Genomic DNA, 115343 nt, shown 5'->3' on the forward strand with positions numbered 1-115343 from the left:
ACTTGACATCGTTGACCTGGTCATTACCGACAAGGAGGGCAACAACTGGCTCGCCATCTGCCATAAAGAGCATGGTTTTAATGGTCTGCTCTTCCGCAACATTCAAGAAAGATGCAACCTCATCGATGGTTTTAGCATCAGGTGTAGCAACTTTAACCAGGTCTTCTTCAACCACGACAGCTGTGCTTGGCTTGTATTCGCTAGTTGCCATTTCTAAGTTGGCTGCGTAACCAGATTCGCTTGAATAGGCAATGGTGTCTTCGCCAGACACAGACCAAGCCAAGAGTTCTGCCTTAATCGCTTCAAGAACATCCTCTGGTATTTCTTCAAAAGAAGCAACCGACTTGTCCAAGACAACCCAACGGTCCAGGTCGGTACGGTCTGGGGTAATGGCCATAAATTCCTGGCTATCCTTACCACCCATGGCGCCACCGTCACCGATGATAGCCTTAAACTCAAGTCCTGCACGAGTAAAAATAGCCTCGTAAGCCGCCTTATAGTCATCATAGGTCTGGTCCAAGCTTTCATAACTAGCGTGGAAGCTGTAACCGTCTTTCATGATGAACTCGCGACCACGGAGAAGACCGTTACGAGGACGTTTTTCATCACGGTATTTTGGCTGGATTTGGTAGATGTTGAGCGGTAACTGCTTATAGGACTGCACCGCATCACGCGCCAAAAGAGTCACTGTTTCTTCGTGAGTTGGTCCCAAGATAAAGTCAGAACCTTCGCGATTTTTGAGCTTGTAAAGGTCATCGCCGTAAGTTTCGTAACGACCAGACTCACGCCAGATATCCGCTGACAAGAGGGCTGGTGCCAAAAATTCAATGGCATCGATCTTGTCAAACTCCTCCCGCATGATATTTTTTGCTTTTTCAATCACACGGTTAGCCAATGGCAAATAGCTGTAAATACCAGCAGAAATCTGACGAACATAACCCGCACGTAACATCAATGCGTGACTGATCACCGACGCATCCGAAGGCATCTCCCGCAAAGTAGGGATAATCATTTTAGACTGTTTCATAATTTAGATACGGAGGTCGTAAAAAACGACTGAAAATTAGGAAACTGGCGCAATGTGCTTGCACATCAGCCAGTTTATCTATTTTCCGAGTTTTTAGACCGAGTTCAATTACGAACCTCCTCTGTTCCTTTCTTTTTCGTAGTTTTCAGAACTTCCTGCATATCGCACGCATTCAATTCCTTTCTTAGCTAGATTTTAGAAGAAGACACGCATAATATCATTCCAGGTCACAACTAGCATAAGAACAACCATAATGGCAACTCCTGCTAGAGTGATGTAAGATTCTGTCTCTTGTTTGAGCGGTTTTTTGCGAATGGCTTCTAGGATATTCATCACAATCTTACCGCCATCTAGGGCTGGAATAGGAATAAGGTTAAAGATTCCGAGGTTAATGGACAGGGCAGCCATCAATTGCAGGACGTTTGCCCACCCACTTTCGGCAGCCTGGGCACTAACGCTGTATATCGCAACAGGTCCACCCAACTGTTTAACATCAAAATTAGAAATCAGGTTTTTCAGGGCTGTCACAATCAGAAGTGCAGTCGCTCCCGCCTCTTGGAAACCTCCGATAATCTTATCAACAAATCCTGTTTTCAAGGCTGGAGAAACCCCAATACGGTAACTACCGTCAACCTCTTGAGCAAGGACCGACACTGTTTTTGTTTGACCGTCCTGCTCAACTTCCAGCTCCAAGCTTGGTGCGGTCGTCGCATTTGAAACTACTGCATCAATCTGCTCTACAATTGCATGGTAGTCAGCGGTTGCCTTCCCATTAATCGATACGATCCGGTCTCCGGTCTCAATCCCAGCTAACTGAATTGCACCACCATCAACAACCGTAATGGCATTGCTGGAAGTATCTGCCACTCCTCCTTGCATAAACATCAAGAGGATAAAGGTCAAGATTCCCAGAATAAAGTTATTTAGTGGACCCGCAAAGTTGGTCAAGAGGCGGCCCCACACACTGGCATTTTGATACTGGACATCTAACGGAGCAATCCGCAACTCTGTCCCATCTTCTTCCACAATTGTAGCATCATGCTCGACAGAGTAAGTCTCTTCCTCCCCTGCCACCAAGCCAGTAATAGTCAATTTCTCTTCAAAATCAAAATGTGTCACATTGATTGGCAAGGCTTGAGGATCGATTGGCTTTTCTGACAGATTGATTCGGGTTACGATTCCTGAAGCGTTGCGGCTCAGACTAGCAGGACTACCAGTCTTAATTTCTGTCTTATCTTCGCCCCAACCTGCCATTCGAACATAACCACCCAAGGGCAAAATTCGAATCGTATAGAGGGTCCCATCTTGTCCACGATGTGAAAAGATTTTGGGTCCCATTCCAATGGCAAATTCACGGACTAGAATACCCGCCTTTTTAGCAAAGTAAAAATGACCCCATTCGTGGATGACAACAATCACCCCAAAAATAAATAGAAACGCTAGAATTCCCTTCATAAACTCTCCTTAGAATAAACCGAAGAAGTGCATGATTGGGAAGACAAAAATCAACCCATCAAAACGGTCCAACATACCACCGTGTCCTGGAATGATTTTCCCGGAATCCTTGACTCCAAAACGACGCTTGATAGCCGATTCGACCAAATCTCCAAATTGGGAGAAAGCAGAGAAAATCGCAACCAGAAGCAACATGGTCGGAATTGGGAAAATGCCACGGATGGTCTTGTCAAAGATCAAAAACAGTCCTGCTACAAGAACAGCTGATAAGATTCCTCCTACAAAACCTTCAACAGTTTTATTCGGAGACACTCTTGGCACTAATCTTCGGCGACCAAACTGACGACCAATCATATAGGCACCAATATCTGTTGCCCAGACAATCAACAAGGCATAAAAGACCTTGTTTAGTCCATCCATTCTCGCCAAAATCAGATTATGGAAACCAATACCGACGTAAAAACTGGAAGCAATTGGAAAGACAACTTCCGTGTAATTGTAGGAACCAAAATTGATAACAATGGAGCCTAACAAAAGGAAGATAACCAAGGCAAAGGCAGTATAATTACCATCTGTCGGCAAGAAGGACAAGTAATTTTCCAAAGGTAGGGTCAGGACTAAGGTCGCAAGCATAGCCAAGACACCTTCAAGTGAATTGGGAACCAAGCCATGCATCTTTATCAACTCAGCCACTGTAATCATAGCTAACAGACCAATAAACAATTGAAAGGCTACTCCACCAAGCCATAGAAAGGGAACAAAGACCGCAAAGGCCGCTGCTCCATAAATGACACGTTTTTGCAAATCGTTCTTCATCATATCTCCTCGCTATACACCACCAAAACGGCGATGGCGTCTATTGTATTCATTTATTGCCTCTGTCAAGGCATCTTGGTCAAAATCTGGCCAAGCGACATCTGTAAAGTAGAGCTCGCTATAGGCAGTCTGCCAAGGTAAAAAATTACTGAGTCGAATTTCTCCACTCGTACGGATGACCAAATCAGGATCCCGCAAATTTGGATTCAAGAAATGCGTGTAGAGATAATCCGAAATCAAGTTTTCATCAATATCCCCAGGATTCAATTTGGCATCTAGGACATCCTGTGAGATGGCTTTTACCGCATCGGTTAATTCGGCACGTCCACCATAGTTCAGGGCGAAGTTCAAAATCAAACCAGTATTGCCTTTGGTCTTCTCTTCAGCCTTGTATAGGGCAGCCAAGGTTTCCTTGGGTAGGCGACTGTGGTCTCCAATCATCTGAATTTTCACATTGTTGGCATGCAATTCTGGCACATATTTGTCATAGAACTCTACTGGTAGGTTCATAATGAAAGAGACTTCTTTTTCTGGTCGTGACCAATTCTCTGTAGAAAAAGCATAAACTGTCAGTACTTTTACACCTAGTTCAGAAGCAGCCTTGGTCACCTTTTGGAGGGCATCCATCCCCGCCTTGTGGCCCATGACCCTCGGCTGCATCCTTTTTTTTGCCCACCTTCCATTTCCATCCATAATGATGGCAATATGTTTGGGGACTTCAATGGCTGTTTCAATGGTTGCTTTTTTCTTAAAACCGAAGTTAAACATATCCTTGTTCCTTTGTATATTAAATCAGTCTATTATACCATATTTTCAGACAAATGAAAAAGAGGGACCTTGTGGATTCCCTCTTTCTAGCTATTTTTTTGTAGGAGCAGTTTATTCTGCTTCAGTTACAGCCGTCTCTGTGCTTGCAACTTCTTCTACTGCTGGGCTCAAATCTTCTGCTGTCACGCTCACTGCCTCTGCTACACGTTGGCGGATAGCTCCACGTTCAAAGGTCAAATAAACCCCATCTACATCCAAGACAACTTTTTTCTCATCGATTTCATCGACAATACCAAATAAACCACCAATTGTGACGATTTCATCACCTTTTTTGATTTGGTTGAGCGCATCTTGGCGTTGTTTTTGTTGCTTGCGCTGGCTGTACATCATAAAGACCAACATAGCAACCATAGCTAGTGGTAAAATTAATCCTTCCATTGGGACACCTCGTTCATTTTTTTGCTTTTGCTGACTATTATAACAAATCTGAAAAAAAGAACAAGCAGAAAACTGCTTGTCTTTTCTGTTTTATTTTGCGCTCCATACACTCTCAAGGATATTGGTCTGTTCACGACCTGGTCCGACTGAGAAGGTTGAGATACGTACGCCAACCAATTCGCTGATACGACGAACATAGTTGCGAGCCGCTTCTGGCAATTCATCCAAGCTACGAACACCCGTGATGTCTTCAGACCAACCTGGCATTTCTTCGTAGATTGGTTTGCAGCGTTTGAGCTGTTCCAAGCTTGCTGGGTAGTGGTCAATCCGCTCACCATCCAAGTCATAAGCCACGCAGATTTTCAAGGTCTCAAGACCTGACAAGACATCAATCGAGTTGAGGGACAAGTTGGTAATCCCTGATACACGACGGCTATGACGCATGACAACAGAGTCAAACCAACCGACACGGCGTGGACGGCCTGTTGTCGTACCGTATTCCTTACCGATTTCACGGATACGGTCGCCGATTTCATCGTGTAATTCAGTTGGGAATGGTCCGTCACCAACACGGCTAGTGTAGGCCTTACATACACCAACAACCTTGTCAATCTTGCTTGGACCGACACCGCTACCGATGGTCACGCCACCAGCAACTGGGTTTGAAGAAGTAACGAATGGATAGGTACCTTGGTCAATATCCAACATAACCCCTTGGGCACCTTCAAACAAGACACGTTTGCCTTGGTCGAGGGCATCGTTCAAGATAACAGAGGTATCTGTTACATATTTTTTAATTTCTTGACCGTAAGCATAGTATTCTTCAAAGATTTCGTCAAACTCAATCGGAGTTGATTCATACATTTTCTCAAACAAACGGTTTTTCTCAGCCAAGTTTGTTTTCAAGCGCTCTGCAAAAATCTCCTTGTCCAAGAGGTCTGCAATGCGGATACCAACACGCGCAGCCTTGTCCATGTAAGCAGGACCGATACCCTTGTTGGTTGTCCCAATCTTGTTCTCACCTTTGGATTCTTCCTGCAACTGGTCCAATTTGATGTGATAAGGCAAGATAACGTGTGCGCGGTCTGAAATCCGCAAATTATCTGTTGTCACACCTGAATCGTGGAGGTAGTTGATTTCCTTAACCAAGGATTTTGGATTGACAACCACACCATTACCGATGACCGATATCTTTTCTGGGAAGAAGATTCCTGACGGAATCAAGTGCAACTTGTATTTTGTTCCATCAATGACAATCGTGTGACCTGCATTGTCACCACCTTGATAACGGGCGATCACTTCTGCATTAGCTGACAAGAAATCGGTAATCTTGCCCTTACCTTCGTCACCCCACTGGGTTCCTACAACAACTACTGATGTCATAAACTTCTCTACTTTTCTGGACTGTCCTCAGCCCAGCCTTTCTTCAACTCCTGGCAGGAATCTCACCTGCAAGTTTCGTTTTACACTCTATTCTACCAAAAAACGAACATTTTTTCAAGAATCCTCCTGTATTTCAAACGAAACGAACATTTTTGTTTTTCAAATAGATGAATACTTCAATATCCGACCGTTCTATCGATATATCCTCATTTATAACAGGGTGGACTTGGTATTTCCGAAGAGGAGAGGCAGACGGATCTTCTTTATCAGAGGTAAAACGTAGCAGAAATTTGTATTTGTTTTACAAACTAGATAAAATTAGTGTAAGACACTATCAGAAATTGGACGGATTGCTTATGTTACAGAAATTATCCCCAAATAGCCCCATCCTCCAAGCCACCTTTGGTTTGGAACGAGAATCCTTACGAATAAATAGCGACAACCGCGTGGCTCAGACACCACACCCTGAAACATTGGGTTCACGCAGTTTTCACCCCTATATCCAGACCGATTACAGCGAGCCACAACTAGAACTGATTACACCCGTGGCTCATTCGACCAAGGAAGCCCGCCGCTTTCTTGGGGCTATCACAGATGTGGCGATTCGGTCTATGGACAAGAGCGAGTACCTCTGGCCCCTGTCCATGCCACCTGTCATTTCAGAAGAAGAAATCCAAATTGCTCAACTGGAAAGTGACTATGAGTATCAGTACCGTGTTGGTTTGGCAGAACGCTATGGTAAGTTGCTCCAGTCCATGTCAGGCATCCACTACAACTTTGAACTCGGAAAGGACCTGACCCAGCAACTCTTTGAAGCTAGTGGCTATCAGGACCTGCTGACCTTCAAGAATGCCCTCTATCTCAAGCTGGCCCAGAATTTCTTACGCTACCGTTGGTTCTTGACCTACCTCTACGGAGCAAGTAGTCTGGCGGAAAAAGGATTTTTGACAGATGGAATCGGCTGCGTGCGGTCTATTCGCAATTCCAACTACGGCTATGTCAACGCCCCCGATGTCCACATCTCCTTCTCTTCTTTGGAGCAATATGTGACCGACATCGAGAAGGCGGTTGCTAGCGGTCAGTTGTCTGCTGAAAAGGAATTTTATTCTGCTGTTCGCCTCCGCGGTGCCAAGACCAGCCGGGACTTTTTGACCAAGGGCATTACCTACTTGGAGTTCCGCAACTTCGACCTCAATCCCTTTGAGCCTCTTGCCATTAGCCAAGAAACCCTCGACACCACCCATCTCTTTGCTCTGGCACTCCTCTGGCTTGATGACATGGAGCAGGTTGACGAGGAACTGGCAACAGCGGCAGTACTCAACAACCGTATCGCCCTCAGTCATCCCCACACTCTCCTACCAGCAGAGGCGGATGCCAGCCCTATCCTGACCGCCATGAAGGCTATCGTTCAGCATTTCGGACTGGACGACTACTATAGCCAGCTCATCGCTCAGATTGAAGCAGCCCTTCAAGACCCTCGCCTGACCCTTTCTGGAAAAATAGCAGAGCAGGTTGAAGACGGGTCTTTGGAACGATTTGGGCAGCAGCAAGGCAAGACTTTCCATGACTACGCTTGGACAGCCCCATACGCCCTCAAGGGCTATGAAAACATGGAACTCTCCACCCAGATGATTCTCTTTGACGCCATTCAAATGGGACTACATGTCGAGATTTTGGATGAAGAAGACCAGTTTCTCAAGCTCTGGCATGGTGACCATGTAGAGTACATCAAAAATGGCAACATGACCTCCAAGGACAACTACGTCATTCCTCTGGCCATGGCCAACAAGGTCGTAACCAAGAAGATACTGGACCAGGCTGGTTTTCCAGTGCCTGCGGGAGCTGAATTTTCTAACAAGGAAGATGCCCTGAGTTACTACGGACAGACAGCCAGCTCTGCTATTGTTGTCAAACCAAAATCCACCAATTTCGGCCTGGGCATCTCTATCTTTCAGGAGCCAGCCAGCCTTGCGGACTATGAAAAAGCCCTTGACATCGCCTTTTCGGAAGACAGCCATGTGCTCGTGGAGGAATTCGTGGCGGGGACCGAGTACCGTTTCTTTATCCTTGACGGCAAGTGCGAGGCTGTCCTGCTCCGCGTCGCAGCCAATGTCGTAGGGGACGGACAATCAACGATCCGTGAATTAGTGGACCAAAAAAACCAAGATCCCCTGCGTGGCCGTGACCACCGTTCCCCCCTTGAAATCATCAATCTAGGTGACATCGAACTGCTCATGTTGGAGCAACAGGGCTACACGCCTGATACAGTTTTGCCAGAGGGCGTCCAAGCCTTTCTACGTGGCAATTCCAATATCTCAACCGGTGGCGATTCCATTGACATGACCGAGCAGATGGATGAGTCCTACAAGCAACTGGCCGCTGATATGGCGACTGCTATGGGAGCTTGGGCTTGCGGTGTGGACTTGATTATCCCTGACCGCACCAAGCCAGCCAGCAAGGACAAGCCTAACTGCACCTGTATCGAGCTCAACTTCAACCCTGCCATGTACCTGCACACCTACACCTACGCAGGACCTGGACAGAGCATTACGCCGAAGATATTACGGAAGTTGTTTCCTGAACTGAAAACTGGCTAGTCATAGTCAGTTTTTTACTTTCGGTCACTCCCTTTCCCCATTTTCCCCACTTGTGCTATAATAATCCTTATGGATAAAATTATTAAAACACTATCAAAAAGCGGGCATTTCCGTGCCTTTGTGCTAGATAGCACAGAAACCGTGAAAACAGCCCAAGAAAAACACGATACTATGGCGTCGTCCACCGTTGCTCTGGGCCGCACCCTCATTGCCAATCAGATTTTGGCTGCCAATGAAAAAGGCGATACCAAAATCACCCTGAAAATCTTGGCCAGCGGTGCTGTTGGGGCTATCATCTCTGTTGCCAATACCAAAGGGCAGGTCAAGGGCTACATTCAAAATCCAGACTTGGACTACAAACGGACAGCGACTGGCGAAGTCATCGTTGGACCTCTTGTGGGAAACGGGCAATTCCTGGTTATCACAGACTACGGAACAGGTCATCCTTACAACTCCATGACGCCATTGATTTCTGGCGAAATCGGTGAAGACTTTGCCTACTTCCTGACAGACAGCCAGCAGACACCATCTGCAGTAGGACTTAATGTCTTGTTGGACGAAGAAGACAAGGTCAAGGTAGCTGGCGGCTTCTTGCTCCAAGTTCTGCCAGGTGCGACTGAGGCTGAAATTGCTCGTTTCGAGAAACGCATCCAGGAAATGCCTGCCATTTCGAGCTTGCTGGCTTCTGAAAACCACATAGAAGCTCTGCTATCCGCCATTTATGGCGATGATGACTTCAAACGCCTGTCAGAAGAGGAAATCGGCTTTGTCTGCGACTGCTCTAAGGACCGCTTCCTCGATGCTCTAGCCAGCTTGCCAAAAACAGACCTGCAAGAGATGAAAGACGAGGACAAGGGCGTGGACATCACCTGTCAATTCTGCCAGACCCATTACCACTTTGACGAAAACGATTTGGAGGAACTCATCAATGGCTAATCTCAACACCCCTTTCATGATTGGTGATGTGGAAATCCCCAATCGCTGCGTGCTGGCCCCAATGGCTGGCGTGACCAACTCGGCCTTCCGTACCATTGCCAAGGAAATGGGCGCAGGTCTGGTCGTTATGGAAATGATTTCTGAAAAAGGCCTTCTCTACAACAACGAGAAGACCCTCCACATGCTCCATATCGACGACAACGAATACCCCATGTCCATCCAGCTTTTTGGTGGCGATGCCGAAGGACTGAAACGGGCTGCCGACTTCATCCAGAAGAACACCAAGGCTAACATCGTGGACATCAATATGGGCTGCCCCGTCAACAAGGTCATCAAGAACGAGGCAGGTGCCAAGTGGCTCAAGGACCCCGACAAGATCTACCACATCATCAAGGAAGTGACCTCTGTCCTTGACATTCCTTTAACCGTTAAGATGCGGACCGGTTGGAACAATACCGACCTGGCGGTCGAAAATGCCCTGGCCGCAGAAAGTGGTGGTGTGGCTGCCCTGGCCATGCACGGACGGACCCGCGAGCAGATGTACACAGGAACCGTTGACCTAGAGACCTTGACCAAGGTAGCTGGCAGCCTGACCAAGATTCCCTTCATCGCAAACGGCGACATCCGCAATGTAGAAGATGCCCGCCAGCGAATCGAGGAAGTCGGTGCTGATGCTGTCATGGTCGGACGAACTGCTATGGGAAATCCTTACATCTTCAACCAAATCAACCACTATCTCGAAACAGGAGAAGTCCTGCCCGACCTCTCCTTTGACGACAAACTCAATGTCGCCTTCGACCACCTGACCCGATTGACCAATCTCAAGGGCGAGTCAGTTGCCGTCCGCGAATTCCGTGGTCTTGCTCCCCACTATCTCCGTGGCTCAGCAGGTGCAGCCAAAATCCGTGGAGCCGTTGCCAAGGCAGAAACCATCGAACAAGTCCAAGAACTCTTTGACCAAGCCAGAGAAGCCTATCAGGAACGGATTACGAAATAATATCAAAGAGGCTGGGACAAAAGTCCTGGCCTCCTTAGTTTTTTTCAATAGTTAAACTTGACGCAGTGGTTGAGTGGGCTCTAATTAGCTGATTTTATCACCTTTTACAGCCCTACTCAACTGTGCAAGGGTGGGCTAACGACCCATCGAACCCTGCGGGTTACCGATTTTTGTCCCACTCCCTTCTTTATCTTTTTATGAACCTTCTTTCAAGCGGTAGGTCTTTCTCGGTTTGCGTTTGGGCAGGCGCTCTTCTCCCACTTCTTCCACAAATTCCCCATACTTGGCCAGGAAATTGTTGTGGAGGATTTTTTTGTCAGGAGAAATCAGATTGACCAAGTCCGTCGCAGCATAGATGTTAAAGGGCTGCTGCAGGAGATTGAGAAAGGTTGGATTCCACTTCATCCGTCCCTGAATCCGCTGGATAGAAGTCATGACAATCTCATAATGGTCAAAGGCAAAATCCTCTGCCCTCAAGACCTTACCCTCATAAGAACACTGCGAAGTCTTAAAATCCACGTCAATCACAATCGGCTCCCGTCCATCTGGACCTGGCTTGACCAAGTCCAAGGCCTGACTAGGCAGGTAAACCAAGTGTGCAATGGTCATCATCCAGCCCCGCGGATCCCGCTCTGGATTGGAAACTGTCAAGAGCTGCTCGATATGATTCCGCGGCAAGTCAAGTCCTGCTTCTTTTTTTATCTCACGCTGGCAGGTCTGGTAGGCATCCTCGCCTCTGGCAATAAAACCGCCGACCAAGGAGAGTTTGTGTTGACAAGGATGAGCTGCACGGCGAATCAAGAGGAGCTTGATTTTCCCTTCGACAAAACTATAGACCACCATATCAGCTGTCACGCTTGGTTTTTCAAAACGAGGCAAATCTTGTTGCTTATACCAGATTAAGAACTCTTCTTCCGTCACATATTTTTCATAATATTCCTTGTCTGTTAGACCAGCAGGCCTAGCCATTTTGAGCCACCTGCCCCTCTTTTATAGACTTAGACCATTGGTACCAACCGACCGCACTGTTCAAGGCATAAACCCAGTACATGGCTTGCATGTGAAGAGAAGTCCCCCACCAGAGATAAATAGAGAAGAGATTGGTCGCAATCCAGAAAATCCACTGTTCACGGTAAAGATAGGTCATCAAAAATTGACCCGTCCAGTTGGTCCCGTCTGTGATAGAGTCACGAAATGGACGAGCCGAACCAACCGATTGATAAATCAATCCAAAACTTGCCCAAACCAGTAGAGTGAAGCCCAGCCATTTGATCCAGCCCTTCAAGTCCAACTTACGCGCCTCAAACTCCGTCTGCTCCTCTTCCGCCACTCCATTAACACGGGCAGTCAACCAAACATAAAGTCCAACTGGCTGCATGACAATGAAAAAGATAGCTGTCATCACTTCTCCATAAAACATATTTTGATAGGAGAGGGCAAAGTAAATCACACTATTTAGAAAACCAAAAAAGTAGTTACTAGCACGACCTTCCGCCACCATAATCACGCAGACAATGCCCGTCCAGGAGGTAAAAAGTCCGACCCAGTCATGATTGGCAGCACCATTGGTAAATTCTAAGACAATCGGCACACTAGACAGGGCCAGTAAGTAGCACCATTGAAAGAGCGTCCGCCCTTGAAACAGGTCCGCCAGAATTGCCTGCAAAACCCCAAGTAGGCCCAGTTTCCTTGCCCTATTTGCAATCGCAGCCATATTTTCTGGCACCTGTGTCACAGCTGTTTTCATCCCTTCGAGTCGTTGAAGCAATTGATCCATATCTTCCTCCTAATATTCTTGATAGATGCCATCAATCAACTGAATGGCTTTGGCATAGTTTTCTGCATAATCCCCACCGATATAAGCCAACTGGGTTTGCGGATGGTTTTTGGCAACCAAATCCTTCAAATGCTCGGTGAAGGCATTGCGAATTTCTGCGTCAGCCATGGTCATATCCCGAAAACCATCATCCACATAAGAGCCTGTCGGTAGAACAAAGATAATCAGGTCCCATTTTTCATTCTTAACTGTATCGGCACAGAGCGAATGGAAGGAACTAGAGGTTTCACCGATGTAGTAGTCGTAGTAGGCTTCTGTGACAGTCGCGTTGGTATCTGCAATCACCAATCCCCTGTTGGTCTCCGAATCAATCAAATCAGAGGTTTGCCGGTATTGGCCTGTCAGGAGATAGTTGTAGTCCTTGCCTGTCAACTCATCGTCTCGAACATTGTAGCGTTGTTGGTAGTAGCGAGCATATTCCAGCGAAACAGGACAGGAATAATAGCGGCCCAGATCTCTCACCAGCGTAGTTTTACCGTTTGAAGCAGAGCCGACCACCAAAACATTCTTAGAAAAGTGACGTCGGAAGGGCTTGGCGATGGAATTCCAATACTTGGCAGGGTTTTCCCGTATCAAGGTCGCGGAAATCCCGAAGTTCCGCTCTGTAAAGGAAGCCAGGTAGCCCCGTGACCGCAATTCCTCTGCATACTCTTTTTCTGAAACGTAGAAGACCAACTCCTCATCTTCCCGAGGAGAAACCAAGACTTCCAAAGCTTCTAACCAAGGGGTCCACCCTTCTGGATAAGGGGGCATACCTGTCTCATCCAACTTAAAGACGGATACTAGAGGCTCGTCGTTGAAGGTTTCACGGATATAGCGGAAACGCTTCTGCAAACCGAGGTCAATCTGATGTCCTCGGTCCTGGTCATAACCAGAAACGATGACCACCGCACGGTCATTTTCTCGTTTGGCTCGCTGAATCAAGTCAATGTGCCCCTTGTGCATTGGCGCAAAAGTCCCAAAGATAACTGCAACTGTTTTTTTCATAGACACCCTTTTTATATTTTTTTATATTTTCTATCATACCCCTTTTTCCATAACCAGTCAAGACCTATTTATTGTTTTTTATAAAAAGGTATAGTAAAAAGAAACAGGTTACCCGTCTCTTTACTACCTATTCATTCACGCTCTCAAACTTGAGCTGGTTGGCCGTGACACCTACTTTCAGGGTCATACCTGCACCAAGATCTTCACGCAATAGCATTTCTGCCATCGGATCCTCTAATTTTGTTTGGAGCAAACGACGGAGTGGACGAGCACCCATTTCTGGATCGTAGCCTTCTTTGGCCAACAATTTGAGGGCTGATGGTTGGAATTTCAGGAGGATACCCCTGCTTGCCGCGACCGAAATCAATGGTTTGACCATGACCTTGACCACATCCTGCATATCTGCTTCTGTCAGACTATGGAAGACCACTTTTTCATCAATCCGGTTGATAAATTCAGGACGATAAGCCTTTTTCAACTCTTCGAAAATCCGTTTTTCAACTTCCTTGTGGTCTTTGGACAAATCAGCTGCTCCAAACCCAACGGTCTTATCATCACGAAGAGCTGTTGCTCCCAAGTTTGATGTCATGATAATGACTGTATTGGAGAAATCAACCTTACGCCCCTTGCTATCGGTCAAGACACCATCATCCAAGACCTGCAAGAGGACATTGAAAATATCTGGATGGGCTTTTTCCACCTCGTCAAAGAGCAATACAGAATAGGGTTTATTGCGAACTTTCTCTGTCAGCTCGCCACCTTCTTCATAGCCAACATAACCAGGAGGCGCTCCATTTAGGCGACTAGCCGCAAATTTCTCCATGTATTCACTCATGTCGAAGCGAATAAGGGCTGTTTCATCATCAAAGAGAACTTCTGCCAAGGCCTTAGCCAGCTCTGTCTTACCGACTCCGGTTGGTCCCAAGAACATGAAGGATCCAATCGGTCTGCGACCGGTACGAATGCCTGACTGGTTGCGACGAATTGCTCGGCTAACAGCTGAAATCGCCACTTCCTGCCCAATAACACGCTTGTGCAATTCCTGTTCAAGATTAAGGTATTTCTTGGCATCTGAACGGCTCAACTTAGTCACCGGGATACCCGACAGGGAACTCAATGTAGATAGGATATCTTCTTCAGTCACCTCTAGAGGGTACTGTTCTCCTTCCTCTTGATCAAGCTGTGCCTTAACCATCAATTGGCTGACCTTCTTATATTTTCCAGCCATCAAGGCCTGATCTAGGGCAGTCAACTCACCTTCTGGCGCTTGACCTTTAGCACGATTTTGCACCTTAGCGGAAGCTTCATCTAACAAGTCAATGGCCGAATCTGGCAGGTTCTTACTGGTCAAATACCGCTTGGCATACCGCACCGCTGTTGCCAAAGCCTGATCTGAAATCGAGACCTTGTGATGAGCTTCATAGGAGGATTTCAACCCCTCTAAAATCTTAATACTATCTTCCACACTCGGCTCTTCTATCAAGACCTTTGCAAACCGGCGCACCAAGGCCGCATCTTTTTCAATATGCTTCTGGTACTCATCCTGAGTCGTTGCCCCTACTGTCCGCAAGGTTCCACGAGACAAGGCAGGCTTAAGGATATTGGCCGCATCCAAGGTCGAATCAATCCCTGAACCAGACCCCATAATCGTGTGTAGCTCATCGATAAACAAAATCACCTGGCCATCTTCTTCGATATCATTGATGATATTGTTCATCCGCTCCTCAAAATCCCCACGGAAACGCGTTCCCGCAATCACGTTCATCAGATCCAGTTCAAGAACCCGCATATTGACAAGGCTGGCTGGCACTTGACCATTGGCGATTCGCTGGGCCAAGCCCAAAGCTAGCGCAGTTTTTCCGACACCCGCATCCCCAACCAAGACTGGATTGTTCTTGGTTTTTCGTGAGAGAATCTGGACCATACGAGCAATTTCCTCATCTCGACCAATCACAGGTTCCAATTGACCTGAACGAGCCATGAGCGTCAAATCCCGTGTATAATCTTCCAGACCACCACTTTGTGGCTGAGGCATGCCCATCATGTTTCCTACATTGGCTTGCTTGGGTTTTCCACCCTTCAAGATACTCCGGATGGCTTTGAGATGGTCCTTGGTAAAACCTGCCTTGCCTTCCAAATTTTTCCGCAAATCAATAAAGCGGACCTTATCTCCACTGTCTTCAAAATGAAAACCAACCCTGTCCAGGATTTGTGACGCAATCGAGCGCTTGTCCAAGAGAATGGCCATAAACAGATGCTCTGTTCCAAGTTCCTTAGCCTTGACAATTTCTGCAATTTTTTCCGCTAGAATATTGACCTCGACCATACGACTGGAAGACGGCAGAAAATCAAACCTCTCCAATTCTTCTTGATAGACTTTGTCTGTCACCACAAATGTGGCTTGCTCATAATCAGAGATGGAAGCAGGGTATTCAGCCAAAACAGAACCTGCAATCGTATCTGGATTGATCACAAAAGCCAGCAACAAGTGCCAAGTCTCCAAATACTCGCTCCGGTAACGCTGGGCAATCAACTGAGCATCTTCAAATACTCCTTGTAAACCTTTTGAAATCTTTTTTCCCATTTAATCCTCTTTCCTATCTAAGCGACGCAATACCTGACGCATCATCCGCGCCCGAATACCGTCCGCATCTCGCCCCAAAACATCATCTGACCCAGTGGCCAAAAAGAGGTTACCCTCTCGCTCTGTCATCAAGCCCTCATCAAACAGCAACTGCAATATATCGGAATAGACCGTCGCAGACAGTTGCTCCCCCATATTGTTCAACAAATCATGGACCAGTTCGTGCTTGTCCGAAAAGGTAATTCGACCAATGCGGATATAGCCACCGCCACCACGCTTACTTTCCACAATATAGCCCCGACTGGCTGTAAAACGAGTCTTGATGACATAGTTTATCTGACTTGGCACCACTTCAAACCGACTGGCCAATTCACTCCGCCGCAATTCTGCCACCTTGACCTGGTCCAAGATGGCTTTGATATGCTCTTCGATATAATCCGATGTATTTTTCATCGCCATAGTATCGCCTCTTTCTTTGACTATCTTTGACCATTATACCCTAAAATGACAAATTTTGAAAGCAAAAGCCCAGCCTCATCCGTAGCAGAATTTTGAAATCTGTCCTGCTTTATCCTATAATAAAAGAAAAATATAGAAAGGACTAGGGCTTCCGTATTTAGTTGAACTGAACACGGGCTAGGGAATGGGCCAAAAAGATAAACGAGAACTAGCCGTTGTTCTGTTTCCTATTTTGTCTGTGTCCGCTTAAGGCCCTTTATATCTTATATGAACTTTCAAGACTACATCCATGATTTTACAAGTGTGACTGCGGAGCGAGCACAAAGCATTCTGACCGCCAAAGACGGAGGCGTCCTTTTCATCGGACGCGCAACCTGCCCTTACTGCAACCGCTTCGCACCAAAACTCCACAAGGTCGCCCAAGACAAGCAAGTGACCGTTCACTTCCTCGACTCCAGCCAAGTAAGCCCTCAACTCCAGGCCCTCCGTGACCACTACCAAGTACCTACCGTACCAGGTCTCTTGGTCGCTAAATCGACTGGTATCCAAGTCCGCTGCGACTCCAGCATGACGGAAGAAGAAATTGCAGCTTTTATTCAAGGCTAATGCTAGACATTTCCTACCAAGCCAACACCTTCCACATCTCTCATCAAGGAAGACCACTCGGCAAGATTCACAGCTACCAAAATCCCTACCACCAAGGCAATACCTATCTTCGACTGGATTTGGCCGATTACGATTGCACCATAGCAGAGCAGCTCTTCCAGTCCCTACAAACTTCCTTAGAAGGTAAGCCTCTGCAGGTTATGCTCTCTTCTGCAGAGCAGGAAAGAATCCATTTCCTCACCGCAGCTGGCTTTGTCTGCAAACGAAAATGTTACGAGTTTGAAGTGACCAAGCAAGACTATCTCAGTCAGACAAGCACTACCAACCTAAACATAGTCCGCAAAGGCACCACACCTTATCAAATAGCCTGTCAGCAAATTTTTGACCACTATCAAACAGTCCACCAAGACATCAATCCTTGGACTGCCAGTCAAGAAAAATTTGAAAAGGGCTTACCTGATCTGGTTTATACAGACTCAGCAAATTATGCCTTCGTAGAAAACAATGAAATTGCCTACGTATGCGGAAAAGATGAACAAAGCTTTGATTCCTTCATCCAAACAGTTATTTGCCAACTATTTGAACAGTATGAACAAATTAGCTTTGAGGCTGATGACTGCGATCCTATCGCCATGCATTTAGCTGACCAATTCCAACAACCAAACAAGCCTAGCTGGGATACTTATATTTTGGAAATCTAACAAAAAGCACCGACCACAAGGCCGGTGCTTTTTAAGGAGATTATGAAAAATATTTAGGATTGATATCAGTATAACTGATATTGTCTTTTCAGACATCCGCCCTAAGACCGATTTTACAAAAAAGAACTCCCTTTCGGAAGTTCTTCTATATATGATTATTTACCAAGAGCTGCTGCCATAGTCGCTGCAACTTCTGCTTCAAAGTCGTTTGAAGCTTTCTCAATACCTTCACCCACTTCGAAACGAGCAAATTCTACAACTGAAGCGTTTACTGAGTTCAAGTAAGCTTCAACTGTTTTGCTGTCGTCCATGATGTAAACTTGAGCAAGAAGTGTGTATGCTTGGTCAACTTGAGTGTTGTCAAGCATGAAGCGATCCATTTTACCTGGGATAATTTTGTCCCAGATTTTTTCTGGTTTGCCTTCTGCTGCCAATTCTGCTTTGATAGCTTCTTCAGCTGCTGCAATCACTTCGTCAGTCAATTGAGCTTTAGAACCATATTGCAAGAGTGGCAATGCTGGTTTGTCAACCATTGCACGGCTTTCGTTGTCTTGTTCAATCTTGTGGTTGATTTGTGCCAACTCATCTTTAACGAATTGCTCATCCAACTCAGTGTAAGAAAGAACAGTTGGTTTCATTGCAGCGATGTGCATTGAGATTTGTTTTGCAAGAGTTTCGTCGCCACCTTCAACAACTGAGATAACACCGATACGGCCACCGTTATGTTGGTAAGCACCAAATGCTTGAGCATCTGTTTTTTCAACCAAAGCAAAGCGACGGAATGAGATTTTCTCACCGATTGTTGCAGTTGCGTTTACGTATGCTTCTTCAAGAGTTTCACCTGAAGGCATAACCAATTTAAGAGCTGCTTCGTTGTCAGCTGGTTTACCTTCTGCAATTACTTTAGCAGTAGTGTTTACCAATTCAACGAATTGAGCGTTTTTCGCAACGAAGTCAGTTTCAGCGTTAACTTCAACAACTGCTGCTACGTTACCATCAACGTAAACACCAGTCAAACCTTCAGCTGCTACACGGTCAGCTTTCTTAGCTGCCTTAGCCATACCTTTTTCGCGAAGCAATTCGATCGCTTTTTCGATATCACCTTCAGTTTCAACCAATGCTTTTTTCGCGTCCATAACGCCAGCACCTGATTTTTCACGCAATTCTTTAACGAGAGCTGCTGTAATTTCTGCCATGTCTATTCTCCTTGTTTGTATTTATAAAAATAGAGGAGCGGGCTCAGCCCTGCCCCTCTAGGATTGTTGTTATTTATTAAGCGTTGCCACCTTCTACAACTTCAACCAATTCTTCGATTGATTCTGTAGATGCTGGCTCAGCTGCCAATTCAGCTTCAACTGCTGCTACGCTGTCTTCACCTTGGTTACCTTCGATGATAGCGTCAGCCATTTTAGCTGTAATCAATTTAACAGCGCGGATAGCGTCATCGTTAGCTGGGATGATAACATCAATATCATCTGGATCTGTGTTTGTGTCAACCATGGCTACAACTGGGATACCCAATTTCTTAGCTTCTTTAACAGCGATTTGCTCTTTGTGTGGGTCAACTACGAACATTACATCTGGAATGCGTGGCATGTCAGCAATACCGCCCAAGAATTTTTCAAGACGAGCACGTTGCTTGTTCAACAATGCTACTTCTTTCTTAGGAAGCACGTCGAAAGTTCCATCTTCTTCCATACGGTTGATTTCTTTCAAACGAGCGATACGTTTTTGGATTGTACCCCAGTTTGTAAGAGTTCCACCCAACCAACGGTGGTTGATGAAGTATTGACCAGCGCGGATAGCTTCGTCTTTAACAGCTTCAGCAGCTTGTTTTTTAGTACCTACGAACAAGATAACTGCGTCGTTTGCTGCAGCGTCACGGATGAATTCGTAAGCTTGGTCAGCCAATTTTACAGTTTGTTGCAAGTCGATAACGTGGATACCGTTACGTTCTGTGAAGATGTACTTAGCCATCTTAGGATTCCAGCGACGAGTTTGGTGACCAAAGTGTACACCAGCCTCAAGAAGTTGTTTCATTGAAATTACTGCCATGAGTATTTCTCCTTTTTGTTTTTTCTCCTCTCCCGAACTTCGACTTGCAGCCCAACCTTTCGGCAACAAGACCACAATTGGTCCGAGATGAGTATTTGTTGCACAGCAACTCTATTAGTATATCAGAAAAACGGCCTGTTTTCAAGCAAAACAATAGATAATTTCACCAAAATCTGAACGCTGATCTTGACTCCTAACCCTATTCAAAATAGATATCTGCAACAACAGTATAAGACCCTGCAACAACATCCATTCTTTCTAACTGTCCACTGGCATTTATTCTATAAAAACCTGCTGATGGAGCAACATTGGGATCTGTTCCCTGCATATTAGGGCTACTATGATCTTCTCTTACCTCAATATAGACCAAGCCGTCCGAAGATTGCACATTGGTAACCACTTGGGCTAGAAAATCCGCTTTAGTAAAGGGAGCCCCGTAACGTGAAGCTGCATGTGCCTTGGCCCAATTAGCTGCTTGTTCGACTGTCAAGTTCTTGGTGTCTACTGAAGACTGAGTTGCCGTCGCTGAACTGGTTTCAGTCGCTGCAATCGAACTACCATCGAGGACCAAGTTTTCAAAGAAGGCTTGTAATTCCTGGTTTTTGGTTGGTCGGAAATACAATCGATTTTCTGGATTGCCTTGGTTTTGCTCAGTAATCCAAGCAATGACCTGACCATCTTTGATTGTAAAGAGATAAAGGTGGGCTAATTGGGATTTTGATGCTTCAATATCTGAATAGATTCCGACCACTGCTGTCTGACCTGCCTCCACTTGACCATTCTCGCTCCAAACCAATTCCGGAGTCTCCCCTTGAAAATCGGGTGTCATTTGCTGACCAGGACCACTTAGAACCCCTGACGGCAAGCTCACCCCAAAAAAGCTTCCCTCATTTCTTGGATGATAGGATAAATAGTACTGAGGTGGTGAGAAGGATGGTCCCCATTGTTCAATCACGAAATTCCTTAACGCCTCTGTCTTATCAGCATCCCAGGGACCAGCCTGGCTACTTGAACTACTGGTCGTGGAACTTGTAGTTGATGTACTGAAACTCGTGCTTGTCGAGCTAGAACGAGAAGATGAAGTCGACGAAGAGGTTGAGGTCGCCTCCTGTTTCTGATGACCACATGCCACCAATAAGCCAACACTAGCCCCCAAAAGCAATCCCAAAATGAGTCTATTCTTTTTCATTCCGTCTCTCCTAATCGTCTACTCGATAAAAGACACCTTTACTAAAGTCTTCAGTCGTCGTAACACTTTGCGTACTGAACATCCTATCCTTGCTGGTGTCCGTCTGATCGCTATGCCCTTCTAAAAATCCATAGGTATTCTGCACTCCTTTTGGAATCAATAAGGTCGGTACACTAGCAGAGGCCCGACCATTCGGATCGGTAATACTTACAATTAGGATAGCCCCTTCAACTTTATGATATTTTAAATCAATAAAGCCAACAAATTGACCATCATTATAAGAGACATTTCCTTGACTGTCAATCTCCATCCGATCACCACGCGCATTGACCCATTCACCTTCCAAGCTAGCAAAATTTCCAGCTTGGATTTGTTCCAAATTCATGGACTGGACTCCATCGGTTTGGTCGGAACTACTCGTTTCTGTTTCTGTTCTGTCAATCTCAAATTCTTCCCAATCAAATTGATTAGGATTTAGAATGTCTGACTCTGTCTTTCCAAAAACGGAAACCAATTCATCTCTCATATGAAAATCGATCGGAGTGCCTTCTATCAATTGACCCATTTCATCAATCCGATTCAGTGTACCGACAGCCTCGCCTGTTCCTGAATACCATCCGTAACTCACATATTCCCCACCTTGGAAGAGAACCATGGCACTTCGTGCACCACCGTGTCCAGCCACAAAACCTTCGGCTAACAATGATACCTGGTCAGCAATTATCCCATAAAAACCCGTCACCAACATAGAGCCATCTGGATTTTCTGACCCGAAAAATAATTCATTTTGACCATCGTTATTGAAATCATAAAAGGCATATCTAATGGAGTCCGACGTATTTATTGCACTTTCCACCACCCAAGAATTCATCGGAAACTGAAGTTCATTCAATACCGTTAGCACACCATCTACATTACTTGAATCAGCTGTAGCTGCAAATTCCACGATTTTCTGATAGTCAGCAAAGACCGCCTGATACAACTCTTTATCGTCTATCTTTAGCTCACTTGAACTGGTAGAACTTTCCTGACTTGTCGAAGAAGAGTTCTCTGTTTCAGCCGGAATGTTGGATTGAGCACAAGCCGATAAAGTCATCAAGCATACCAGACCTAGTAAAAAATGTTTTTTCATTCTAACCCCCAAAATAAAATATGCACCGACAAAAGATCGAAATCTTTTGTTAAACTCTCGGACTCTCTACATACGACATACTTCCAAACGCCAATTTCCTTTTTCAATAATATCTAAATATTGATTTTACCACTTGACCCTTTTCGCTTTTTAAGGTACAATATTCTTTGTTATGGCGGTATAGCCAAGTGGTAAGGCACGGCTCTGCAAAAGCTTGATCGTCGGTTCAAATCCGTCTACCGCCTTTATTATAGGATTTTATCCGAATTTATACAAGTCAAAAGCCCGAGAAATCGGGCTTTTTTCTTACAATTTTCAAAAGAATACAATCGATTCAAGCGCAAAAGCCTCCTCAAAGTTAAAAACTTTGAGGAGGCTTTCCAGTTACAATTCCGCAATCTGACTCAGGTTGACTTCTGCAACTGTGTCGTTACCAAACATGGATATGATCATCTTCACTTTGTTGTTATCAATCTCAGTGATTTTACCTGTGTAGTCTGTGAAGGCGCCGTCGATGATACGAACGGTGTCGCCAACTTTGACATCGATATCAAACTCTTGAACAGTTTGCCCCATTGATACCAGGATTTGTCGGATTTCTTCTTCCAAGAGTGGTGTTGGTTTTGAACGGTTACCGTGTGACCCAACGAAACCTGTTACGTTTGGTGTGTTACGGACTACGAACCAAGCTTCATCAGTCATAACCATCTCTACCAACACATAACCTGGGAAGCGGTTTTCTTCCACTTCTTTTTTCTCGCCGTTTTTCTCCACTTGAACCGTTTGCGTTGGGATTTCCACGCGCAAGATATTTTCCAACATGTTATAAGTGTGGGCACGTTGAAGAAGGTTTTCCTTCACCTTGTTTTCGTAACCTGAGTAGGTTTGGAGTACAAACCAGCCTTTATCAAAACTATCGTACATAGCTTATTTCCTTTCATAAAAAAAAGCCCGAAGGCTTTCGCTTTTCCTTATTATATCACTAGCTTTTTGAAAAATGCAAGTGGTTTATGAGAAAAGATCAATCAATGACAACAAGCCTCTTGATAAGAGGAGGTCAAAAAGATACACAAGTGCCACGAAAAAGGCTGTGTATTGAAGTACAGATGAAAAATCCAACCAGCTCTGCTTACCGCTTGGCCAAGTGGTTTCTTTTAAAATTCGAAAGGTATCTGCAAAAAATTTCACAACAAACTCCTATCTTGTTTCCTTATGTGGCTGGTATTGCCCACAATGCTTACAATATTTATTTACTTCCAACCGTACAGGTCTTGGATTGCTCGATAATTGAATCGAATAGTTACGAGACCCACAAACTGTACAGGCTAAACTTGCTTTTTTAAGTGCCATAAGCCCTCCATCCAAACCATTGTAACACGTTTAAGAGCTTTTGACAACTACTGGAACCATCCGAGCACCATATCAATCAAGGTCTTAGCCCGTTCTGGTAGTTTGGCATCCACAATATTCTGCTTGGCTTGTTCCAATAAGTTTTGTGTCTGCTGACTGACTTCAGCAATCTGATCCTGCAAGGCAGTATCTTCTGCCGTCTGACTCACATCTTCAGCGACGGAGACAATGCCATTTTGTACATAGGCATTTTCAACACTAAACTGCGTGCCAGCCGTATTGGGCAGGATAGCTCCTGCAACAGTACGAAAGACCTGAGGGGCCATCCAGGAGTTGGTGCCGTCAATATAGTGGCTTTCATCTGTAACCTCAAAGCCAACCCATTGACTAATCACCAAATCTGGCGTGTAACCAATCACCCACTGGTCATTGATTAAGTCCACATTAAAGCTGGTCTCTGTCGTCCCTGTTTTTCCGGCGATATTATATCCATAAACATCTGCATTAACTCCTGTACCATTGGTAAAGGTACCGAGCATCATGGAAGTCATCTTATCGGCGACAGATTTGTCAATCACTCGGGTTGAGGATTCCTTATGTTGGCCCAAGACCTTTCCATTGGCCGACTCGATGCGGGTAATCAGATGGGCATCCTTCATCACACCCCCATTTGCAAAGGTCGCGTAGGCTTGCGCCATTTCCAGAGGATTGGTGGACACACCGCTACCGATAGACACACCGAGAACTTTTTCCACAGAATCCATCTCAAGTCCAAACTTTTCACCGTATTCAAATGCCTTGTTCAATCCTAATGTATTGACAATTGCAGCGACCGGTAGGTTGTAAGAAAGTGCCAAGGCTTGGTACATAGGAACGGTTTCCGAAGTTGTACGATCATAGTTATGCAGGGTATAACCACCATAGGTTTCAGTATGATTGTCCAATTCCTGATCAATAGACCAACCTGCTGCAACTGCCGGAGCATAGGCAACCAAGGGCTTGATGGTCGAACCAGGACTTCGAGTAGATTGGGTCGCAAAGTTAAAACTGCGGAAGGATTGACCTTCGGAAGAATTAACGCGACCAACCAAGGCACGAACCCCACCCGTTGTAGGATCCAAAGCAACACTTGCCGATTGGGCAGAGCTGCCATCGACAGCTGCCGTTGGAAAGAGACTTTCGTCGTCATAGATGACCTGCATGCTGGCCTGGGAAGCCTGGTCCATCTCGGTATAGATACGATAGCCATTATTGATGATATCTGACTCCGTCAGACCATAGCGTTCAATGGCTTCAGCAATGACAGCATCAAAGTAAGAAGGGTAATTGTAATTACTCTGCTTGCCTGCATAGGTGTCATTGAGTTGGCTAGCGAGATCAACCTGGAAACCTGCATCTGCTGTCGCCTGATCGATCGCCCCTGCGTCTACCATAGCTTGCAAGACCGTATTGCGACGATTGGTCGCATTTTCAAGTGAATAATACGGGTTGTAAATTTCCGGCCCCTTCAACATCCCTGTCAATAAGGCAGCCTGTTCTAAGGTCAGCTGGCTGGCAGAAATACCAAAATACTTTTGACTGGCATCTTCTACACCCCAGACCCCATTCCCAAAATAGGCATTGTTGAGGTACATGGTGAGAATTTCTTCCTTGCTGTATTTTTTATTGATTTCCAGGGCAAGGAAGTATTCTCTAGCCTTACGGCTAATTGACTGTTCTTGGGTCAGGAAGGCATTTTTGGCCAACTGCTGAGTAATGGTGGAGCCACCGCCAGACCGCCCCAGCGTAAGGACCGCCAAGATAGTCCGCATGTAATTGATTCCTGAGTTTTCGTAAAATGTTCGGTCCTCTGTTGCTACGACAGCCTCTTCCATGACATCGGAAATAGCATCCAATTCAACATAGGTCCCTTTTTGTCCCGACAAGGTCCCTGCTTCCACACCTTCCTTGTCATAAATAACCGTCGTTGCCTTCAGGGCAGCCTGCAGGTCCCCAACATTTGCTGTTTTCGCTAGGAAGAAGAGGTAGCCACCAACTGTCAACACCATAACCCCAATCAAAATCATTAATATCTTGGTCAACTGGTAGCGACGCCAGAACTTGCGGACAGGTTCTGGTATGCGCGAAGGTTTTTTAGGCTTGGGATCCTGACCACCACGGCTCTTGCGTCGGCTCAATCCCTCTTGTTCTAGACTGTCTTGTCCAGACTGGTCTGGTTTATCCATTTTTTCTTTTTCATCTAATCCCTTTAACTGGATGGTTTCTTGTAAATCCTGGTCCATCATCTCTTCCTTTCTATGTGAATTTTTTCCATTATACTACATTTTACACATTTCCCTAAGAAAAAGCCCCTCTTGTCCCTTGTGACAGCAGAGAGTGAGAGGGAATTTTTTCCAAAAATATGATAAAATAGGGTCATTCTGAACTGAGAAGAGGATTCCCATGACACAAGTATATGACATTACCATCATTGGTGGCGGACCAGTCGGTCTATTCGCCACCTTCTACGCCCACCTCCGCCAGGCCAAGGTCAAAATCATTGACTCTCTGCCCCAACTAGGTGGCCAGCCAGCCATTCTCTATCCTGAAAAGGCCATTTTGGACATTCCGGCCTTTCCAAGCCTGACGGGACAGGAATTGACCGACAACCTCCTTGCACAACTGGCACCCTTTGACACCACCATCTGCCTCAATGAAACCCTAACTGCCATTGAGCCTGGGGAGGTCATTTCCCTAACAACTAACAAGGGTAGCCATCAAACTAAGACTCTGATTATCGCCATGGGTGGCGGGGCCTTCAAGCCTCGTCCGCTGGAGATTGATGGTGCTGATAGCTTTGACAACGTCCACTACCACGTGTCCAATATCCAGCAGTATGCCGACAAGGACATCGTCGTCTTGGGTGGTGGTGACTCTGCGGTGGATTGGTCACTGGCCTTTGAAAAGATTGCCAAAACTACCCAGATTGTCCACCGTCGTGACAACTTCCGAGCCCTTGAGCACAGCGTGGAGGAGCTCAAGCAGTCCAGCGTCACCATTCACACACCATTTGTCCCTAAAGGGCTTTCTGGGGAAAATGGCAGAGCTTCTAGCATTCATTTTGACAAGGTTAAGAGCGAGGACAAGCTGACCCTGTCTTTTGACCACCTCTTTGTCAACTACGGTTTCAAATCATCTGTCGGCACGCTGAAAGAATGGGGCTTGGAACTTAATCGCCACCGCATTGTCGTCAACAGCAAGCAAGAAACCTCTGTCCCTGGTATCTATGCTATCGGTGATTGTTGCTTCTATGAAGGCAAAATCGACCTGATTGCGACTGGACTGGGCGAAGCCCCAACCGCTGTTAACAATGCCATGAACTACCTCAATCCAAACGAAAAAGTGCAACCCAAGCACTCCACCAGCCTATAAGATGAAAATTGATATTCGCATTCCCCAAGCCTTTCCTCAACTGACTGTCAAGGAGGTCTTGGAAGATTATTTTCTCATTCCCAGAAAAATCCGCCACTTCCTCCGCATCAAGAAGCAGGTCCGTGTCAACGGTGAGCTGATTAACTGGCAGAGCCCGATAGCAGCAGGCGACTTGTTAGAATTGACCTTTGACCAGGAAGATTATCCAGAAAAAAGCATTCCTCTGGGACAGGCGAACTTGGTGGAGGAACTCTATCAGGATGAGCATTTGATTATCGTCAACAAGCCTGAAGGCATGAAAACCCACGGCAATGAGCCGACGGAGCTTGCCCTGCTCAACCACGTATCTGCCTACGTGGGACAGACCTGCTATGTAGTTCACAGGCTGGATATGGAAACCAGCGGAGCCATTCTCTTCGCCAAAAATCCCTTTATCCTACCCATTCTCAATCGGCTCTTGGAAGACAAGGTCATCTACCGTGACTACCTAGCCCTCTGCCAAGGCCAACTAAAAAAGACAGACTGGACTATTACCGATAAGATTGGACGGGACCGGCATGATCGCAGAAAGCGGGTGGTCGACAACCGTAAGGGGCAGGTTGCTTTGACCCAGGTCCGCCTCTTGAGTTCTGTTGGAAAACACAGTCTGGTATCCTGTCGCCTCCAGACAGGACGGACCCACCAAATCCGAGTTCATCTAGCTCACCACGGTCATGCTCTAATCGGCGACCCACTTTACAGTCGAGTCGCAGCACCTCGCCTCATGCTCCACGCCCAAAAACTCAGCCTGACCCACCCGCTGACACTCGAAGAAATCAGTGTGGAAGCACGGTCAAAGAGTTTTGAGAAGGTGATGAAAAACATGAAATAAATAGCTGCACCCTTAGAGTTCTATATCCCTGTTTCACTGGACTAATCCAGTGATTTTTTATGCTTCCACTAACCAAAAAATCCAGATAAGGTAATCTTGTCTGGGTTTACAAGTTAATTACTTAAAACATCAAAAAAATATGTACCTTGGGATTTTAGAATACATTGCTCAGCCATAAACCAAAAGTAAACTAATAGGATCTAAACAAAACCTACTTTCCCAAACTTTCCTTATATCGCTTGGACTTTTTACCATACCAGTCTTCAATACTATATCCTGAGAGAATACGATAGTCTTCCATATATTTATTAATATAAAATCCTTGAATACAACTAAACACTATTGCTACGATAAAGTAGAAACCAAAAACAGGCAGAACCACCGCAAATACCATCACTAAATTTCTAAGCAAGTCATTCTGATAAATACCTTCCCCTTGATTGGGTAAAAAGAGACGAAACAGAACGAGGGGAAAGACGATTAAGCCACCATATTTCCTCCCTAAGACAACAAACTTCTCCATCACATCATTTAAGGGATTGGAGACCGATTGGTTTCCATATAAACCATTCAAAACTTCTTTCTTAAACCATAGGTATCTTTCTACAATTACAAAAATTATGATGGACAGATGGATAGGTTTAGAATGACTGCAATTAGCGAACCAAAAAACATAGCTGAACCAATAGTAAATAGAACAATTGCTTGAAAATTAAGTAAACTCACCATCAAGAACATATTCCAATTGAAATAGTAATACGACAAAATTCGATTGTGGCGTATCTTTCTAACGTCCATTAGGTAATGAACGATTACTAATAAGCCGATCCATGTAGGGATTGAAAATAGGATTTTCGCCTCTACAAATAATATATTTCCAACTTCCTTATCCGAATACGGTCCGATAAATGATATTAGAAAGATAAAAAATTCAACTGTCAAAAAACCTATTATTTTCTTTCTGTAACCATTTTTATCCATGTCCTCCATTGAAGTCTAAATGTACCGATCCGTTACCAACCTCATCCTCTCTTTTAAAGAGGTATTCCATATTGTTTTTTTCATGTTTTTTCATCCTTATCAAATCAACCTGCTCTACTATTATACCAAAATTCTAGATAAGATGGCATATTTAAAAATGCCATTCAGATATGAGTTTGAAGCCACCAAAAAAAGCTGAACACTCAGCTTTTTTTATGCACGCATAATCTAAATAGGGGGCAGCTTACATCTCTTGAAGTGCTGACCAGTAAAAGTTACTCAAAAATATTTCCCAACTCAACGTCCACCCGATTTTCTTTGACATTGATGTCGGTCACAGCCAGAAGTGACTTATAGTTGGCAACGTTGCGGTCTCCTTTTTGGTTCTCTGCAAAGACAGCTACACCGGCTAGAGTTGAGTCAAATTCAGAAAGAAGGCTGATCATACCATTGATGGTACCTCCGTTTTTCAAGAAGTCATCCACAATCAAGACACGACTTCCTGCCTTCAAGCTACGCTTGGATAGGAACATCTTTTCAATCCGATCGCTAGATCCTGACACATAGTTAACCGAAACGGTTGAACCCTCTGTAATCTTTAGATCCCGACGAACAATAACAAATGGAACATTGAGAACATTGGCAACGGCATTGGCCAAAGGAACCCCCTTAGTGGCAACTGTCATGACCGCATCAATCTTTTCATCTTTAAAGGCATTGGCAATAATACGGCCAACATTTTTCAAGGTTTGAGGTGTAGACAACAAATCAGATGAGTAAATATAACCGCCTGGCAGGATTCGATTGCTTTCTGCCATCTGCTGACGGAGGTCTTCTGCGATGGCGAGGGACTCTTCTCGTGAAATCGAAGGCGTGAAAATAACCCCACCACTAGCACCTGTAATGGTTTCGATCTGACCGATTGAACTTTCCTCAAAGGCCTTTTTGATGATGGCAATATCTTCTGAAATAGAAGATTTTGCTGACTCATACTTTTCCGCAAAGGTATTCAAGCTAGTTAATTTGTATGGATGATTGATCAGATAGTTTGAAATAACAACCATCCGTTCACTGCGTCTCAATTTCATTCGTCCTCTCCTTTTTAGGCTTTTTCCTATTATAACACATTAAAAACGAAAAAGCGAACTATTTTTAGAAAAACAGTCCACTTTTTCGTTTTTTCCATTAGTTTCTAGGATACCAAATCGGTTTTAGGCTGGTAAAGTCCGCATACCATTCCGAAATGATGGCTGCCTGCTCCTTCATCAGGGGGATTTGGAGGGGATCTACGCGCTCTGCCCACGAAAGAGCCCCCAGACTGTTCACGGTCAGATAAAGGGCTAAAAGCCTCCAAAATTCCTCTGGAATAGCGCCGTCAAAATAGGCATCTACCTGACCACGCGCAAAGGCTGGCGACAAATCAGCCGTAAAAATCAAGCGATTAAATTCTTCCCAGGGATCTCCTATATCGTAGCGGTCAAAGTCTAATACTTTTAATTTTCTATCTCTTCCCAACAAGAAATTCCCCGTGTGGAAATCACCGTGATGATAGGTAATTGGTCTTCCTGCCAGCAAGTGACGGTTGGCTTGAACAAAGTCTATCATAGCTTGACCATTTGGATAGGAATGACTAGCTACTGGGTAGGCAGCTAATTTACTGTCAATCTTAGCCTGATAAAAACTGTTCCAGTCTCGCAGACTTTGATCAATAGGTAGGGCATGTAAGGTTCGCAAAAACTGTCCAGCCTGACAGCCCAAATCATACAAGTCAGCATCAGACAGGCTAGAAACCACGTCCTTCATATCCTGACCTTCCATCCATTCTTAGAGGCTATAGACCGACTCCTAATCCACCCAAAAGGCGATTGGCTCTGCCACAGGCAAACCTAAACCAAACAGGTTTTCAACTAATTGAAACTCTAATTGCTTAGCCTCATAGGCTGGTCGCTCTGCTATTCTCAAAAGACCAAGGCGACCATCTTCTAGCTGGACCTTGTACTTTCGGTCCGTGGACCAGCCTTTGGTGAGGGGCTGACGAGATACAATCCCAACTGCCATTAGTCTAGATTAGGCTTATAGAAGGCGCGGTTATCCATGGCAAAGATGCGGTTGGTCATCTCGCCTGGACCGACCTTGTCCAAGGCCGATAGCATCATCATCATTTCCGCATCGATGTTGTCAATCATGTGGAGGATTTCCGCCTCCATAATCTGCGGACGGACAGGGCTTCCATACTCCAAGAGGCCATGGTGGCTTAGGATAACATGGCGCAGAACAGTCACTTCTTCCTTGCTATCGTCGATACTCAATTCCACCAAGACCTTGGTAATCTCTTCATCAATCAGGGAAATGTGACCGATCAGATTGCCACGGACAGTGTAGCCTGTGTTATCAGGTCCTGTCAGTTCAATCACCTTGGCTAGGTCATGGAGCATAATCCCTGCGAAAAGCAGGCTCTTATTGAGCTGGGGATAAATATCACCAATTTTATCAGCCAAGCGGACCATGGTCGCTGTATGGAAGGACAAGCCTGAGTAGAAGGCATGGTGATTGGTCTTGGCTGCTGGATAGGAATAAAATTCCTTTTCATATTTACCGTACAGAGCACGGACAATCCGCTGCCAAGTGGCATTTTCAATGCGGAAAATCATCTGGCTCAGATATTCCTTGGTGTCCTTGACATCAACAGGAGGTTTTTCCTTAAAATCTGCAGGATCATTTGGCTCACCGGCTTTTGGCAAACGAAGAACCAGTTGATTGACCTGGGGGGTGTTGTTGTAAACCTCACGACGTCCCTGCATGTGAACAACTGTCCCAGCAGTAAAGTCTTTGATTTTCCCTGGTTGGGCATCCCAGACCTTGCCTTCAATCTCGCCCGTATCATCTTGGAAGGTCAGAGCTAGGTAGTCTTTGCCAGCTCGTGTTTGACGGACTTCAGCTGTCTTGATGAGATAGAATCCTTCGAAGAATTCATCTTTTTTCATTTGGTTAATTTTCATTATCTTCCTCATCTAATGGGGACAGGCCAAGCAGTCCCTTGGTTTGGTCATCTTCGTACAGGTCAATGATACGAAGACTACGCTCGATAGCGTTAGTGCGAGTGGTTAGGAGTTTATCAATATTGCTGCTGGCTTGATTGAGTTGTTTCTGAGCCTTAAGCAAGAGGTCAGAAAACTTGCCAAATTCCAGCTTGACATTGCCCAAGACCTTGGAAATATCATCGGCCGACCGTTGTATGTTGAGGGTCTTAAAACCGACGGAGAGGGAATTGAGCAAGGCAGAAAGGGTGGTCGGTCCAGCTACTACGATATTTTCCTGACGGCGAAGCTCATCAAAGAAAATCGGATTGCGAACCACTTCTGAATAAAGTCCTTCGGTTGGCAAGAACAAGACACCAAAGTTGGTGGTTTCAGGCGGATTGAGGTACTTGCTCTGAATGTCCTTGGCAAAACGTTTGATAGCTGCCAGGAGATTTTTGCGATGGAGGTCAATCTGGTCCTTATCCCCACTTTCGTAGGCATCTTCCAAGCGATAGTAATCCGCCAGCGGAAACTTGGAGTCAATCGGCAGATAGATATAGTCTCCCTCGGTCCGTCCTGGTAGCTTGACCGCATACTCCACGCGCTCGTTCGAGCCTGAAACCGTGGCAAACTCTCGCTCATATTGGCTAGGTGTCAAAATATCCTCGATAATCTGTCCCAGCTGCAACTCCCCCATGATGCCACGGGTTTTGGTGCCAGACAGCACCTTGTTAAGACTACCCACATCACGCGCCACCGTCTGCATTTCGCCCAGACCACGATTGACCGATTCCAACTGCTTGGACACCGTTTCAAAGGAGGCTTGTAGGCGGGTTTGCAGGGTTTTCTCCAGCTTTTCTTCAACCGTCTGCCGCATTTCTTCCAGGCGTTTTTCATTAGATTCCTGAATGGCCTGCAAACGACGGTCAGTGGCATCTCGCGTTTCCAAGTGGCTCTTATTCAGCTCTTGACGGATGTCGGTTAGCTGTTGGTAAAGCTCCGTGCGGAGTCTTTCCACCTCCTGATGAATGGCCTGCTGCTGTTTGAGAGTTGCATTTTCTAGTTGATAGCTGAGCTGGTCAGACAAGTTGTCTGCTGTATCTTCGGCTTGATCTTGCAAAAGCAGGGCCAAGCTCTGCCATTTTCCATAAAGAAAAACCAAGGCCACCAAGACCAGTATCAGCAAAATAAGTAGTACAATATCCATCTAATCCTTGTCCTTACTGTAGATCAGGACCACGTAACCCTGATCCAGTTGAATGTCTATGTCCCTATCTATAAATTCGTTAGAAGCATAGCATTTTTTGAAAAAATAATTGCTGGCATCCAGCGGGTACTTGGCATGGCGAATGGTCAGGCGACTCTGGTCCGATGGCATAAAGGAAATGTACCTCATACCAGCAATCGGTGACAAACGGTGCTGACCTGCAGGTCGAAAACGGACGACGTTCTGACTGTCCACCAGTTCAATCTGCTCCATAAAGGCAGCCAAGTCCGGCTCTGCAGCCAGAAAGAGATTGCTCATCATGTGGTCCATACGACCACCCAAGGCTCCGTATATGCGAACCTGGGCCTGTGGATAGGCCTTGAAGATTTCCTTTAAAGCCAGCTCCAAGTCTGTGTCATCTTTTTCAGCAGGAGCTTGCAAAAAACGCTCTGCTAGATCCTTTATCCGCCCTAATTCTTCAGGTGTTACCGAGTCAAAATCACCGATAGCCCAGTCAAGAGGCAGAGAAGCTTCCAATAGACGAAGAGAGCCTGCATCTACCCCCACATAGAGGTCGGCAGGCTCAGGAAGGCAGTCAAAGGAACCGCCTGCAATGACAGCAATCTTAATCATGGAGGGCTGCTCTCAATTTAGCAACGTTGGCATCCAAGTCTCCTTTGAAGAGGTAGGAACCAGCCACAAAGACATTGGCACCCGCATTTTTGGCTGAATGAATGGTCTTGTCGTCAATCCCGCCGTCCACTTCGATGTCAAAGTTCAAGCCTTTGTCTTCACGAAGTTTGACCAAGGCCTCAATCTTCTCAGCCACTTCTGGAATGTAGGCTTGTCCACCAAAACCTGGGTTGACCGTCATGAGCAGAACCTGATCCACCAAGTTGAGCACAGGCTCAATGGTCACAAGTGGCGTACCTGGATTGATGACCACGCCAACCTTCATACCAGCTGCACGGATTTTCTGCAAGGTTCCATGTAGATGAACCGTTGCTTCTGCGTGAATAGTCAAGATATCCGCACCTGCTCGAGCAAAGGTCTCGATATGATTTTCAGGATTGGACACCATGAGATGGCAATCGAAGACCAGCTTGCTATGAGGACGCATAGCCGCAACCACATCCGCCCCAAAGCTGATATTTGGCACGAAATGACCGTCCATGACATCAATGTGCACATACTCCACACCTGTCTTTTCTAGACGCTTGAGCTCTTTTTCAAAATTTGCATAGTCTGCCGCCAAAATAGACGGTGCAATCTTATAATGTGACATACAGAACCAACTTTCTATTTGAATTTCTTACTTACCTTGGTATAGGTTTCACGCTGATTTTGGATTTCGCTGAGGAATTGGAGATAATTGTCAAAGCGACTTTGGGAAATGGCAGAGCTGGCAACAGCTTCCTTGACCGCACAATCCGGCTCATGGGTATGGGTACAGGTCCTAAATTTGCAGTCCTGGCTGCTTTCCGCAATCTCTGGGAAACAATCTGTCAGAGCCTCCGCCTCCTTGACTTCATAGTCTAGGGATGAAAAACCTGGCGTATCCGCAATTTTCCCGCCGAAGACATTGTAGAAACTGACCGCACGAGTGGTATGGCGACCACGCCCCAGACTATCTGAAATAGCCCCTGTTTCCAAGGCTAATTCTGGTGCAATGCGATTGAGAAGAGTCGATTTACCAACCCCTGTCTGCCCCATAAAGACCGTCACCTTATCCTGCAATAATGGCGTCAATTCCTCCAAACTATAGACAAATGGATAGCCAATTTTCTCATAAATAACCTTGAAGTCATCCATTTCTGTCCTGTCTTCTACCAAGTCCATCTTAGAGATATAGATAATAGGATCCATGTCCTTCTGTTCAAGGAGAACCAGGAAACGATCGAGTAGATTGGCATTAAAATCAGGTTCCTTGACCGACATGATAACCACCGCCTGATCGATATTGACGATAGGAGGTCGAACCAAACTATTTTTCCGCTCATGAATCTTTAAAATATAGCCTTCTGAGTTTTCCTCCGCAGAAAAGTCCACAAAATCACCCACGTAGGGGGTTTGGCCTTTCTTACGAAAATTTCCTCTGGCTCTGGTTTGATAAATCTGTCCATCCGCCTCGACATAGTAAAAACCAGCCAAGGCCTTGATAATTCTTCCTTGCAATGAAGACTCCTTTGTGTGTACTTGCTACTATTATAACAAAAATTTCCTTGAAATTACGATGTCGTGCATGATATCTTGCTCCATCAGAAGAATTCACCTTTCAAAGACCAAAACAACTATTCCCTCTAGCCAAGTCAAGAAAAAAATAGTATAATAAAAAACAAGCGGAGGTGGTGGAACGGCAGACACGCATGCTTCAGGCGCATGTGCCCATCGGGTGTGAGGGTTCAAATCCCTTCCTCCGCATGATGAAACAAGAAACCCAAGTCAGTTGAACTGGCTTGGGTTTTGGTATGTTATAAACCGACTTCCTGGAGGCTATCAGACAAGCGTGCGAAGTCAGCCATGGAAAGTGCTTCTCCACGAACACTGGCTTCCAGCTCTGCCATGCCAAGTGCCCGCGTCAGCTTGTCCTTGACTTCTTCGGACTTGCCGAAATGGTTGGTCAGGTTGTTCCACAGGGTCTTGCGGCGGTGCACAAAGCTGGCCTTGGACACCCGGAAGAAGAAATCTTCATCCTTGACGCTCACCAAGGGTTGCTCGCGGCGGACCATTTTGAGAATGGCGGAGTCCACGTTCGGTGCGGGCACAAAGACGGTGCGAGGCACGATGAAAGCCACCTTGGCAGTCATGTAGTACTGGACCGCGATGGACAGGCTGCCATAGGCCTTGGTGTTTGGCTCGGCAGAAATGCGGTCAGCCACCTCCCGCTGCATCATGACCACGAACTCGCTGAAGGGAATTTTGCTCTCAATCAGGTGCATGAGGATAGGGGTGGTAATGTAGTAGGGCAGATTGGCCACAACCTTGATGGGCAGGTCAGGATTCTTGAAATTCTGAATCTGGTTCTGCAGGTCGGTCTTCAAGATGTCTTGGTTGACCACGGTCACATTATCAAAGCGACCCAAGGTGTCCGCCAAAATCGGAATCAAGCGATCATCAATCTCAAAGGCCATGACCTCAGCGGCAGTTTCCGCCAAAAACTCGGTCAAGGCCCCGATTCCAGGACCGATTTCGATGACATTGACATTTCGGTCAATCTCTGCCGTGTCCACAATCTTCTGTAAAATATTGGTATCGGTCAAAAAGTTCTGACCGAAGGATTTCTTAAAGGTAAACCCGTGGCGTTCAAGGACGGCACGAGTAACGTTTTTGTCTGCGATTCTCATTTATTTTTCTCTCTAACAATATTTGATATCAATTTCTCACATTACAATTCATCATGAAAAAGATACATTTCGATAAAATCTTCATTGGTTATATCTCTCTTCAAATAATAATTTTGATAATGTACCTGAACAATAGGACTCTCTATTCGCAACATTTCATCTACTGATTGAATTCCTGACATGTATATCATTTTAACAGAAATATCTTTATCGTTCCTATCTATTTCAAATCTCTGTATATAATTGCTAATATACTCGTAAACCGTATCGTAATCAATTGTATCGGAATGACCAAATAAATCAAATGTATTAAACAAGAAGACAGCTTCTCGGAAAAAGTCCAATCCCTCACTTTTCGGCAAATAACTATGCCTAGTTAATACCTTTACAGAAAAAACATTAGCAGTAACTTGATGATGTTGCATCCATAACCTCCCTAAATTTAACCATTTATCAATCCCATACTATCAATTTTAAAACTTACAATCATGGAAACTCTCATCCTCCCAAACAAGGACATTAGCCGGTAGCAAGTAGGTCACTTCTTCATAAGATGAGTAATTCTCATAAGTTGGCTCAAACTCGTTTTTTACCAAGCACTTAACAGCGTAGACTCTATCCATGATAGCTCACCATACACTCTTCAACCTCCACCAAACTTATCCCAAACAGCTCCAAGCGTTTGAGGAGTTGCTTGCCGTTGCAGTAACCGATGCGGAGTTTTTCTCCCATATACTCCCTCCGCTTGCGGCTGTCTCCACCCATCAGTAACCCTAGACGAATCAGATCTTTCTGGCTAATGTCAAAGTTATGTTCATCATCATAGTAGCCACGAACGCCCGCCAGGGCCTTTCCTAAGTCTTCAAAGCTGGCGTGCTCAATGCCCAAGGACCGCCCTTTTGTTTTGGACTGGGGCCGAGCCTCGTCCCGCTGTAAGAAGGCGTGTTTGACAGTGGGAATGGCCTGCATAATGATTTTTCGAATCCGCTCGCCATTGTAGTCTGGGTCAGTAAAGACAATCACGCCACGCAGGTCATGGAGTTTCTCGATGCGTTCCAAGTCATCGTCTGATATGGCAGAGCCTCTGGTTTCGTAGGTATCCACCTCGTAAAATCGTTTTAGGTTTGCCGTGTCATCCTTGCCTTCAACAACAAGAACTTCTTGTATCTTAATTTTCTGAGTCAATTCTGAACAAGCTCCTTGCATTCTCGTAGGTTGCTCTCGCCACCTCTTCGACCGACTGGTTGCGAAGTTGGGCCAGCATATCCACCACATATCTGGTGTAGCCGGTGCGATTTTCCCGACCACGCTTGGGAACAGGCGCCAGGTAGGGTGCGTCCGTTTCGACCAGGATTTTTTCTAGGGGCAATGCTTGCGCCGCTTCCTGAAGTTCGACGGCTTTTTTGAAGGTCACTACTCCCGAGAAGGAGATGTGCATACCCAAGTCCATGAAGGCCTGAGCCTCCTCCAGCGTACCAGAGAAGGAATGCATGATACCTCCGCGCGGACCGACGCCGACTTCCTTGATGATCTGGTAGGTATCTTCCAAAGCATCACGAGTATGAACCACAAAGGGCAAATCCAACTGCTTGGCCAACTCCATCTGTCGCTTGAAGATATGGGCCTGGGTTTCCTTATCTGCCGTCATCCAGTAGTAGTCCAGCCCAATCTCCCCCAGGGCAATGACCTTGGGATGCTTAAGAGCCTTGAGTAGATAACGTTCAACTTCTTCATCATAAGTGCCAGCCTCTGTCGGATGCCAGCCCAATGTCAGATAGATTTCAGGGTGCTGGTCAGCAAGCTCTATAGCCTTGTCAATGGTTGCACGGTCAAAACCGACCACATTGTGGAGGGTGACCCCCATCTCCTTAGCAAAGTCTAATTCTTCTTGGACCCGACCGTCAAACTGTTCAACATTGAGGTGGGTGTGGGTATCAAAAATTCCTAGTGTCATACTCTTATTGTACCACAAGTCCCATGGAGGACCTAATCTTGTATGTGCCAGACAAGTATGGTACAATGAGCCTACTTAGGAGGTACCTCATGATTCGACTCTTGGCCATTGACTTAGACGGCACTTTGTTAACTTCTGAAAAGACCATTCACCCTCGGGACAAGGCTGCCATTCAAGCTGCCAGCCAACTGGGAGTGACCATCTTATTGGCAACGGGCAGACCTATTTCAGGGATCAGGGATTATTTTGAACAACTCGACATCCCTGAACAACCTTATGCTGTTGGAAACAACGGCTGCTTGACCTTGGCAACCAAAGACTGGTCCATCCTAGACTATCACTCGGTACCTGCTGAGCAAATCGCCTCCCTTTATGCACTTTTAGAAGATTTTCCAGACCTAAACTTGGTCCTCTTCACACCTCATGCCAATTATGCCTTGGGCAAGTTTCTCAATGAAGCTGCCATCCAGGATGCCCAGGTCGAGTCATCCGTTCTCTATCATATTCAGTTGGATGACTTTCTAGCCCTGCAATTACCCGTCCTTGTTCCAATTTTCATGGGCGAAACTGAGCGACTGACAGCTTTTCAAAAACGCTACGAGTCAGACCTCTCGCAGCACTACCATCCTGTGCGTAGCCTAGCTCACGCCTTCGAAATACTTCCTAAGGGGGTCAATAAGGGAAGCACCGTCTTAGCCCTCGCCCACAAACTCAAGATTTCTCCAGAACAGATTATGGCCATTGGCGATGGCAACAACGACGCTGAACTTCTCACCATGGCAGGCCTTGGAATTGCTATGGGCAACGCGACGGAGTCCATCAAAAGCCTGGCTGATTATATAACCTTCACAAACGACCAGGCAGGAGTCGCCCAAGCCATTGAACACTTTATCCTCTCCCAATAGCAAGAAAAAACCAACAGACTCGAGTTTCTGTTGGTTTCATTTGTTTCATCTGATACCTCTACAAGCACTTTGCATCTTTCACGACGACGAGCTGAGAATACTCGACGACCGTTTTTAGTTGACATACGGTTACGGAATTCGTGTTTACGAGCATGACGGATTGTACTTGATTGAAAAGCAGGTTACAGGATAACAAGCAATTTAGAAAAGCTTTCATTCCAAACATCACTTGATCGAATGAATTTATACCTAGTATTGAAGTTGCCATCAAATTAGACTTTACCTCAACTACCCGAACATCTACCAATAGAAGTTCAGTTCTTTGTATGGGGTGTGTAAAAAAGTGTATAATAAAGAATATCAGAATAAAATTGAATTGGAGAATCATCATGAAAGAAGCCTTGTTAGTTGTCAATCCTAGTTCTGGTGGTGAAAAAGCACCAGAATTTCAAAAACAAGCCAAAGAGAAGCTAGAAACCTATTTTGATCGTGTAGTTGTCAAGGAAACCCAAAAAGCTGGTGATGCTACTAGCTTTACCAAAGAAGCCGCACAAAATGGATTTGACAGTGTCTTTGTCATGGGTGGCGATGGTACCGTCAACGAAGGTATTAGTGGATTAGCCAACCAAGAATTTCGGCCTAACTTCGGATTTTTCCCATTAGGAACTGTTAACGATTTAGCACGCGCTTTAGGAATACCACTAGATCCTGCCGTCGCAATCGAAAACTTTGACCCAGAACGCAAGCGCCTTCTTGACATTGGTCAGGTCAACAATTCCTATTTCATGAACGTCGTTGCAATTGGTGCCATTCCTCAGGCCATTAACAATGTAGACCCCGAAGAAAAGACACGTTACGGCAAGATGGCTTATTTTATCAATGGGTTTAAAGAGCTTCTCAACAACCAATCCTACGAGTTTGAAATAGAATTGGATCAGGAGACAGAAACAATCACTTCCACTACCTTACTCATCGGCTTGACAAATTCAATTGGCGGTTTTGAGACCCTCCTGCCGAATGCCAAGGTCGACGACGGATTACTCCACTTGGTCTATTTCAAAGACAGCCACTTCCTCGATACCATTTCAGCCATCCCCCAACTCATGGGAGGTGTCACCGAAACCAGTGCCAGTCTCGGCTACAAGACATTTGAAGAAGGAACAATCAAGCTATCTGAGGGGGAGCTAACTATCAACCTTGATGGGGATGAGGGAGACCAATTGCCAATCCATATCAAAGTTCTACCTTCTCACTTGACCGTTTATTATTAAACAAAAAAACCAACAGACTCGAGTTTCTGTTGGTTTCATTTGTTTCATCTTATGCCACTGCAAGCACTTTGCGTCCTTTACGACGACGAGCTGCTAATACGCGACGGCCGTTTTTAGTTGACATACGGTTACGGAATCCGTGTTTACGAGCACGACGGATTTTACTTGGTTGAAAAGTACGTTTCACGATGAATACCTCCTCTTAGATTCTTGTATTCGTTTAGCCGGCTAGTTTTGATCAGTTACTAAACATACCAGGCTATTTTACCGAAAATCGGTTGCTTTGTCAAGCTATTCTTTCATCAAGTTATGAAATTCAATATGAAAGCGATTCCTAATCGCGTTGACTATCCACATCTACAACAACATAGCGATTTGGTTCGCTACCTTCTGAGTAGCTGGTCAAACCTTCCATTTTCGAAATGATGCGGTGGATAATCTTCCGCTCGCTGCTAGACATTGGGTCTGTGTGGTAGGCTTCGCCTTCCAATAAGACACGCTCTGCTAATTTTTGGGCGTAGCCCTGCAAGACTTCTGCACGGTGCTCAACGTAGTCATTCACGTTGATAGAAATGTAAAAATTGCGCTCGTAACGGTTGAACAAGTAGTTCTGCGCCAAGAGTTGCAAGGATTTCAGAACCTTACCATGGTAGCCAATCACACGTCCTGGTTCATTGGTATCAATCTGCAAATTGATCGAACGACGGTTGTGGCTGCTGTCGATAGTTGTTTCCACATCCATATCATCCAAAATGGATTGGATGTAGGCTGTCACCTGCTCCACCACCTCTTCAATCTGGTAGCTTTCCTGAACCGGAATGTCCAAATCAGCAAATTCTTGTTGAACTGTTGTTCGCTCTTCCTCAACTGGTGTCACTGGCTCAGTTACTTCCACTGCTGGCGCGATTTCTGGACTAGTTTGGGCTACAATCGCATCTTCTTGAATGATTTCGATACGACCGGTTTCTTCCAAAATCGTCTTCGCATCTTTTTCATTTTTCAAAATCTGTGCCTTGATGCGGTCATCCAATACCTCACCAGACTTCTCAAATTCTTTCACAGCCGCGACTACTTTCCCGAGGTCTATTGTTGCTTCTGAAACACTTTTCACCGGTTCATTAAGCTCGTTAATCTCTGAAGGAACCCCACGGACCGCTTTTTGGTTGGCTTTGACAACCGTTGTTTCATTGATCACATCGATATCAACAACAGCTGGCTTCTTTCCAAAACCAAAGAAACCTTTTTTCTCGCGAGCGATGACGGTGATATGTGCTTTTTTACGCGGAATATCCAATTCCTGCAAACCATTCTGTATGGCTTCTTCTACACTTGATCCTGTAAATTTCATCTTTTTCTCTCCTCATCTCCTATTTCTTTTTCCCAGCTTTTTTCTTAGCCCGTCGAATCCGCGCCTGCCGTTCTTTTTCTTCATCAATCTTGGCTTGACGTTCTGCGATGATTTTAAATGGATTGTTTAATAGCAGGGTTTGGAAGACCTGATAGGCATTTGAAACGGTCCAGTAAAGGGCGACACCACTTGCGGCATTGATAGCAAAGAAAAAAATTACCAAGGGCATGGTGTACATCATCACCGTCAAAGCCCCATTTTTTTCCAGCGCAGCTTTATTGGTAAGCCAACTGCTGGCAAATGTCAGGGCAGCAGCCAATAGCGGTAGGATAAAATAAGGGTCCGTTTCGCCAAGGTTCAACCAGAGAAATTGCCCTACTTTCAATGCTTCAACACTAGTCAAGGCATTGTAAAGAATCATCAAAATCGGCAACTGAATAAAGAGTGGCATCATGGACGATCGCATGCTGACACCGTGTTCCTTGTAAAGCGCTCGTGTCGCTTCTGTCAAGGCCTGGCGGCTATCTAAGTCTGTCCCTGGATACTGCTCTTGGAGGGCACGTAGCTGTGGTTGAAGGTCCTGCATTTTCCGATTGGATTCCATTTGGATTTGGAAGAGGGGTAAGAGCAGGGTCCGAATCAAAATGGTAAAGAGGATAATCCCGATACCAATTTGGCCATTGATGGACAAAAATTGAATCATGCTGGCAAACCAGTAAATAAGCTGGTCCCAGATACCTGTTGACTGGCTGGTCACTTCACCTGTCCCACATGCTGACAAAAATAAAAGGACAAAGGCAGAGAGGCTAGCCCACTTAACTTTCTTTTTCAAGAGTTTCACCTTCCTGGAATAGATTGGCTAGTTTTAAAACATGAAGCAGGTTTTGATAGACTTCTTGGTAACTCAATTCTTCCACACCCTTTCGTGCAATGATGACAAAGTCTTCTGATTGAAGAAAGGGTTTGAGTTCCTGTAACACATGGCGCAGACGGCGCTTGATTTGATTGCGAGTGACTGCATTTCCAAGTTTTTTACTAACCGATAGACCGACCCGAAAATGGTCCCGGCCCTGTGGCAGATGATAGACAACAAATTTACGGTTGGCTACATTTTTACCTTTGTTAAAAATCTCCTTGAAATCACGCTCTCGTTTAACACGGTAGGTTTTTCTCAAAACTGAACTCCATCTTTCAAAATTACTTCTATTATACCATAAAATTCAAAAAAGCCAATAAACATCACGTTTAGAGGCTTTTTGGAGCTAGTATTTGCTCTTTTGCTTGTTGAATTTGCCAATAAATCGATTCAAATCCAGTTCCACCTAGCGAATTTCTTCGTGAAACTGCAGTCTTAGACTCTAAGGCTGTATAAATATCCGGTCCAATCATCGATGAGATTTCCTGATAATGCTCCAAAGGTAGGTCCTGTAAGTAACAACCTGACTTGCTACATTCCAAGACCAGTTTTCCGACAATTTCATGAGCCTGGCGGAAGGGCATTCCCTTGCTGGCCAGATAATCTGCCAACTCAGTCGCATTTGAAAAATCCTTCTCTGTTGACTGGGCCATCTTCTCCTTATGGACCGTCATAGTAGCCAACATTCCAGCAAGAATATCAATCGAAACCAAAATGGTTTCCGCACTATCAAACATTCCCTCCTTGTCTTCCTGCAAGTCCTTGTTATAGGTCAAAGGCAGGGATTTCATGACTGTCAAAAGACCTACTAAATTCCCATAAACCCGACCCGTTTTTCCCCGAATCAATTCTGCCATGTCTGGATTTTTCTTCTGTGGCATGATAGAGGAACCTGTTGAAAAGGTGTCGGACAGGGTGACAAATTGGTACTCGTGTGAACACCAGTTAATGATTTCTTCACAGAGGCGGGACATGTGCATCATGAGAATACTGGCATTTGACAGAAATTCCAAGATAAAATCACGGTCAGACACCGCATCAAGGGAATTGCTATACGGATGGGCAAAGCCCATAAAATCAGAGGTCATCTGACGGTCAATGGGAAAGGTTGTCCCAGCTAAAGCCGCCGCACCAAGTGGGGATACATCTGTATGCTGAACATTGAACCCAAACCGTTCCTTATCCCGTTGGAACATATTATAGTAGGCCAATAAATGCTGGGCAAAACTGATAGGCTGGGCATGTTGCAGGTGCGTATAGCCAGGCATAATGGTTTCTATATGCTGCTCTGCCAGATCCAATAAGACTTCCTGCAAGTTGATCAACTTATTGATAACTTGGAACAAGGTATCCTTCAAATAGAGGTGCATATCCGTAGCTACCTGATCGTTCCGAGAACGAGCTGTATGAAGTTTGCCTGCAACTGGGCCTATTTTCTCCGTCAATAGACTTTCGATATTCATGTGAATGTCTTCGTTTCGAATATCAAAGACCAACTTGCCAGCCTCATACTCCTCTAGTAATTCTTCCAATCCGGCTTGAATGACCTGGGCCTCAGCTTGAGCGATAATCCCAGTTTGCTCCAACATCTTGACATGAGCCAGTGAGCCTTGAATATCGTATTTGGCCAACTTTTGGTCGAAGCGGATGGAAGCTCCGAATTCTTCAACCCATTCCTCAAGACTGGCTTCAAAGCGACCTCCCCATAATTTCTTTGCTTCCATAAGCTCCTGCTTTCTAGTCTTTTTTATGAATTTCTGCATTGACCTTGGTTGGTAATCCCCAAAGCTTGATGAAACCAACTGCTGCATCTTGATCAAATGTATCAGCACTGGTATAGGTTGCCAAATCTTCGTCATAAAGTGAATTTGGAGATTTACGAGCAACCACTTTGGCTGATCCCTTATACAACTTCACTTTTGCGATTCCATTCACGACAGATTGAGTTGCTTGCAGGTAAGCTTTCAGTGCCTCAGTTGCAGGGTTGAACCACAAACCATTGTAAATGAGATTGGATAATTCATTGGAGATGATCGGTTTGAAATGCGAAACTTCCCGCACCAGGGTCAAATCTTCGATTTCCTTGTGGGCTGTCAAAAGGGCAATAGCTCCTGGACACTCGTAAATCTCCCGTGACTTGATTCCGACTAAACGATTTTCCACGTGGTCAATCCGACCTACACCATGCTTACCAGCTATTTCATTGAGTTTTTGAATGAGATTGGCTAGGCTGAGTTCTTCGCCATTGACCGCAACGGGAACACCAGCCTTAAATTCAATATCAACATATTCGGGAGTATCTGGTGCATTTTCTGGAGAAGTAGTAATACCAAAAGCATCTTCTGGCGCTTCATTCCATGGATTTTCCAAGACACCACACTCATTGGCACGACCCCAGAGGTTTTGGTCGACTGAATAAGGGCTATCTAAATCAGCTGGAACTGGTACACCATTTTCCTTAGCAAATAGGATTTCCTCTTCACGCGCCCACTTCCATTCACGAACAGGTGCTACAACTTTCAAAGTTGGATCCAAAGCCGCAATCGCTACTTCAAACCGTACCTGGTCATTTCCCTTCCCTGTACAACCATGAGCGATGGTCGTTGCACCAGTCTTGTGCGCCATCTCCACTAACTTTTTAGAAATCAGAGGGCGACTAAGTGCTGATACTAGTGGATATTTTTGTTCATAATATGCATGAGCTTGTAGGGCAGGCAAAACGTATTCTTGAGCAAATTCTTCTTTCACATCCAAAACATGCGATTCAATTGCACCGATGGAAAGAGCCTTGTCATGAATAAATTCGAGATTTTTCCCTTCACCAACATCCATACAAACCGCAATGACATCATAGTCTTTTTTCAACCATGCAATCGCAACTGAAGTATCAAGACCACCTGAATAGGCTAAAATCAACTTTTCTTTTGTCATAAGTTTTCTCATTTCTATGTTTAATTATTCAAAACTTATGACTATTATAGGGTATATTTATACTTTTTGCAACATAAATATACAAAATTTATAAGATTTTTTGTATATTTTCAACTTTCTTTGAAAATGAGCAAAAGAAAAAACTGACCGAAGTCAGCTTTTTAGGATAAAATCTCTTTAATCTGGTCAAAATCCAGACGACGCATTTGCAGAACAGCATCATTAACAGCCTTGACGGTTTCTGGGCTAGCCGTATCGTATGCTTCCATCAAAATACGCGGTACAATCTGCCACGAAATACCAAACTGGTCCTTGACCCAACCGCACATTTCCGCCTCTGGCACTGCTGATAGGAGGTCATAATAGAAATTGAGTTCGTCCTGACTATCCACATAGACCATGAGCGAGAAAGCTTCGTTGAATGAAGCTTCGCCACCGTAGCCGTGGTCCATAACAATCATTTTCTGTCCAGCGACAAGAAGTTCCGCATAATTCAGTTTGGCAGCCTCAACAGCAGCCTCCCCTTCACCGTAGTAGGAAAGTTGACCGACACTAGCCTGAGGGAGCTTGTCCTTGTAGTAGTCCAACATAGGCTGGGCCAAACCTACCTGTTCCTGCGAGAAGAGCAGGCAGATGTCAAACTGATAAGGCTTGTCCAAGTCGGGTGCATAAGATAGTTGCCAAGATAGACCAAAGCGGTCTTCCAACCAGACATAGTAAGGGCTGAAGGGATACTCTCCCAAAGGCATGAGAATACGACCGCCTTCTGACAAGGCTTGGTACAAACGTGTCACTTCATCCTTGCTGGCTACATTGACCATAAGGGACATGGACTCATTGAGCTTAAAGTATGGACCCGCACTAATAGCCACCAAGGTCATATCCCCCAGTGGAAACTGAATCAAGTCCGAATCACCCGAAGGCGTATCCGTAATGGTGTAGGTCCAGTCAATCTTGCCACCGAAGAGGTCCACATAAAAAGCCACCGCTTCTTTTGCCTCTGTGTCATACCAGAGATGAGGAATGATAGGTTGCATAAGATTTCTCCTTTTCTTTCGTCAGCCCATTATACCACACATTTGTTCGTACAAGCTCACAGGAAAATTTCCTATGCTATAATAGAAAGATAGAAAAGGAGCAAGCTATGGAAATCTGGAACGCCTACACAGCCGACGGGCAGCTGACCGACCACACTCTCACACGCGGAGAATCCATTCCCGACGGTCTCTACCACCTGGTCGTCGAGTGCATCATCCGCCACCGCGACGGCAGCACCCTCTTCATGAAACGCGACAGCACCAAACCCTCCTACCCTGACTATTATGAAGCGACAGCAGGAGGTTCGGCATTGTTTGGGGAAATAGCAGAGCAGGCTATTTTACGCGAAGTCCGCGAAGAGACAGGCATTGAGCTGACAGCTGACCAACTCCGCCACCATACACACTTTGTCGCCCATGATGACCAGTGTATCTTCCACTGCTACTGGGCTGAAACCGACTGGGACAAAGCTGCTATCCAACTCCAAGCCGAAGAAACCAGCAACTACATCTGGGTCCCACAAGAAAATTTGAAAGATTTCCTGGAAACAGAACTAGTCATTCCAAGGCAGAAAGGCTATGTGGAGAGGTTGTTTTTAGAAAGCTAACCTCCCTTAACAGATAAACCCCCGCTATCACACGACAGCGGGGATACTTTTATTTCAATCCAGCAACTAGACTTGCAATATCAGCTGGTCGAGTACGGCAACAACCTCCAACTACCTTGGCACCCAGTTCGTGCCATTTAAGTGTGTTGTCCAGAAGAGAATGGCTGTCGTCTGCCTTTTCCTTCCAAGTTTGAGTGGCTCCATCATAGACTTCCCCAGAATTTGGATAGGTGACAAATGGTTTATCCGTTTTTTCTCTCAACTGACTGAGAAAGGCTGAATAGAGCGAGGGAGCCGTACAGTTAAGACCAACCGCCAAAATCTGCTCACTACTGTTGACCAGCTCTGCTATTTTTTCAATAGACGTTCCGTCAGAAATCGACTGACCGTCCTGTGATGTGAAGCTGATATAGGCTTCAGCCTCTGGAAAATCCTCTACCAACAGCTCTACTAAAGCTTGGGCTTCAAGAACATTTGGAATGGTTTCCAATGCCAAGAGCTCAGCCCCATGTTCTAAGAGAAGCTGAATTCGACGGCGGTGGAAGTCTTTTAACTCTGACAGACTAATGTTGCCATAGTCACCTGTATATTCAGCGCCGTTGGCCAAATAGGCTGCGTAGGGACCCACGTCACCTGAAATGAGAGGGTAGGTTCGTTGTACTTTTTCAGCTTCAGACAATTCTGCCCAGACCTCATCACGCGCTTCCTTGGCCAAATCAACGGTCAAGCGAATGAGTTCCTCTGCCTCTGCTGGTAACAAACCAACTTCTGCCAGTCCTTCAAAGGTCGCCTGATAGGTTGAGGTTGTCACCAAGTCGGCCCCAGCACGAACGTAGTCCTTATGAATATCCTTGATGTACTGGGGATTTTCCAATAGATATTTGGCAGACCAGAGCTTGCCCGATACATCATGACCACGAAACTCTAGCTCCGTTCCAAGAGCGCCGTGCAAAATGATGTATTCCTTTTGTTCTAATAGTTCTTTAAAACGACCCATACTCGATCCCTCCTACCACTTTTTAAAGCGGATATAGTGATAAATATAGCAGCCAATCATGAATGGCACACCAAAGTAAAGACCAGCACGCTGAGAAGGATCCCAGCCGATTCCGATGATAGAAATAACCAGCAGAACAACCGTAATCCATGGCAAGGTCGGTGAGAAGGGCGTCTTGTATTCCAATTCATCTTCGCTGTGATTCTTTAAAAATTCACGACGGAAACCGATTTGTGCAAGCGGAATAGCCAACCATGCAATGACAACCGCAAAACCAGCGATAGAAACCAGGGCCAAGAAGATGGTATCTTCTGCATAAATTGAGGCAATCAAGGCGATCACAACACCAATCATGGACAAAATCATGCCACGCATGGGAACACCGTGTTTATTAATTTTTACCAATTCCTTACTAATCATGCCTTCATTGGCCAAAGACCACAGCATACGACTTGAAGCGTAAAGTCCTGAAGTTGAGGCCGATAAGATAGCTGTCAAGATGATAAAGTTCATAATGTCAGCAGCATAAGGAAAACCTATCTTGTCCAAGACAAGTACGAACGGTGCTTCTGTCACACCTGCTTCTGACATAGGAAGTAGGGCTGCCAAAACAACGATTGTTAGGACAAAGAAGATGACCAAGAGACCGATTGTCGATTTAATGGCTTGCGGTACAGCTTTCTTGGGATTATCTGTTTCACCTGCCGCAATTCCGATCATTTCCACACCTGAAAAGGCATAGTTAACAGACAGCATGACCGTGATAAAACCAACCAGACCGTTAGGAAGTAAGCCGTTACTTGTGATATTGTTAAATAGCGGCGCAGCATTGGTTCCCTCAAATGGCAAAATACCAAAAATAGCCAAAGTCCCAAGCACGATAAAGGCTGCAATGGCATAGACCTTGACAGACGAGAGTGCCTCCTCCGCCTTGGCAAACCAACCGACAGATAGGGTGTTCAATCCAAAGACAATAACCGCAAAAATCGTCGCAAAAATCCAAATCGGCACACTAGGAAACCAGCGTTGCATAAGCTGGGCTGCCCCCACAAACTGCGAGGCCAGAGCAACGACCCAGCAAAGCCAATACATCCAGGCCACCATGAAACCAGTACCTGAACTGATAAACTTGGTCGCATAGGTGTGGAAAGATCCAGTCACCGGCATTGCAACCGACAATTCTCCCAAAGAGAACATGACCAAATAAACCATGACAGCTCCGAAAAGATAGGCCGCAATAGCTCCAAACGGCCCAGCCTGTGCAATGGTATAGCCTGAACTCAGGAACAAACCTGTCCCGATAACCCCGCCGATGGACAACATCTGCAAATGGCGACTGTTCATCTCGCGGTTAAAAGTCCCTTGATTTTCAAAATTATGATTTTCCATACACTCTCCTAAATTATTGTGATTATTCTATCATATCATGGATTTTCAGAAAACTCTTATATCGTTTTCAACGCAACGTTTATAACTGATAACTATAACAAATCCCCGCCGTTACAGGACAGCGGGGATTACTTATCTTACAAACTCTTCAACATATTGTCAATATGCTGGATAGATTTTTCACGGCCGAGCAGGTAAATGGTATTTGGCAACTCTGGTCCGTGCATTTCACCTGAAACGGCGATACGGATTGGCATGAAGAGGTTTTTGCCCTTGATCCCTGTTTCCTTTTGAACAGCCTTGATTTGAGGGAAGATGTTATCTGGTTGGAAATCTTCGTCCGTCATGGCTTCCAATTTTTCCTTAAGAGCATTGAGGACAGTCGGAACAGTCTCACCTGACATGACTTCTTTTTCCTCGTCTGTCAATTCTGGGAAATCAGAGAAGAAAAGGTCTGTCAAACCAACGATTTCATCCGCAGATGACATTTGTGGCTTGTAAAGTTCCACCAATTTTTCTGCCTTGTCTGTCAAGCGACCAGCCTCTTCCAAGAATGGTTTAGCAAGGTTGAAAATGGTCTCCAAATCAGCTTTTTTGATGTATTCATTGCCCATCCAAGCCAACTTTTTCGGATCGAAGGAAGCAGGAGACTTGCTGAGGCGTTTTTCATCAAAGAGTTGGATAATCTCCTCTTTGGAGAAGATTTCTTCCTCACCACCAGGAGTCCAACCCAAAAGTGTGATAAAGTTGAAAACAGCTTCTGGCAGGTAGCCTTTTTTGCGGTAATCTTCGATAAAGGCAAGGGTATTGGTGTCACGTTTGGACAATTTTTTACCGGTTGCAGAGTTGATAATCAAGGTCATGTGGGCAAACTCTGGTGCTTCCCAACCAAGTGCTTCATAGACCATGAGTTGCTTAGGTGTGTTGGCGATATGGTCATCTCCGCGGATAACGTGCGAGATTTCCATCAGATGATCATCCACCACCACGGCAAAGTTGTAGGTTGGGTAACCGTCACGTTTCTGGATAACCCAGTCGCCACCGATGTTGCCACCTTCAAACTCGATCTCACCCTTAACCATGTCATTCCACTTGTAGATACCCGCTTCATTGACAGCCAAGCGGACAGTTGGGACAATGCCAGCCGCCTCACGCTCTGCAACGTAGGCTGCTTTTTCATCTTCAGACATGCCAAGGTATTCGTTGATGTAGCGAGGTGTTTCGCCTGCAGCTTCCTGACGCTCACGCTCCGCCGCCAACTCTTCTTCAGTCACGTAAGACTTGTAGGCCTTGCCCTCTGCCAAGAGCTGGTCAACATACTTTTGGTAAATATCCAACCGCTCAGACTGACGGTATTGCTCATGAGTTTCTGGACTTTCATCCCAGTCAATGCCCAACCAACGTAGGTTTTCCAGCTGAGAACGCTCTCCGTCTTCCACATGGCGTTTGCGGTCTGTGTCCTCGATACGAATAAGGAAAGTACCGCCATGATGACGAGCAAAAAGATAGTTAAACAATGCAGTACGAGCATTTCCGATATGCAAAAGTCCCGTTGGACTTGGTGCGTAACGCACGCGAATTGGTTTAGTCATGTTTCTCTCCTGTAAAATTTCAATCAAGAACATTATAGCATAGATGCCCCGCAGATAACAGAAAAATCAGCCTAAGCAGACTGATTTTGAGGTGTTTTTTGGTTGCGAGCCAGCCAGTAGAGGACATAGAGGACCAAGAAGCCAGTTGCCGCTAGGAAAAGTCCGCTAATCTGATCGACGGCCAATACCAAGACCAGACCTGAAACGAGTAAGCGAACAAAGGCTTGACCCAGCATAAAGTAGGTGGATACTGCACCGCCGATAGTTGCCAGTTGCTCCTCTGGCATGGAGTTGACAAACTTGGCATTAAACTTGGGACCACTAGCCCCAAAGCTAATTCCCATTGTAGTAAGGAAGAAGAAAATAATTGGCAGTTGATGTAGCAACATTCCGACAAAAACGCCAAGAAGAGAGAAAGTGGCAGCCACTTCTAGCGTAACCATACTGGTCTTTTTGAAGAGGCTAAAGACCAAGGTCGAACCCAAGATATTGCCAACAAAGAAAATCAAAATGGTCAGGGCAAGGGTTGTTTCAATATTAAGGAAGACAAGGCCTGGGTCTTCGCTAATCAAGAGGACCAAAATAGGATAGAGAATAGCTCCGCAGGCATTGATAAGGGGGCTGGTAATCAGGACCAGACGGAACTCGGGAATCTTGCGAAGCTCCACGATTGCTTGCTTGAAGGAAGCTAGAATGCCCGGTCCCTTGTTTTCTGGCTCGGACTGGCTCGGCTGCTCTGCTATTTTCAAAGGCTGCTCCGTCAGGAGTTTGCGAAAGGCTGGCGTCAGCAGCTGCATGATGAGGAGGGCGGCTAAAAAGGTGCCGGCGTTGAGAAAGGCCAGGTTTTGGTAGGAGAGGAGGCCGACCAAAAGGGCAGAGAGGGCCTGAAAGGCAATGTTGAGGAGGCTGGTCACGGTCTGGCGAAAGGCCGAGTACTGCTCCCGCTCTTCTTTGGGCGCTACGCGTAATCCCAGAGGTGTATAGAGGCCGTTTTCATAGAAGCCAGCGAAGTCTGCAAAGACATTGAAAGTTGCAGCCACTACGACAATCCAGAGGGCTGGCTCAAAGCCCATGCAGAAGCCTAGGATGAGGTAGAGTACAGCACGAAAGAGCAGAGTCAGCTTGATAGTGCCAATCTTGTTGACTGTCTTGTCCGCCAGATAGCCTGTAAAGAGCCCCATAAAGCTAGGGAAAATTTCCGAAAAGGTCACAATCGCCAGAGCCAGACGACTGTTGGGTACCAGCAAAACATAGTTCATCAAGGCCAGATAATAGACCACATCACCAAAATTGGACAGCATATCCGCAGTCAGTACCCATAGGTAGGTAGCATTTTTCAAAATCTTTTTCATGATAATCCCTTTCTTTTGAATAATTTCCAGAATATTCTGAATTTTTGTCCTGCAGAGGAGCCTGAATAGACTGCTCTCTGTTCACTCTAGGTGTAATAGATATTCAGAGTGGAGAAGGCCATATCTCCTGTGATATGCAGCATCTTTTCTCCCATACCAGTTGCATAGTTATTGACAGCAGACATGGAACTATCTAGCTCCACGACCGCCTGCCAATTTGCCGGCAGATAAAGATTAACTGATGAGAAAGCTGCATCGATATGAAATTCAGCCTTATCTCCCAGAATAACCGCCTGATCAAAATAAACCATACTGGAGCCAAAGGCCACTTCCACACTATCGTAGGTAAAATTTTCCTCATGAATGTAGCGAGTAGAGGAGCCAAAAGCTATTTCCCGACCCTTGTCACCAATCACGCCTGTACCAACTCCATGAGCCGGTCTGCGCTTCTTGGGTTTAAAAATCAGTTTCATGCCAAGGCAGAGCAGGACAAGTGACAGAACCATGTTCCATGTCCCAAACTCCACCCAATCATAAACTGAATTCACCGCTATAAAAGCTAGACCGAAACAAAAGATACTGGCAAGCCAATCCAGCTTCACCAAGCGATGAAAACCAGTCACAAAGGTTAAAACAAACCAGACAGTGGTCCAAAAGGGCATGGATAAATGCAAACCCAGTGAATCCCTAAATAGGACCAAGACTGCTAGGATCAGCAGGGCAATCCCTAAACCATATTTTTTCATCTCTCTACCTCACTTCTCGTAACTTTTCTTTTAATAAATGATAATAATGCCGCGACACGTGGACTTCCTTGTGGGTATGATAAAAGGAAATCCGACTAGTCCCTGAAAAGGACTTGTCCAGCGAGTAGATGGCCTTGCTATTAGCAATGGTTGACTTGGAAACCCGACAAAAATAAGCAGGGAGGCAGTCTTCCAGTTCATAGAGCTTCATCTTGACTTCATAGGCGTCATCTCTAGTATGCCCCATCAGCTTGGTACCATCGGTTTCAAAAAAGAGCAGGTCTTCCAATTTCAAGAAATACTCACTGGTTCCTTTGTAAAAGACAAGTGAGGGACGGCTAACCTGTTGCAAAGCCTGCTGGATGCGTTCCAACTCTGGTCCTAGTCGGCTACTTCTGATAATCACTTCGACTTGCTCTAAGCTATCATCTAATTCAATCCGAACTTTCATACGACCTCCTTTGCTTTTTCTGGTTTTATTATATCAACTTACTCGAATTTTGCAAGGGCATTTCAGTAAGTGGTAAAAATATGCTCGTAAGTGGTATAATTGGACACTCAAAAAACCAGCCGCAGCTGGTTGGAGCTTAAAAAATCGCATCGAGCAAGGAAGTGCTACCACCACCGCCATCGCCACCTGTGACAATATGGCTGCCGATGACTTGAGCAAATGTTTCAATATTCAAGCTTTGCACATAGATTTCCCCATAGCCTGAGAAGGTATTGACAATCCCTTCACCCGTACCAATAGACTGAAGGAAGCCGTTTTCTAGATGAATATCATAATTGAGGTCACGACTCCAGGCTACCACGTGAGCATTATCGATGGTAATGCTTCCACCTGTAAGCTCAATTTTCTTGATGGAACCGAAGGCATTAGCCAAAAGTGTACCCTCGCCTTCTGTCGTCATGACAAAGAGTCCGCCTTGGCCACCAAAGAAGGCACGGCCAACACTTTGACGTTCCATCTTATATTGAGCAGAACCATCCAAAGCCAGAAAGGCTCCATCATTAAGGCGGTAATGCTTGGCTCCTAGCTCAAGGGCAATAACTTGACCAGGCACAGATGGAGCCAGAGCAATCTTCCCATCATCACTATTGGAAATGGCTTGCGTGATAAACATGGACTCACCTGATACCATGGATCGACCAATGGCACCTATTAACTTACCAAGTCCTGAACCGCCACGGGCATTGAGCTTGGTATTCAAGGTCACACTGGGCGTGTGATAAACCATACTCCCCTGTTGAATATAAGCCGACTCTCCAGCCTCTAAGGCAATTTCCACCAAAGGAAATTGCATATTGCTATCAATCGTGTATTTCATACGGTTATCTGACATGAGAAGGTCTCCTTTTTGTTTTGTATTGTTTATATAACACAATTCTACAACTTGAACAAAACCCTGTCAAGTATTTTTGTAAAAAGAAATAAAGGAATCCAAACAATTAGATTCCTTTGTCATCATATAACCTCTGTCATACGCCCTGTATCCACATCATAGACTGCCCCAAAAATCTCAACATCGTCGGGGATGAGCGGAGATTGTTTCAAAAGGGCAATATCCTCTCGCACGCTTTCTTCAATGTCTGTAAAAGGAAGAAAGTCCTGACCAGCCACATCCACTCCCAAATCCCGCTTGAGTTGGACCACAAAGTCTTCATTGGTAAAGGTCTGGGCACCGCAGTCTGTATGGTGGAGGACCACGATTTCCCGCGTACCAAGTTGCTGCTGGGAAATGACTAGCGAACGAATCATGTCCTCCGTCACACGCCCACCCGCGTTCCGCAGAATGTGAGCATCACCAAGAGCCAAGCCCAAGGCCTGCGCCACGTGAAGCCGTGAGTCCATACAGGTCACGATAGCCACCTTGGTTTTGGGCTTGAGCGGTAGGTGGTAGGTACCATGCAGGTCAACATAGGCCTTGTTGGCCTTCATAAAGTTTTGAAAATAGGACATAGAACCTCCTTGTCTGATGAGAATTTCTGAATTTTTCAGAAAACAAGTTACTTCTAGCTTACCATATTCCCTCCAAAGAGGACAGAAAAGGAGATGCACGATTGTCACCTCCGATACTGTTTTACTAAAACACTTTCTGCAAGACTTCGCCAATGGTTGTCACGCCGATAACCGTGATTTCCTTGGGCTCCTTGATACCGGTCAGGGAATTTTTAGGAGCATAGACCTTGGTAAAGCCTAATTTAGCGGCTTCGTTAATCCGTTGCTCAATCCGATTGACACGGCGGATTTCCCCTGTCAGACCGATTTCGCCTATAAAGCACTCTTGTGGGTTGGTTGGCTTGTCCTTGTAGCTGGAGGCAAGGGCAACTGCGACTGCTAGGTCGATGGCTGGCTCATCCAGTTTGACTCCACCTGCTGACTTGAGATAGGCATCTTGGTTTTGGAGGAGCAGGCCTACCCGTTTTTCCAAAACCGCCATAATCAAGCTGGCACGGTTGAAATCCAGTCCTGTCGTGGTCCGCTTGGCATTGCCAAACATGGTCGGGGTCACCAGAGCCTGCACTTCCGCAAGGATAGGGCGGGTGCCCTCCATGGTCACGACAATAGCAGAGCCAGTCGCCCCGTCCAGACGCTCTTCCAGAAAGACCTCACTAGGATTGAGGACTTCGACCAAGCCTTGTGACTGCATTTCAAAAATGCCAATTTCGTTGGTAGAGCCAAAGCGGTTTTTGACCGCCCGCAAGATACGGAAGGTGTGCTGCCGCTCGCCCTCAAAATAAAGAACGGTATCTACCATGTGCTCCAAGGTCCGCGGTCCAGCCAGGGTTCCTTCCTTGGTCATGTGGCCGACGATAAAGGTTGCGATATTGTTGGTCTTGGCAATCTGCATGAGTTCATTTGTCACTTCACGGACCTGACTGACAGAGCCTTGCACGCTGGAGATGTCAGGGCTCATAATGGTCTGGATAGAGTCGATAATTAAGAAATCTGGCTTGATTTTCTCAATCTCGGTCCGAATGCTCTGCATATTGGTCTCCGCATAGAGATAGAACTCGCTGTCAATGTCGCCCAAACGCTCGGCACGGAGCTTAATCTGCTGGGCAGACTCTTCCCCCGACACGTAGAGGACGGTGCCAATAGTCGAAAGTTGGGTCGATACTTGCAGGAGCAAGGTGGACTTGCCAATCCCTGGATCGCCACCAATCAGGACCAGACTGCCCGGCACCACTCCACCACCTAAGACGCGGTTAAACTCCTCCATATTGGTCTTGGTGCGAGCCACTTGAATGGACGACACTTCATTGAGCTTCATAGGTCGGGTTTTCTCACCTGTCAGGCTGACCCGCTCGTTCTTGACTTCAACGACTTCCACTTCCTCGACAAAGCTAGACCAGGAGCCACAGTTGGGGCAACGGCCCAGATACTTGGGCGAGTGATACTCGCAGGATTGACAGATAAAGGTTGTTTTTTTCTTAGCGATGATGATGACCTCCTATTTCCCTGTCGAGCCAAATCCACCCGTCCGAACGCCGTCGGCCTGATCGCCGTCAGCCAAAAGGAAGGGGGCAAAAACAGCCTGCACAATCCGCTCCCCAGCTTCCACCACAACGGTTTCTTCTGTGATGTTTCGCATCTGGGCAAAGATGTGCCCTTCATTGGCTGGATTTCCATAGTAGTCGCCGTCGATAACCCCAACCGAGTTAATCAGGACCAAGCCTTTCTTGCGAGGGTTGGACGAGCGGTCGTAGAGATAGAGGACCTCGTTGGCCTGCATATAGGCCTTAACACCTGTTGGAACCAGCTTAATCTCACCTGGCTCCAAGCTGACCCTCTCCGCAGCCTTTAGGTCGTAACCTGCTGCGTGAGCCGTCTCACGTTTTGGTAATAAGTTTTCATCTGTAAACTGGCTGACCAGTTCGAATCCGCGGATTTTCATAAGAACTCCTTACATCATTTTCTTCTTTTTATTCATTGTATTCATTCGCACTTTGCGTCACAAATGCAAAAATGGTGGATTGGGGAAAGGCATACTCGTCATCAAAGCGAGCTGCACGTAACCACAAGTCTTGGTCAACCTTTCGAAGATAGACACTACGAGGGAAGGTAAACTCTTTCTCCAACTGAGGCGACAGCAGGCAAATGGCTCCGTCTGGTGATTTTCCTTGGGAGAGTACAATATCCTGGCTGACTTCCTGTTCCAACAAGGCCAACCGAAGATAAACTCCCAGAGGAGCTGGTGGTAATTGATAACCCATCTCCACGGCTCTCTCCTCTATCTGAGGAGCAGTTGCTTCCCTATCAAATCCCATGCCGGATAGACTGACAATCTCAACTAAACACTTCTGTTTCTCCACCACTTCTTGATAAGCAGGATGAGCTAGGTAGGTCTTGAAATAGTCATTCACTAAAACACCCTTGTCATCAAGGTAGGCAAGGATTTCTTCTTTTTTCAAGGGAAATAATTCAACTCGAACGCTCTGTCTTTTCATAGGTCTATTATACAGGAAATACAGGGTAAAGCAAAACTCCAACCTAATGGCTGGAATTTTGAATCTATTCAAACACAAACTGGTTGTGGTAGAGTTCGGCGTAGAAGCCATTGAGTTTAAGGAGCTGGCTGTAGTTGCCTTACTCGATCACCTTTCCGTCTTTGAGGACGATGTTCAACCCTCAAATCTGACTTTATTTCTCCGGTATGACCCAAAACAAATAGTAAGTGATGAAGATTGTTAATAGTCCCAGTCCTATTTTGACCAATAAAATAGGAGCCAGCCAGATAGAAATTGCCATGAGTAAGTAAATTTGCCAGATGATTTGCTTTTTTCGTTTGCGGGAAATGGATTTAGTCTCAACGTAATCAGCTACGTAAAATTGATAAATTTTTGTATTGCGTAGCCATTTTTCAAACCTTTTTGAACTTCTCGCAAAGCAAAAACCAGCTAAAAGTAAAAAAGGGGTTGTCGGTACCTTGCGTAATGGTAACCAGGAATATGTTCGTACCATTGTACCCGGTACCCCTGCTGAAATTATCAACACCCACAACTACCAAGCTATGTACTATCCTGACGGATCCTACGCTGGTATCAATGAAATTATCTTTAATTTCAAACCATGGCTAGATTGGTATCTTGAAGCTACTGGTCAACGCTTGGTTGGTGGTTCGGGAACGGCAGCAGCTCCTGCACATGTTGACGCAACCTCTGGTGCATCAGATGCTGGTAGTGCCCCTGCTACTTCCACACCGACAGATGCAAATTCTGGTGCATCCGCTCACTAATCGTTCACATATAGTGGGAAGAACTCTTCCCACTATATTTTTCAAACAAAACATTGATCATGATTTCACAAGGAGTTCCTATGTCACCATTTCAAGAAAAAATTTCAGCTGCAGTTTCAAAAAAAGAAGCACTTTTTGACGAAAGTCTAGGCCGCTATGCCTTGCGTTCTATGTATGCAGGAGCCTACCTGACTATGTCAACAGCTGTCGGTATTATCGGAGCAGACGTTATTGCCAGTCAATTTCCAAGTTTGTCGCGCTTTGTCTTTACCTTCATCTTTGCTATTGGGCTGGTTTTTGTTCTTATTTTTGGTGGTGAATTAGCCACATCTAACATGATGTATCTCACAACTGGTGCCTACTATAAGCAAATTAGCTGGAAAAAAGTGACACAGATGCTGCTATACTGTACTTTCTTTAACTTTGTAGGCGCTACTATTCTAGCCTGGCTCTTCAATCAGTCCTTCTCCTACCTCAATCTCTCTGATAAGAGCTTTGTCGTCAATGCCGTTACCATCAAACTTGGAAAATCTGACTGGAGTAATTTTATTGAAGGGATCACGGCTAATATGTTTGTAAATATGGCAATCCTTGGCTTCATGCTCATCAAAGAACAGTCTGCTAAGTTCTTTGTCATCATTTCCTCCATTTTTATGTTCGTTTTCCTCATCAATGAGCATCTGGTCGCCAATTTCGCATCTTTCATGCTCCTAGCTTTTAACGCTACTCGAAGCAATGTCGAAGCCTTCAATATGATCAATATCCTTCGTCAATGGATTGTGGTCTTTTTTGGAAATTGGCTCGGAGCCGGTCTCTTTATCGGTATCGCCTACGCTTGGCTCAATCAAACCAAAACCAACCATATTGAGCAGTAAGCCTACCACAAAAACAGCCAAGATAAAGCACGTCCTAAATGTTTAAGGATTGTGGTCTGCTTATCTTGGCTGTTTATTTTTCTATATATTATTCAAACACAAACTGGTTGTGGTAGAGTTCGGCGTAGAAGCCGCCCTGCTTGAGAAGTTGGCTGTGGTTGCCTTGCTCGATAACCTTTCCATCCTTGAGGACGATGATTTCATCCGCATTGAGAATGGTTTTGAGGCGGTGGGCAATGACGAAGCTGGTCCGTCCTGCGATAATGGCCTCCATAGCTTTTTGGATTTTGGCTTCCGTTACGGTATCAACGTTTGAGGTTGCTTCGTCCAAAATCAAGACTTGTGGATCTGTCAAGAGCGTACGGGCAATGGAAATCAGCTGTTTCTGACCTGTTGAGAAGACATTCTCATCATCGGTCACAAAGGTTTCATACCCCTCTGGCAAGCTCATGATGAAGTCGTGGATATGGGTGGCACGAGCTGCGGTTTCCACCATTTCCTGCGAAATGCTCTCATCTCCGAAGCGGATATTGTCCGCAATAGTACCCGAGAATAGCACTGACTCCTGCAAGACAATGCCGACCTTATCCCGCAAACTATCCAAATCATATTCCCGAATATCGCGACCGTCAAAAGCCACGCTACCACTATTGACATCATAGAAGCGATTAATCAAGTTCATAATGGTAGTCTTACCGGATCCTGTCGGACCAACGACCGCCACCATTTTGCCCTTAGGAGCAGAGATAGACACCTTGTCCAAGACCTTCTGACCCGGCAGATAGCCAAAGTCGATGTCCTTGATTTCAACACCTTCTTTTAATTCGGTAAATAGCGGAGCGTTTTGAGGACGAACTTCCTCAGGCTCATCAAACATTTCCTGAATACGATGAGCTCCTGTGAAAGCTAGCTGCAATTCTGCCCAGCTGGCAGCAACCTGCATGATTGGCTGGTAATACTGTTGCGAATATTGAACAAAAGTCACCACCAAACCAAGTGCGGCAGCTGTTTCCAGCGAGCTATCGTTGAGAACAATGCTGGAGCCTGCAAAGATAACAATGGCCGTATTGACCAAGCTCATCCCATTCATAAATGGGAAGAGAACCCCACCAAACAAGCGTCCCTTGAAGGTCGTACGACGGACTTCTTCATTGAGTTCCAAGAAACCATCAATCGTCTCTTCCTGCACACCCTGTACAATAATCGCTTTTTGTCCGGAAATTTTCTCGTCCATGTAGGCATTAAGCTTAGACACCGCAGCCTGCTGCAAGTCCGTGTATTTGCGTGATAAGCGAATGATAATCACTAGAGCAACCAAGGCAACTGGCGTAGAAGCAATGGTGACCCAGGCCAAGCGAGGATCCTGACGGAACATCATGATAACCATACCAACATAAAGGGCAATGTTGGTCACCACTTGGGTCAAGGACTGGTTAAAAGCGTTTTGGATATTGTCCAAATCACTGGTAAAGCGAGAAAGAATGTCCCCGTCCTTGTGGCTATCAAAGAAGGCAACTGTCAAACGTTCCAGTTTGCCAAACAAGCCCTTACGCATACGGTTGGTCGAATGAGCCACGATACGCGTGAAGAGGAGGGTGTAAATCAAGGAAGCCACAACCGTCGCCGCATAGGCAAAGAAAAGATCGAGCATAACCCCGTTAAAATCAGACAGGTCAGGTTTGAAATCTGACTGACCCATTTGCACCGAAGCAAAGTAAGCTTGCCCGATTTTCCCCATCTCCGCAATGGCATTTCCAAGGAAAACAGGTGTCTTAACCTGCAAGTAGGTCGCTGCCACAATGGCTAGAAAAATCACAGCAAAGGACAGTTTATAGCGTTTAAAATAAAACCAGAAAAAACGTAAAGTCTTCATCTATTCCTCCCTCCCTTTCTGTGTTTCGTAGATTTCACGGTAGACATCATTCGTAGCTACCAACTCGGCGTGGGTACCTTGGCCGATCAGACGACCTTCATCAAGTACCAAAATCTTATCAGCTTTGACAACAGAAGATATCTTCTGGGCAACAATGACAGTGGTTGTCCCCTTCAAATCATGGTTGAGAGCCTCTTGGACTAGTTTCTCAGACTTGGCATCCAGGGCAGAAGTCGAGTCATCCAAGACCAAAACCTTCGGCTCGCCAATCACCCCACGAGCAATGGACATCCGCTGCTTCTGACCACCAGAGAAGTTATTTCCACGTTCTTCTACTTGGCTCTCATAGGTATCATCCAAACGGTCAATAAATTCTTTGGCTTGGGCAATACCTGCGGCCCGCTCCAATCTTGCACGATCGGCACCAGGTGCCCCTTGACGCAGGTTGTCCGCAATGGTTCCCGAGAAGAGAATAGCCTTTTGCAAGACAATCGATACCGTATCACGCAGAGTGTTCTTGCTGACTTCTTTCAAGTCCCGACCACCGATGGACACCGTTCCTTCTTGCGGGTCAAACAAACGTGGAATCAGTTGAGCAAGAGTGGATTTACCCGCACCTGTTGCGCCAACCACACCGACCATTTGACCTGGTTCAATCTCAAATGAGATATTTTTCAAAGTCGGCTCTGTATCGTGTGGGTAGGTAAAGCTAACATTGTCAAAGACAATCTTACCAATCAATTCTTCATCCGCCACATCCTTGAAGGTCATAGCAGGCTCCGTATCCAAGACCTCGCTGATCCGCTTAATAGAAATCGCTGCACGAGAAGCCTGCATCCCCATAAAGCTAGCCATGATAATGGCAAACATGATTTGCATGAGGTAACTCATAAAGGAAGTAAAGCCACCAACTGCTTCCATATTGGTTTCCAGCATGCCAGAAACCAAGTAGAGCGATGCAAAGATCGCCATATAGGAAATGAACATCATCAGAGGTTGCAAAATAGAGAAACCGTAACCGATAAAGAGGTTGAGATCCAAGAGTTCATTAGACACATCCTTGAACTTCTTGTACTGGTTCTTCTCCTGCACAAAGGATTTGACCACACGGATTCCACGCAAATTTTCCTTAGCAATACTGTTCATCTTGTCCATGAGGGACTGGAATTTCCCAAAACGTGGTCCCATTTGCCCCATGACAACTGCCATAATGACCATAATCAAGACCACCATGAGAATAATCATCCACCAAAGTTCTGGCATGGTCCGCACCGCCATGATGAAGGCTCCGACAAAGAGGAGGGGAACCCGTAACAAGATAGTAAAGAGCATCATGGTCAAGTTTTGAATCTGGGTCACATCGTTGGTCATCCGAACAACCAAGTTCCCCGCATTAAATTCTTCAACGTTAGCATAAGAAAAGCTCTGAATCTTCCGAAAGGTCTTCTCACGAATATCTGCAGAAACCCCTTGTGAAATTTTCGCCGCGGCAATAGTATTAGCCAGACCAGCCAAAAGACCAATGCCCGCAATCACCAAGAGCAACTGGCCCACACGGACAATCTCTTCCTTGTCATTAGCCAAGACTGCTGCCAAGACATCCTTTAAGTAGTTGGGCTGCAAGAGGGTCGTAATAACGACAATCGATGTCAAGGTGATACAGGCCAAGGCGTACCATTTATAACGTAAAATGGCTTCTTTAAACATGATTCTTCTCCTTATAACGTTGAATATTTACTTTTAATTGATTGCCTACCTGTTTAACCAAATCAAAGTCTTCTTTTTGAATACCCCAAAAAAGTGAGCGGTGCATTTCTTCATGGAAGGCTTTCAGGTGGCAGATTTTCCCTTGTCCTTTCTCTGTCAAGACCAACTGCTTGTAGCGTTTGTCAACCTGAGAAGGCAGGACCTGGATAAAGCCATTTTTCTCCATTCGCTTGACCAGGTTGCTGGCAACCGATTTGGAAATCTTCAATTCTGCTTCTATATCTTTGACAAAAGTCTCAAGGTCTGACCGCTCCGCGATGAAACGCAAGGCCCAGCCCTGTGGACCAGCTAGGTGCTCCACATCGTATTCTTTAGCAATAGTTTCACTGATTTGTTCAATCTGATTGAGCAAGTTCCGAAAATCTGCAATGGTATGTCCCATGATAGCTCCTTTCCAATCAATTAATTAGCATGAGAACTATTATAGTTTTCTGGAGAACTATTGTCAAGTTTCTGCTCTGCTATTTTCCAAAAATAAGCATCTATGGTATAATGGAGAAAATATGATGACAGGGGAAGCATATGAGTCAACAAACCATCGCTGTCCTAGGGCCTGGTTCTTGGGGGACAGCCCTCGCACAGGTACTCAATGACAACGGCCATCAGGTCCGTATTTGGGGAAATATTCCTGAACAAATTGACGAAATCAATGAACAGCATACCAATAAACGGTACTTCAAAGATATCGTCCTAGACGAGAAAATCAAAGGCTACAAGGATTTGACTGAGACCCTTGATGGGGTTGATGCCGTTCTCTTCGTTGTACCGACCAAGGTGACCCGTCTGGTTGCCAAGCAAGTTGCTCAAGCCCTTAAACACAAGGTTGTTGTCATGCACGCTTCCAAAGGGTTGGAACCAGATAGCCACAAACGCTTATCTGAGGTCTTGGAAGAAGAAATTCCTGCTGAGCTCCGCTCAGAAATCGTTGTGGTTTCAGGACCAAGCCATGCAGAAGAAACCATTGTCCGCGATTTAACCTTGATTTCTGCCGCATCTAAAGATTTGGAAACTGCAACCTACGTCCAAAATCTCTTTAGCAACCGCTACTTCCGACTCTACACCAACAATGATGTTATCGGGGTGGAAACCGCTGGTGCTTTGAAAAACATCATCGCAGTTGGTGCTGGTGCCCTTCACGGACTCGGATTTGGCGACAATGCCAAGGCAGCCATCATCGCTCGTGGATTGACAGAAATTACCCGACTCGGTGTAGCCATGGGTGCCAATCCCTTGACATACAGCGGTCTATCTGGCGTCGGCGACTTGATTGTTACAGGTACATCTGTACACTCTCGTAACTGGCGGGCCGGCGATTTGCTTGGCAAAGGAGAGAAACTCGAAGATATCGAAGCCAACATGGGCATGGTTATTGAAGGGATTTCCACTACCAAGGCGGCCTATGAATTGGCACAAGAATTGGGTGTTTATATGCCTATTACTAAGGCCATCTATAGCGTGATTTACCAAGGGGCCAGTATCCAAGATGCCATCCAAGAAATCATGTCTGGTGAATTCCGCCAGGAAAACGAATGGTCATAATAAAAAGGAGAAATGATTATGAAAAAAGTTAGAAAAGCCATCATCCCTGCAGCAGGTTTGGGAACCCGTTTCCTTCCAGCAACTAAGGCTCTTGCCAAAGAGATGTTGCCAATCGTTGACAAGCCAACCCTCCAGTTCATCTTTGAAGAAGCCCTTCGTTCTGGTATCGAAGATATCTTGGTCGTAACCAACAAGGCAAAACGTTCTATTGAAGACCACTTCGACTCAAACTTTGAATTAGAACACAACCTTCGCGAAAAAGGAAAGGCCGACCTTTTAAAATTGGTTGACGATGCGACAGCCATTCGCCTCCACTTCATTCGCCAAAGCTATCCAAAAGGGTTGGGTGACGCAGTCTTACAAGCTAAAGCCTTTGTTGGAAACGAACCGTTCGTTGTTATGTTGGGCGATGACCTCATGGATATTACAGATGAAACAGTCAAACCAATCACCAAACAACTGATTGAGGACTACGAAGCGACCCATGCTTCAACACTTGCAGTTATGCCAGTCCCTCATGAAGAAGTTTCATCCTATGGTGTTATTGCACCCCATGGTGAAGGAGTCAACGGCCTTTACAGTGTTGAAACCTTTGTGGAAAAACCAAAACCAGAAGATGCTCCTTCTGATCTTGCCATCATCGGTCGCTACCTCTTGACCCCTGAAATCTTCGATATCTTGGAAAATCAAGAACCAGGTGCCGGCAATGAAATCCAGTTGACCGACGCCATTGACACCCTCAATAAAACACAGCGCGTATTTGCTCGTGAATTTACTGGCAAACGATATGATGTCGGAGATAAATTCGGCTTCATGAAAACGTCGATTGACTACGCCTTGACCCACCCACAAGTCAAAGATGATGTGAAAGACTACATCATCGATCTTGCTAAACAACTCCAAGACGCAGAATAACCAAATCAAACAAAACAAGGACAGGCTATTCCCCTGAGCTAAGCAGGGAAATAACCTGTCCTTTCTTAATGTATTTCCAAACGAGAGTCCAGCAACAACAAGGCTTCTTCAAGCATTGTCAACAGACGATTACACTGCTCCAATGCCAATTCAGGATGACGCTCTTGCCAATGACTAATGTGATACAGCAAACGCCCCGACAGAGGCGACTGAACCAAACGCGCTTCTATTTTAAAATCCATACGATGGTAGCCAAGTAGCGGATGCAATTGAAAAATCAGCTCTTGCTCTTTCAACTGACAGCTGATGTTCCATCTCCTACACTCTTCCTCTGGCAACTGTCTATAGATTTCTAATAAACTAATTGGAGCTGAAGGAGTGAATCGGCTAGCCTGTGTATAAAACAAATCTCCACGATCTCTCAATTCACCACTTCTTACTTTTCTGCGGTAACCAAACCAGTGTCCCTCGCTTCCCAGATAAGCAAGAAAAGATACAAGTGCCAACAAAAAATATCCCAAGTCAGACCCTCCCATGTCTAATTGGCTAGAGCCTTTACTCCTCGAAGTACTTATCAACAAGGCTGATCTAGCGTCTCCATTCACTATACAGCCTTTTCTGTCAAAAAGCAATTATTTGTATGCTCTGGTCGATCCACAAAAAAAGACCGACTGAAGCGGCCCTTTTAAAACAAAAATCCTACAAATAAGAGACCAAGAAACAAGAGCAGATAGCCCAAAAGGGCCCATCCTGTCTGCTGGGCAGTAAAGGTTTGTTTTTCCAGTCTTGGTGGCAGACAAACTACTGCCAAACAGCCACCGATAGCTCCACCAATATGGCCTGCCATACTGATGGCTGGGTTAAAGAGCCCTAAGGCAAGGTTTATCAGGAGCAAAGCAGTGTAACGCTGCCCCAGGAGCTGAAGATAGGCACTTCTGCTGTAATAACGTAAAAAGGCCATAGCAGCAAACAATCCAAATAAGGAAGTAGAGGCGCCTGCACCAACGACTCCAGGAGTAAAGAAGTAAACAAAGACATTTCCCATGACTCCCGAAAGAAGGTAGAGCAAGAAAAACCTCCGACTACCAAATAAAGGCTCCAGCTGATACCCTAGGGCATAAAGTGTGAAGCTGTTAAACAAGAAATGCTCCCAACCAATGTGGACAAAGATAGGGGAAATTAAGCGCCACAACTGAGTCGGATCATAACGCACCACTTCACCGTACATACCACCGAATTCAAAAATCGTATAGGCTGTAGTGGTCTGCCCAAATCGAAATATTTGTATCAGAAGAAAAACAAAAGCCGTGACAGCCAATAAGCCATTAGTTACAGGATAGCGCTTATCAAAAAAGTTACTCAAAAATCAACATCTCCTTTACTGGAATATCAAATAGATCTGGTTTGAACTCATAGACTTGAAAGTCTGCCAAGGTCGATACCGTCTCCCCCTGATAATCTGACAAGTAGCGGTCATAAAAACCACCTCCATAACCCACTCGAAAACCCGCATGGTTCCAAGCTAAACCAGGAACATGAATCAACTTAACCACAGACTTATCCACAGGTTGTGAATAAGTCCCAGGTTCCCAAACTCCAAACCTAGATTTCACCAAATCATCAGGCTTATATTCTACAAAATCCATGCGCCCTTGTGAATAGGTCTTAGGGATGAAAATCTGCTTGCCATCCTTTTGAGCCTGCTCAATCAGGTAAGAAGTGTCAAACTCATGGGGCATGGAAAGGTAGGTCCCAAGCGACGTTGCACCCTGATAAGCCTCAGAAGCAAGGAGGCGTTTCGTTAGCTGCTGGCTCCATCTTGCTCGCTGGCTACTAGTCAGGTCTTTCAAATTCTGCAAGATATCTTGCCGAATGCTCTTTTTATCCACAGAAACTCCTTTTTATTCTGAAAAAGACTGGAAAAACCAGTCTAGTTTACTTTTATTTTCAAAAAATCGCTCAACTTATCCACAGCAAAGGGAAGAACTTCCTCTTTGGGACTGAGACGAGGGTTGTGGAGGGGATAAGGCGTATCCACACCCAACCAGAACATAACCCCCGGCACCTTATTGAGCAGGTAGCCAAAGTCCTCACCCGTCATAGCAGGTGGACAGTCAATCAACTCCACACCGTCAACACCGTCAAAGTAGGTCATGAGTTCATCAGCCAGCTGGGGATTGTTCTCCACAGGCAGATAACCACTTGGATTGAGCTCGATGTCCAAGTCCACTCCAAAGGACAGGGCGATTCCTTCTGCAACTTCACGCACCCGCTTTTGCACCAGAAGGCTCATGCTCTGGGTCAAAGCCCGAATTGTGCCGTGCAAGAAAGCAGTTTCCGCAATGACATTGTTGGTCGTTCCCGCGTGCATGGAGCCAAAGGTCACCACAGCTCCCTCGATTGGGTCGACGTTACGGCTGACCACCGACTGCACCTGAGTCACAAAGTAGCTGGCTGCAACCAAAGCGTCATTGGCGGTATGTGGAAATGCTGCGTGGCCACCTTTTCCTGTAAACCGTATCTTGACTTCACAGGTCCCAGCAAAGAGGGTCGCACGGTTGGTGGCCATTTGACCGACTTTGAGGTCCGGTCGGACATGGAGCCCATAAAATTCATCTGGTAACCAATCCCCAAATGCTCCCGCTTCATACATAAGCATGCCACCTGCTAGATTTTCCTCCGCAGGCTGAAATAAGAAGAGAAGATTGTTTTTCGGTTGCTGCTCTGCCATTTTCTCCAAAAGCCCCAAGGCAATGGTCATGTGGAAATCATGTCCACAGGCGTGCATACGATCTGGATGGAGGGACTTGAAGTCCAGGCCCGTCTCCTCCACGATCGGCAGGCCGTCAATATCCGCCCGCCAGCCAATCGTTTTCTCTGGAGCAGAGCCCGTCAGATAAACCAAGATTCCTGTCTTCCAAGTGCGGACTTGGGCAAAAGTACAATCTTGCAGTAAACTTTCAATGGTTTCCATGAGAAAGGCATGGGTCTTGAACTCCTCCATGCCCAGCTCTGGTATCTGGTGGAGGGCCCGGCGTGTCGCGATTAAATCTAGCATAGCTACCCCTTAGAGTGTCCGCAAAGCCTCTTCCAAGGCTGTTTTTTGTTGGGTTTGAGCGTCGATTTCCTTGATGATGCGGGCTGGCACACCTGCCACCACGACATTTTCAGGGACGTCCTGAGTCACAATAGCACCCGCCGCGACTACAGATCCGCTACCAATTTGCACACCCTCGATGACAACGGCATTAGCACCGACCAAGACATTGTCACCAACACGCACTGGCTCAGCAGAAGCTGGCTCGATAACACCTGCAAGGACCGCACCTGCACCGATGTGGCTGTTTTTACCAACGGTCGCACGACCACCGAGAATAGCCCCCATATCAATCATGGTACCTGGGCCGATTTCTGCACCGATGTTAATCACCGCTCCCATCATGATAACAGCATTATCGCCAATCGTCACTTGGTCACGGATAATGGCACCTGGCTCGATACGGGCGTTGATGTTGCGCTTGTCAAGTAGTGGCACAGCTGAATTGCGGCCGTCTTGCTCCACCACATAATCCACATTCTCAGTCAGATTTGCCAAGAGTGGCTCAACGTCCTTCCAGTCACCGAAGAGGACATTGCCAAGCTTTGTCACTTCAGCAGGAACAGGCCCAGCCAATTCACCTTCAAAAGTTACTTTAACAGTTGTCTTCTTCACAGCATTACCGATAAAGGCAATGATCTCTTGGGCAGTCATTTTTTGTGCAGTCATAATGTTTCCAATCTAAAAATAATATTTTTTCTATTATAGCAAAATTTTCTGAAAATTTGATGATGAAAAACAAAAAAATTAGAAGTTCTACCTCCTAATTTTTTTGTATTATCTTAATCTTCAATTTCTTTTCTGGGATTAACAACTCCAACGATATAATCTTGAACTAAACCTGTGGCATCTAGTACAATTCCATGGAGAACTCCACCATAAACAGCTCCTCCGTCAATCCCCATTTTCCCATCTGAACTGGTCCAGATTTGGCTAATTCGGAGCTTGGTTTGGTAGAGGTTATAAACAGGGGTATGCCCAAAGACAATCATCTTCCCTGTGGTATTTTCAGTCTCATGGAAAGGAGTTCTAAGCCAGACTTTATCATGATTACTGGTTTCGCGCCAGTCCGGTAAGGTCAAGTCCACACCAGCATGGACAAAGATATATCCTTCCGTTTCCACATGATAGGGACAAGATTTGACAAAATCAATCAGGTCCCCATATTGTTCCATCACTGCATTTGCATCTACCAATCCATCTACAGGAGTATCCAGGGGACGACCAAGAAGGGAGTTAATCGTCGTATCGCCACCATTTCTTCGATAGTGGTCATAGCGATTAACTGGATCACGCAACCAGGCCAGAAACATCCGTTCATGATTGCCCGTTAAGCAAATCGCACCCTTTTCCCTCACCAAGCTCCAGACCAACTCCAAACAAGCTTTGGAATTTTCCCCGCGATCAATCAAATCACCCAGAAAAATCAGCTGTTGTCTCTCTTCATTCCATTTCTTTAAAATATCAAGCAGGAGTTCATACTTACCATGAACATCTCCTACTACAAAAAATTCCGTTTTCATAGAGAATATTCTACCATATTTCTAATGGAAAGAAAAACTGGCCGTTTCCGGTCAGTTTCATTCTATTACAAACGTGCGTTCAATTCTGCACCGAGTTCTTCAAATCCTGGTTTGCCAAGAAGAGCGAACATATTTTTCTTGTAGGCTTCTACACCTGGTTGGTCAAATGGGTTGATGGCATTGAGGTAACCAGAGATCGCAATTGCCAACTCGAAGAAGTAGAAGGTGTAACCAAGTGTGAACTCATCTTGTTGTGGAAGAGTTACAAACATGTTTGGTACGCCACCATCTGTGTGGGCAAGAAGTACACCATCTGTTGCTTTTTTGTTTACAAAGTCAACATCTTTTCCTTGCAAGTAGCCAAGACCGTCAAGGTCTTCTGCCATTTCAGGAATCAAGATATTTTTTCTTGGTTTGTCAACACGAACTACTGTTTCAAAGATATTGCGGTTTCCTTCTTGGATAAATTGTCCAAGTGAGTGCAAGTCTGTTGAGAAGTTAGCAGATGTTGGGTTGATACCTTTTTGGTCCTTACCTTCTGACTCACCCGCCAACTGTTTCCACCACTCGCTGAAGTATTGGAGTGATGGCTCGTAGTTTGCCAAGATTTCTGTTACATAGCCTTTTCTGTAAAGGATGTTACGAACAGCTGCATATTGGTATGCTTCATTCTCAGCAATTTTATCTGATGTGTAAGTCTTACGAGCAGCATTTGCACCTTCCATCAGGGCATCAATATCTGCACCAGCTGCTGCGATTGGCAAAAGACCAACTGCAGTCAAGACTGAGAAACGGCCACCGACATCATCTGGAACAACGAAGGTTTCCCAACCATTTGCGTCCGCTTCAACCTTAACTGCACCTTTTGCCTTGTCAGTTGTCGCATAGATACGCTTATTAGCTTCTTCTTGGCCGTATTTCTTCACAAGCAATTCTTTGAAGACGCGGAAAGCAATTGCAGGCTCAGTTGTTGTACCTGATTTTGAAATCACGTTAACTGAGAAGTCCTTGTCAGCCACGTAGTCTACCAAGTCAGCAAGGTAGCTTGATGAGATAGAGTTTCCTGCGTAAAGAATTTGTGGAGCTTTACGCTCTTCACTAGTTTGCAAGTTAACAAAAGAGTTGCTCAAGAAATCAATAGCAGCTTTAGCACCGAGGTAAGAACCACCGATACCGATAACCACCAAAACGTCGCTTTCATTTTGGATCTTAGCTGCTGCTTCCTTGATACGCGCAAATTCTGCTTTGTCATAGTTTTCTGGCAAATCCAACCAGCCGATAAAGTCGCTACCAGGACCTGTTCCTTGACGGAGCATTTGGTCAGCTAGGGTAACTTGTGGTTGCATATAGTCTACTTCTTGAGCGCCAACAAATTGGCCCAAGATTTTTGAGTAGTCAAATGTAATATGTGTCATCTTTTTCCTCCATTTGTGTACCATAATATGATAACGCTTTATCAGTTTTTTTTCAAGGGATTTGTGAATTTTCATTCATTTTCATGAAATGGTTTGCGTAACTTGTTTATTTTTCACAAGTATTGTGTCGCGAAATGGTGTTGCATAGTCTGCTAAGACTTGACCCGACTGTGTCACTGTTATCATATTTGGCAATATTTTTGACAGTAAATATAGTGGGACCAGGCTCACATACCAGATTGTCATCACTTCAAAAATAAACTTGCTATTATTCCCTCTTTGAATATAGCGTTGTCTGTATTCTTCTTTTAAAAATGGATGAGGAATGTAAATGTGAAACGGGACAGCACCACGTACAAGCATAACTAACAGCATCCTTACTAGAAAATTCATGGCGACAAGAACCGTCTTCCCCTCCTCATGCAAGGTATAGGCTTTTTCCACGTAGATGTTTTTATAATTCTTATCTATTATCGGACGTGGAGTTGATTTTCTTTCTTCTTTATTCAAATGACGAACACTAGAATTATCATATTTGATATCCGACATTTCTAAATCTACAATTTGTAAAGATTGCTTGGCAAGGGTCGTTTTCCCCATACCTGGAAAAGCAAATAAAAACATAGGCCTTCCTCCTTTTCCTCTGTAGAATAGCAGAGCTAACAAAAAGTTTTCTTAAGAGGAAATCTATTTTACTCCATTTTTCCTATTAATCAATAGAAAATCCCAAAAATCAGTCTCCAGACGGAGATAAAATTACTTGCAAAGGCAGTTGCCCCTATTTCTAAAAATCAGACAAAGAAAACCCTCTGAAAGCTTGATTTCAGAGGGTTTTTAGACTATACGCAAAAAGAGCACACACCCGACTTCGCTTAGGGCTGCTGGATTCCTCCCCTGACCCGCTTCACGCACGAATGTTGCTCCGCTTACTATTATAACACAATTTGACTAGAGTGCAAGTGGGGACTGAGCGAGACGGATGATTTGTCTAATCCTCTTGGGCTTTCAAAGCTCGTTTTTCAATCTTCTGCCTTTCTCTGCGCTGTCTAAAAAAATCTTGCATGATTTGGGCACAGTCCTCTTCCAAGATCTCCTTCTCAACTTCCACACGGTGATTGAGTCGCTGGTCTGTCAAAATATCATAGAGACTGCCTGCCGCACCAAACTTTTGGTTGGCAGCCCCATAGACCACCTGGGGAATACGGGCCAGCCCAATGGCACCGCTACACATGACACAAGGCTCAATGGTGACAAAGAGGGTCGTATCCAGCAAACGCCAATTTCCCACTGTTTGATTGGCTTCTTGGATGGCCATGATTTCGGCATGCATGATAGCCTGATTGAGTTCCTCGCGCGCATTGTGCCCACGGCCAATAATCTGTCCATCCTTAACAATGACACAGCCGATAGGAATTTCTTCCTTGTCCAGTGATTTTTCAGCCTCTGCCAAGGCCTGGCTCATAAAGTATTCTTTTTCTTCTTGTGTGTAATTCATAGGTCTATTATAGCAAAAAACAGCCCCAAGGGGCTGTTTCTATATTGTTTATTACAATTCGCCAACCAATTTCACTACGTTTTCTACTGTGAAGCCGTAGTTGTCAATAACTGTTTGGGCTGGAGCTGATGCACCAAATGTGTCGATACCGAGAACTTTACCGTCAAGACCGACATACTTATACCAACCTTGAGTCGCACCCATTTCAATCGCCAAACGACGACGGATAGCATTCGGAAGGATTTCTTCCTTATAAGCTGCATCTTGGGCATCAAATAGCTCAGTTGATGGTACAGAAACCACACGCACTTTTGTACCAGCAGCTTCTAGTTCTTTAGCAGCTTTAACAGCCAAGTTAACCTCTGAACCAGATGCTAGAAGGATAGTATCAAAGCCTTCTGCTTCGTAAACCACATAGGCACCTTTGGCAACCTTGTTAAAGTCGGTTCCTTCTTCAACTGTCAAGTTTTGACGAGTCAGGACAAGAGCTGACGGTGTAGACTTGCTGGTCAATGACAAGTACCATGCAGCCTGTGTTTCACGCGCATCTGCTGGACGGAAGACATTGAGGTTTGGCATAGCACGAAGTCCTGCCAAGTGCTCGATTGGCTCGTGAGTTGGACCATCTTCACCAACCGCGATTGAATCGTGAGTGAAGACATAAGTCACTGGAAGTCCTTGAAGGGCTGACAAACGAACTGCTGCTTTGACATAGTCTGAGAAGACGAAGAAGGTACCACCATAGACACGAAGTCCGCCGTGGGCTGCCATACCATTCAAGATAGTTCCCATTGCAAATTCACGAACACCAAACTGGATGTTGCGGTTGAGTGGATTTACTGAATCTTGCAAACCATCTTCCTTGATATAGGTCATGTTAGAGTGTGCCAAGTCTGCTGAACCACCGAGGAAGGTTGGCAAGACCTTAGCCGCTGCGTTGAGGGCATCTTGTGATGAGTTACGGGTTGCTTGTGAGAAACCATTTTCATACACTGGGAAATCAGCTTCTGTCAACTCCGCCAATTCGCGACCTTCCAAGATAGCTGTTACTTCTGCAGCCAATTCTGGATGAGCTTGCTTGTAGTCTTCTACCAATTTCACCCAAGCATCGTAGGCTGCGGCACCGCGGTCTGCTACATTAGCTTTGAAGTCCGCATACACTTCTGCTGGGATTTCAAATGGTGCATAGTTCCAGTCAAGTGCTTTGCGAGTTGCTTCTGTTTCTTCTGGACCAAGTGGCGCACCGTGGGCTGCATTGCTTCCTGCCTTGTTTGGTGAACCGTGACCAATCACAGTCTTAACCTCGATCAAGGACGGTTTGCCAGCTGCTTTAGCTTTTTCAATAGCCGCAAAGATGGCATCTACATCGGTACCATCTGTTACCAAATCTGTGTGCCAACCGTAGGCATCGTAACGGGCACGAACGTTTTCTGTAAAGGCATCCTTGGTTTCACCATCCAAGTTGATGTCATTTGAATCGTACAATACAATCAGTTTGTCTAGTTTTTGCAAGCCTGCATAAGACGCAGCTTCTCCAGACACACCTTCCATCAAGTCGCCATCACCACAGATTACGTAAGTATAGTGGTCAAAGATTGGGAAACCGTCGCGGTTATATTTAGCTGCAAGGAAACGCTCTGCTTGGGCAAAACCTGTCGCAGTTGAGATCCCTTGTCCAAGAGGGCCTGTAGTCGCATCTACACCTGCTGTATGACCGTACTCTGGGTGACCTGGTGTTTTTGAACCCCACTGACGGAAGTTCTTAATCTCGTCCATGCTTACTTCTTCAAAACCTGAAAGGTGAAGCAATCCATAAAGGAGCATTGAGCCGTGACCAGCAGACAAAATAAAGCGGTCGCGGTTGATCCAGTTTGGTTGTGCTGGATTAATGCGGAGCTCCTTGGTAAAGAGGCTGTAAGCCATTGGTGCTGCCCCCATAACAATACCTGGGTGACCAGATTTTGATTTTTCAATGGCGTCAATACCAAGGAAACGAATTGCGTTTACTGAAAGTTGTGACATCTTATTCTCCTTTTATAAAAGTCATAGGTACATTATACCATAAAGCGTTTTCGCTTGTCAGTTTCAAAAGGCAGGACTTGCGTCCCGCCCCTCTTGTCTTCTTATAGCAAGGCCTTGAATTGAATATTTGAGTCTTCTAAGAAGCAATCATCAAAGCCACGTGGGTGGTGATATTCAATACGGTCCTTGTCCATCGGATAAGTATACTTGCCACCAACTTCCCAGATGAATGGATGGAAATCATATTGCAAGCGTTCCTTACGCATTTTCCAGAGTTGCAAGATTTCATCCGTTGATGCCATGAAGTTAGACCAGATGTCATAGTGAACAGGAATGATTACCTTAGCACGCAAGTTTTCTGCCATACGGAGAAGATCGATTGAGGTCATCTTGTCTTGGATACCGATTGGGTTGTCACCATAGTTGTTGATAGCAACGTCGATGTTGAAGTCACGGCCGTGTTTTGCAAAGTAGTTTGAGAAGTGGGAGTCTGCACCGTGGTAGATGGTTCCACCAGGTGTTTCAAAGACATAGTTGACTGCCTTGCGAGCCATGAGCTCATCTGTCACAGGAAGTCCTGCTAGTTTGCCTCCATTTTCTTCGTAGCCATCGATTGGAAGAGTTACCAAACAAGTACGGTCGAAGGATTCTACAGCGTGTACCTTGATGTCTTTGAATTCAAAGCTGTCGCCCGGTGCGATACGGATGATACGGTCAGCTGGAACGCCCCATTTTTCCCAGATGTCGCCACTTTCAACTGGTCCTACAAATTTGACATGGTCTAATTTTGGATTGTTGATGATAGCAGCTGCAGTGCTGATGTCCATATGGTCGCTGTGGACATGTGATACCAGGTAGTAATCCAATTCATTGATGGCGAATGGATCGATAACCATCGGCTGCACACGCAAGTTTGGTTGCAATTTGCGAACACCTGCCATGTTAGCCATTTGGTGTCCCCAAACCATATCTTTCACTTTTTTAGTTGACTTGCCACGCGATGACCAAAGGTCCATGACCACGTTCGCACCACCTGGTGTTTTAATCCAGACACCACAATTTCCAAGCCACCACATAGCAAAGTTGCCTTCTGGCACTACTTCTTCTTCAATTTCTTCATTGAGCCAAGTTCCCCATTCTGGGAAGGTTGAAAGAATCCATGATTCTCTTGTAATATCTTGAACTTTAGCCATTTTTTCATTCCTCCTATAAGGCTGATTGTATTTCTATGTTTCTAGTATATGCGCAACAGGTCACAAAAAAAAGACCAAATAAAACACAGGCTTGTGTTCACATTTGGACTTTTGTACGCAGATGGCTAATACAAATCCGTTTCCAGATCGGAACTAGCTAAGCTTGCCAATAATTCATTGGCAATCAGATTTTGCAAACGCTGTTTCAATTCCAAGGCTTCCTGGCCATTTTCAACATATGACGCTAGGAGTTTGTCCAATTCCATGGCAAAACCTTTTTGGCTGTCTGTCAGACTGCGGTATTTGGCAAAATGAATCAAACGCAAGACATCATCAAAATCCAGAATCGGATGAACCTGAATCACAGGCAAATCCGTATCCGTCACTTCATTGGTCGAAATCAAGAAGTCCACCTCCAACAGGTCTTCCACACTCTTAAATTGCTCTGTTGTAAAGACGGCAGAGATGGTTTTTTCAGGTAGGTGGTGCTGGCATTGTTTCATCAACAATTTCTGCACAGAAACTCCCTCATCACAGATAAGAAAGACAGTCGGACTGGTCAGCTTTCGACTACTGCTTCGACGAAGGGCTCCACCCAAATGCACCGTCAAATAAGCAATATCCTCATCTGTCAACTGGATTTGCCAGGCTTCCTCCAAGATATGACTAGAAGATTTTGTCAATCGAAAGAGGGTGTCATACTTGTAGCGAATCTGGTCAACCAAGGGATTTCGCGATAAGATTCCATAGGTTTTTCGAAACAGCATGGCCTTGCAGTGAGCCAGCAAATCATGGGCTAGCTCCTCTTTTTTCTCCAAATCAAAATCTGAATGTAGTTCAAAATGACGGATAAAGGCATCGACCACCTTCTTCAAATCCGCAAAATCCTGACTAGTAACATGGGCATCTCGGTCCTTTCGATAAGACAAGAGCAAGACGGCAATCAGCGACACTTCAATCTCGTCTAAATCAAGACCAAACTGCTCTTCTAAGGACTGGCTAATTTTTTGAGCAACACCATACTCAATCCGTTCATAAACCAAGGCAAATTCTCGGACAATCGCATCCTTTTCCTCCTGTTCTAAACTCATATTGCGATAGGTGAGCAGCATATAAGGAAGAATCTTAAGCATCAGTTCAATTTCAGAACGATTGATTTTCTTACCAAGGTCTTTTTCAATACCATATACCTGGCGGGACAAAAACTGGGCCAAATCTTTTGAAAAAAGGGACTGGCAACCACTGAAAAGACTAACCTTGTCTTCCAAAATGCTGACAAAACTCTTGCTCGCTTCTGTGAACAAACTATAGAGTAAAGAGTGGATATATTGGATTTTTGTCAAGGGATGACAGGCCAGATCGTAGCCTTGTGACTTAGAAACATAGAGGGTCATCTGATACTGTTCCTTACTCAATCGACTGCGGATTTCATTAAGGTCATTGAGAACAGTATTTCGTGAAACCTCTGTCAGATCCATTAATTTTTCCAAGGTAATCCGTTCGCGCGCGATACAAATATAAAGGAGCATCAACTGCATGCGCTCATCCATATTCATAATGTAGCTATAGGAATCAATGGTCGAAAGCAGATAACGGCAAACTTGCCGTTGGCTATCTGACAAGCGGATTCCAATGCGAGGCAGGCTCTCGATTGGCTCGACATGATCTGGAAAGGCAGCGTTAATCTTTTCCAGATGGTAGTAAATTTTCCGTCTGGATTGCTGCAACTCCTTTGAAATTTTCATGATTGTTTCCGACTCTTGCAGTCCAATCAAATACCGTAACAAGGCACAGCTACTTTGATCTAGAAACACCCCTATTCCTCCTTTCATATCTTATTCTATCTTACCATAATTGAAGTGGAGATTCTAACAATTATATAAATAGGTATGCATTTTTACACATCAATAGATGCTCTTAATAATTTCTACCCGTGTGATCAAATCTCCGTGCATATTGTCAATCCGTAGGGCGACATTTTTCAGATAGACACAGGCACCAATGGCGATCGTTTTTTCCTCTTCATTCAGTTTGCGAGTGACAAATTCGCGCAGAGTCTCACTACCTTGGCTAGGAATTTTGACACGGGCAATGATATTGGCAACCTTGACCTTTTGACTGGCACGCATGATGATGTTATTGGAATCATCAAACTGGGTAAAGAGATATTTTCGCACCGCAAATAAGATGGCAACCGATACGATTCCAATCAAGTAATCCATACTGGAGCCGTGTTCCACAATCAATTGGCGAGCAATGGCAACCAGGAGTACCTCAATCACCGTGCTAGGGGATTGTTTGCAGAGCATTTTGATAAATTCAACCCCAACTGCCAGGGTCATGGCTTTACTCAAAAAGCTCTGAATAAAAGCATCTGCCTGTATCTCACCTGTGAAGGACTGAAGGAGGTCAGCTAGTAGCAAGCCCGACAAGGCAAGAAGGGCAAGGCCTAAAATGGCAGACAAGATCAACTCAAGATAGTAGGCAATCTCTGTCAGACTGTCTTGTAAAAATTTTCTCATATCCTCTCCTTTCAAAAAAAGAAGAATGAGGAGAGCTCTTTTCTCATTCTTCTAATCCTTTTTCTAGAAATCAAGTTTAGTGAGCATCACCCTTCTGTCCGTAGTAGGCATTTGGACCATGTTTACGGAGGTAGTGCTTGTCCATGATATAGCTTGGCGCTGGCTCCACCCGTGGATTGATTTGTTCGGTGTAGCGGTTCATCCGAGCCACTTCCTCAAGGACAACGCTATGGTAAACTGCCTGAGCAGGATCCTTGCCCCAGGTGAATGGTCCGTGGTTGCGAACAACAATGCCTGGAACAGCAACTGGGTCAATGCCTCGACGCTCGAATTCCTCGATGATAACTGCACCTGTTTCTTTTTCATAGGCCGAGTTTACTTCCTCAGCTGTCAAAGAACGGGCACACGGTACTGGGCCGTAGAAATAGTCCGCATGAGTTGTCCCATAGAATGGAATGTCACGACCAGCCTGAGCCCAACCCACTGCCTCTGTCGAATGCGTATGCACAACAGCATGGACATTTGGCCAAGACTTGTAGAGGGCAACGTGAGTCGCCAAGTCAGATGAAGGATTAAGATCACCTTCCACTACATTTCCATCCAAGTCCGTAACGACCATGTTTTCTGGGGACAATTTTTCATAGTCCACACCAGAGGGCTTGATGACGATGCGACCAAGTTCTCGGCAGACTTCTGATACGTTGCCCCACGTAAACTTGACAAGTCCATGAGTAGGTAGGGCGATGTTGGCTTCATAGACCCGTTGGCGCATTTCCTGTAAATCTTTTGGCATTAGTTCAACCCCGCTTTCTCAATCAATGGATAGAGGAAATCTTGTGCCTCCTTGATAGCAGCTCGTGTTTCCTCAACTGTTTCGCAGTTTTCAGACCACATCTCAATCAAGAATGGACCTTGGTAGTTGGTCTTTTTCAAGACTGCAAACATATGCTCCCAGTCCACACAGCCCTGACCGAATGGGACATCACGGAATTGACCCTTGGAGTTTTCAGTTACTGCATAGGTATCTTTCAAGTGAAGGGCTGCAATGGAACGGTGTCCCAGGTAAAATTCGCTGTAAATGTCATTGTGCCAAGCAGACACATTTCCAGTATCTGGATAGACAAAGAGATAAGGCGAGTCGATTTCTTTTTCAACGGCTAGGTATTTTTCAATGGAGTTGATAAATGGATCATCCATGATCTCAATAGCCAACATGACCTGAGCCTGTTCTGCCCAGTCGCAAGCCTGACGAAGATTCTTTATGAAACGCTCTCTGGTTTCAGGTGATTTTTCCTCATAGTAGACGTCATAGCCAGCCAACTGGATGACCCGAACCCCCAAATCCTGAGCCAGTTCGATACACTGCTTCATGGTTTCTAGGGACTTGGCTTCAAGAGCAGGGTCATTGGAGCCAAGCGGATAGCGACGGTGACCAGAGAAGCAAATAGTTGGAATACGAACACCTGTTTCATAGATGGCCTTGACCATCTCCAAACGCTCTTCCTTGGTCCACTCCAAGCGAGCTAGGCGAGCATCGCTCTCATCCACCGACATTTCCACAAAGTCGAAACCTAATTCTTTGGCAAACTCCAAACGCTCCTTCCATGTGAAGTGCTTGGGTGTTGCCTTTTCATATATTCCGATTGGTCGTGCCATGGGTCTTACCCCCAAATACGACGGATTTCGTCTTTAAATTCACGCGCCGCAGCTGCTGGATCTGCCGCTTCTGTAATACCGCGGCCTGCGATAAAGGTGAAGACATCTACACCTTCGAAAAGCTTGAGCGTATCAACATCCAAACCGCCTGTTACAGAAACACGGAAGCCCATATCAACCAATTTTTTCACTTTATTGAGGTCTTTTTCGCCCCAAGTTTCGCCAGCAAGGAGGGCATCACGAGATTGGTGGTAGATCGCTTGGGAAATACCTGCATCCAACCAGAGTTGAGCCTGTTCATAAGTCCAATCACCGTAAAGCTCGATTTGGATTTCACCCTTGTCACCACGAACTTCCTTGATGGCCTTCAAAGCTGCTTCCATAGTTGGAATAGTTGCAGAACAGATACAAGTCATCCAGTCCGCACCACGAACAGCATTGTTTTTAGCAACCGTACCACCAGCATCCGCACACTTGGTATCCGCAACGATAATCTTGTCTGGGAAAAGGCTACGAAGCACTTCTACCAACTCGCTACCAACTTGGAGCAAGCAAACCGTTCCTGCTTCAATAACATCCACTTCATGACCAACGGAGACAGCCGCTTTAATCGCTCCTTGCAAGTCTGAATGGTCAAGGGCAACCTGTAAATTTGGGATATGTTTTGTCATCTTTTCTTCCTCCTAGCTATCCAAGTCTAAACCTTCTAAGTACGGGCTATTTTTTGATTCTTCCACCATTGCTAAGACTTCCTCCGGTGTCTGACAAGCTACCAGACGCTCAATGGAATTTTCCAATTCAAAGAGAGCAATAATTTGTGGAATAGCTACTGACGTGTGAATCTTTGGATCTGTCGCAGCCAAGGTCAACAGAACAGAAACCTCCTTACCGTCTGAAAAGGCTACTGGTTTTGTTAAGGTAATCAAGGCAAAGGAATCCTTCAAGACACCGACACCCGCTTGGGCATGAGGCATAGCCATGCCGGGCATGAGCACATAGTAGGGACCATATTCTTCGGTCGAAGCAATAATGGCATCATAGTATTCTTCTGTCGCAGCACCACTTTCAATCAGCGGTTCAACAGCCTTGTGAACAGCCTCCTGCCAGGTTTCCGCCGTCAATCCCAAGCGAATGGAATTGTTTTCTGTAAATGATTTTTGTAAATTCATACTCGTTCCTCCCTATTTGAAAGGGGATGGGAAGAAATCCCGTCCCCTATTCATTACAATACTTGACTAAGTTTAGTCTTGATTTCGTTGTCGTCCATGAGGTTGTCAAGACCAACCAAATGACCTTTCGTACGACCTTCCAATTCAGCAATCAAGTGATTGGATGCAACCACAATATCGTATCCTGCTGCCAAACCTTTTGCTTCACCTACTGAGCAAGAAGCCGATTGGAAATCTGTTACACCGAGTTGACGAAGAGCGTTTTCAACCTTCATCTTGATAACCATGGATGAACCCATGCCATTACCACAAGCTGTTAATACCTTAACCATATTGTTTTCTCCTGTGTTTTTATAAAATATATTTTGTTTTTTTAATGAACCAAGTAATAAATAAAGTTTTGTTCTGTTGATTTTCGAAGAGTGTTAGTCTGCTTGCGCCTCACCGCGATAGTAAGCTTCCTTATCTTTTGCTTTAGCAAATTGCAACTGTGGAATTGCCAACAAGAAGAGGCAGACAAGAATGAAGCCAGCAATACCAAGGTACTTGAAGCTATATGCAAATGGCAACCAAGGGATTTCGAAGTCGATATTTCCGTGGTAACCACCGCTCAATTCAAGCAAGCCGACGCAGACTGCACCAAGGGCAACTTGAAGAACACCTGAGAGGAAGGAAAGAATTGCTGCTGCTTTCCAACCACCACGTTTGTCTGCGTAAACCGCGATAGCGGCATTGTCAAAGAATACTGGTACGAAACCGGTGATGATGAGGATTGGGCTCTTGAAGACAATCAAGAGAACGATGGTAATCAATTGACCAATCAAACCGAAGGCAAAGCCTGAAAGAACTGCGTTAGATGAGCCGAAGCCGTAAGAAGCTGCAACGTCCACCGCTGGGAATGAACCAGGAAGCAACTTGCTTGAGATACCTTGGAAGGCATTTGTCAATTCTGCTACGAACATGCGGACACCTTGCATCAAGATGAAGAGATAAACTGAGAAAGTGAAAGCTGTTTGAACAACGTACATGAAGAAGGCTTGTTTTGCTGGGTTATATGGTGTGCCTGAAGTGATGACTTCTGGGTTTGCCATGATTTCTGGACCCAAGATGAACAAAATTACACCGAAGAAGACCAACATCAAGGTTGCAGATGCAACAACTGTATCATGGAAGATGTTGAGGAAGCTAGGCAACTTCAAGTTATCCAAGTTGTCTTCTTTTTTACCAAGTTTTGGAGCAATCTTATCTACAAACCAGATAGCAAATTGTTGTTGGTGACCGATGGCAAATCCACCTCCACCTGTCAAGCGTTGCGTTGCTTCAACGGTCATGTTTGAGCTAACCGCCCAGTAGATACCGCAGATGATACCGATAGCTGCTGTACCAAATTCATTACGGAGCCCTGGAATCAAGAAAAGCACCATCAAGGAAATAGTTGCAGCCTGTTGAACCATGATGTGACCAGTGATGAACAGAGTCCGTACTTTTGTGACCTTACGAAGTGCCACCAAGAGGATATTGACACCAAAACCGATCAAGAGAGCTGTCGTTGCTGCTGATACGAAATCAGGAAACTCTTCCGCAATTTTTCCGTTTGCCGCTGCAAGACCGAAGTAAGGGTCAATAACCGCCGCATCGATTTGGAACTTGTAGTTCAAGGCTGCCAAGATTGGACGGAAGGTTGTTACCAAACCACCTGCAGCTACGTTCAAAATCATGTAGCCGACCGTTGCTTTGATAAACCCTGCAAAGACATCATGAGGCTTTTTCTTTAAGAGGGCATAACCCACCAATACCAAAAGACCTACGAAGAAAGCTGGATTCTGCAAGATGTTTTGCGAGAACCAGTTTAATGGGGTTTGAAGAAAATCCATTTTTCATTCTCCTTTTTGAAATGATTTTTATGGCTTTATTATAATTCTTGAAAGCGCAAACAAAAAGACCAAATAAAACACAGGCTTGTGTTCACTCTTGGACCATTTCCCGAACAAAGCCCATTTTCAGCCTCAGCCCTACTTTTTCTCCTCCTTCCTCTACCCCAAGAAAAAAACAGACCGCTCCCTCTAGCGGTCTGCCACTCTATGATCATAGAAAGAATAGAAGCCTAACGTGTCGCCTGATAAACCAGTTCGGACTGATGGTTTTTGAGAAACTCAACCATCTCTGAATCAGGAATCTGGCGACAATAAAGATTAGCCCGTATCGTCACATCCTCTTCTCGACATGTTGACAAGACAATGTAGCGGTCCGTTGATTGGATAGTAATGGATGGGTTTCGTGTCACCGCATCGCGACTCACCATAGCCAACTGGGTTACAAATTGCTTATCATCTTCAAAACTTGTACGATAAAAAGCAGTCGTCTCCGGAACGATAATCAAAAAAGCCGCCTGATAGTAGTAGATTCGTTCAGGTGTCTGAATGACAATGTAAGGATGTTGATCAAAATATTCCTGGTTATCATAGAAATTGACATCATTAAACATCCGATGGTCTGGAACAGCTGTACCCCTAGCATGCCCAAATAGCCAAGTCAATTGGTCGCTGAAATCGCTCCTGTTATCCATATCCATGAAGACCGTCCCCATATAGGGATCATATCCCCCATCAAAGGTCTTTGATAGATAGGTCGCATTGTCACCCGTTTGCACCACAGGTTCATCCAACATGGTTCCTGGTGCATAAATATAGGCGATTGTCTCTGGGTTGATAGCCTGTAGGCTTGCAAACTGACTGGCCAGGTTGGCTTTTTCTTCCTCTGAAACCTGATAAGAAGAAGGAGGCTTCTCTGCCTGACTGCTGGACTTGGTCACCGATGACTGAGTTCTCTCTACCTGACTTGTTTGCGTGCTTAGTAAGGTAAAGGAGATAAAAGCAAGGGACACAAGGGCCAACAGACCTAGCAGTAGGGGTAGGACTTTAGATCTCTTCATCGTAGTAGGCTCCTATTATGAATGAAAATAAAGTTGCCAAGAGCTGGCAACCTTATTTATCAGAATGGGTGATGGGCAACTTATTTCGCTACGCTTGTTTTAGGCAATACTTTTGCAGCTGGTGCTTCAGTTGGAACTTCCACATCCGTTGCAATGCCATATACATAGCCCTTACCATCCTTATCAATCGCACCCTTCAGGTTCAATGCCTCTTTAGTAGGTGCTGTTGTAGGAACCGCTGTAATCAACACTTCGCCATCCACAACAGTCGCTTCATATTTCAACTCAGCAGTATGATCTGATGTAGTTGGTGCTTCAGCTGGAACTTGTACATAAACAGACTCACCTGCCGCCAATGACGCTTCAATATCCAAAGTTGGAAGTACTTCAGCTGTAGGCGCTTCAATAGCGGAATGATTGTTTGGATCGATGGTTGTGCCAGGTTCCAAAGCAAATACAGGACTAGCCAAGACTGTTAAAAGAGCAAGACCAGACAAGGTAACAAGTGACTTTTTCATAGTATTCTCCTTTCTTACTAAAGAAAAAAATGATATCGAAAACGTTTCCAACTCTATTATACGGAAAATTATTTCGAAAATCAAAAAATTGTATGTTCATATGTGAAATTAAAAAACAGCTCCGATTAAATCGAAGCTGTTGGAGGAAATCCTATTCTTCCCGTTTTTTCTGTTTGAGCAAGACAGCTGAAGCTGCAAGGCCAGCTAAGCCCAGGTAGATGGCTGCTCCATCAGCCTGCTCACCTGTACTTGGCAGAACAGATGAAGACTGGCTCTCAGCCTCTGAAACAGGGACACTGGTTGGAAGCGGACTAGCTGCTTGTTCAGAATCAGAAGGTGTTTCCACATGCCCCTCTGGTAAAACAGGAGCTGTTGGAGCCGTATCCGGAACCAGATCCAAGTGTCCTTCTGGCAAAGCCTCCGCTAAAGGCGCCTCATCTGGGACCCAGGTCACTAGTTCAGACTCCAAGCGAATCACCGTTGCAGTCAAAGGTGCAAGTACAACTGCATCATCTGTCAATGTCACACCTACCAAATCAGTCAGCGCTGCTATTCCAGCCCGCTTACCATCGACCAGCACTTGACCCTTCAGCAATTCTTTGTAACTATCTGAAAGAACAAAGCTGCGCTCCTTGTTATCTGCGTTAACAAAGACAGCATAGCGGTCCCCATTGCTTGCAATGGTTTGATAGGCAATGACCACATCATTTTTGGCAATGCCATTTTGACCTGGAATTGAAATCAAGCTAACCTTCTGCTCAACTTCTTCTTTTGTTCCCAAACGGAAGGCATCTGTAGATTTGCGCAGGGCAATCAATCCTTTTGTAAAGGCCTGAGTACGGGTATTCTCTTGATAGAGCGCCTCATCTGTCGCTTTGGTCCAGTCAAACTTGTTGACCGCATCCGATGAATCGTAAGAATCATGAATGTAGTATGGATAGTCAAATGGCGTTCCATCTGCATTGGTCAACAAATGCGCCTTGTTTGGTACCTTGTCCTCTGTAACTGGCTCCTTGTAATCAGGATGGCGGAACTGTTTGGTCCGTCCATACTCCTGACCAGAATGGATAAACGGTGTTCCTTGAGCAGTCAAGACTAGCAAGTTACCCAAGCGTTGACGTTGGTGAATTTCAGTATAGTTTTCAGCGATTGATGGATCCTTCTTGATGGACTGAGCGATAATATCAAAGAGGGTCAAGTTATCATGCGCAGCAATATACTGGATCACATCGCCTGGATCATCTGCCAAGAAGTTGCCTGGTTGTGCCTTGATGTTATTGAAGACAGACTCAACACTCTTAGCACCGCCTGTGATAAAGGCTGGCTGACCTTCGTTTGGATAACCAGATTTAAGTGTGTTACGAATCTCATCTGAGAATACCGCAACCGTATCTGTTGAACTCATCCAGTCTTGGTCCGCTGGCTGAACAGGCTGATTGGCATCACCTGTAAAGGTTCTCCATCCTTCACCAAGCATAATAATGTTTGGATTGAGTTTTTGAGCTTCAGTAAAGGCCAGCTCAATTGCTTCGGCATCATGGTCCCCCATCATATCGAAACGGAAACCATCTACCTTAAACTCATCCACAAGATACTTGATGGAATCAACTAAGACACGACGGCTCATGTAGTGAGTGGTTCCCAGACGACCACCACCAAAGCTTGATTTAGCCGTACCATCAGCCTCCATGAAGTGATAATAGTTTGGCTCCAAATCTTCAAACAAGAAGGTCTTAGAAGTGTGGTTATAGACCACATCCAAAATCACACCCATGCCTTGTTTGTGAATTTCATTGACCAGATTTTTGAACTCTTCAATGCGTTTCATTGGATCGGTCGGATCTGTAGAATACATACCTGTAAAGGCAAAGTAGCTCTGTGGATCATAGCCCCAGTTGTAGTTGCTGTTGCTAGAAGCGTACTCGCTCATCCGCTCTGCATTTTTCAATTCATTGACATAATAGTAGCTCATAACTGGGAGCAGCTGAATATGGGTCACACCCAAGTCCTTAAGGTAGCTGAGTCGCTCTGCAAAGGCCGCAAAGGTACCGAACTGAGCTGTCAATTCATCAGAAATAGCAGGATCTGATGTGAAGTCACGAACATGTGCTTCATAGATAATAGCATCTTCACGCTGATTGAAGTTAGGAATTGTGGCATAGTCCAAACCACTTGGACCAACTTCTGATGGATCCACAATCGCAGCTTTTGCAATCCGATAAGATGGATCTGTATCTGCCAAATCACTATTCCACTCAGCTAAAGACTTAGCATATGGGTCCAAGACCAGAACAGCTTGATCCCCACGAGTGATTTCATAATGGTAGTAGTAACCACGATAGTCCGCGATACCAAGACCTGATTGACTGTTCAATTCGAGGTCCCATTGTCCCTTATCTCCCTTGATCATAGCCAATTTACCGACCACCTTAGACTGGTCATCCTTATCATAAAGAACAACTGCTACACTGTCTGCGCTTGGAGACCAGAGAGTCATATCAACGACACTACCAGCCTGATGCACACGTGCACCAAGCTCTCCACCATAAGCATAGAGCTCATCCTTCAATTGCCAGCTCATAGTTGTTGTGAAACTATCATTGCCATATTTGAGGGTATAGCCCGCATTTTCTTGGTTGAAATCCCCGAGGACTCGCACCTTGTTGCTTGTAGCATCCAAGACAAGGTCCGTCACAGCAACTGTCTGACCATTCTTATCTGTTACAGACAATTTCTCCAAGATGCTATCCTTATCAGCACCTTCCAGCCTTGTAAAGGCTGCTTCTAGAGCTGTTAGGCTAACATGAGAAACACCTGTCACACGGACATTATTGACAAAATAAGGGTTGGTGTAAATAGTCGCATCATCATCCTTGAGGAAGATTTGTGTCTGATTTTTCAAATCTGTAAAGCTATAATCTTTCTGTTGAATCTTCACATCATCTCCTGACTTGCTTTCATCCAATAGCAAAAAGCCAATGGAACTTGGTAAATCTGTCAATTTGACATCGATATAGGCACCATATTTACCTTGGTTTTCAAAATCAATACCATTTGGCCAGTCACCCAAGGTAAGGTCAGTCACATCTCCCCAGATCCAGAGACCTTTTTGATCATAATTGCCATCGGTACGGAAGTAATTGATACGGATGTAGCCTTCTTTAAGCGGTTGATAGAGGCTGAGTTGATAGTTTTCATCAAACCAAGCTTCATTCATCTTGGTGCTAATCCGTTCAATGGTCTTGTCACCTGTGATGTTCTCACCAGAAGTGTTATTAATCAACAGACTAATCTTGCTAGCTGTTTCATCTTTCATCTTGACATCAAGATAATAGCCATAGTCATCCTGTTTAGCCGTGCTGAAATTGGTTGCACCCGTTGGCCAAGCACCAAGATCTGACGATGGTTTTTCGACATCATCCCATGTCCATAAACCTAGGCTAGCTACATTATCAGATGGTAGAGTTTTAAAGTGAACACGGAAGTAACCTGCTTCAATTGGTTCTTCAGTTGCTCCTTGCACACTTGCATTGACGATGTCACCTGCTTCTGTCTGAAGGAGCATGGTGCCACCTTGACCGATTGTTGGCAGTTCGACTTGAACAACCCATTTACCATCTTTCTCGATAGCTTGGTACGTTTTTCCTGTGTAGGCATCTGTGACAACCACATCTTTACCAGATACTTCAAGCGCCATTTCCTTGTTCTCGGTATTGGTTGAGAAGACAAGATAGGCTACTTGATCTTGGTAACCGCGTTTGCTGATAAGCCAACCTTGGCTATCATTTCCAGCAAGTGTGCTTGTATCACCACGTGAGAGTAGTGTTGAATTGGCATTACGGAAAGCCAATAATTTCTGATAGTGGTCTGTGATGTCGCTAGTCTCTACCTTACTCCAATCGAAATCGTATCGGTTGTCATAAACTGGCCAGTTGTTTTGTCCAGATTGACCCACTTCTTCACCGTAGTAGATGACTGGCTGACCTTTAGCAGTAATCAAGAGACTAGCAGCCAATTTCAGTTTGTCCAGATTGCCTTCTTTTTCTGCGCCACCGAGACTGTAGAGGAAGCCATCTTCGTCATGACTGCCCAAGAATTGACCTAGAGAAGCTGCACTAGTCAGAACCTTGCTACGTTCTTCCAGCTCTTTTCCAGCTGCTTTTAGTTGACCATTGACCAGATATTTGGCAATATCCTTGAAGCCAAAGTCCAACAAGCTGTCCATAGTACCGATACCCAAGTCACCCTTGGTATCCTTATAATTCGCTCCCCAAGTTTCCCCAATCAAGTGGAAGTCAGGGTCTCTATCCACCAATTCATTTTTGAAATGTTGCCAGGTTGTATCATCAACGTGTTTGACTGTATCGACACGGAAAGCATAGATAGAGTTGCCCTTGGCAGTTGTTGAGCGTTCCAACCAAGATGCCTGCCAAGCAACCAACTGATTGCGAACAGCTGCTTCTTCTGTCTTGAAGTCTGGTAATCCAGATAATGAGCCTAATTGGTCATCTCCCTGCTTATCTTCTTCCTTAGTCCGTACCATACCTGCAAAGGTTTCTTCTGTACCATAGCCAGCATGGTTAAGCACCACGTCAACAACAATGTTTATTCCTTTTTCTGCCGCGGCATCAATCAATTCGTGGAAGTCGGCTAAACTTCCCAAATGCGGATTAAGTTTCTCAAAATTGGATGCCCAATAACCATGGTAAGCATAGTACTCTCCATCTGTTTCGCTACCAACATTCTGTGGAATATTTTCCACAATCGGAGTCAACCAGATAGAGTCCACACCCAGTTCTTTCAAGTAGTCCAGCTTGGCTGTCACTCCTTTGAAGTCACCGCCTTGGTAAAGACCGCGTGGGTTGGAGACCGTTCCTTCCACTAGCTTGTCATTGCTGGTGTCTCCATTATAGAAACGGTCTGTCATCATGAAGTAGATGACTTGCTCGTCCCAGTCTTTTTCACCATCTGCCTTGATACGCTCTGTAATGGTCACATCCAATTTTGTTTCGTAGTAACCGTTGTCCTTGTCATAGACCTTTACAGGAAGACTATATATCCCTGGCGCTGTGTCAGAAGTTGCCTTAATCGTTACACGATTGAGCTCAGTAGAGATTGGCACAAGGCCTCCACCGATGGCACTTGTATCGACTTCCATTTTAACAATCTCAGCATTTTCAGGGTTAGTGACAGTTACAGATACCAAGCCACTTTCATTGTAGTTGAATGGTGCTTTGCTACTTGCCTCAAGGGTCACATTTTTTGTACCCGGAGTCGCTTTGCTGGTATCAAGTTCTACTTTCTCTTCGATAAAATATGGATTTGTATAGACTTTGTCGTCACCATTGCGAAGGAAAATTTGGCTATGTCGTTTACGATCTGCAAAAGCTAAATCAATCGATTTATTGCCAGCAAGATCTGGATTATTCTGATTGATTAGTAGAAATCCAAGCTTAGAATCTAAACCATTCGAGAGGGGAATGTCAACATAGGCGCCATATTTGCCAAGTTTAAAATCAACAGCACCTGTTGGCCAGCCATCACTCGCTTCAGTCGTATCGCCCCAAGTCCAAACGCCCCAACCTTCATAATTGTTGTCTTCACGTGTGTAATTGATGCGGAGAACATTTTCATCTTTGAGTGGCTCATAGCTAGACACGCTGTAGTCACTAGCGATCCAGGCTTCATTCTGCTCAGGGACCAGTAGCTCCACTTTTTGGTCCGTTTCTGTTATTTTTCCCCCATTCTTGAGAACCAGATAGCCAATCGTTCCAGGTGTCTCAGATTTTTTAATATCAACGTAATGGCCGTAGTCATCTACCTGACTGCTTGAAAAATTCGCTGTATCCGTTGGCCATTGATTACCATCGGACGGCTCTGCCACTCCTCCCCAAGTCCACAGTCCTTGGCTTTCTGGTGCTGTTTCATCTACATTTTCAAAGTGCAGACGAATGCTACCTTCTTCGATAGGGGTTTCTGCTGAAGAAGTATTTTCTTCTGTAGCTGTTACAGGCTCAACTGACTCAGTTGCTGTCGGAAGAACTGCTTCTTCTGAAACAGCTGGCTGGCTTACCCCTTCTTCAACAGCTAAGGGGCTAATAGATGAAGCCGTATCAAGACTGTCTCCTGCCTGATTAGCTTCTGTCGCTCCTGTATCTGTTGCTGCCACCGTGGTTGTGTCCAACTCATTTGCTTCTACCTGATAGGCTGGTCCTGCAAAAAAGAGACTGCTCGCAATACCGATGGATGCAACGCCAACGGACAAGGTGCGAATGCCAAAATGGAGGCGTTTTTCTCCCATTTTCTGTTTCATAGTTTCCTCCCTGTTTATATCTTTATACTATATAGTATAAAAGAGAAATTATTTTTTGCAAACGTTTTCTTAAATGTTACCGATAACATTTTTACATTAAAAAAAGAGAAACCTAAAGCGTGGTTTCTCTTTGAATCAATTTGGCTGGGAAAAACAGGGAGGTCGGTTCATCTTGCTGGCTCTGGATGGCTTGCAAGAGTTGTTCGAGGCAGGCCTGCCCCATTTGACTGAGCGGCTGCTCCATAGTGGTCAAACTAGGTCTAGAAACCTTATCTAGGAAAAATCCATCAAAACCAATCACCCCAACCTCCTCAGGAATCCGTTTCCCTCTTGCTTCCAACCCTCGAACCAAGCCCAGGGCAAGGCGGTCCGACCCACAAATGAAGGCGGTTTTGACATCGCTAGAAAGCTCCAAACCATCCAACAAGGCTTGGCTAACACGGGATCGATTTTCTAACTTGTAGAGCTGAGGAGAACATCCCAAGTCCTCCATGGCAGCTACATAGCCCGCCTGCCGAGAATGAGCAAAAGACTCTTCCAAATCCAGTCCAACATAGATCAGCTGGTCATACCCCTGCTGATGGGCAAACAAACTTGCCTGATAGGTAGCTGCGCGATTATCCGTATCCACGAAGGAGAAACCTGCCTTATTTTCCCCGAAAAGAACCAAGGGCTTAGTCAGAGAAGCCAGCCATTCATAGTCAGACTGACGGGCTCCCATCACGATATAGCCATCACACTGATCCGACAGGGCCTCCTTTGCCGTTGCCAGGTGCATGCTGTATTGATTGGTCTGAGCAGCCTGGGCAATTCCTGCCAAAAGCGCAGCATAATAGGGCTCCACCAGCGCCATCTCTTCTAAAATCATCACCTGAATAATCCGGGTCCGCTTTTGCGCCAAGGCTTGAGCCTGAATATTGGGACGGTAATTCAAGTCCTTCATCGCCTGTTCGACCAATTCCCTCAAGGATTGGCTCACTTTTTCTGGATGATTCAATACCCTAGACACCGTCATTTTGGACACATTTGCCCGACGGGCAACTTCTGCAAGACTAACCATCCTCATCCTCCTTGTTCATTTTTACGCAAACGTTTTCTCTATTATAACCCAAAAAAGACCTGCTGAAAAGTTAAAAAAGACCAAGGCTTAACCTTGGTCTGTACTTTCTTGACGAATCCGTGCCAAGAACTGCTTGGTCCGTTCTTCTTTTGGGTGGTCAAAAATCTGCTCAGGACTGCCGACTTCCACAATCCGACCCTGGTCCATCAGAATGACCTTATCTGCCACAGCACGCGCAAATCCCATCTCATGCGTTACAACCAGCATGGTCATACCTTCCTTAGCCAATTCCACCATGACTTCCAACACTTCTCCGATTAATTCCGGGTCCAAAGCCGAAGTCGGCTCATCAAAGTAAATCACTTCTGGATTGGTAGCAATGGCACGTGCAATACCGACCCGTTGCTGTTGGCCACCTGAAAGCTGACTTGGATAGGCTTGGTATTTATCTCCCAACCCCACCTTGTCCAAGGCAGAGCGACCGATTCGCAAGGCTTCTTCTTTATTCATTTTTCGTCCGACAATCAAGCCTTCCGTGACATTCTCAAGCGCTGTTTTGTTGGCAAAAAGATTATAGTGCTGGAAAACAAAGCCAGTCCGTTTACGAATGGCTGCAATAGCTTTCTTTGACATCTTGCCCAAATCATAGCTTTCGCCCCCAAAGGTCAAACGGCCACTATCTGCTTCTTCTAAGAAATTCAAGGACCGCAAGAGACTGGTTTTCCCAGAGCCAGATGGCCCCAGAATTACTACTACTTGTCCACTTTCAAGCCCCATATTCAAATCATAAATCACCTGCTGTCCCTTGAAGGACAAATTTAGTTGTTCAACTTGTAGCATCTTGTCCTCCTAATAGGCAGCTAATTTCTTTTCACCATAAGCCTGCAACTTGGTCAGGATAGTCGAGAAGAAGAGGTAAATCAAAGCAACTTCACAATAGAGTGCAAAGGGTTCATAGGTCCTCGCTGCAATCTGCTGGGTGGCCATAAACATTTCTAAGACCGTGATATTGGCTGCCAAGGATGTATCTTTCACCAAGCCAATCAAGGTATTGGAAAGAGGGGGAAAGGCGACGCGAAAGGCCTGGGGCAATATAATCCGCCGCATGGTTTGGCCAAAGCTCAAACCAACTGTATATCCCGCTTCCAACTGTCCCTTGGGCACTGCCTCAATGGAGGCACGAATAGTTTCCGCTGCATAGGCTCCCGTGTTGATAGAAAAGACCAGAACCGCTGAGGGAAAGGCATCAATTACCAGCCCCAAACTTGGCAAACCATAGAAAATCACATAGAGTTGGACCAAAAGTGGGGTCCCCCGAATGATCCAAATATAGAACCGTGCCAACTGCTTCAAGATAGGAATCTCAGCAATCTGCACCAAGGCAGTCCCAATTGCAATCAAAAGACCAATAGAAAATGACAGAATCGTTAGGGGAATCGTCACCAACAATCCTGGTACAAGAATCTGGACTAATGAGTCCACTAACAACTGCCATAATCTATCTGTCATCATTTCTCCTTATTCTGCTGCTGTCGAAACATCTTCGCCGAAATATTTCTCAGCAATTTCTGTCAATTTTCCTTCCGAAGCCAAATCAGCCAAGGCTTGGTCGATCGCTGCAACCAATTCTTCATTGCCTTTTACAACTGGAAAGGCGGTTGTCTGCACATCCTCTGTTAGAGCAACGACCTGAATCGCTGCATCCGGATGTTGCTTCAAGTAATCCAAGTATACAACGTTGTCATTGATGGTTGCATCTACACGACCCGCCGTCAACAATTCAACAGCCTGTTGGAAACCATCTACTCCAACCACTTCTGCTCCATAGCTTTCAGCAACCGTTGCCCAGTTACTGGTCAAACTATTAGCAGATTTTTTACCTGAAAGATCTTCAAACTGCGTGATATCCTGGTTGGAAGACTGGGTCACCAAGGCACCGTAAATGTAGGTGTATGGCGTAGAAAAATCATACTTTTCCTTGCGCTCTTCGGTGATACTCACTTGGTTTGCCACAGTGTCAAATCGAGCCGCATCTAAGCCTGCGATCATGCCATCCCACTCTGTCTCAACAAACTCAACCTCAAGCCCCAATTTTGTTGCAACAGCTTCTGCAACTTCAACATCGTAACCGACCAGCTTTCCGCTCTCATCATGGTAAGAATAAGGAGCATACGCACCCTCTGTACCAATCTGAATGACTCCTTCTGCTTGAATTTGCTCATAGAGAGTTTGGTCTGAACTGGTGCTCGTCGATGAGCTGGTGCTGCAAGCTGCCAAAGCAAAACTTGCAAGGACGATACTAGTGAACAATGCCATTTTTTTCATATTTTTCCACCTAATTCTGTAAAATAGTGTGCTGCGTTGAAAACCTGCCTTATTCTTTCATGAAACAAAACAAGCTCTTTCAACTTATCATTTAGATATCTTATCATGACTAGCCCGACTTGACCAATATAGATTCTTTATCAAGGTCATTGAAAAAAACTATGGCATAGAAAAAGCGCCTCTTCAGAGACGCTATTAATTAGCATGCAAACTCGATTGGAACTGTAATCGTTTTGCCTTGAACAGGGCTTTTGACAGAGGCTTGCTCAAGTGTTGAATAAGTCTGAGCCATATAAGTCGTATCAGCCTGGACCAATTGCCCTGCTCCAATCATGGTAACAGATGCAAGGGCTGCAGATAAACCAATTTTTACTGAATTCATAATAAATACTTCCTTATCTTGTTTTCTTAAGAATAGTATAGTCTTGCTACCTTTCATAAAACTTAAAGGAACAATCCGTTTTAAACATCCGCTGGTGCATAGATATAGGAAATCTGCGCCCCCTCATTGGCTGGATTGAACCACCCACGGTAATTGGCCACCGTCATATTTCCCGCATAGTTTGATTCCAGAACCTGTACCTGGCCATCATCGCTGACTTCAGTCACGACTGCCACATGCCCGTAGCCCCCATCGGTCCACACCATAATGGCCCCTACTTTTGGTGTCGTTCCAACTTCAAATCCTGCAGCAGCGGCACTGGCTGCCCAGTCTCCACCATTGCCCCAGTTATTGCCTGCCCAAGTGGCTACTTCCTTAGCTCCCCAGGTACACTGCCCAACGGGATAAGTATTGGCCGTATAAGTGACCGTTACTTCCGATACCATATTGGTTGCAAGAGCTACTTGGGCTGCAGCTTCTGCAGCAGCTTTTGCTTCTGCTGCCACCTTGGCCTCTTCTGCCGCTTTTGCAGCGGCTTCTTCTTCAGCTTGTTGAGTTAGTTGGGCTACTGTTGGGCTATCTGTGCTACTGGTATCCGCTTGGACAGTCAAGCTTGCTAGACCTAGGGTAAAACTGGCGGTTGCAGCCAGCATCCCCATTTTGATTTTTTCTTGTACTGTTTGTGTCTTCATTTGGTTTCTTTCCTTTACCTTTTTGTCATGCATTCTATCCTAAAGGAGAAAACTTGCAGGAAACTTAAGGAAATGTAACAAGTATTACAACAAACTTGCAGGTCCATAACAAAATCATTTAAAAATAATCACAGGTAGTTTTTTTTAGAATAAGGCCACTTTTTTCTAGGTCGATTCTATGCTATACTGGAAAAAACTGCTGGAGGATTGTATGAAAGACATTGTTTTGATTCACGGAACTTGGTGTGATGGCTCCGTCTGGGGAGATTTTGCTCGTAAATTAGAAAACATGGGCTTACGGGTCCACACGCCTAGCCTACGCTACCACGACCTGCCTTATGATGAGGTCATGGAAAAGGTCGGTGCGGTCAGCCTGACTGACTATACCGATGACTTGGTGGCCTTGGTCGAGAGTCTGGAGGAACCACCGCTACTTTTGGGGCACTCTCTGGGCTGTTTACTCGCTCAAATGGTGGCGGAACGCACTCAGGTAGCTGGTATGATTCTCATGGGTCCAGCTCCAACAGCTGACATCTTCGCCCTCTATCCAACCATGATCCGCTGCTTCATTCGTCACTTCCTGCGGTGGGGATTTTGGAAAAAGCCCATGCCACCTTACAAGGATGAGTTCTTCCGCTACTGCCTCAACGTTCAAGACCCAGCTCTCAAAGAAGATATTTTCAAGACCTTGGTACCTGAGTCTGGCAAGGTCTATACCCAAATGGCCTTTCCTTTCTTTGATAAAAGCAGAGCAGGTTATGTCGATTTCAGCAAGATTACAGGACCTGTCCTAGTCATCACAGGAAGCGAAGACAAGATGACCGTATCTGCTATTGCCCGAAAAACAGCCAAGAATTACAAGGACTCCGTTCTGGTTTCCCTAACAGGTGCAGACCATATGTACGAGTCCGGCAAGTTCCAAGACAAAACTCTCTCTGTTATCCAGGCTTGGTTGAGCGAGAAGAAGTATCTATAGACAGCCAAAAACGACCTCCAAGACGGAAGTCGTTTTCTTGTTATTTTTTATTTTCATTTATTTCACAACAATATTAACTAGTTTAGTTGGCTCCAACAGTTCAGTGAACTGTTGGAGGTTGGAAATAGACAAACAAATGAGTCAATCGTTATTTGGTAACGATATTGACAAGTTTGGTTGGCTTCAACAGTCTGAGAATAGACTGTTGAAGGTAGGAAATGGGCAAATAAATTGGTTACTTCACAACAATATTAACCAATTTATTTACAACCGTAATCACCTTCACCACTGTTTGCCCAGCGATTTCAGCTTGGACTTTTTCGTCTGCAAGGGCAACTTTTTCGAGTTCTGCTGGTGCTAGGTCTTTGGCTACGGTCAAGCGAGCTTTTACTTTACCCTTGATTTGGACAACGATTTCCACTTCGCTTTCTACCAGCTTGCTTTCGTCATATGTTGGCCATGCGACATAGCTGATTGACTGGCCTGTATTTGCAAGACCCTGCCAGAGTTCTTCTGCCAAGTGTGGTGCAAATGGGGCAATCAATTGGACAAAGCCTTTGGCGTAGTCAACATAGAGCTTATCTTCTTTGTTAGCAGCGTTGACAAAAATCATGAGCTGGGCGATAGCCGTGTTGAATTTCAAGTCTTCAATATGCTCTGTCACCGTCTTCACAGTTTCATGGTACACTTTATCAAGCGCTCCGCTATTGTCCACCACAAGCTCCTTGGTAGTCAAGAGGCGATAAACACGGTCCAGGAACTTACGGCTGCCCTCGAGGCCTTCTTCTGACCAAGCGATTGATGCATCAAGTGGGCCCATGAACATCTCGTAAACACGGAGGGTATCCGCACCAAACTGCTCGACTACATCGTCTGGGTTGACCACGTTTTTAAGGGACTTAGACATCTTAGCAGGTGCCTGCTCCAACTTCTCACCAGTTTCGATGTGGAAGAAGGAACCATCACGTTTTTCAACCTTATCTGTCGCTACAAGCGCCCCACGGCTGTCGCGATAGCTAGTTCCCAAAATCATCCCTTGGTTAAAGAGTTTTTGGAAAGGCTCTTTGGTTGGCACAACGCCAAGGTCGTAAAGGAACTTGTGCCAGAAACGAGCATAAAGTAAGTGAAGGACCGCATGCTCGGCACCACCGATGTAGATGTCCACTGGCAACCATGCTTTGAGAAGCTCCTCGTCTGCCAATTTCTCATCGTTGTGTGGGTCGATATAACGGAGGTAGTACCAGCTAGAGCCCGCCCATTGTGGCATAGTATTGGTCTCACGGCGACCTTTAACACCGTCTTCACGCACCACTTCCAACCAGTCTGTCAGGTTAGCAAGCGGCGATTCCCCTGTACCTGAAGGCTTGATGTCTGAGGTTTTTGGCAATACCAGAGGTAACTCATTTTCTGGTACGGCTGTGGAAGTTCCATCTTCCCAGTGGATGATTGGAATTGGCTCACCCCAATAACGTTGACGGCTGAAGAGCCAGTCACGGAGGCGGTAGGAAATTTTCTCCTGACCGACACCATTTTCTTCCAGCCAAGCCACCATTTTGGCAATGGCTTCTTCCTTGTTGAGTCCATCTAGGAAGTTCGAATTGATGTGGGCACCGTCTTCTGTATAAGGTGCTTCTTCTACATTGCCTCCTTCCAGAACTGGAATGATGTCCAAGTTAAACTGCTTGGCAAATTCCCAGTCACGCTCATCATGAGCAGGAACGGCCATGATAGCACCTGTTCCGTAACTTGCAAGTACATAATCAGCAATCCAGATTGGTATTTCCTTGTTGTTCACAGGGTTGATGGCGTAGGCACCTGTCCAAACACCAGTCTTGTCTTTTGCTAGGTCTGTACGGGCCAGGTCTGATTTGAGAGAGGCTTGGCGTTTGTACTCTGCCACAGCTTCTGCTTGTTCAGCTGATGTGATACTATCGACCAAGTCATGCTCAGGGGCAAGAACTGCGTAGGTCGCACCGAAAAGGGTGTCCGGACGAGTTGTAAAGACTGTGAAGTCCTTGTCTGTGTCCTTGATTTTGAAGGTCACATTGGCACCGGTTGACTTGCCGATCCAGTTGCGTTGCATGTCCTTGATAGACTCTGGCCAATCAACTTCTTCTAAGTCGTTAAGCAAACGCTCTGCATAGGCCGTGATTTTCAACATCCATTGGCGCATTGGCTTGCGGACAACTGGATAACCACCACGTTCAGACGTTCCGTCAGGAAGGACTTCTTCGTTGGCGATAGCTGTTCCCAATTCTTCTACCCAGTTTACAGGCACTTCTGCCTCATAGGCTAGGCCTTTTTCATACAACTTAGTGAAAATCCACTGAGTCCACTTGTAGTAGTTAGGATCAGTCGTATTGACCTCGCGGTCCCAGTCGTAAGAAAAGCCAAGGGCGTTAATCTGACGCTTGAAGTTGGCAATATTTTCCGCTGTAAAGTCTGCTGGGTCATTTCCCGTGTCCATTGCGTATTGCTCTGCTGGCAAACCAAAGGCATCCCAGCCCATTGGGTGAAGAACGTTGTAGCCCTGGGCACGCTTGTAACGGCTGAGAATGTCGGTCGCAGTATAGCCCTCTGGGTGACCAACGTGCAAGCCCGCCCCAGACGGATAAGGGAACATATCTAGGGCATAAAAGTTTGGCTTGTCCGCATCTGTTCCCGTCTTAAAAGTATGATTTTTTGCCCAAAATTCCTGCCATTTGGGCTCGATTTCCTTGTGATTGTAGAAGCTCATGTCATTTCTCCATGTCAATAAATTATCTTTACTATTATATCACGTTTTTGGGGAATTAGGAAAGACAAAAACAGCCAGTTTTCACTAGCTGTTTTCCCGTTTTACCAAATAATCACGCGGTCTTCTTTGGCACGCCACATGCCGTCGCCTTCTTGAACGCCAAATGTTTCATGGAATTCATCGAAGTTTGGCAACTGGATGTTGGTGCGTAGGTGACCTGGTGCGTGGACATCGACACTAGCCAACATCTGCATGAACTCAGGACGGGCCTTCATTCGCCAGATGCGAGCAAAGTTGGTGAAGAACTCTTCTGCGGAGAAGTCGTCCTCCGACTTGGCTGCTTCCAAGGCCGCTGCAATCCCACCAAGGTCGGCAATGTTTTCTGACACGGTCAATTTACCATTGATTTTGGCACCGTAGGAATCCTGACCTTCAAACTGGTCAATGACCTGCTGAGTACGAGCTTCAAATGCTGCATAATCTTCCTCTGTCCACCAGTTATTCAAGCTACCATGCTCATCAAAGGAGGCACCGTTTGAATCAAAGGCATGGGAAATCTCGTGGGCAATAACCGCACCGATACCGCCGTAGTTAGCTGATGAAGACTGCTCCAGAGAGTAGAATGGCGCCTGCAAAATGGCTGCTGGAAAGACAATCAAGTTCTTCTGTGGATTGTAGTAGGCGTTGACCATATGAGCTGGCATGCCCCACTCCTTAATGTCCACAGGCTTGTTCCACTTGCTCCAACCATGAGCAATGTCAATCTTGTTTAGTTCGATGGCATTTTCCACCAAGGACTTACTTGGGTCAACAAGCTTCTTATAATAACGCTCTGGCAAGGCTTCTGGGTAGCCGATATAAGGCTTGATGACATTGAGTTTGACAATGGCCTTGTCACGCGTTTCCTGAGCCAACCAGTCTGCCGTTTCCAAACGAGACTTGTAGACCTCAATCATCTTGGCAACCTTAGCTTCCACATCTGCCTTGGCTTCTGGAGAGAATTTTTCGCCAGCATACCAGAGACCGAGGGCTTGGTTAAAGTAGCCTTGAGCCAGATTGTAGGCTGCTTTTTCTTGGTTTTGAGCCTGTGGAGTACCAGAAAGGGCACGGCTGTAGGCACCTGCTAGAATACGAATTTCATCCGACAGAAAGGCTGTATAGGCCCCAGCCGCTTTCAAAATCAAGGTCGCTTTCAAAAGCTCCCAATTATCCGCACTGTAAATGTCCTTGGCAGCCTGCCAGAAGCGTTCCTCTGGCACGATAATCTTGTCTGGTGTTTGCCCCAAAATCGCTGTGAAGAAACCATCCAAAGGCAACTCTGGTGCCAAGGCAGTAAAATCTGCCCACTCGTACGGGTGGTAAAGTTTGGCGTACTCAGAACCTTCTTCATTAGACAGAACATACTTGGCAACCTTGGCGTCTAATTCCAAACGTTTATCTAGAAGGTCCTTGATTTCCTCATCGCTGAAACCAAACTTAGGCAGGAGGGCTTCTTGGCTCTCTCTCCACGTTTTGAGCAACTCTGCTCCTTTTTCATGCCCTTCCTCATAGTAGGTTGTATCTGGCAGGATAATGCCTAGAGAATCTGCCCAGAGGACATTGGTGGTCGCGTCCATAAAGTCAGGTGCCACACCGAAAGGCATGAGGTTTGGCTTGCCTACCAACTCGTATTCTGCCAGCTTGCTGGTAAATTCTTCGAAAGAGTTGAGAGCCTTGTACTCTGCAATCAAGGCTTGCGCTGGTTCTGCTCCCAAACGGTCACGGGTTTCATAGTCGGCCACTTGCTTGTGGAAGGCTACAAAGTTTTGCAAAACACTATCTTCTGGGAGATTTTCTCCCGCCAACCATGTGTTTGTCGTGTCAATCATGAGTTTTTCAATCTCATCCGCCAAATCAGAAAAGCCACCTGTTCTTGGCTTATCGTCTGGAATCACGGCTGTTTTTGCCCATTCACCATTGACGTATTCGTAAAAATCATCTTGTAAACGTGTCATTAATTTTCTCCTATCCTCTTTTTTATTTACTATAGTAACAAAAAAGTCTGACAATTTCATTTGCCAAACTAGGTTTTTAGGGTATTTTTTAGGAAAAAGCTGACGCAGACTGTCAGAAGCCCCATGACCGAACAGGTCCCAGACATGGTCAGATCAAGCCAGCTGGCAAGCCCAAAGCCTAGAACAATCATCAGAATGGCGCAGCATTGCCCCAAAACTAAAAACTGACAGAAATGCTTCGACCAAGGTAAGGCCGCCATACTGGGTGCTAGTAAGAAAATAATGACCGCCATAGAGCCGACCGCTTCAAAGGACAAGACCGTTGTCAAGGAAACCAGAAAAATCAACCCTAGCTCCAGTCTTTTGGTGGCAATCCCTTGGAGTTTAGCCTGCTCCTTGTCCAAGAGATAGAGGGTCAGAGCTTGAAAGTTCAAGAAAAAGAAGACCAGTAAGACTAGCAAGAGCCCGACGGACTTGACCAAGGCCAAGGGTAGCGACAGGCCAAATAGGTCCAGCCTGTTAAGAGGGGCAAAGAGCACCTCGCCCATCAGGACCATATCCAAGTCCAGATGGACATTGCGGGCAAAGAGGGAGATGAGAATAACCGCTAGGGCAAAGAAAAAGGTAAAGAGCAAGCCCGTCGCCGCATCCTGAGCCAACTTGCGAGTGTGTAGCCCCTCAATAGCTAGAACTGTCAGTAGACCAAAAAACGCCGCCCCAAACAAGAGCAGGGGGGAATCAAGGTTGTGACTGACAAAGAAGCCCAGTACTATCCCCAACAGAACCGAGTGGGACAAGGCATCTGCCAGCATGGCCTGATTGCGCACCACCAGGACAGACCCAATCAAGCCACAAGAAGAACCAACAGACAGTAAAATCAATAAGACCTCAAGCACCTGCATTCTCCTTTCTGATATAGGTCACATAAGCAAAAGCCACTAAAGAGGACAAACTCAAGCAAACAATAATAGCCGGTCCAGTCGATAACCCTGTCACCACTGAACTCACATAACTTCCAAGTAGGGCTGAAAATCCAGCAATTCCTGCTGCTAATGCCAAGGTCTGGCCATAGGACTTTCCTAGAAGCAAGCCAAAGACAGCCGGTGCTATCAAGAAACTACTCATCAGGATAGCCCCAACCACCTTCAAGCCAACCGCAATCAAACTCATCATCAGAAACAGGGTCATACGGTCAATCTTTTCCACAGGAATCCCCACTAGCTTGGCAAATTGTCTGTCAAACAGATAGAGCTTGAACGACTGGTAGTGCCAGCCAAATAGGAACAAGGCTAGCAAGGCTACCAAGCAAATGAGTACGACATCATCCAGCTGCATAAAGGCAGCCTGACCAAAGACATAGTTTTCCAAGCCTGCCTGGGCGGCTCCCTGAAAGACCTCATTGCCCTGAACATACTGCTTGAGAACCAAGCCCAGTCCAAAAAAAGCCGCTGAAACCAGTGCCAAGGCATTGACCCGACTGGTCCGCCCTCCTCGACAGAGCCAGCTGACCAGACCATAGGACAGGTAACCCGAAGCCACCGCTCCAATCAAAAGAAGCAGGGGCTGGCGTGACTGAAAGACCATATAGGACAGGATGATTCCTGGATAGGCCGCATGCCCCAAACTATCCCCGATTAAACTCTGCCTGGTCAAGACGCTAATGGTACCGATTTGACTAGCCGCCAAGGCTAAAACAAGGGTTCCCAGAGCTACCGTCCAAAAAGAATAGTCCTGCAACAGATCAAACATGACCAAGCCCCTCCTTTATAAATAAGGCAGGTTCCTGACCAAAGGCAGCTTGATAGGCTTGCAGCAAATCCACCTGCTCCATAGCCCCCTCTGCCACCAAGCGACCATTGAGCCAGAGGACATAATCAAAATACTTTTCCAAGGTCAAAAGGTCATGGTGGATGACCAGGGAGGTCTTGCCTTCTTGCTGGAACTTCTTCAAACAGTCCATGATGACTTGCTCTGTCACCTGATCAATTCCTGCCAAGGGCTCATCCATCATGTAGAGTTCAGCTTCCTGGGCCAAGGCCCTAGCTAGAAAGACTCGTTGCCGCTGACCACCAGATAGCTGATCAATCTGCCGATTGCGTAAATCACTGATTTTCATCTCTTCCAGAGCCTGCTCTGCCTTTTCCTTATCTAAGGAACTTGGTCGACGGAAGAAACCACTGGTATGGGCAAACCGCCCCATCAGGACAATATCCAGAACCCTTGCAGGAAACTGCCAGTTGACCTGGCTGGCTTGGGGAATATAGGCAACATTTTTTTGAATAACTTGATCCAGTTTCTCTGACTGACCCAGTAGCGAAACCTTGCCACTTACCCCCTTCTCCAAACCCAAAATCGCCTTAAACAAGCTCGATTTCCCTGCACCATTTGGTCCGACCAGGGCTGCACGACAACCCTTGGGTAGCTGAAAACTGACCCGATCTAGAGCCTTGACCTGTCCTGCACCATAGTGCAAGGACAAGTCTTCAACTCTCAGTATTTCTTCCATTCTTCCAACCTTTCTTACTGCAAATGCTCCACAATTAACTGGACATTGTGCTTGTACATATCGATAAATGTCGCTCCCTCTTCCCCTTCTGGCGCTAGGGAATCTGAGAATAGTTCCTTGCCTTCACCGCTTACAATCGCTACCTGACCACCCTTGGCCTTGACAGCTTCCTGCAATTTTTCCATGCGTTCTGGACTGGTTGTTGACTCGGTGAAGATAGCCTTGATACCATGTTCTAAAATCATATTGACCGTTTCAATCATATCGCTGTTGGCAACTTCAGACTCGGTGCTAATGCCCTGCGGTGCATAGAGAGTAAAGTCATAGCTGGCTGCGAAGTAGTTAAAGGCATCATGAGGGGTGACTAGGTAACGGCTCTCAGCAGGCAGAACACTCAACTCTTTTTCAATCCAAGTATGCAAGTCATCCAACTGAGCTAGGTAATCTTCCGTATTTTTCTGAATCAGCTCTGCTTTTTCCGGAAGAAGTTTTTGCAACTCCTCAGAAGCTACCGCTACCGCTGATTTATAGAGGGAGATGGAAAACCAGAAGTGAGGGTCCACAATCTGCTCCCCGTCTTCATCCATGGTAGTCAAATCCGACTGGGCAAAGTTCTTAGACACTGCTACCCCCGTCTTTTCCAAGGCTTCCACCATTTTGCCCTCAAAGTGCAAACCATGGTAGAGAACTAAATCCGCCTGCTGCAACTTGGATAGGTCGCTGGCTTTAGCAACATAGAGGTGCGGGTCTTCCCCTGCTGGAATTAGTAGATCCCGCTCCACCTCATCTCCTGCCAGCTGGTAGACCATGTCATTGAGGAAAGAGGTCGTGACCGCCACTCGTGGCTTGCTGGAAGCCTCTGGGCTTTGCGTTGAACGACAGGCTCCTAGTCCGATCAGGGACAATAGCAGAGCCAAACTGAAAATTAGTTTTTTCATGATTGGTTCTCCTTATATTTTTGTTAGGTGTACTTAATTTTAGTTTTAATATACATTAAAAAATTCTTTCTGTCAATGATTTTTATAAAATTTTGGTATACTATTCTTACTAGAAAGTGAGAGAATATGACACCAAACAAAGAAGATTACCTGAAAGTCATCTATGAACTCGGACAGACAGAACAAAAAATCACCAATAAGCAGATTGCTGAAAAGATGAATTTTTCCGCCCCAGCCGTTTCCGAAATGCTGAAAAAAATGGTCACGGAGGAGTTGATTGAAAAGGACAAGGCAAGTGGTTACCTCCTCAGCCAAGCTGCCTTGGAAATGGTAGCCAACCTCTACCGCAAGCACCGCCTGATAGAAGTCTTTTTGGTCGAGCAGCTGGGCTATTCCCCTGAGCAAGTCCATGAAGAAGCTGAAATTTTAGAACACACCGTTTCAGACCATTTTATCAACCAACTAGACAAACTGCTGGGCTATCCCCAAACCTGCCCACACGGTGGCAGTATTCCTAAAGAAAACCAGTTGCTTGTGGAACGCTACCAGACCCGGCTGTCCCAACTGACCGAAACTGGCAGCTACCAACTGGTTCGTATCCATGACTTCTACCAGCTTCTCCAATACCTGGAACAACATGAGTTAGCTGTCGGCGATCAACTACTTGTGACAGCCTTCGACCAGTTTGCCCAGACCATCACCATCCAGTACAAGGACAAAGAACTGGCTATCCCTACAGCCATCGCCCAAGAATTATTCGTAGAAAAGCAAAATCGCCCAGCCTAATAAGCTGAGCGATTATTTTTTTCTCACATTACGGAAAATAGATTTGGCTGCCAAAAACAGTTGCCCACATACATACACTAACCCAAGTAGGAAACCTATATAAAAACAGCCCAATAGAAAGTGAGGGTTATAGGTTAAAGGCTGCAAGACAAACATGAGAATCCCTACCAAGCCCCACCGCATGCCCCAGGTCATCTTTCTCTGGATAATCCACTCCAGCCAATCTTCTCCAACTGAACTTCTGGTTTCCAGATACTCTTGATTAAGGTCTTGAAAAAATTTTCTCATATTCCTGCTCCCCTCATCCTATCTTCAAAACATACACTAGCACTTTGTGACAATATTATTATAGCACATTGTTTTCAAATAATAGTCGAATGAAGGGCTTTCAGACAAGGAACTGAGGCGCAGGCTGTACTAGAGTACGGCAAGTCGAAAGTGACGATGCATCAAAGCTAATTCAAATGACTAAACCAACACTGTCGAAAAAACCAGCCTACTCGGGCTGGTCTTCTTGGAGTCGCTCTTTGAGGCGGCGACGGTATAAAATCTGCGAAGGAATAAAATAGAGAAAACTCGCTAAGATTATCCATCGCTTATCGATTTCACTAAAGTAAATCACCAAAATCAAGGTGAAAGCCACTGTTAGGTAGAAAAAATGATTGGTTAATAACTTTTTCATCCGACACCTCCACATTTTCTTGACATTAGTATATCAAATAAACCTATAAAAGTATAGAGGGCTAGCGATTTTTGGTATCCAACACAATGGTCACCGGACCATCATTGACTAGACTGACCGCCATGTCCGCCCCAAAAACGCCCACTTCAACCGGTACATAGGCTGACAGAGCCTGGTTAAAGGCATCATAGAGTTGGCTGGCTAGGGCCGGAGCTGCCGCTCCTGTAAAGGCAGGGCGATTGCCTTTTTTTGTATCCGCAAAGAGAGTAAATTGGGAAATAGTTAAAATCTTGCCCGCCACATCTTGAACAGACTTGTTCATCTTGCCTGCCTCATCTGCAAATATCCGCATATTGACAATTTTACGAACAGCATAGTCCAGGTCTTCCTGGCTGTCATCTGGGCCCACACCGACTAGGAGCAAAAGTCCTTGTTCAATTTGCCCATGGATACTTCCATCGATGGTCACACTAGCCTGTGATACACGTTGTAATACAATTTTCATCTTATCCGTTGGTCCTTTTCACTGAGTAAACTTCTGGCACCGACTTAATCTTGTCCACCAGACTGGTCAAGGTTGCCAGGTTGGAAATACCAAAGGAAACGTGGATAGTCGCAAACTTCATATCCTTGGTTGGCTGGGCATTGACCGAAGAAATATTCTTGCTGGCATTGGTCAAGACCTTAAGGACATCGTTGAGCAACCCTGAGCGGTTGAGCCCGTAGATGTCAATGTTTGCCATGTATTCCTTGGTCGAATTTTCATCCTCCCAACCGACATCAATCAGGCGGACATCGTAGTTTTCCTGGCTCTTGAGGTTCATACAGTCCACACGGTGAACCGCAACCCCGCGACCCTTGGTGATGTAGCCGACAATCTCATCGCCAGGTACTGGATTACAACACTTGGCAATCCGAATCAGCAAGCCTGACGCCCCTTCAATGACCACGCCACCTTCATGACGGATTTTCAAACTATCTTTGTTGTCGTGTTTGACTTCGCCACCGTTGACCAATTCGTCCGCGACAGCTTTGGCCTTAGCCCGCTCGGCTTCTCGACGTTCTTTCTCTGTCAGACGGTTAAAAATTGACACGGCAGAAACTTCTCCAAAACCAACCGCTGCATATAAGGCTTCATCCGTTTTGTAGCTGGTCTTTTGCAGGACCTCGTCCATGTGGCGGCGGTCCAGGTATTGGTTGGGTACGTAGCCGTTTTCTTGGAGCAGGTTCTGGAGCATTTCACGCCCCTTGGAGACGGAAAGTTCCTTGTCCTGATTCTTGAAAAACTGCTTGATTTTGTTACGGGCCTTGTGAGTTTTAACCAGGTTGACCCAGTCACGACTTGGGCCGAAAGAGTTGGCAGAGGTGATGATTTCCACCTGGTCACCGGTCTTGAGCTTGGTCGTCAGAGGCACCATACGGCCGTTGACCTTGGCACCTGTCGCCCGCTCGCCAACCTTGGTGTGAATCTCATAGGCAAAGTCAATCGGTACAGAATCCTTTGGCAACTCACGCACCGCACCATCTGGCGTGAAAACGTAAATACGCTCGGTGAAGATGTCCTCTTTGACCGAATCGACGAAGGATTGGGCATCTCCTGCCCCTTCTTGAAGTTCAATCAGGTTATTGATCCAACGCAGTTCTTTTTCGCTGGCAGTTGCCTTGCCACCACGCTTGTAGGCCCAGTGAGCCGCAACCCCGTACTCTGCAACCTGGTGCATTTCCACCGTCCGAATTTGGAACTCGATTGGACCTTTTGGCCCATAAACAGTCGTATGGATGGACTGGTAGCCATTGGCTTTTGGACTGGCAATGTAGTCCTTGAAGCGACCCGGCATCGGCTTCCATAATTCATGGATGTAGCCAAGCATGGCATAGACATCACTTGGTGTATCCATCAAGCAACGGATTGCTGTCAGATCATAGAGCTGGTCGAAGCGTTTTTTCTTGTCGTGCATCTTCCGATAGATAGAGTAGATATGCTTGGGACGACCATAGATTTGACCGTGAAGATGGCGCTCCTCTGTGTATTCCCTCAACTTGTCAACGACTTCATTGACCAATTCTTCCCGTTCACGACGCTTCTCACTCATCATTCGAGTAATCTTGTAGAATTCAATCTCATTGAGATAGCGGAAAGACATGTCTTCCAATTCCCACTTGATAGAAGAAATACCTAGACGGTGGGCAAGGGGAGCGTAGATTTCCATTGTTTCACGCGAAATCCGTTCTTGCTTGTCCTTGCGCAAGTGTTTAAGGGTCCGCATGTTGTGCAGACGGTCTGCCAGCTTAACCAGAATAACCCGCATATCTTGGGACATGGCAATCAGCATGTTGCGGTGGTTTTCAGCTAGTTGCTCCTCATGAGACTTATACTCAACCTTACCTAACTTGGTCACCCCACCGACAATATGCCGAACCTCTGGACCAAATTCTGCTTCCATATCATCCAAGGTAACTTCCGTATCCTCAACCACATCATGCAAGAAGCCACAAGCAACCGTGACAGCATCTAGCTTAAGACCTGCTAAAATACCGGCTACCTGGATCGGGTGAACAATATAAGGTTCTCCTGACTTGCGAAACTGTGACTTGTGTGCCTCCGTCGCAAATTCCAAGGCTTTTTCAACAAAACGAACATCCTCGGCTGGAAGATAGGTGGCCGTTAGCGCAACAACCTCTTCCCCCGTAAAATTAACTTCTTTCATCTTCTTCCCTCATCAGAAACTGTTTCCTATTATTGTACCACTTTAGAGGCAAAAGAAAAAGGGGAGCGCTACTTTCCCCCTTGCTCAGCCTTGAAAAAAGACAGATACAACTTGATACCCTGAGCTAACTCTTGCAAAACATTCGTTTTTTTGCTTTGTTTTCTGGAATTTTTCCAACTATTTTCTTAAATATTCGAGAAAAACCTTGATGATTTCGTTTTCAATCGGTATAATATTCTTGAGATTATATCAAATGGAGGTTCTCATGAAATTTCGTTTTAGTAAGTGTGCCCTAGCCCTCAGCCTAGCTTTACTGGCTAGCAGCAACACCGCTCTTGTCTCTGCTGAAGAAACCAGCACAGAAACCCCTATCTTAAATGCAGAAACAAGCCCAATAGAAACAACTAGCTCCGTAGCTACAACCGCTCCTTCTGAAACAGTTGCCCCACCAACGGTTGAGTCTACCCCTGTTACAGAAATTCCAGCGAATACTAAAACAGCAACCGAAAGCATCACACCAGCTAGCGTCACGCCAGTCGGTAGCGAAACAACTAGTCCCGTAGCCGAAGCACCCGCAGCAGTGGCCGAAACCACTACTCCAGCAACAGAAACACGCGCAGTAGCTACTGAAACTACCACTCCAGTTGAAGGCCAGTCGGTCGATGTCCGTATTCTAGCTACAACAGACCTCCACACCAACTTGGTCAACTACGACTATTACCAAGACAAGCCTGTGGAAACCCTCGGTTTGGCAAAAACTGCTGTCCTAATCGAAGAGGCAAAAGCTGAAAATTCAAACATTGTGCTTGTAGATAATGGTGATACCATTCAAGGAACACCGCTTGGAAACTACAAATCCATCATCGATCCAATCGAAGAAGGGGAGCAACACCCTATGTACGCTGCCTTGGACACGCTCGGTTTCGATGCTGGTACCCTTGGCAACCATGAATTCAACTACGGTCTAGACTATCTCCGTAAGGTCATTGCAACTGCAGGTATGCCCCTTCTCAATGCCAACGTTTTACATCCTACAACCAAAGACTTCCTCTACCAGCCTTATACCATCATTGACAAGACCTTCACAGATACGACTGGCAAGGCTGTCAGCCTGAAAGTCGGTATCACAGGAATCGTTCCGCCACAAATCCTCAACTGGGACAAGGCCTATTTGGAAGGCAAGGTCATCGTTCGCGATGCGGTTGAAGCAGTTCGCGATATCGTTCCTGTTATTCGTGAAAATGGAGCTGATATCGTTCTAGTCCTCTCTCACTCAGGTATCGGTGATGACCAGTATGAAGTCGGCGAGGAAAATGTCGGTTACCAAATCGCCAGCCTAGCTGGAGTTGATGCGGTCATCACAGGTCACTCCCACGCAGAATTTCCAGGAACTGCAGAAAAACCAAGCTTCTACGCTCAATATGCTGGCGTGGATGACACAAATGGTAAAATCAACGGTACTCCTGTGACCATGGCAGGTAAATACGGTGACCACCTCGGCGTTATCGACCTCAACCTGACCTACACCGACGGTAAATGGACTACAACTTCTAGCAAGGCTGCCATCCGCAAGATTGACACCAAGTCATCTGTTGCGGACAGTCGTATCATTGACCTCGCTAAAGAAGCCCATACTGAAACTATCAACTATGTTCGTCAGCAAGTCGGTGAAACAACAGCTCCAATCAACAGCTTCTTTGCCTTGGTGCAAGATGACCCATCTGTCCAAATCGTCAACAATGCCCAAATCTGGTATGCTAAACAGCAACTAGCAGGAACACCTGAAGCAGGCCTGCCAATCCTTTCTGCAGCAGCGCCTTTCAAGGCTGGTACTCGTGGTGATGCAACTGCCTATACAGACATTCCTGCTGGGCCAATCGCCATCAAGAACGTAGCAGACCTTTACCTCTATGACAACGTTGTCGCGATCTTGAAAGTCAACGGTGCCCAACTCAGAGAATGGTTGGAAATGTCAGCAGGTCAGTTCAACCAAGTAGACCCAAGCTCCACAGAACCACAAAACCTGGTCAATACAGACTACCGGACTTATAACTTCGATGTCATTGACGGCGTAACCTATCAATACGACATCACCCAGCCAAACAAGTACGACCGTAGCGGTAAATTGGTCAATGAAACAGCCAGCCGTGTCCGCAACCTTCAGTACAATGGACAGGCTGTCACAGACGAGCAAGAGTTTATCGTTGTGACCAACAACTATCGTGCTAGCGGTACCTTCCCAGGTGTCAAAGATGCCTCTGTCAACTACTTGCTCAACCTAGAAAACCGCCAAGCTATCATCAACTATATCATCTCTGAGAAGGTTATCAACCCAACAGCAGATAATAATTGGACCTTCACCGATAGCATCAAAGGTTTAGACCTCCGCTTCTTGACTGCCGATCGTGCGAAAGACTTAGTGGCTAATCAAGAAGGTCTGGTTTACCTCCAAGCTTCTACTGCAAGCGAAGGTTTTGGTGAGTTCAAGTTTGTCTACACTGAGCCAAAAATCGTGACACCTCCAACTAACCAAACAGATACCAATACTAACTCAGCTACTGGTCAAACTGGCGTTCAAATCACACTGCCATCTGGTCAGGTCATTACCCTTCCAGCTGAAAAAATAACAGCACCCGCACCAAAACACAAACTTGCTACTACAGCTAAGGCAAGCACTTCCTCCTCAACAAATCAAACAGGGCAAAAAACACTCCCTGCAACTGGTGAGGCAAGTTCTATGTTTAGCCTGATTGGCATCAGTTTGATGGGCCTTGTCGGTGCTTTCCGCAAGAAAAAAGAATAATAAAAGCATGTAAGAGGAAACCATGTTTCAAACCTTTCCTACTCTAAAATCTACCTCCTTCCAACTTCGGAAAATCGAGGAAACAGACCTCGATGACCTGTGGGAAATCTATTCCAATCCCATTCACTTTCAGATGACACCCAACACTTCCACTCAAAACAAAGAAACCCTCCGAAAACGCATCGGGCATTTCCAGAGGGATTTCAATAAGAAGAAATGCTTATTCTTGGGCTTGGAACATCAAGGGAGATTGATTGGCGTTTTGGAAGTTTTCGACTACAAGAAACGGTCTGCATCGATAACCATTGGCTATCGGATTCATCATGCCTTCTGGAATCAGGGTCTAGCTAGTCAGGCAGTCAGCCTGCTCTGCCATTTCCTAATGGAAGAATGTCAGATAAAAGCAATCCTTGCCTTTGTCCTGCCAGAAAACAGAGCCTCTCAGAAGGTGCTACTGAAAAATGGTTTCCAACAGAGTGGGCAAATCGAGGAGGTCTGGAAGGGCTTGGGGCAGGTCAGCCTCTTGCAATTTGAGCGAAAATAGTAAAAACCAGGGAAATCCTGGTTTTTCTTATGCAAAATAGCTCCAAATCACCGCGATGAGAATAGCCGGCAGCATATTGGCCACGCGAATCTTTTTGTCCCAAATGATATTGACACCGACACAGAAGATGAGGGCGGAGCCGATAAAGGAGAGATTGGCAAGGGCCTGATCCGTCAACAGAGGCTCAATCAAGCGCGCCAAAAGAGTGACCGATCCTTGAAAAATAAAAACCGGTACTGCTGAAAAGCCAGCCCCCTTACCCAGACTTGCTGTCATGATAAATATGATGATAAAGTCCAGAATGCTCTTAATGGCGAGGAGGCTATAATCCCCCGTCAAGCCGTCTTGGATGGAGCCGATAATGGCCATGGCTCCGATACAGACAGTCAGGGAGGCGGTCAAAAAAGCATCCAAAAACTGAGAGTCCTGACCGTTTCCTGACTTTTCACGCAGCCAGATACCCAAGCGCTCAAACCAACCTTCGATATGAAGGACTTCGCCTAGAAAGGTCCCAAAAGCCAGACTGAGCACAAAGAACAAGGTGTTCTGGGTAACCAGTTGACCATTTTCCACTCTTAAAAGACCTGTCAGCGTTCCAGAAATCCCTAAAAAGAGAATGGCAACACCGCTAGCCAAGGTTAAGCCAGACTGATGGCGTTCTTTCAGTAAGTGTCCAAACCAAGACCCTAGCAAACCTGCTAGGGCAATGGTCAGTGTATTGATAATCGTTCCCAAAGCAAACATGGGCTACCTCAACAATTCCGTCGCGTAGCTAATTGCAGAAAGGGCGTAGAGTGGGGCCGTCTCCGCTCGTAAGATACGAGGACCAAGACCTGTTTTGACCGCTCCTGCTCCTTCAAATGCAGCGACTTCCTCAGGCGACACGCCACCTTCTGGACCGACGATGACTAAAACTGATTGACAAGCTTCTAAACCAGATAAGATTTTCACCAGGTTGGCTTGTTCGCCTTCTTTTGCAGCCTCTTCATAGGCTAGGATAATCTGGTCAAATCCTGCTAGTTGGGCTAGGAAATCCGCTTTTTTCTCAAATAATCGAACAGCTGGAATGCGATTGCGTTTGCTTTGCTCGGCTGCCCCTTGGGCAATTTTTTCCAACTTTTCTGCTTTTTTTGCCAGTTTTTTACCATCCCATTTGACCACGGACCAGTCAGCTGGAAAGGCCCAGAGGGCTGCCATGCCTAATTCCGTTGCCTTTTGGGCGACAAACTCGAGCTTGTCTCCCTTGGGAAAGCCCATGGCAATGGTCACGGAAACGGGCAATTCAACATTGTCTGCCAGTTCTTCGATAATCTCAACAGATTGGCTCTGGCTGTCCACTACTCGTGCCAAGCGTTTGATCCCGTCATCAAAGACCAGGAAAATCTGGTCATCTGCCTGCAAGCGCATGACAGAAAACATATGCTTGGCAGTATCCTTATCGCTAATCTGGAACACGCCCTGCGGTGCTCTGCCATTGACAAAATACTGCTGCATCCTAGCCTCCAATCACACCTGAGCGATCAGCCGTCTTCTTGAAGATACAGCAATTCCACTCACCTTGAATCATATGGGTCTCAAGGAAGAAGCCAGCCGCCTCCGCAGATGCTCGCACCATATCCCACTTGTCCGCGATGATACCGCTCATAATCAGGTAGCCCTCTTCCTTGACCAGACGGTAGGCATCCTCGGTCAGATGGATGAGAATGTCCGCCAAGATGTTGGCAACGATAACTTCTGCTTTAATATCAACGCCACGAAGCAAGTCACCTGCCGCGACATGAATATTGCTAGTATTGGCATTGAGGTCAATGTTTTCCTGAGCTACACGCACCGCCACCTCATCCAAGTCATAGGCGTAAATCTCCTTGGCACCCAAGAGAGAACTTGCAATGGAGAGGACGCCTGAACCTGTACCGACGTCAATCACCGTTTCGCCACCACGAAGGACCTGAGAAAGAGCAAAGAGGCTCATCTTGGTCGTCGGGTGGGTACCCGTACCGAAAGCCATGCCTGGATCCAAGCGGATAATTTTCTCACCTGCTGTCGCCTCGTAGTCCGTCCAAGACGGCACAATGGTCAAATCGTGGGTAATGCGGGCTGGTTCATAGTATTTCTTCCAGTTGTCCGCCCAGTCTTCCTCTACCAGTTCCTGACTTTCTAGACTGACCTGACCAATCTCCAAGCCAAAGCCTGTCAAATCCGCCATGCGAGTCGCCAAGTCTGCCTTAACTTCCTCAATATCTACAGTATCAGGATAATAGGCCGTAATCGCAATCATATCTGACTGCTCCACCTCGGGATAGAGTTCACCAAAACGGTCCTCCTGTCCCACATAGTCAGCCGAGTCGCTAATAGCCACCCCCTGACTCCCCGTTTCAATCATCAGATTTGAAACTGCCTCTTCTGCATCACGATGCACGTGAATCGTTAATTCTTGCCATGAGTTCATGTTTGTTTCCTTTCCTCCTCTATATCAACTAATTTAAAAATACTTTTACCAATAACTGTAATAATATTTTTTCTCAATTGTTGTTCTAATTCCGAGTCAATTCCGCAATTGTTAACAAACCTATCTTCAAAAGTTGTATACAGACGTCTCACTCGAATTGGATTTCCGGCATCAAAATTTTCAACATAGTGGTAAATGATTATCGGAACACCACGCTCTAATGAACATTTTGCTACTTTTTCCCAAAGATAGCTATCTGTCTGTCCCAATGATGCTCCGTAAATAATGAGAATATCTGAATTTTTGATAATTTGTTCGTTTCTAATATCTAGATTTTCACGAACTCCTGAGAGACTCAAATTTTTTATTAAAAATTCTTTCTGCTCCTCAGAAAATTCATCCGATAGCTGTTCTGAATTACTGACACCAAGGATTGTGTTCAATTCTAAACTTCCATGGCAGTGAATCGGTTTTCTCACAATAAAATTATACGTTGAACT

At 45.6% G+C, this 115343-nt stretch carries 114 protein-coding genes, 2 tRNA genes, 1 other RNA gene and 2 pseudogenes (2 of these 119 cut by a window edge); 20 read left to right on the forward strand and 99 right to left on the reverse strand.

What is annotated here, in order from left to right:
- The 6 genes from J5566_RS01770 to J5566_RS01795 form a co-directional block, all read right to left on the reverse strand.
- Positions 1-1027, reverse strand: the 5' portion of a protein-coding gene (locus J5566_RS01770) for a proline--tRNA ligase (protein ID WP_208561826.1). It extends 830 nt beyond the left edge of the window; 1027 of the gene's 1857 nt are visible here — the first part of the coding sequence; its start codon is at positions 1025-1027; its stop codon lies beyond the left edge, outside the window.
- A gap of 195 nt (positions 1028-1222) precedes the next feature.
- Positions 1223-2482 carry an RIP metalloprotease RseP gene (gene rseP / locus J5566_RS01775; protein WP_208561827.1) on the reverse strand — a complete coding sequence of 420 codons (1260 nt, stop codon included), beginning with the start codon at positions 2480-2482 and terminating at the stop codon, positions 1223-1225.
- A 9-nt stretch (positions 2483-2491) separates the two neighbouring features.
- Positions 2492-3286 carry a phosphatidate cytidylyltransferase gene (locus tag J5566_RS01780; RefSeq protein ID WP_208561983.1) on the reverse strand — a complete coding sequence of 265 codons (795 nt, stop codon included), beginning with the start codon at positions 3284-3286 and terminating at the stop codon, positions 2492-2494.
- A gap of 24 nt (positions 3287-3310) precedes the next feature.
- Positions 3311-4066: an isoprenyl transferase gene (locus J5566_RS01785; RefSeq protein ID WP_208561828.1), complete on the reverse strand. Its 756-nt coding sequence runs from the start codon at positions 4064-4066 to the stop codon at positions 3311-3313.
- Between the two features lie 111 nt (positions 4067-4177).
- Positions 4178-4504 carry a preprotein translocase subunit YajC gene (gene yajC / locus J5566_RS01790; protein ID WP_208561829.1) on the reverse strand — a complete coding sequence of 109 codons (327 nt, stop codon included), beginning with the start codon at positions 4502-4504 and terminating at the stop codon, positions 4178-4180.
- A 90-nt stretch (positions 4505-4594) separates the two neighbouring features.
- Entirely contained in the window at positions 4595-5887 is a 1293-nt protein-coding gene (locus J5566_RS01795) for an adenylosuccinate synthase (RefSeq protein ID WP_002940128.1), read from the reverse strand.
- Between the two features lie 356 nt (positions 5888-6243).
- On the opposite strand from J5566_RS01795, the gene gshAB reads away from it, so the two are divergent.
- From gshAB to dusB, 3 genes are all read left to right on the forward strand, one after another.
- Positions 6244-8484 carry a bifunctional glutamate--cysteine ligase GshA/glutathione synthetase GshB gene (gene gshAB / locus J5566_RS01800; protein ID WP_208561830.1) on the forward strand — a complete coding sequence of 747 codons (2241 nt, stop codon included), beginning with the start codon at positions 6244-6246 and terminating at the stop codon, positions 8482-8484.
- Positions 8485-8553: 69 nt separating this feature from the next.
- Entirely contained in the window at positions 8554-9420 is an 867-nt protein-coding gene (gene hslO / locus J5566_RS01805; protein ID WP_024397774.1) for an Hsp33 family molecular chaperone HslO, read from the forward strand.
- Positions 9413-10417 carry a tRNA dihydrouridine synthase DusB gene (dusB, locus tag J5566_RS01810; RefSeq protein WP_208561831.1) on the forward strand — a complete coding sequence of 335 codons (1005 nt, stop codon included), beginning with the start codon at positions 9413-9415 and terminating at the stop codon, positions 10415-10417. Before hslO ends, dusB begins: the two co-directional genes overlap by 8 nt.
- A gap of 195 nt (positions 10418-10612) precedes the next feature.
- On the opposite strand, the gene J5566_RS01815 is transcribed toward dusB, so the two are convergent.
- The 5 genes from J5566_RS01815 to J5566_RS01835 form a co-directional block, all read right to left on the reverse strand.
- Positions 10613-11386: an NUDIX domain-containing protein gene (locus tag J5566_RS01815; protein ID WP_208561832.1), complete on the reverse strand. Its 774-nt coding sequence runs from the start codon at positions 11384-11386 to the stop codon at positions 10613-10615.
- Complete coding sequence (pnuC, locus tag J5566_RS01820) at positions 11379-12194, reverse strand: nicotinamide riboside transporter PnuC (RefSeq protein ID WP_208561833.1); 816 nt, start codon at positions 12192-12194, stop codon at positions 11379-11381. The genes J5566_RS01815 and pnuC overlap by 8 nt, the downstream gene beginning before the upstream one ends.
- Before the next feature lie 9 nt (positions 12195-12203).
- A complete protein-coding gene (locus tag J5566_RS01825; RefSeq protein WP_208561834.1) occupies positions 12204-13241 on the reverse strand; it encodes an AAA family ATPase in 1038 nt (345 codons plus the stop codon).
- A gap of 127 nt (positions 13242-13368) precedes the next feature.
- Positions 13369-15825 (reverse strand): ATP-dependent Clp protease ATP-binding subunit, encoded by a 2457-nt coding sequence (locus J5566_RS01830; RefSeq protein WP_208561835.1) that lies wholly within the window; start codon positions 15823-15825, stop codon positions 13369-13371.
- Positions 15826-16284, reverse strand: coding sequence for a CtsR family transcriptional regulator (locus J5566_RS01835; RefSeq protein ID WP_208561836.1), 459 nt, complete (start codon positions 16282-16284; stop codon positions 15826-15828).
- Positions 16285-16551: 267 nt separating this feature from the next.
- Between J5566_RS01835 and J5566_RS01840 the strand changes: the two genes are divergently transcribed.
- Both J5566_RS01840 and J5566_RS01845 read left to right on the forward strand, forming a co-directional pair.
- Entirely contained in the window at positions 16552-16890 is a 339-nt protein-coding gene (locus J5566_RS01840) for a thioredoxin domain-containing protein (protein ID WP_208561837.1), read from the forward strand.
- Positions 16890-17591: a GNAT family acetyltransferase gene (locus J5566_RS01845; protein ID WP_208561838.1), complete on the forward strand. Its 702-nt coding sequence runs from the start codon at positions 16890-16892 to the stop codon at positions 17589-17591. The genes J5566_RS01840 and J5566_RS01845 overlap by 1 nt, the downstream gene beginning before the upstream one ends.
- 155 nt (positions 17592-17746) lie before the next feature.
- On the opposite strand, the gene tsf is transcribed toward J5566_RS01845, so the two are convergent.
- From tsf to J5566_RS01865, 4 genes are all read right to left on the reverse strand, one after another.
- The gene (gene tsf, locus J5566_RS01850) at positions 17747-18787 is read right to left on the reverse strand and encodes a translation elongation factor Ts (protein ID WP_105122652.1); all 1041 of its coding nucleotides are present in this window, start codon (positions 18785-18787) and stop codon (positions 17747-17749) included.
- A 76-nt stretch (positions 18788-18863) separates the two neighbouring features.
- The gene (gene rpsB / locus J5566_RS01855) at positions 18864-19646 is read right to left on the reverse strand and encodes a 30S ribosomal protein S2 (protein ID WP_172073374.1); all 783 of its coding nucleotides are present in this window, start codon (positions 19644-19646) and stop codon (positions 18864-18866) included.
- 199 nt (positions 19647-19845) lie between these two features.
- Positions 19846-20835, reverse strand: coding sequence for a DUF4767 domain-containing protein (locus J5566_RS01860; protein WP_208561839.1), 990 nt, complete (start codon positions 20833-20835; stop codon positions 19846-19848).
- A gap of 10 nt (positions 20836-20845) precedes the next feature.
- Positions 20846-21967, reverse strand: a complete 1122-nt coding sequence (locus J5566_RS01865) for a DUF6287 domain-containing protein (RefSeq protein ID WP_208561840.1) — start codon at positions 21965-21967, stop codon at positions 20846-20848.
- 174 nt (positions 21968-22141) lie between these two features.
- Between J5566_RS01865 and J5566_RS01870 the strand changes: the two genes are divergently transcribed.
- Positions 22142-22212, forward strand: a tRNA-Cys gene (locus J5566_RS01870).
- A gap of 139 nt (positions 22213-22351) precedes the next feature.
- Here J5566_RS01870 and nusG read toward each other — a convergent pair.
- The 4 genes from nusG to pbp2a form a co-directional block, all read right to left on the reverse strand.
- On the reverse strand, positions 22352-22891 hold the full coding sequence (gene nusG / locus J5566_RS01875; RefSeq protein ID WP_158456472.1) for a transcription termination/antitermination protein NusG: 540 nt from the start codon (positions 22889-22891) through the stop codon (positions 22352-22354).
- 84 nt (positions 22892-22975) lie between these two features.
- Positions 22976-23155: a preprotein translocase subunit SecE gene (gene secE, locus J5566_RS01880; protein WP_158456470.1), complete on the reverse strand. Its 180-nt coding sequence runs from the start codon at positions 23153-23155 to the stop codon at positions 22976-22978.
- A gap of 9 nt (positions 23156-23164) precedes the next feature.
- Positions 23165-23317, reverse strand: coding sequence for a 50S ribosomal protein L33 (rpmG, locus tag J5566_RS01885; protein WP_158456468.1), 153 nt, complete (start codon positions 23315-23317; stop codon positions 23165-23167).
- A gap of 47 nt (positions 23318-23364) precedes the next feature.
- A complete protein-coding gene (gene pbp2a, locus J5566_RS01890) occupies positions 23365-25542 on the reverse strand; it encodes a penicillin-binding protein PBP2A (protein ID WP_208561984.1) in 2178 nt (725 codons plus the stop codon).
- A 217-nt stretch (positions 25543-25759) separates the two neighbouring features.
- On the opposite strand from pbp2a, the gene J5566_RS01895 reads away from it, so the two are divergent.
- Complete coding sequence (locus tag J5566_RS01895; RefSeq protein WP_208561841.1) at positions 25760-26728, forward strand: NAD(P)/FAD-dependent oxidoreductase; 969 nt, start codon at positions 25760-25762, stop codon at positions 26726-26728.
- 1 nt (position 26729) lies between these two features.
- Positions 26730-27599 carry an RluA family pseudouridine synthase gene (locus J5566_RS01900; RefSeq protein ID WP_208561842.1) on the forward strand — a complete coding sequence of 290 codons (870 nt, stop codon included), beginning with the start codon at positions 26730-26732 and terminating at the stop codon, positions 27597-27599.
- Between the two features lie 211 nt (positions 27600-27810).
- Here J5566_RS01900 and J5566_RS01905 read toward each other — a convergent pair whose 3' ends face one another.
- The 9 genes from J5566_RS01905 to rsgA all read right to left on the reverse strand — a co-directional run bounded on the left by J5566_RS01905 (position 27811) and on the right by rsgA (position 34982).
- The gene (locus tag J5566_RS01905) at positions 27811-28173 is read right to left on the reverse strand and encodes a hypothetical protein (RefSeq protein ID WP_208561843.1); all 363 of its coding nucleotides are present in this window, start codon (positions 28171-28173) and stop codon (positions 27811-27813) included.
- 682 nt (positions 28174-28855) lie between these two features.
- Positions 28856-29668 (reverse strand): pur operon repressor, encoded by an 813-nt coding sequence (purR, locus tag J5566_RS01910; RefSeq protein WP_158456438.1) that lies wholly within the window; start codon positions 29666-29668, stop codon positions 28856-28858.
- 97 nt (positions 29669-29765) lie between these two features.
- Positions 29766-30398, reverse strand: coding sequence for an aminoglycoside phosphotransferase family protein (locus J5566_RS01915; protein ID WP_279630930.1), 633 nt, complete (start codon positions 30396-30398; stop codon positions 29766-29768).
- A 27-nt stretch (positions 30399-30425) separates the two neighbouring features.
- On the reverse strand, positions 30426-30638 hold the full coding sequence (locus J5566_RS10485) for a hypothetical protein (protein WP_244228931.1): 213 nt from the start codon (positions 30636-30638) through the stop codon (positions 30426-30428).
- Entirely contained in the window at positions 30638-31579 is a 942-nt protein-coding gene (locus J5566_RS01920; RefSeq protein ID WP_208561844.1) for a 3'-5' exoribonuclease YhaM family protein, read from the reverse strand. The genes J5566_RS10485 and J5566_RS01920 overlap by 1 nt, the downstream gene beginning before the upstream one ends.
- Positions 31569-32807 carry a DNA recombination protein RmuC gene (locus J5566_RS01925; protein WP_208561845.1) on the reverse strand — a complete coding sequence of 413 codons (1239 nt, stop codon included), beginning with the start codon at positions 32805-32807 and terminating at the stop codon, positions 31569-31571. Before J5566_RS01925 ends, J5566_RS01920 begins: the two co-directional genes overlap by 11 nt.
- A complete protein-coding gene (locus J5566_RS01930; RefSeq protein ID WP_208561846.1) occupies positions 32808-33440 on the reverse strand; it encodes a thiamine diphosphokinase in 633 nt (210 codons plus the stop codon). It abuts the gene before it with no gap.
- Positions 33433-34092 carry a ribulose-phosphate 3-epimerase gene (gene rpe, locus J5566_RS01935; RefSeq protein WP_024377676.1) on the reverse strand — a complete coding sequence of 220 codons (660 nt, stop codon included), beginning with the start codon at positions 34090-34092 and terminating at the stop codon, positions 33433-33435. The genes J5566_RS01930 and rpe overlap by 8 nt, the downstream gene beginning before the upstream one ends.
- Before the next feature lie 14 nt (positions 34093-34106).
- Positions 34107-34982 carry a ribosome small subunit-dependent GTPase A gene (gene rsgA, locus J5566_RS01940; RefSeq protein WP_208561847.1) on the reverse strand — a complete coding sequence of 292 codons (876 nt, stop codon included), beginning with the start codon at positions 34980-34982 and terminating at the stop codon, positions 34107-34109.
- A gap of 164 nt (positions 34983-35146) precedes the next feature.
- Between rsgA and J5566_RS01945 the strand changes: the two genes are divergently transcribed.
- Positions 35147-35228: transfer RNA gene (locus tag J5566_RS01945), tRNA-Leu, on the forward strand.
- Between the two features lie 50 nt (positions 35229-35278).
- Here the strand turns inward: J5566_RS01945 and rsmA are convergent.
- From rsmA to J5566_RS01970, 5 genes are read right to left on the reverse strand one after another with little or no spacing between them, the layout of a single operon-like run.
- Complete coding sequence (gene rsmA, locus J5566_RS01950; protein WP_208561848.1) at positions 35279-36151, reverse strand: 16S rRNA (adenine(1518)-N(6)/adenine(1519)-N(6))-dimethyltransferase RsmA; 873 nt, start codon at positions 36149-36151, stop codon at positions 35279-35281.
- Positions 36152-36192: 41 nt separating this feature from the next.
- Positions 36193-36576: a hypothetical protein gene (locus J5566_RS01955; RefSeq protein ID WP_208561849.1), complete on the reverse strand. Its 384-nt coding sequence runs from the start codon at positions 36574-36576 to the stop codon at positions 36193-36195.
- A 48-nt stretch (positions 36577-36624) separates the two neighbouring features.
- Entirely contained in the window at positions 36625-36774 is a 150-nt protein-coding gene (locus tag J5566_RS01960; RefSeq protein WP_208561991.1) for a hypothetical protein, read from the reverse strand.
- Positions 36767-37357: a ribonuclease M5 gene (rnmV, locus tag J5566_RS01965; RefSeq protein ID WP_208561850.1), complete on the reverse strand. Its 591-nt coding sequence runs from the start codon at positions 37355-37357 to the stop codon at positions 36767-36769. Before rnmV ends, J5566_RS01960 begins: the two co-directional genes overlap by 8 nt.
- On the reverse strand, positions 37320-38105 hold the full coding sequence (locus tag J5566_RS01970; protein WP_208561851.1) for a TatD family hydrolase: 786 nt from the start codon (positions 38103-38105) through the stop codon (positions 37320-37322). The genes rnmV and J5566_RS01970 overlap by 38 nt, the downstream gene beginning before the upstream one ends.
- Before the next feature lie 89 nt (positions 38106-38194).
- Here J5566_RS01970 and J5566_RS01975 point away from each other — a divergent pair, with 89 nt between their 5' ends.
- Complete coding sequence (locus J5566_RS01975) at positions 38195-39010, forward strand: Cof-type HAD-IIB family hydrolase (RefSeq protein WP_208561852.1); 816 nt, start codon at positions 38195-38197, stop codon at positions 39008-39010.
- Positions 39011-39072: 62 nt separating this feature from the next.
- Here J5566_RS01975 and J5566_RS10490 read toward each other — a convergent pair.
- Positions 39073-39186, reverse strand: a pseudogene (locus J5566_RS10490) (large ribosomal subunit protein bL34); the annotation flags it as partial.
- A gap of 213 nt (positions 39187-39399) precedes the next feature.
- Here J5566_RS10490 and J5566_RS01985 point away from each other — a divergent pair.
- Positions 39400-40281: a diacylglycerol/lipid kinase family protein gene (locus J5566_RS01985; RefSeq protein ID WP_208561853.1), complete on the forward strand. Its 882-nt coding sequence runs from the start codon at positions 39400-39402 to the stop codon at positions 40279-40281.
- 49 nt (positions 40282-40330) lie between these two features.
- Here J5566_RS01985 and rpmH read toward each other — a convergent pair whose 3' ends face one another.
- From rpmH to J5566_RS02020, 7 genes are all read right to left on the reverse strand, one after another.
- Positions 40331-40468 (reverse strand): 50S ribosomal protein L34, encoded by a 138-nt coding sequence (gene rpmH, locus J5566_RS01990; protein ID WP_018368178.1) that lies wholly within the window; start codon positions 40466-40468, stop codon positions 40331-40333.
- Between the two features lie 147 nt (positions 40469-40615).
- Positions 40616-41629, reverse strand: a complete 1014-nt coding sequence (jag, locus tag J5566_RS01995) for an RNA-binding cell elongation regulator Jag/EloR (RefSeq protein ID WP_208561854.1) — start codon at positions 41627-41629, stop codon at positions 40616-40618.
- Positions 41630-41648: 19 nt separating this feature from the next.
- Positions 41649-42461, reverse strand: coding sequence for a YidC/Oxa1 family membrane protein insertase (locus J5566_RS02000; RefSeq protein WP_158456404.1), 813 nt, complete (start codon positions 42459-42461; stop codon positions 41649-41651).
- A complete protein-coding gene (gene rnpA / locus J5566_RS02005) occupies positions 42445-42804 on the reverse strand; it encodes a ribonuclease P protein component (protein ID WP_205030981.1) in 360 nt (119 codons plus the stop codon). The genes J5566_RS02000 and rnpA overlap by 17 nt, the downstream gene beginning before the upstream one ends.
- A gap of 70 nt (positions 42805-42874) precedes the next feature.
- The gene (gene argH, locus J5566_RS02010) at positions 42875-44269 is read right to left on the reverse strand and encodes an argininosuccinate lyase (protein ID WP_208561855.1); all 1395 of its coding nucleotides are present in this window, start codon (positions 44267-44269) and stop codon (positions 42875-42877) included.
- 13 nt (positions 44270-44282) lie between these two features.
- Positions 44283-45476, reverse strand: coding sequence for an argininosuccinate synthase (locus J5566_RS02015; RefSeq protein ID WP_208561856.1), 1194 nt, complete (start codon positions 45474-45476; stop codon positions 44283-44285).
- 161 nt (positions 45477-45637) lie between these two features.
- A complete protein-coding gene (locus J5566_RS02020; RefSeq protein ID WP_208561857.1) occupies positions 45638-46513 on the reverse strand; it encodes a VOC family protein in 876 nt (291 codons plus the stop codon).
- A 107-nt stretch (positions 46514-46620) separates the two neighbouring features.
- On the opposite strand from J5566_RS02020, the gene J5566_RS02025 reads away from it, so the two are divergent.
- The gene (locus J5566_RS02025; protein WP_208561858.1) at positions 46621-47121 is read left to right on the forward strand and encodes an NUDIX hydrolase; all 501 of its coding nucleotides are present in this window, start codon (positions 46621-46623) and stop codon (positions 47119-47121) included.
- Between the two features lie 49 nt (positions 47122-47170).
- On the opposite strand, the gene mmuM is transcribed toward J5566_RS02025, so the two are convergent.
- The 12 genes from mmuM to J5566_RS02085 form a co-directional block, all read right to left on the reverse strand.
- Entirely contained in the window at positions 47171-48118 is a 948-nt protein-coding gene (mmuM, locus tag J5566_RS02030) for a homocysteine S-methyltransferase (RefSeq protein ID WP_208561859.1), read from the reverse strand.
- A gap of 12 nt (positions 48119-48130) precedes the next feature.
- A complete protein-coding gene (locus tag J5566_RS02035; RefSeq protein WP_208561860.1) occupies positions 48131-49507 on the reverse strand; it encodes an amino acid permease in 1377 nt (458 codons plus the stop codon).
- 137 nt (positions 49508-49644) lie between these two features.
- Positions 49645-51099 carry a glutamate--tRNA ligase gene (gltX, locus tag J5566_RS02040; protein WP_208561861.1) on the reverse strand — a complete coding sequence of 485 codons (1455 nt, stop codon included), beginning with the start codon at positions 51097-51099 and terminating at the stop codon, positions 49645-49647.
- 71 nt (positions 51100-51170) lie between these two features.
- Entirely contained in the window at positions 51171-52451 is a 1281-nt protein-coding gene (locus J5566_RS02045) for an MFS transporter (RefSeq protein WP_208561862.1), read from the reverse strand.
- Positions 52452-52537: 86 nt separating this feature from the next.
- Positions 52538-53197: a LiaF transmembrane domain-containing protein gene (locus J5566_RS02050; RefSeq protein WP_208561863.1), complete on the reverse strand. Its 660-nt coding sequence runs from the start codon at positions 53195-53197 to the stop codon at positions 52538-52540.
- Between the two features lie 4 nt (positions 53198-53201).
- On the reverse strand, positions 53202-53648 hold the full coding sequence (locus J5566_RS02055; RefSeq protein ID WP_208561864.1) for a LytTR family DNA-binding domain-containing protein: 447 nt from the start codon (positions 53646-53648) through the stop codon (positions 53202-53204).
- 136 nt (positions 53649-53784) lie between these two features.
- Positions 53785-54540, reverse strand: a complete 756-nt coding sequence (locus J5566_RS02060) for a TIGR00266 family protein (RefSeq protein ID WP_208561865.1) — start codon at positions 54538-54540, stop codon at positions 53785-53787.
- A 122-nt stretch (positions 54541-54662) separates the two neighbouring features.
- Complete coding sequence (locus tag J5566_RS02065; RefSeq protein ID WP_208561866.1) at positions 54663-55157, reverse strand: beta-class carbonic anhydrase; 495 nt, start codon at positions 55155-55157, stop codon at positions 54663-54665.
- Between the two features lie 124 nt (positions 55158-55281).
- Positions 55282-56646 carry a DNA repair protein RadA gene (gene radA, locus J5566_RS02070; protein WP_208561985.1) on the reverse strand — a complete coding sequence of 455 codons (1365 nt, stop codon included), beginning with the start codon at positions 56644-56646 and terminating at the stop codon, positions 55282-55284.
- Between the two features lie 6 nt (positions 56647-56652).
- Entirely contained in the window at positions 56653-57096 is a 444-nt protein-coding gene (locus J5566_RS02075) for a dUTP diphosphatase (protein ID WP_024388517.1), read from the reverse strand.
- 28 nt (positions 57097-57124) lie between these two features.
- Positions 57125-57649 carry a hypothetical protein gene (locus J5566_RS02080; protein ID WP_208561992.1) on the reverse strand — a complete coding sequence of 175 codons (525 nt, stop codon included), beginning with the start codon at positions 57647-57649 and terminating at the stop codon, positions 57125-57127.
- Positions 57650-57842: 193 nt separating this feature from the next.
- Positions 57843-58163: a YbaN family protein gene (locus J5566_RS02085; RefSeq protein ID WP_208561867.1), complete on the reverse strand. Its 321-nt coding sequence runs from the start codon at positions 58161-58163 to the stop codon at positions 57843-57845.
- Between J5566_RS02085 and J5566_RS02090 the strand changes: the two are divergent.
- Both J5566_RS02090 and J5566_RS02095 read left to right on the forward strand, forming a co-directional pair.
- A pseudogene (locus tag J5566_RS02090) lies at positions 58102-58437 on the forward strand (PAS domain-containing protein); the annotation flags it as partial. The gene J5566_RS02085 and the pseudogene J5566_RS02090 overlap by 62 nt on opposite strands.
- A gap of 80 nt (positions 58438-58517) precedes the next feature.
- The gene (locus tag J5566_RS02095) at positions 58518-59312 is read left to right on the forward strand and encodes a formate/nitrite transporter family protein (protein ID WP_024395466.1); all 795 of its coding nucleotides are present in this window, start codon (positions 58518-58520) and stop codon (positions 59310-59312) included.
- 88 nt (positions 59313-59400) lie between these two features.
- On the opposite strand, the gene J5566_RS02100 is transcribed toward J5566_RS02095, so the two are convergent.
- Genes J5566_RS02100 through J5566_RS02110 form a run of 3 tightly spaced genes read right to left on the reverse strand, consistent with a single transcriptional unit; the run spans position 59401 to position 63334 of the window.
- A complete protein-coding gene (locus J5566_RS02100; protein ID WP_208561868.1) occupies positions 59401-61185 on the reverse strand; it encodes an ABC transporter ATP-binding protein in 1785 nt (594 codons plus the stop codon).
- Positions 61186-62892: an ABC transporter ATP-binding protein gene (locus tag J5566_RS02105; RefSeq protein WP_208561869.1), complete on the reverse strand. Its 1707-nt coding sequence runs from the start codon at positions 62890-62892 to the stop codon at positions 61186-61188.
- Complete coding sequence (locus tag J5566_RS02110) at positions 62885-63334, reverse strand: MarR family winged helix-turn-helix transcriptional regulator (RefSeq protein WP_208561870.1); 450 nt, start codon at positions 63332-63334, stop codon at positions 62885-62887. Before J5566_RS02110 ends, J5566_RS02105 begins: the two co-directional genes overlap by 8 nt.
- A gap of 140 nt (positions 63335-63474) precedes the next feature.
- On the opposite strand from J5566_RS02110, the gene J5566_RS02115 reads away from it, so the two are divergent.
- Complete coding sequence (locus J5566_RS02115; protein WP_208561871.1) at positions 63475-64491, forward strand: NAD(P)H-dependent glycerol-3-phosphate dehydrogenase; 1017 nt, start codon at positions 63475-63477, stop codon at positions 64489-64491.
- Between the two features lie 18 nt (positions 64492-64509).
- A complete protein-coding gene (galU, locus tag J5566_RS02120; protein ID WP_208561872.1) occupies positions 64510-65406 on the forward strand; it encodes a UTP--glucose-1-phosphate uridylyltransferase GalU in 897 nt (298 codons plus the stop codon).
- 65 nt (positions 65407-65471) lie between these two features.
- Here the strand turns inward: galU and J5566_RS02125 are convergent, their stop codons facing one another.
- The 29 genes from J5566_RS02125 to J5566_RS02265 form a co-directional block, all read right to left on the reverse strand.
- Positions 65472-65927 (reverse strand): hypothetical protein, encoded by a 456-nt coding sequence (locus tag J5566_RS02125; RefSeq protein ID WP_208561873.1) that lies wholly within the window; start codon positions 65925-65927, stop codon positions 65472-65474.
- Positions 65928-66091: 164 nt separating this feature from the next.
- Positions 66092-66769: a rhomboid family intramembrane serine protease gene (locus J5566_RS02130; protein ID WP_208561874.1), complete on the reverse strand. Its 678-nt coding sequence runs from the start codon at positions 66767-66769 to the stop codon at positions 66092-66094.
- Entirely contained in the window at positions 66762-67295 is a 534-nt protein-coding gene (locus J5566_RS02135; RefSeq protein ID WP_208561875.1) for a 5-formyltetrahydrofolate cyclo-ligase, read from the reverse strand. The genes J5566_RS02130 and J5566_RS02135 overlap by 8 nt, the downstream gene beginning before the upstream one ends.
- 41 nt (positions 67296-67336) lie before the next feature.
- Positions 67337-68464, reverse strand: coding sequence for an N-acetyldiaminopimelate deacetylase (locus J5566_RS02140; protein ID WP_208561876.1), 1128 nt, complete (start codon positions 68462-68464; stop codon positions 67337-67339).
- A gap of 9 nt (positions 68465-68473) precedes the next feature.
- Entirely contained in the window at positions 68474-69172 is a 699-nt protein-coding gene (gene dapD / locus J5566_RS02145; protein ID WP_024376132.1) for a 2,3,4,5-tetrahydropyridine-2,6-dicarboxylate N-acetyltransferase, read from the reverse strand.
- 113 nt (positions 69173-69285) lie between these two features.
- Positions 69286-70026 carry a metallophosphoesterase gene (locus J5566_RS02150; RefSeq protein ID WP_208561877.1) on the reverse strand — a complete coding sequence of 247 codons (741 nt, stop codon included), beginning with the start codon at positions 70024-70026 and terminating at the stop codon, positions 69286-69288.
- A gap of 65 nt (positions 70027-70091) precedes the next feature.
- Entirely contained in the window at positions 70092-71441 is a 1350-nt protein-coding gene (locus J5566_RS02155) for a glucose-6-phosphate isomerase (protein ID WP_208561878.1), read from the reverse strand.
- A gap of 81 nt (positions 71442-71522) precedes the next feature.
- Positions 71523-72065 (reverse strand): hypothetical protein, encoded by a 543-nt coding sequence (locus J5566_RS02160; RefSeq protein ID WP_208561879.1) that lies wholly within the window; start codon positions 72063-72065, stop codon positions 71523-71525.
- A 215-nt stretch (positions 72066-72280) separates the two neighbouring features.
- Positions 72281-72374, reverse strand: an RNA gene (gene ffs / locus J5566_RS02165) — signal recognition particle sRNA small type.
- Positions 72375-72429: 55 nt separating this feature from the next.
- Positions 72430-72936: a tRNA adenosine(34) deaminase TadA gene (gene tadA / locus J5566_RS02170; RefSeq protein ID WP_208561880.1), complete on the reverse strand. Its 507-nt coding sequence runs from the start codon at positions 72934-72936 to the stop codon at positions 72430-72432.
- 51 nt (positions 72937-72987) lie between these two features.
- Complete coding sequence (gene tkt / locus J5566_RS02175; RefSeq protein WP_208561881.1) at positions 72988-74958, reverse strand: transketolase; 1971 nt, start codon at positions 74956-74958, stop codon at positions 72988-72990.
- Positions 74959-75059: 101 nt separating this feature from the next.
- A complete protein-coding gene (gene ulaG / locus J5566_RS02180) occupies positions 75060-76151 on the reverse strand; it encodes an L-ascorbate 6-phosphate lactonase (protein WP_044773542.1) in 1092 nt (363 codons plus the stop codon).
- Positions 76152-76276: 125 nt separating this feature from the next.
- Complete coding sequence (locus tag J5566_RS02185; RefSeq protein ID WP_158456328.1) at positions 76277-77965, reverse strand: BglG family transcription antiterminator; 1689 nt, start codon at positions 77963-77965, stop codon at positions 76277-76279.
- Between the two features lie 90 nt (positions 77966-78055).
- The gene (locus J5566_RS02190) at positions 78056-78673 is read right to left on the reverse strand and encodes a hypothetical protein (RefSeq protein WP_158456326.1); all 618 of its coding nucleotides are present in this window, start codon (positions 78671-78673) and stop codon (positions 78056-78058) included.
- Positions 78674-78749: 76 nt separating this feature from the next.
- Positions 78750-79466: an L-ribulose-5-phosphate 4-epimerase gene (locus J5566_RS02195; RefSeq protein ID WP_172015337.1), complete on the reverse strand. Its 717-nt coding sequence runs from the start codon at positions 79464-79466 to the stop codon at positions 78750-78752.
- Positions 79466-80329 carry an L-ribulose-5-phosphate 3-epimerase gene (locus tag J5566_RS02200; RefSeq protein WP_172015336.1) on the reverse strand — a complete coding sequence of 288 codons (864 nt, stop codon included), beginning with the start codon at positions 80327-80329 and terminating at the stop codon, positions 79466-79468. Before J5566_RS02200 ends, J5566_RS02195 begins: the two co-directional genes overlap by 1 nt.
- A 5-nt stretch (positions 80330-80334) precedes the next feature.
- Complete coding sequence (locus tag J5566_RS02205; RefSeq protein ID WP_024376144.1) at positions 80335-81000, reverse strand: 3-keto-L-gulonate-6-phosphate decarboxylase UlaD; 666 nt, start codon at positions 80998-81000, stop codon at positions 80335-80337.
- 12 nt (positions 81001-81012) lie between these two features.
- Positions 81013-81498, reverse strand: a complete 486-nt coding sequence (locus J5566_RS02210) for a PTS sugar transporter subunit IIA (RefSeq protein ID WP_105107426.1) — start codon at positions 81496-81498, stop codon at positions 81013-81015.
- Positions 81499-81551: 53 nt separating this feature from the next.
- A complete protein-coding gene (locus J5566_RS02215) occupies positions 81552-81830 on the reverse strand; it encodes a PTS sugar transporter subunit IIB (protein ID WP_002939872.1) in 279 nt (92 codons plus the stop codon).
- Between the two features lie 93 nt (positions 81831-81923).
- On the reverse strand, positions 81924-83372 hold the full coding sequence (locus J5566_RS02220) for a PTS ascorbate transporter subunit IIC (RefSeq protein ID WP_208561882.1): 1449 nt from the start codon (positions 83370-83372) through the stop codon (positions 81924-81926).
- A 230-nt stretch (positions 83373-83602) separates the two neighbouring features.
- Complete coding sequence (gene srtB / locus J5566_RS02225) at positions 83603-84430, reverse strand: class B sortase, LPKTxAVK-specific (RefSeq protein ID WP_208561883.1); 828 nt, start codon at positions 84428-84430, stop codon at positions 83603-83605.
- 80 nt (positions 84431-84510) lie between these two features.
- A complete protein-coding gene (locus J5566_RS02230; protein ID WP_208561884.1) occupies positions 84511-84948 on the reverse strand; it encodes a hypothetical protein in 438 nt (145 codons plus the stop codon).
- A gap of 151 nt (positions 84949-85099) precedes the next feature.
- Positions 85100-91261, reverse strand: a complete 6162-nt coding sequence (locus J5566_RS02235; RefSeq protein ID WP_208561885.1) for a pullulanase — start codon at positions 91259-91261, stop codon at positions 85100-85102.
- 112 nt (positions 91262-91373) lie between these two features.
- Entirely contained in the window at positions 91374-92321 is a 948-nt protein-coding gene (locus tag J5566_RS02240; protein WP_208561886.1) for a LacI family DNA-binding transcriptional regulator, read from the reverse strand.
- 87 nt (positions 92322-92408) lie between these two features.
- Positions 92409-93161, reverse strand: a complete 753-nt coding sequence (locus J5566_RS02245; protein WP_208561887.1) for an amino acid ABC transporter ATP-binding protein — start codon at positions 93159-93161, stop codon at positions 92409-92411.
- A 9-nt stretch (positions 93162-93170) separates the two neighbouring features.
- On the reverse strand, positions 93171-93830 hold the full coding sequence (locus J5566_RS02250; protein WP_208561888.1) for an amino acid ABC transporter permease: 660 nt from the start codon (positions 93828-93830) through the stop codon (positions 93171-93173).
- Between the two features lie 9 nt (positions 93831-93839).
- Positions 93840-94646 (reverse strand): amino acid ABC transporter substrate-binding protein, encoded by an 807-nt coding sequence (locus tag J5566_RS02255; RefSeq protein WP_208561889.1) that lies wholly within the window; start codon positions 94644-94646, stop codon positions 93840-93842.
- Positions 94647-94845: 199 nt separating this feature from the next.
- On the reverse strand, positions 94846-95028 hold the full coding sequence (locus J5566_RS02260) for a hypothetical protein (protein ID WP_208561890.1): 183 nt from the start codon (positions 95026-95028) through the stop codon (positions 94846-94848).
- Positions 95029-95108: 80 nt separating this feature from the next.
- Positions 95109-95720: a CHAP domain-containing protein gene (locus tag J5566_RS02265; protein ID WP_208561891.1), complete on the reverse strand. Its 612-nt coding sequence runs from the start codon at positions 95718-95720 to the stop codon at positions 95109-95111.
- Positions 95721-95931: 211 nt separating this feature from the next.
- On the opposite strand from J5566_RS02265, the gene J5566_RS02270 reads away from it, so the two are divergent.
- Positions 95932-96696: an alpha/beta fold hydrolase gene (locus tag J5566_RS02270; protein WP_208561892.1), complete on the forward strand. Its 765-nt coding sequence runs from the start codon at positions 95932-95934 to the stop codon at positions 96694-96696.
- 235 nt (positions 96697-96931) lie between these two features.
- Here the strand turns inward: J5566_RS02270 and leuS are convergent, their stop codons facing one another.
- The 6 genes from leuS to J5566_RS02300 form a co-directional block, all read right to left on the reverse strand.
- Positions 96932-99433, reverse strand: a complete 2502-nt coding sequence (leuS, locus tag J5566_RS02275) for a leucine--tRNA ligase (RefSeq protein WP_208561893.1) — start codon at positions 99431-99433, stop codon at positions 96932-96934.
- Positions 99434-99534: 101 nt separating this feature from the next.
- Positions 99535-101427 (reverse strand): M13 family metallopeptidase, encoded by a 1893-nt coding sequence (locus J5566_RS02280; RefSeq protein WP_208561894.1) that lies wholly within the window; start codon positions 101425-101427, stop codon positions 99535-99537.
- A gap of 68 nt (positions 101428-101495) precedes the next feature.
- Positions 101496-102323 (reverse strand): metal ABC transporter permease, encoded by an 828-nt coding sequence (locus tag J5566_RS02285; protein WP_208561895.1) that lies wholly within the window; start codon positions 102321-102323, stop codon positions 101496-101498.
- Positions 102316-103176 (reverse strand): metal ABC transporter permease, encoded by an 861-nt coding sequence (locus J5566_RS02290; protein ID WP_208561896.1) that lies wholly within the window; start codon positions 103174-103176, stop codon positions 102316-102318. Before J5566_RS02290 ends, J5566_RS02285 begins: the two co-directional genes overlap by 8 nt.
- Complete coding sequence (locus tag J5566_RS02295) at positions 103169-103933, reverse strand: metal ABC transporter ATP-binding protein (protein ID WP_208561897.1); 765 nt, start codon at positions 103931-103933, stop codon at positions 103169-103171. Before J5566_RS02295 ends, J5566_RS02290 begins: the two co-directional genes overlap by 8 nt.
- Positions 103934-103947: 14 nt before the next feature.
- Positions 103948-104871: a metal ABC transporter solute-binding protein, Zn/Mn family gene (locus tag J5566_RS02300; RefSeq protein ID WP_208561898.1), complete on the reverse strand. Its 924-nt coding sequence runs from the start codon at positions 104869-104871 to the stop codon at positions 103948-103950.
- Positions 104872-104997: 126 nt separating this feature from the next.
- Between J5566_RS02300 and J5566_RS02305 the strand changes: the two genes are divergently transcribed.
- Entirely contained in the window at positions 104998-105657 is a 660-nt protein-coding gene (locus tag J5566_RS02305) for an iron dependent repressor, metal binding and dimerization domain protein (RefSeq protein WP_208561899.1), read from the forward strand.
- Between the two features lie 12 nt (positions 105658-105669).
- Here J5566_RS02305 and J5566_RS02310 read toward each other — a convergent pair whose 3' ends face one another.
- The 4 genes from J5566_RS02310 to J5566_RS02325 all read right to left on the reverse strand — a co-directional run bounded on the left by J5566_RS02310 (position 105670) and on the right by J5566_RS02325 (position 109047).
- Positions 105670-105945 (reverse strand): hypothetical protein, encoded by a 276-nt coding sequence (locus tag J5566_RS02310; RefSeq protein WP_105111034.1) that lies wholly within the window; start codon positions 105943-105945, stop codon positions 105670-105672.
- Between the two features lie 208 nt (positions 105946-106153).
- Positions 106154-106339: a hypothetical protein gene (locus J5566_RS02315; RefSeq protein ID WP_208561900.1), complete on the reverse strand. Its 186-nt coding sequence runs from the start codon at positions 106337-106339 to the stop codon at positions 106154-106156.
- A 61-nt stretch (positions 106340-106400) separates the two neighbouring features.
- Entirely contained in the window at positions 106401-106844 is a 444-nt protein-coding gene (gene dtd, locus J5566_RS02320; protein WP_208561901.1) for a D-aminoacyl-tRNA deacylase, read from the reverse strand.
- Position 106845: 1 nt separating this feature from the next.
- Positions 106846-109047, reverse strand: coding sequence for a RelA/SpoT family protein (locus J5566_RS02325; protein WP_208561902.1), 2202 nt, complete (start codon positions 109045-109047; stop codon positions 106846-106848).
- A 265-nt stretch (positions 109048-109312) separates the two neighbouring features.
- On the opposite strand from J5566_RS02325, the gene J5566_RS02330 reads away from it, so the two are divergent.
- Positions 109313-111850, forward strand: coding sequence for a bifunctional 2',3'-cyclic-nucleotide 2'-phosphodiesterase/3'-nucleotidase (locus tag J5566_RS02330; protein ID WP_208561903.1), 2538 nt, complete (start codon positions 109313-109315; stop codon positions 111848-111850).
- A 22-nt stretch (positions 111851-111872) separates the two neighbouring features.
- A complete protein-coding gene (locus J5566_RS02335; RefSeq protein ID WP_208561904.1) occupies positions 111873-112394 on the forward strand; it encodes a GNAT family N-acetyltransferase in 522 nt (173 codons plus the stop codon).
- 27 nt (positions 112395-112421) lie between these two features.
- Here J5566_RS02335 and J5566_RS02340 read toward each other — a convergent pair whose 3' ends face one another.
- The 4 genes in view from J5566_RS02340 to J5566_RS02355 are tightly spaced (at most 3 nt apart) and all read right to left on the reverse strand, a layout consistent with a single transcriptional unit that may run on beyond the window.
- A complete protein-coding gene (locus J5566_RS02340; protein WP_208561905.1) occupies positions 112422-113138 on the reverse strand; it encodes a DUF554 domain-containing protein in 717 nt (238 codons plus the stop codon).
- 3 nt (positions 113139-113141) lie between these two features.
- Positions 113142-113888, reverse strand: a complete 747-nt coding sequence (locus tag J5566_RS02345) for a 16S rRNA (uracil(1498)-N(3))-methyltransferase (protein ID WP_208561906.1) — start codon at positions 113886-113888, stop codon at positions 113142-113144.
- A 1-nt stretch (position 113889) separates the two neighbouring features.
- On the reverse strand, positions 113890-114843 hold the full coding sequence (gene prmA, locus J5566_RS02350; RefSeq protein WP_172079752.1) for a 50S ribosomal protein L11 methyltransferase: 954 nt from the start codon (positions 114841-114843) through the stop codon (positions 113890-113892).
- Positions 114840-115343, reverse strand: partial view of an AbiH family protein gene (locus J5566_RS02355; protein ID WP_208561907.1) — the 3' portion only. 543 nt of this gene lie beyond the right edge of the window; the window shows 504 of its 1047 coding nt (coding positions 544-1047); its start codon lies off the right edge, out of view; the stop codon is at positions 114840-114842. Before J5566_RS02355 ends, prmA begins: the two co-directional genes overlap by 4 nt.

It is taken from the genome of Streptococcus suis (genome assembly GCF_017601095.1).
In the GTDB taxonomy this organism is placed as follows: Bacteria; Bacillota; Bacilli; order Lactobacillales; family Streptococcaceae; genus Streptococcus; species Streptococcus suis_Z.

Coding starts and splice junctions, on each gene's coding strand:
- J5566_RS02315 (WP_208561900.1), bottom strand. CDS start 106,339: ATGAAAAAGTTATTAACCAATCATTTTTTCTACCTAACAGTGGCTTTC.
- J5566_RS01835 (WP_208561836.1), bottom strand. CDS start 16,284: ATGGCGATGAAAAATACATCGGATTATATCGAAGAGCATATCAAAGCC.
- J5566_RS02335 (WP_208561904.1), top strand. CDS start 111,873: ATGTTTCAAACCTTTCCTACTCTAAAATCTACCTCCTTCCAACTTCGG.
- J5566_RS02160 (WP_208561879.1), bottom strand. CDS start 72,065: ATGTTTTTATTTGCTTTTCCAGGTATGGGGAAAACGACCCTTGCCAAG.
- J5566_RS10485 (WP_244228931.1), bottom strand. CDS start 30,638: ATGGCAGTTGGGATTGTATCTCGTCAGCCCCTCACCAAAGGCTGGTCC.
- purR (WP_158456438.1), bottom strand. CDS start 29,668: ATGAAATTGAGACGCAGTGAACGGATGGTTGTTATTTCAAACTATCTG.
- J5566_RS02230 (WP_208561884.1), bottom strand. CDS start 84,948: ATGAAAAAGTCACTTGTTACCTTGTCTGGTCTTGCTCTTTTAACAGTC.
- J5566_RS02295 (WP_208561897.1), bottom strand. CDS start 103,933: ATGGAAGAAATACTGAGAGTTGAAGACTTGTCCTTGCACTATGGTGCA.
- J5566_RS02115 (WP_208561871.1), top strand. CDS start 63,475: ATGAGTCAACAAACCATCGCTGTCCTAGGGCCTGGTTCTTGGGGGACA.
- J5566_RS02045 (WP_208561862.1), bottom strand. CDS start 52,451: ATGAAAAAGATTTTGAAAAATGCTACCTACCTATGGGTACTGACTGCG.
- J5566_RS01960 (WP_208561991.1), bottom strand. CDS start 36,774: ATGGATAGAGTCTACGCTGTTAAGTGCTTGGTAAAAAACGAGTTTGAG.
- J5566_RS02220 (WP_208561882.1), bottom strand. CDS start 83,372: ATGGATTTTCTTCAAACCCCATTAAACTGGTTCTCGCAAAACATCTTG.
- J5566_RS02240 (WP_208561886.1), bottom strand. CDS start 92,321: ATGGTTAGTCTTGCAGAAGTTGCCCGTCGGGCAAATGTGTCCAAAATG.
- J5566_RS02110 (WP_208561870.1), bottom strand. CDS start 63,334: ATGGGACATACCATTGCAGATTTTCGGAACTTGCTCAATCAGATTGAA.
- J5566_RS02255 (WP_208561889.1), bottom strand. CDS start 94,646: ATGAAAAAAATGGCATTGTTCACTAGTATCGTCCTTGCAAGTTTTGCT.
- J5566_RS01955 (WP_208561849.1), bottom strand. CDS start 36,576: ATGCAACATCATCAAGTTACTGCTAATGTTTTTTCTGTAAAGGTATTA.
- argH (WP_208561855.1), bottom strand. CDS start 44,269: ATGGAAGCAAAGAAATTATGGGGAGGTCGCTTTGAAGCCAGTCTTGAG.
- J5566_RS02270 (WP_208561892.1), top strand. CDS start 95,932: ATGAAAGACATTGTTTTGATTCACGGAACTTGGTGTGATGGCTCCGTC.
- J5566_RS02055 (WP_208561864.1), bottom strand. CDS start 53,648: ATGAAAGTTCGGATTGAATTAGATGATAGCTTAGAGCAAGTCGAAGTG.
- mmuM (WP_208561859.1), bottom strand. CDS start 48,118: ATGGGTCGTTTTAAAGAACTATTAGAACAAAAGGAATACATCATTTTG.
- gltX (WP_208561861.1), bottom strand. CDS start 51,099: ATGACTAAACCAATTCGCGTGCGTTACGCACCAAGTCCAACGGGACTT.
- galU (WP_208561872.1), top strand. CDS start 64,510: ATGAAAAAAGTTAGAAAAGCCATCATCCCTGCAGCAGGTTTGGGAACC.
- J5566_RS02290 (WP_208561896.1), bottom strand. CDS start 103,176: ATGTTTGATCTGTTGCAGGACTATTCTTTTTGGACGGTAGCTCTGGGA.
- dtd (WP_208561901.1), bottom strand. CDS start 106,844: ATGAAAATTGTATTACAACGTGTATCACAGGCTAGTGTGACCATCGAT.
- J5566_RS02325 (WP_208561902.1), bottom strand. CDS start 109,047: ATGAAAGAAGTTAATTTTACGGGGGAAGAGGTTGTTGCGCTAACGGCC.
- J5566_RS02150 (WP_208561877.1), bottom strand. CDS start 70,026: ATGAAAACGGAATTTTTTGTAGTAGGAGATGTTCATGGTAAGTATGAA.
- pnuC (WP_208561833.1), bottom strand. CDS start 12,194: ATGGATCAATTGCTTCAACGACTCGAAGGGATGAAAACAGCTGTGACA.
- prmA (WP_172079752.1), bottom strand. CDS start 114,843: ATGAACTCATGGCAAGAATTAACGATTCACGTGCATCGTGATGCAGAA.
- J5566_RS02190 (WP_158456326.1), bottom strand. CDS start 78,673: ATGAGAAAATTTTTACAAGACAGTCTGACAGAGATTGCCTACTATCTT.
- J5566_RS02015 (WP_208561856.1), bottom strand. CDS start 45,476: ATGACAAAAGAAAAGTTGATTTTAGCCTATTCAGGTGGTCTTGATACT.
- rsmA (WP_208561848.1), bottom strand. CDS start 36,151: ATGAGAATCGCAGACAAAAACGTTACTCGTGCCGTCCTTGAACGCCAC.
- ulaG (WP_044773542.1), bottom strand. CDS start 76,151: ATGGCTAAAGTTCAAGATATTACAAGAGAATCATGGATTCTTTCAACC.
- nusG (WP_158456472.1), bottom strand. CDS start 22,891: ATGTACGATAGTTTTGATAAAGGCTGGTTTGTACTCCAAACCTACTCA.
- rpmG (WP_158456468.1), bottom strand. CDS start 23,317: ATGGCACTTAAAAAAGCAAGTTTAGCCTGTACAGTTTGTGGGTCTCGT.
- tadA (WP_208561880.1), bottom strand. CDS start 72,936: ATGAATTACACACAAGAAGAAAAAGAATACTTTATGAGCCAGGCCTTG.
- dusB (WP_208561831.1), top strand. CDS start 9,413: ATGGCTAATCTCAACACCCCTTTCATGATTGGTGATGTGGAAATCCCC.
- J5566_RS02265 (WP_208561891.1), bottom strand. CDS start 95,720: ATGAAGACACAAACAGTACAAGAAAAAATCAAAATGGGGATGCTGGCT.
- J5566_RS01860 (WP_208561839.1), bottom strand. CDS start 20,835: ATGAAAAAGAATAGACTCATTTTGGGATTGCTTTTGGGGGCTAGTGTT.
- J5566_RS01895 (WP_208561841.1), top strand. CDS start 25,760: ATGACACAAGTATATGACATTACCATCATTGGTGGCGGACCAGTCGGT.
- J5566_RS02035 (WP_208561860.1), bottom strand. CDS start 49,507: ATGGAAAATCATAATTTTGAAAATCAAGGGACTTTTAACCGCGAGATG.
- J5566_RS02215 (WP_002939872.1), bottom strand. CDS start 81,830: ATGGTTAAGGTATTAACAGCTTGTGGTAATGGCATGGGTTCATCCATG.
- J5566_RS02075 (WP_024388517.1), bottom strand. CDS start 57,096: ATGAAAATCCGCGGATTCGAACTGGTCAGCCAGTTTACAGATGAAAAC.
- J5566_RS02085 (WP_208561867.1), bottom strand. CDS start 58,163: ATGGTACGAACATATTCCTGGTTACCATTACGCAAGGTACCGACAACC.
- J5566_RS01845 (WP_208561838.1), top strand. CDS start 16,890: ATGCTAGACATTTCCTACCAAGCCAACACCTTCCACATCTCTCATCAA.
- J5566_RS02235 (WP_208561885.1), bottom strand. CDS start 91,261: ATGAAACAGAAAATGGGAGAAAAACGCCTCCATTTTGGCATTCGCACC.
- J5566_RS02330 (WP_208561903.1), top strand. CDS start 109,313: ATGAAATTTCGTTTTAGTAAGTGTGCCCTAGCCCTCAGCCTAGCTTTA.
- J5566_RS01915 (WP_279630930.1), bottom strand. CDS start 30,398: ATGGAAGGTCAGGATATGAAGGACGTGGTTTCTAGCCTGTCTGATGCT.
- yajC (WP_208561829.1), bottom strand. CDS start 4,504: ATGGAAGGATTAATTTTACCACTAGCTATGGTTGCTATGTTGGTCTTT.
- J5566_RS01920 (WP_208561844.1), bottom strand. CDS start 31,579: ATGAAAATTAACCAAATGAAAAAAGATGAATTCTTCGAAGGATTCTAT.
- J5566_RS02340 (WP_208561905.1), bottom strand. CDS start 113,138: ATGTTTGCTTTGGGAACGATTATCAATACACTGACCATTGCCCTAGCA.
- J5566_RS02305 (WP_208561899.1), top strand. CDS start 104,998: ATGACACCAAACAAAGAAGATTACCTGAAAGTCATCTATGAACTCGGA.
- J5566_RS02300 (WP_208561898.1), bottom strand. CDS start 104,871: ATGAAAAAACTAATTTTCAGTTTGGCTCTGCTATTGTCCCTGATCGGA.
- gshAB (WP_208561830.1), top strand. CDS start 6,244: ATGTTACAGAAATTATCCCCAAATAGCCCCATCCTCCAAGCCACCTTT.
- J5566_RS02020 (WP_208561857.1), bottom strand. CDS start 46,513: ATGCAACCTATCATTCCTCATCTCTGGTATGACACAGAGGCAAAAGAA.
- J5566_RS02080 (WP_208561992.1), bottom strand. CDS start 57,649: ATGAAAAGACAGAGCGTTCGAGTTGAATTATTTCCCTTGAAAAAAGAA.
- J5566_RS02060 (WP_208561865.1), bottom strand. CDS start 54,540: ATGTCAGATAACCGTATGAAATACACGATTGATAGCAATATGCAATTT.
- leuS (WP_208561893.1), bottom strand. CDS start 99,433: ATGAGCTTCTACAATCACAAGGAAATCGAGCCCAAATGGCAGGAATTT.
- J5566_RS01830 (WP_208561835.1), bottom strand. CDS start 15,825: ATGGGAAAAAAGATTTCAAAAGGTTTACAAGGAGTATTTGAAGATGCT.
- J5566_RS02105 (WP_208561869.1), bottom strand. CDS start 62,892: ATGTTTAAAGAAGCCATTTTACGTTATAAATGGTACGCCTTGGCCTGT.
- tsf (WP_105122652.1), bottom strand. CDS start 18,787: ATGGCAGAAATTACAGCAGCTCTCGTTAAAGAATTGCGTGAAAAATCA.
- J5566_RS01930 (WP_208561846.1), bottom strand. CDS start 33,440: ATGATTAAGATTGCTGTCATTGCAGGCGGTTCCTTTGACTGCCTTCCT.
- J5566_RS02200 (WP_172015336.1), bottom strand. CDS start 80,329: ATGGCACGACCAATCGGAATATATGAAAAGGCAACACCCAAGCACTTC.
- J5566_RS01975 (WP_208561852.1), top strand. CDS start 38,195: ATGATTCGACTCTTGGCCATTGACTTAGACGGCACTTTGTTAACTTCT.
- J5566_RS02280 (WP_208561894.1), bottom strand. CDS start 101,427: ATGACACGTTTACAAGATGATTTTTACGAATACGTCAATGGTGAATGG.
- rseP (WP_208561827.1), bottom strand. CDS start 2,482: ATGAAGGGAATTCTAGCGTTTCTATTTATTTTTGGGGTGATTGTTGTC.
- J5566_RS02250 (WP_208561888.1), bottom strand. CDS start 93,830: ATGACAGATAGATTATGGCAGTTGTTAGTGGACTCATTAGTCCAGATT.
- srtB (WP_208561883.1), bottom strand. CDS start 84,430: ATGAAGAGATCTAAAGTCCTACCCCTACTGCTAGGTCTGTTGGCCCTT.
- J5566_RS02100 (WP_208561868.1), bottom strand. CDS start 61,185: ATGAAGACTTTACGTTTTTTCTGGTTTTATTTTAAACGCTATAAACTG.
- J5566_RS01970 (WP_208561851.1), bottom strand. CDS start 38,105: ATGACACTAGGAATTTTTGATACCCACACCCACCTCAATGTTGAACAG.
- jag (WP_208561854.1), bottom strand. CDS start 41,629: ATGAAATTTACAGGATCAAGTGTAGAAGAAGCCATACAGAATGGTTTG.
- J5566_RS02195 (WP_172015337.1), bottom strand. CDS start 79,466: ATGCCAAAAGATTTACAGGAAATGCGCCAACGGGTCTATGAAGCCAAC.
- J5566_RS01825 (WP_208561834.1), bottom strand. CDS start 13,241: ATGAAAAAAACAGTTGCAGTTATCTTTGGGACTTTTGCGCCAATGCAC.
- rpsB (WP_172073374.1), bottom strand. CDS start 19,646: ATGGCAGTAATTTCAATGAAACAACTTCTTGAGGCTGGTGTACACTTT.
- J5566_RS01840 (WP_208561837.1), top strand. CDS start 16,552: ATGAACTTTCAAGACTACATCCATGATTTTACAAGTGTGACTGCGGAG.
- J5566_RS01815 (WP_208561832.1), bottom strand. CDS start 11,386: ATGGCTAGGCCTGCTGGTCTAACAGACAAGGAATATTATGAAAAATAT.
- J5566_RS01985 (WP_208561853.1), top strand. CDS start 39,400: ATGAAAGAAGCCTTGTTAGTTGTCAATCCTAGTTCTGGTGGTGAAAAA.
- J5566_RS01865 (WP_208561840.1), bottom strand. CDS start 21,967: ATGAAAAAACATTTTTTACTAGGTCTGGTATGCTTGATGACTTTATCG.
- J5566_RS01925 (WP_208561845.1), bottom strand. CDS start 32,807: ATGGATATTGTACTACTTATTTTGCTGATACTGGTCTTGGTGGCCTTG.
- J5566_RS02210 (WP_105107426.1), bottom strand. CDS start 81,498: ATGAATTTACAAAAATCATTTACAGAAAACAATTCCATTCGCTTGGGA.
- J5566_RS02245 (WP_208561887.1), bottom strand. CDS start 93,161: ATGCTACAAGTTGAACAACTAAATTTGTCCTTCAAGGGACAGCAGGTG.
- rnmV (WP_208561850.1), bottom strand. CDS start 37,357: ATGCAAGGAGCTTGTTCAGAATTGACTCAGAAAATTAAGATACAAGAA.
- J5566_RS02025 (WP_208561858.1), top strand. CDS start 46,621: ATGGAAATCTGGAACGCCTACACAGCCGACGGGCAGCTGACCGACCAC.
- J5566_RS02205 (WP_024376144.1), bottom strand. CDS start 81,000: ATGACAAAACATATCCCAAATTTACAGGTTGCCCTTGACCATTCAGAC.
- J5566_RS02065 (WP_208561866.1), bottom strand. CDS start 55,157: ATGTCCTATTTTCAAAACTTTATGAAGGCCAACAAGGCCTATGTTGAC.
- J5566_RS02050 (WP_208561863.1), bottom strand. CDS start 53,197: ATGAAAAAATATGGTTTAGGGATTGCCCTGCTGATCCTAGCAGTCTTG.
- J5566_RS01900 (WP_208561842.1), top strand. CDS start 26,730: ATGAAAATTGATATTCGCATTCCCCAAGCCTTTCCTCAACTGACTGTC.
- J5566_RS01785 (WP_208561828.1), bottom strand. CDS start 4,066: ATGTTTAACTTCGGTTTTAAGAAAAAAGCAACCATTGAAACAGCCATT.
- hslO (WP_024397774.1), top strand. CDS start 8,554: ATGGATAAAATTATTAAAACACTATCAAAAAGCGGGCATTTCCGTGCC.
- J5566_RS02155 (WP_208561878.1), bottom strand. CDS start 71,441: ATGACACATATTACATTTGACTACTCAAAAATCTTGGGCCAATTTGTT.
- J5566_RS02140 (WP_208561876.1), bottom strand. CDS start 68,464: ATGCTAGATTTAATCGCGACACGCCGGGCCCTCCACCAGATACCAGAG.
- tkt (WP_208561881.1), bottom strand. CDS start 74,958: ATGTCACAACTTTCAGTAAACGCAATTCGTTTCCTTGGTATTGACGCC.
- J5566_RS02310 (WP_105111034.1), bottom strand. CDS start 105,945: ATGAGAAAATTTTTTCAAGACCTTAATCAAGAGTATCTGGAAACCAGA.
- J5566_RS02260 (WP_208561890.1), bottom strand. CDS start 95,028: ATGAATTCAGTAAAAATTGGTTTATCTGCAGCCCTTGCATCTGTTACC.
- dapD (WP_024376132.1), bottom strand. CDS start 69,172: ATGACTGCACAAAAAATGACTGCCCAAGAGATCATTGCCTTTATCGGT.
- J5566_RS02095 (WP_024395466.1), top strand. CDS start 58,518: ATGTCACCATTTCAAGAAAAAATTTCAGCTGCAGTTTCAAAAAAAGAA.
- J5566_RS01795 (WP_002940128.1), bottom strand. CDS start 5,887: ATGACATCAGTAGTTGTTGTAGGAACCCAGTGGGGTGACGAAGGTAAG.
- pbp2a (WP_208561984.1), bottom strand. CDS start 25,542: ATGGATAAACCAGACCAGTCTGGACAAGACAGTCTAGAACAAGAGGGA.
- rpe (WP_024377676.1), bottom strand. CDS start 34,092: ATGTCACATTATAAGATTGCACCGTCTATTTTGGCGGCAGACTATGCA.
- J5566_RS02345 (WP_208561906.1), bottom strand. CDS start 113,888: ATGCAGCAGTATTTTGTCAATGGCAGAGCACCGCAGGGCGTGTTCCAG.